This is a genomic window from Pantoea sp. X-Soil-MYKO-1289 (genome assembly GCF_059730625.1).
Genome location: NZ_AP036005.1, coordinates 57070 through 171103 on the forward strand (window position 1 = coordinate 57070; position 114034 = coordinate 171103).

At 56.4% G+C, this 114034-nt stretch carries 103 protein-coding genes and 5 pseudogenes (2 of these 108 running past the window's edge); 62 read left to right on the forward strand and 46 right to left on the reverse strand.

Annotated features, from left to right (window positions below; translation table 11 throughout):
* The 4 genes and pseudogenes from AC6I7Z_RS19665 to AC6I7Z_RS19680 all read left to right on the forward strand — a co-directional run.
* Nucleotides 1-424, forward strand: a pseudogene (locus tag AC6I7Z_RS19665) (mandelate racemase/muconate lactonizing enzyme family protein) (it extends 741 nt beyond the left edge of the window).
* A 75-nt stretch (nt 425-499) separates the two neighbouring features.
* The gene (locus tag AC6I7Z_RS19670; protein WP_497815516.1) at nt 500-1345 is read left to right on the forward strand and encodes a fumarylacetoacetate hydrolase family protein; all 846 of its coding nucleotides are present in this window, start codon (nt 500-502) and stop codon (nt 1343-1345) included.
* An 87-nt stretch (nt 1346-1432) separates the two neighbouring features.
* Nucleotides 1433-1759 carry a hypothetical protein gene (locus AC6I7Z_RS19675; protein ID WP_497815517.1) on the forward strand — a complete coding sequence of 109 codons (327 nt, stop codon included), beginning with the start codon at nt 1433-1435 and terminating at the stop codon, nt 1757-1759.
* Complete coding sequence (locus tag AC6I7Z_RS19680) at nt 1662-2777, forward strand: MFS transporter (protein ID WP_497815902.1); 1116 nt, start codon at nt 1662-1664, stop codon at nt 2775-2777. Before AC6I7Z_RS19675 ends, AC6I7Z_RS19680 begins: the two co-directional genes overlap by 98 nt.
* Nucleotides 2778-2929: 152 nt before the next feature.
* Here the strand turns inward: AC6I7Z_RS19680 and AC6I7Z_RS19685 are convergent, their stop codons facing one another.
* The 7 genes from AC6I7Z_RS19685 to AC6I7Z_RS19715 all read right to left on the reverse strand — a co-directional run bounded on the left by AC6I7Z_RS19685 (nt 2930) and on the right by AC6I7Z_RS19715 (nt 9396).
* Complete coding sequence (locus AC6I7Z_RS19685; RefSeq protein ID WP_497815518.1) at nt 2930-4120, reverse strand: cytochrome c biogenesis protein/redoxin; 1191 nt, start codon at nt 4118-4120, stop codon at nt 2930-2932.
* A gap of 10 nt (nt 4121-4130) precedes the next feature.
* Nucleotides 4131-4316: a hypothetical protein gene (locus AC6I7Z_RS19690; RefSeq protein ID WP_497815519.1), complete on the reverse strand. Its 186-nt coding sequence runs from the start codon at nt 4314-4316 to the stop codon at nt 4131-4133.
* Nucleotides 4317-4452: 136 nt separating this feature from the next.
* Nucleotides 4453-5760 (reverse strand): ATP-binding protein, encoded by a 1308-nt coding sequence (locus tag AC6I7Z_RS19695; RefSeq protein WP_497815520.1) that lies wholly within the window; start codon nt 5758-5760, stop codon nt 4453-4455.
* Nucleotides 5757-6497 carry a response regulator gene (locus AC6I7Z_RS19700; protein WP_497815521.1) on the reverse strand — a complete coding sequence of 247 codons (741 nt, stop codon included), beginning with the start codon at nt 6495-6497 and terminating at the stop codon, nt 5757-5759. The genes AC6I7Z_RS19695 and AC6I7Z_RS19700 overlap by 4 nt, the downstream gene beginning before the upstream one ends.
* Nucleotides 6498-6566: 69 nt before the next feature.
* Entirely contained in the window at nt 6567-7559 is a 993-nt protein-coding gene (locus AC6I7Z_RS19705; protein ID WP_497815522.1) for an alpha/beta fold hydrolase, read from the reverse strand.
* 19 nt (nt 7560-7578) lie between these two features.
* Nucleotides 7579-8040 (reverse strand): DUF6130 family protein, encoded by a 462-nt coding sequence (locus AC6I7Z_RS19710; protein WP_497815523.1) that lies wholly within the window; start codon nt 8038-8040, stop codon nt 7579-7581.
* 342 nt (nt 8041-8382) lie between these two features.
* Nucleotides 8383-9396 carry a zinc-dependent alcohol dehydrogenase family protein gene (locus AC6I7Z_RS19715; protein ID WP_497815524.1) on the reverse strand — a complete coding sequence of 338 codons (1014 nt, stop codon included), beginning with the start codon at nt 9394-9396 and terminating at the stop codon, nt 8383-8385.
* A 170-nt stretch (nt 9397-9566) separates the two neighbouring features.
* Here AC6I7Z_RS19715 and AC6I7Z_RS19720 point away from each other — a divergent pair, with 170 nt between their 5' ends.
* Nucleotides 9567-10472 (forward strand): LysR family transcriptional regulator, encoded by a 906-nt coding sequence (locus tag AC6I7Z_RS19720; RefSeq protein ID WP_497815525.1) that lies wholly within the window; start codon nt 9567-9569, stop codon nt 10470-10472.
* A 1038-nt stretch (nt 10473-11510) separates the two neighbouring features.
* The gene (gene mqo, locus AC6I7Z_RS19725) at nt 11511-13166 is read left to right on the forward strand and encodes a malate dehydrogenase (quinone) (RefSeq protein WP_497815903.1); all 1656 of its coding nucleotides are present in this window, start codon (nt 11511-11513) and stop codon (nt 13164-13166) included.
* A 273-nt stretch (nt 13167-13439) separates the two neighbouring features.
* Here the strand turns inward: mqo and AC6I7Z_RS19730 are convergent, their stop codons facing one another.
* The gene (locus AC6I7Z_RS19730) at nt 13440-13907 is read right to left on the reverse strand and encodes a DUF4174 domain-containing protein (protein ID WP_497815526.1); all 468 of its coding nucleotides are present in this window, start codon (nt 13905-13907) and stop codon (nt 13440-13442) included.
* A gap of 398 nt (nt 13908-14305) precedes the next feature.
* On the opposite strand from AC6I7Z_RS19730, the gene AC6I7Z_RS19735 reads away from it, so the two are divergent.
* The gene (locus tag AC6I7Z_RS19735) at nt 14306-15508 is read left to right on the forward strand and encodes a lactonase family protein (protein ID WP_497815527.1); all 1203 of its coding nucleotides are present in this window, start codon (nt 14306-14308) and stop codon (nt 15506-15508) included.
* A gap of 78 nt (nt 15509-15586) precedes the next feature.
* Here AC6I7Z_RS19735 and AC6I7Z_RS19740 read toward each other — a convergent pair whose 3' ends face one another.
* Complete coding sequence (locus tag AC6I7Z_RS19740) at nt 15587-16483, reverse strand: LysR family transcriptional regulator (RefSeq protein WP_497815528.1); 897 nt, start codon at nt 16481-16483, stop codon at nt 15587-15589.
* A gap of 100 nt (nt 16484-16583) precedes the next feature.
* Between AC6I7Z_RS19740 and AC6I7Z_RS19745 the strand changes: the two genes are divergently transcribed.
* Nucleotides 16584-17414, forward strand: coding sequence for an SDR family oxidoreductase (locus AC6I7Z_RS19745; RefSeq protein ID WP_497815529.1), 831 nt, complete (start codon nt 16584-16586; stop codon nt 17412-17414).
* A gap of 226 nt (nt 17415-17640) precedes the next feature.
* The gene (locus tag AC6I7Z_RS19750; RefSeq protein ID WP_497815530.1) at nt 17641-17856 is read left to right on the forward strand and encodes a YdgH/BhsA/McbA-like domain containing protein; all 216 of its coding nucleotides are present in this window, start codon (nt 17641-17643) and stop codon (nt 17854-17856) included.
* A gap of 97 nt (nt 17857-17953) precedes the next feature.
* Here the strand turns inward: AC6I7Z_RS19750 and AC6I7Z_RS19755 are convergent, their stop codons facing one another.
* The gene (locus AC6I7Z_RS19755) at nt 17954-18988 is read right to left on the reverse strand and encodes a LacI family DNA-binding transcriptional regulator (RefSeq protein WP_497815531.1); all 1035 of its coding nucleotides are present in this window, start codon (nt 18986-18988) and stop codon (nt 17954-17956) included.
* Nucleotides 18989-19206: 218 nt separating this feature from the next.
* On the opposite strand from AC6I7Z_RS19755, the gene AC6I7Z_RS19760 reads away from it, so the two are divergent.
* The 4 genes from AC6I7Z_RS19760 (at nt 19207) to AC6I7Z_RS19775 (ending at nt 24447) form a co-directional block, all read left to right on the forward strand.
* Nucleotides 19207-20235, forward strand: a complete 1029-nt coding sequence (locus tag AC6I7Z_RS19760) for an ABC transporter substrate-binding protein (protein ID WP_497815532.1) — start codon at nt 19207-19209, stop codon at nt 20233-20235.
* Between the two features lie 97 nt (nt 20236-20332).
* Entirely contained in the window at nt 20333-22567 is a 2235-nt protein-coding gene (locus AC6I7Z_RS19765) for an ABC transporter permease (protein ID WP_497815533.1), read from the forward strand.
* A complete protein-coding gene (locus AC6I7Z_RS19770; RefSeq protein WP_497815534.1) occupies nt 22564-23625 on the forward strand; it encodes an ABC transporter ATP-binding protein in 1062 nt (353 codons plus the stop codon). Before AC6I7Z_RS19765 ends, AC6I7Z_RS19770 begins: the two co-directional genes overlap by 4 nt.
* 21 nt (nt 23626-23646) lie before the next feature.
* Nucleotides 23647-24447, forward strand: coding sequence for an inositol monophosphatase family protein (locus tag AC6I7Z_RS19775; RefSeq protein ID WP_497815535.1), 801 nt, complete (start codon nt 23647-23649; stop codon nt 24445-24447).
* A 132-nt stretch (nt 24448-24579) separates the two neighbouring features.
* Here AC6I7Z_RS19775 and AC6I7Z_RS19780 read toward each other — a convergent pair whose 3' ends face one another.
* Nucleotides 24580-25590, reverse strand: coding sequence for a LacI family DNA-binding transcriptional regulator (locus tag AC6I7Z_RS19780; protein ID WP_497815536.1), 1011 nt, complete (start codon nt 25588-25590; stop codon nt 24580-24582).
* Between the two features lie 370 nt (nt 25591-25960).
* Between AC6I7Z_RS19780 and AC6I7Z_RS19785 the strand changes: the two genes are divergently transcribed.
* From AC6I7Z_RS19785 to AC6I7Z_RS19795, 3 genes are read left to right on the forward strand one after another with little or no spacing between them, the layout of a single operon-like run.
* Nucleotides 25961-26884: a substrate-binding domain-containing protein gene (locus AC6I7Z_RS19785; RefSeq protein WP_497815537.1), complete on the forward strand. Its 924-nt coding sequence runs from the start codon at nt 25961-25963 to the stop codon at nt 26882-26884.
* Nucleotides 26885-26930: 46 nt separating this feature from the next.
* Nucleotides 26931-28109 carry a Gfo/Idh/MocA family protein gene (locus tag AC6I7Z_RS19790; RefSeq protein WP_497815538.1) on the forward strand — a complete coding sequence of 393 codons (1179 nt, stop codon included), beginning with the start codon at nt 26931-26933 and terminating at the stop codon, nt 28107-28109.
* A 9-nt stretch (nt 28110-28118) separates the two neighbouring features.
* Complete coding sequence (locus AC6I7Z_RS19795; RefSeq protein ID WP_497815539.1) at nt 28119-29060, forward strand: sugar phosphate isomerase/epimerase family protein; 942 nt, start codon at nt 28119-28121, stop codon at nt 29058-29060.
* Nucleotides 29061-29114: 54 nt separating this feature from the next.
* Here AC6I7Z_RS19795 and AC6I7Z_RS19800 read toward each other — a convergent pair whose 3' ends face one another.
* Nucleotides 29115-30707: a methyl-accepting chemotaxis protein gene (locus AC6I7Z_RS19800; RefSeq protein WP_497815540.1), complete on the reverse strand. Its 1593-nt coding sequence runs from the start codon at nt 30705-30707 to the stop codon at nt 29115-29117.
* Nucleotides 30708-31057: 350 nt separating this feature from the next.
* Between AC6I7Z_RS19800 and AC6I7Z_RS19805 the strand changes: the two genes are divergently transcribed.
* Nucleotides 31058-31225, forward strand: a complete 168-nt coding sequence (locus tag AC6I7Z_RS19805) for a hypothetical protein (RefSeq protein WP_161801261.1) — start codon at nt 31058-31060, stop codon at nt 31223-31225.
* Between the two features lie 444 nt (nt 31226-31669).
* Nucleotides 31670-32380, forward strand: a complete 711-nt coding sequence (locus AC6I7Z_RS19810) for a lysogenic protein (protein ID WP_497815541.1) — start codon at nt 31670-31672, stop codon at nt 32378-32380.
* A gap of 219 nt (nt 32381-32599) precedes the next feature.
* Here AC6I7Z_RS19810 and AC6I7Z_RS19815 read toward each other — a convergent pair whose 3' ends face one another.
* From AC6I7Z_RS19815 to pdxR (AC6I7Z_RS19825), 3 genes are all read right to left on the reverse strand, one after another.
* Nucleotides 32600-34027 (reverse strand): NAD(P)/FAD-dependent oxidoreductase, encoded by a 1428-nt coding sequence (locus AC6I7Z_RS19815; RefSeq protein WP_497815542.1) that lies wholly within the window; start codon nt 34025-34027, stop codon nt 32600-32602.
* A gap of 59 nt (nt 34028-34086) precedes the next feature.
* Nucleotides 34087-35412 carry an APC family permease gene (locus AC6I7Z_RS19820; RefSeq protein WP_497815543.1) on the reverse strand — a complete coding sequence of 442 codons (1326 nt, stop codon included), beginning with the start codon at nt 35410-35412 and terminating at the stop codon, nt 34087-34089.
* A gap of 531 nt (nt 35413-35943) precedes the next feature.
* A complete protein-coding gene (gene pdxR / locus AC6I7Z_RS19825; protein WP_497815544.1) occupies nt 35944-37422 on the reverse strand; it encodes a MocR-like pyridoxine biosynthesis transcription factor PdxR in 1479 nt (492 codons plus the stop codon).
* A gap of 102 nt (nt 37423-37524) precedes the next feature.
* On the opposite strand from pdxR (AC6I7Z_RS19825), the gene puuE reads away from it, so the two are divergent.
* From puuE to AC6I7Z_RS19840, 3 genes are all read left to right on the forward strand, one after another.
* Nucleotides 37525-38790, forward strand: coding sequence for a 4-aminobutyrate transaminase (gene puuE / locus AC6I7Z_RS19830; protein ID WP_497815545.1), 1266 nt, complete (start codon nt 37525-37527; stop codon nt 38788-38790).
* 12 nt (nt 38791-38802) lie between these two features.
* Nucleotides 38803-40251, forward strand: coding sequence for an NAD-dependent succinate-semialdehyde dehydrogenase (locus tag AC6I7Z_RS19835; protein ID WP_497815546.1), 1449 nt, complete (start codon nt 38803-38805; stop codon nt 40249-40251).
* Nucleotides 40252-40490: 239 nt separating this feature from the next.
* On the forward strand, nt 40491-41972 hold the full coding sequence (locus AC6I7Z_RS19840; RefSeq protein WP_497815547.1) for an APC family permease: 1482 nt from the start codon (nt 40491-40493) through the stop codon (nt 41970-41972).
* Nucleotides 41973-42108: 136 nt separating this feature from the next.
* On the opposite strand, the gene AC6I7Z_RS19845 is transcribed toward AC6I7Z_RS19840, so the two are convergent.
* Together AC6I7Z_RS19845 and AC6I7Z_RS19850 are read right to left on the reverse strand one after the other, a co-directional pair.
* Entirely contained in the window at nt 42109-42801 is a 693-nt protein-coding gene (locus AC6I7Z_RS19845; protein WP_497815548.1) for a cache domain-containing protein, read from the reverse strand.
* 23 nt (nt 42802-42824) lie between these two features.
* Nucleotides 42825-43550: a FadR/GntR family transcriptional regulator gene (locus AC6I7Z_RS19850; protein ID WP_497815549.1), complete on the reverse strand. Its 726-nt coding sequence runs from the start codon at nt 43548-43550 to the stop codon at nt 42825-42827.
* 321 nt (nt 43551-43871) lie between these two features.
* On the opposite strand from AC6I7Z_RS19850, the gene AC6I7Z_RS19855 reads away from it, so the two are divergent.
* The 4 genes from AC6I7Z_RS19855 (at nt 43872) to AC6I7Z_RS19870 (ending at nt 47303) form a co-directional block, all read left to right on the forward strand.
* Nucleotides 43872-45299 carry a gamma-aminobutyraldehyde dehydrogenase gene (locus AC6I7Z_RS19855; RefSeq protein ID WP_497815550.1) on the forward strand — a complete coding sequence of 476 codons (1428 nt, stop codon included), beginning with the start codon at nt 43872-43874 and terminating at the stop codon, nt 45297-45299.
* Nucleotides 45300-45309: 10 nt separating this feature from the next.
* Nucleotides 45310-45786, forward strand: coding sequence for an ester cyclase (locus AC6I7Z_RS19860; protein WP_497815551.1), 477 nt, complete (start codon nt 45310-45312; stop codon nt 45784-45786).
* 402 nt (nt 45787-46188) lie between these two features.
* Nucleotides 46189-46809 carry a hypothetical protein gene (locus AC6I7Z_RS19865; RefSeq protein WP_497815552.1) on the forward strand — a complete coding sequence of 207 codons (621 nt, stop codon included), beginning with the start codon at nt 46189-46191 and terminating at the stop codon, nt 46807-46809.
* Entirely contained in the window at nt 46806-47303 is a 498-nt protein-coding gene (locus AC6I7Z_RS19870) for a surface-adhesin E family protein (protein ID WP_497815553.1), read from the forward strand. Before AC6I7Z_RS19865 ends, AC6I7Z_RS19870 begins: the two co-directional genes overlap by 4 nt.
* Nucleotides 47304-47421: 118 nt before the next feature.
* Here AC6I7Z_RS19870 and AC6I7Z_RS19875 read toward each other — a convergent pair whose 3' ends face one another.
* Nucleotides 47422-47805: a winged helix-turn-helix transcriptional regulator gene (locus AC6I7Z_RS19875; protein ID WP_497815554.1), complete on the reverse strand. Its 384-nt coding sequence runs from the start codon at nt 47803-47805 to the stop codon at nt 47422-47424.
* Between the two features lie 98 nt (nt 47806-47903).
* Between AC6I7Z_RS19875 and AC6I7Z_RS19880 the strand changes: the two genes are divergently transcribed.
* Complete coding sequence (locus AC6I7Z_RS19880) at nt 47904-48632, forward strand: SDR family NAD(P)-dependent oxidoreductase (RefSeq protein ID WP_497815555.1); 729 nt, start codon at nt 47904-47906, stop codon at nt 48630-48632.
* A gap of 53 nt (nt 48633-48685) precedes the next feature.
* Nucleotides 48686-48826, forward strand: a pseudogene (locus AC6I7Z_RS19885) (transcriptional regulator); the annotation flags it as partial.
* Between the two features lie 51 nt (nt 48827-48877).
* On the opposite strand, the gene AC6I7Z_RS19890 reads toward AC6I7Z_RS19885, so the two are convergent.
* From AC6I7Z_RS19890 to ftrA, 3 genes are all read right to left on the reverse strand, one after another.
* On the reverse strand, nt 48878-49993 hold the full coding sequence (locus tag AC6I7Z_RS19890; protein WP_497815556.1) for a mechanosensitive ion channel family protein: 1116 nt from the start codon (nt 49991-49993) through the stop codon (nt 48878-48880).
* A gap of 554 nt (nt 49994-50547) precedes the next feature.
* Nucleotides 50548-51066: a DUF2569 domain-containing protein gene (locus tag AC6I7Z_RS19895; protein ID WP_497815557.1), complete on the reverse strand. Its 519-nt coding sequence runs from the start codon at nt 51064-51066 to the stop codon at nt 50548-50550.
* A 133-nt stretch (nt 51067-51199) separates the two neighbouring features.
* Nucleotides 51200-52192, reverse strand: a complete 993-nt coding sequence (gene ftrA / locus AC6I7Z_RS19900; RefSeq protein WP_497815558.1) for a transcriptional regulator FtrA — start codon at nt 52190-52192, stop codon at nt 51200-51202.
* Nucleotides 52193-52287: 95 nt separating this feature from the next.
* Between ftrA and AC6I7Z_RS19905 the strand changes: the two genes are divergently transcribed.
* The 4 genes from AC6I7Z_RS19905 to AC6I7Z_RS19920 all read left to right on the forward strand — a co-directional run bounded on the left by AC6I7Z_RS19905 (nt 52288) and on the right by AC6I7Z_RS19920 (nt 56147).
* Nucleotides 52288-52722 (forward strand): rhodanese-like domain-containing protein, encoded by a 435-nt coding sequence (locus AC6I7Z_RS19905; protein WP_497815904.1) that lies wholly within the window; start codon nt 52288-52290, stop codon nt 52720-52722.
* Nucleotides 52723-52865: 143 nt separating this feature from the next.
* Entirely contained in the window at nt 52866-54140 is a 1275-nt protein-coding gene (locus AC6I7Z_RS19910; RefSeq protein ID WP_497815559.1) for a nucleoside permease, read from the forward strand.
* A gap of 11 nt (nt 54141-54151) precedes the next feature.
* Nucleotides 54152-55180 carry an ADP-ribosylglycohydrolase family protein gene (locus AC6I7Z_RS19915; protein ID WP_497815560.1) on the forward strand — a complete coding sequence of 343 codons (1029 nt, stop codon included), beginning with the start codon at nt 54152-54154 and terminating at the stop codon, nt 55178-55180.
* Nucleotides 55167-56147, forward strand: coding sequence for a PfkB family carbohydrate kinase (locus AC6I7Z_RS19920; RefSeq protein WP_497815561.1), 981 nt, complete (start codon nt 55167-55169; stop codon nt 56145-56147). Before AC6I7Z_RS19915 ends, AC6I7Z_RS19920 begins: the two co-directional genes overlap by 14 nt.
* Here the strand turns inward: AC6I7Z_RS19920 and AC6I7Z_RS19925 are convergent.
* On the reverse strand, nt 56134-56874 hold the full coding sequence (locus tag AC6I7Z_RS19925) for a GntR family transcriptional regulator (RefSeq protein ID WP_497815562.1): 741 nt from the start codon (nt 56872-56874) through the stop codon (nt 56134-56136). The genes AC6I7Z_RS19920 and AC6I7Z_RS19925 overlap by 14 nt on opposite strands.
* A gap of 263 nt (nt 56875-57137) precedes the next feature.
* Nucleotides 57138-58550: a hypothetical protein gene (locus AC6I7Z_RS19930; protein ID WP_497815563.1), complete on the reverse strand. Its 1413-nt coding sequence runs from the start codon at nt 58548-58550 to the stop codon at nt 57138-57140.
* Between the two features lie 133 nt (nt 58551-58683).
* Here AC6I7Z_RS19930 and fetA point away from each other — a divergent pair, with 133 nt between their 5' ends.
* The 3 genes from fetA (at nt 58684) to AC6I7Z_RS19945 (ending at nt 60893) form a co-directional block, all read left to right on the forward strand.
* Complete coding sequence (gene fetA / locus AC6I7Z_RS19935) at nt 58684-59352, forward strand: iron efflux ABC transporter ATP-binding subunit FetA (protein WP_497815564.1); 669 nt, start codon at nt 58684-58686, stop codon at nt 59350-59352.
* Entirely contained in the window at nt 59339-60118 is a 780-nt protein-coding gene (fetB, locus tag AC6I7Z_RS19940; RefSeq protein WP_497815565.1) for an iron efflux ABC transporter permease subunit FetB, read from the forward strand. Before fetA ends, fetB begins: the two co-directional genes overlap by 14 nt.
* A gap of 271 nt (nt 60119-60389) precedes the next feature.
* Entirely contained in the window at nt 60390-60893 is a 504-nt protein-coding gene (locus tag AC6I7Z_RS19945) for a DUF1543 domain-containing protein (RefSeq protein ID WP_497815566.1), read from the forward strand.
* A 93-nt stretch (nt 60894-60986) separates the two neighbouring features.
* On the opposite strand, the gene AC6I7Z_RS19950 is transcribed toward AC6I7Z_RS19945, so the two are convergent.
* Nucleotides 60987-61427 carry a TOBE domain-containing protein gene (locus AC6I7Z_RS19950; RefSeq protein WP_497815567.1) on the reverse strand — a complete coding sequence of 147 codons (441 nt, stop codon included), beginning with the start codon at nt 61425-61427 and terminating at the stop codon, nt 60987-60989.
* Nucleotides 61428-61654: 227 nt separating this feature from the next.
* Here AC6I7Z_RS19950 and AC6I7Z_RS19955 point away from each other — a divergent pair, with 227 nt between their 5' ends.
* Nucleotides 61655-62677, forward strand: coding sequence for a GlxA family transcriptional regulator (locus AC6I7Z_RS19955; protein WP_497815568.1), 1023 nt, complete (start codon nt 61655-61657; stop codon nt 62675-62677).
* Between the two features lie 27 nt (nt 62678-62704).
* Here the strand turns inward: AC6I7Z_RS19955 and AC6I7Z_RS19960 are convergent, their stop codons facing one another.
* Nucleotides 62705-64078 (reverse strand): MFS transporter, encoded by a 1374-nt coding sequence (locus tag AC6I7Z_RS19960; protein WP_497815569.1) that lies wholly within the window; start codon nt 64076-64078, stop codon nt 62705-62707.
* 268 nt (nt 64079-64346) lie between these two features.
* Nucleotides 64347-65259 (reverse strand): annotated as a pseudogene (gene yddG / locus AC6I7Z_RS19965) (aromatic amino acid DMT transporter YddG).
* A 384-nt stretch (nt 65260-65643) separates the two neighbouring features.
* Between yddG and AC6I7Z_RS19970 the strand changes: the two are divergent.
* The 5 genes from AC6I7Z_RS19970 to AC6I7Z_RS19990 all read left to right on the forward strand — a co-directional run bounded on the left by AC6I7Z_RS19970 (nt 65644) and on the right by AC6I7Z_RS19990 (nt 70983).
* Nucleotides 65644-66543, forward strand: coding sequence for a dihydrodipicolinate synthase family protein (locus AC6I7Z_RS19970; protein WP_497815905.1), 900 nt, complete (start codon nt 65644-65646; stop codon nt 66541-66543).
* A gap of 9 nt (nt 66544-66552) precedes the next feature.
* On the forward strand, nt 66553-68055 hold the full coding sequence (locus tag AC6I7Z_RS19975; RefSeq protein ID WP_497815570.1) for an aldehyde dehydrogenase: 1503 nt from the start codon (nt 66553-66555) through the stop codon (nt 68053-68055).
* Between the two features lie 60 nt (nt 68056-68115).
* Nucleotides 68116-68421, forward strand: coding sequence for a hypothetical protein (locus AC6I7Z_RS19980; protein WP_497815571.1), 306 nt, complete (start codon nt 68116-68118; stop codon nt 68419-68421).
* A 208-nt stretch (nt 68422-68629) separates the two neighbouring features.
* Nucleotides 68630-69307 carry a GntR family transcriptional regulator gene (locus tag AC6I7Z_RS19985; protein WP_497815572.1) on the forward strand — a complete coding sequence of 226 codons (678 nt, stop codon included), beginning with the start codon at nt 68630-68632 and terminating at the stop codon, nt 69305-69307.
* Between the two features lie 356 nt (nt 69308-69663).
* Nucleotides 69664-70983, forward strand: coding sequence for an NAD(P)/FAD-dependent oxidoreductase (locus AC6I7Z_RS19990; protein ID WP_497815573.1), 1320 nt, complete (start codon nt 69664-69666; stop codon nt 70981-70983).
* A 203-nt stretch (nt 70984-71186) separates the two neighbouring features.
* On the opposite strand, the gene AC6I7Z_RS19995 is transcribed toward AC6I7Z_RS19990, so the two are convergent.
* From AC6I7Z_RS19995 to AC6I7Z_RS20010, 4 genes are all read right to left on the reverse strand, one after another.
* Nucleotides 71187-71906 (reverse strand): alpha/beta hydrolase, encoded by a 720-nt coding sequence (locus AC6I7Z_RS19995; protein ID WP_497815574.1) that lies wholly within the window; start codon nt 71904-71906, stop codon nt 71187-71189.
* Nucleotides 71907-72038: 132 nt separating this feature from the next.
* Nucleotides 72039-72692, reverse strand: a complete 654-nt coding sequence (locus tag AC6I7Z_RS20000) for a LysE family translocator (protein ID WP_497815575.1) — start codon at nt 72690-72692, stop codon at nt 72039-72041.
* Nucleotides 72693-72917: 225 nt separating this feature from the next.
* Nucleotides 72918-73973 (reverse strand): acyltransferase family protein, encoded by a 1056-nt coding sequence (locus tag AC6I7Z_RS20005; protein ID WP_497815576.1) that lies wholly within the window; start codon nt 73971-73973, stop codon nt 72918-72920.
* Between the two features lie 468 nt (nt 73974-74441).
* Nucleotides 74442-75329 carry a cupin domain-containing protein gene (locus AC6I7Z_RS20010; protein ID WP_497815577.1) on the reverse strand — a complete coding sequence of 296 codons (888 nt, stop codon included), beginning with the start codon at nt 75327-75329 and terminating at the stop codon, nt 74442-74444.
* A gap of 99 nt (nt 75330-75428) precedes the next feature.
* Here AC6I7Z_RS20010 and AC6I7Z_RS20015 point away from each other — a divergent pair, with 99 nt between their 5' ends.
* From AC6I7Z_RS20015 to AC6I7Z_RS20030, 4 genes are all read left to right on the forward strand, one after another.
* Complete coding sequence (locus tag AC6I7Z_RS20015) at nt 75429-76175, forward strand: SDR family oxidoreductase (protein ID WP_497815578.1); 747 nt, start codon at nt 75429-75431, stop codon at nt 76173-76175.
* A 100-nt stretch (nt 76176-76275) separates the two neighbouring features.
* On the forward strand, nt 76276-76908 hold the full coding sequence (locus tag AC6I7Z_RS20020; protein WP_497815579.1) for a hypothetical protein: 633 nt from the start codon (nt 76276-76278) through the stop codon (nt 76906-76908).
* Between the two features lie 142 nt (nt 76909-77050).
* Entirely contained in the window at nt 77051-77680 is a 630-nt protein-coding gene (locus AC6I7Z_RS20025; protein ID WP_497815580.1) for a TetR/AcrR family transcriptional regulator, read from the forward strand.
* Nucleotides 77677-77859 carry a hypothetical protein gene (locus tag AC6I7Z_RS20030; RefSeq protein ID WP_497815581.1) on the forward strand — a complete coding sequence of 61 codons (183 nt, stop codon included), beginning with the start codon at nt 77677-77679 and terminating at the stop codon, nt 77857-77859. The genes AC6I7Z_RS20025 and AC6I7Z_RS20030 overlap by 4 nt, the downstream gene beginning before the upstream one ends.
* Before the next feature lie 183 nt (nt 77860-78042).
* Here the strand turns inward: AC6I7Z_RS20030 and AC6I7Z_RS20035 are convergent, their stop codons facing one another.
* The 6 genes from AC6I7Z_RS20035 to AC6I7Z_RS20060 form a co-directional block, all read right to left on the reverse strand.
* Nucleotides 78043-78339, reverse strand: a complete 297-nt coding sequence (locus AC6I7Z_RS20035; protein ID WP_497815582.1) for a hypothetical protein — start codon at nt 78337-78339, stop codon at nt 78043-78045.
* A gap of 170 nt (nt 78340-78509) precedes the next feature.
* Nucleotides 78510-80699 carry a TonB-dependent siderophore receptor gene (locus AC6I7Z_RS20040; RefSeq protein ID WP_497815583.1) on the reverse strand — a complete coding sequence of 730 codons (2190 nt, stop codon included), beginning with the start codon at nt 80697-80699 and terminating at the stop codon, nt 78510-78512.
* A 25-nt stretch (nt 80700-80724) separates the two neighbouring features.
* The gene (locus AC6I7Z_RS20045) at nt 80725-82050 is read right to left on the reverse strand and encodes a lysine N(6)-hydroxylase/L-ornithine N(5)-oxygenase family protein (protein WP_497815584.1); all 1326 of its coding nucleotides are present in this window, start codon (nt 82048-82050) and stop codon (nt 80725-80727) included.
* Nucleotides 82047-83774 (reverse strand): aerobactin synthase IucC, encoded by a 1728-nt coding sequence (iucC, locus tag AC6I7Z_RS20050; protein WP_497815585.1) that lies wholly within the window; start codon nt 83772-83774, stop codon nt 82047-82049. The genes AC6I7Z_RS20045 and iucC overlap by 4 nt, the downstream gene beginning before the upstream one ends.
* Nucleotides 83771-84718, reverse strand: coding sequence for a GNAT family N-acetyltransferase (locus tag AC6I7Z_RS20055; RefSeq protein ID WP_497815586.1), 948 nt, complete (start codon nt 84716-84718; stop codon nt 83771-83773). The genes iucC and AC6I7Z_RS20055 overlap by 4 nt, the downstream gene beginning before the upstream one ends.
* A complete protein-coding gene (locus tag AC6I7Z_RS20060; RefSeq protein ID WP_497815587.1) occupies nt 84718-86460 on the reverse strand; it encodes an IucA/IucC family protein in 1743 nt (580 codons plus the stop codon). The genes AC6I7Z_RS20055 and AC6I7Z_RS20060 overlap by 1 nt, the downstream gene beginning before the upstream one ends.
* Before the next feature lie 164 nt (nt 86461-86624).
* On the opposite strand from AC6I7Z_RS20060, the gene AC6I7Z_RS20065 reads away from it, so the two are divergent.
* On the forward strand, nt 86625-87803 hold the full coding sequence (locus AC6I7Z_RS20065; RefSeq protein ID WP_497815588.1) for an MFS transporter: 1179 nt from the start codon (nt 86625-86627) through the stop codon (nt 87801-87803).
* A 15-nt stretch (nt 87804-87818) separates the two neighbouring features.
* On the forward strand, nt 87819-88703 hold the full coding sequence (locus tag AC6I7Z_RS20070) for a siderophore-interacting protein (RefSeq protein ID WP_497815589.1): 885 nt from the start codon (nt 87819-87821) through the stop codon (nt 88701-88703).
* Between the two features lie 93 nt (nt 88704-88796).
* On the opposite strand, the gene gabP is transcribed toward AC6I7Z_RS20070, so the two are convergent.
* A complete protein-coding gene (gene gabP, locus AC6I7Z_RS20075) occupies nt 88797-90212 on the reverse strand; it encodes a GABA permease (protein ID WP_497815590.1) in 1416 nt (471 codons plus the stop codon).
* 178 nt (nt 90213-90390) lie between these two features.
* Here gabP and pdxR (AC6I7Z_RS20080) point away from each other — a divergent pair, with 178 nt between their 5' ends.
* Entirely contained in the window at nt 90391-91878 is a 1488-nt protein-coding gene (gene pdxR, locus AC6I7Z_RS20080) for a MocR-like pyridoxine biosynthesis transcription factor PdxR (RefSeq protein ID WP_497815591.1), read from the forward strand.
* 1 nt (nt 91879) lies between these two features.
* Here pdxR (AC6I7Z_RS20080) and AC6I7Z_RS20085 read toward each other — a convergent pair.
* Nucleotides 91880-92654: pseudogene (locus AC6I7Z_RS20085) on the reverse strand (DeoR/GlpR family DNA-binding transcription regulator).
* Between the two features lie 134 nt (nt 92655-92788).
* Here AC6I7Z_RS20085 and AC6I7Z_RS20090 point away from each other — a divergent pair.
* Both AC6I7Z_RS20090 and AC6I7Z_RS20095 read left to right on the forward strand, forming a co-directional pair.
* Entirely contained in the window at nt 92789-93952 is a 1164-nt protein-coding gene (locus AC6I7Z_RS20090; protein ID WP_497815592.1) for an MFS transporter, read from the forward strand.
* Entirely contained in the window at nt 93949-94332 is a 384-nt protein-coding gene (locus AC6I7Z_RS20095; protein ID WP_497815593.1) for a VOC family protein, read from the forward strand. Before AC6I7Z_RS20090 ends, AC6I7Z_RS20095 begins: the two co-directional genes overlap by 4 nt.
* A 49-nt stretch (nt 94333-94381) precedes the next feature.
* Here AC6I7Z_RS20095 and AC6I7Z_RS20100 read toward each other — a convergent pair whose 3' ends face one another.
* Nucleotides 94382-95383, reverse strand: coding sequence for a LacI family DNA-binding transcriptional regulator (locus AC6I7Z_RS20100; protein WP_497815594.1), 1002 nt, complete (start codon nt 95381-95383; stop codon nt 94382-94384).
* Nucleotides 95384-95466: 83 nt separating this feature from the next.
* Nucleotides 95467-96009 carry a D-lyxose/D-mannose family sugar isomerase gene (locus tag AC6I7Z_RS20105; protein ID WP_497815595.1) on the reverse strand — a complete coding sequence of 181 codons (543 nt, stop codon included), beginning with the start codon at nt 96007-96009 and terminating at the stop codon, nt 95467-95469.
* 221 nt (nt 96010-96230) lie between these two features.
* Between AC6I7Z_RS20105 and AC6I7Z_RS20110 the strand changes: the two genes are divergently transcribed.
* From AC6I7Z_RS20110 to AC6I7Z_RS20130, 5 genes are all read left to right on the forward strand, one after another.
* Entirely contained in the window at nt 96231-97265 is a 1035-nt protein-coding gene (locus AC6I7Z_RS20110; RefSeq protein WP_497815596.1) for an NAD(P)-dependent alcohol dehydrogenase, read from the forward strand.
* A 3-nt stretch (nt 97266-97268) separates the two neighbouring features.
* The gene (gene xylB / locus AC6I7Z_RS20115; protein ID WP_497815597.1) at nt 97269-98786 is read left to right on the forward strand and encodes a xylulokinase; all 1518 of its coding nucleotides are present in this window, start codon (nt 97269-97271) and stop codon (nt 98784-98786) included.
* Nucleotides 98783-100288: a sugar ABC transporter ATP-binding protein gene (locus tag AC6I7Z_RS20120; RefSeq protein WP_497815598.1), complete on the forward strand. Its 1506-nt coding sequence runs from the start codon at nt 98783-98785 to the stop codon at nt 100286-100288. The genes xylB and AC6I7Z_RS20120 overlap by 4 nt, the downstream gene beginning before the upstream one ends.
* 75 nt (nt 100289-100363) lie before the next feature.
* A complete protein-coding gene (locus tag AC6I7Z_RS20125) occupies nt 100364-101341 on the forward strand; it encodes an ABC transporter permease (protein WP_497815599.1) in 978 nt (325 codons plus the stop codon).
* Nucleotides 101342-101377: 36 nt separating this feature from the next.
* Nucleotides 101378-102385: a substrate-binding domain-containing protein gene (locus AC6I7Z_RS20130; protein WP_497815600.1), complete on the forward strand. Its 1008-nt coding sequence runs from the start codon at nt 101378-101380 to the stop codon at nt 102383-102385.
* Between the two features lie 56 nt (nt 102386-102441).
* Here the strand turns inward: AC6I7Z_RS20130 and AC6I7Z_RS20135 are convergent, their stop codons facing one another.
* Nucleotides 102442-103116 (reverse strand): GntR family transcriptional regulator, encoded by a 675-nt coding sequence (locus AC6I7Z_RS20135; RefSeq protein WP_497815601.1) that lies wholly within the window; start codon nt 103114-103116, stop codon nt 102442-102444.
* 112 nt (nt 103117-103228) lie between these two features.
* On the opposite strand from AC6I7Z_RS20135, the gene AC6I7Z_RS20140 reads away from it, so the two are divergent.
* From AC6I7Z_RS20140 to AC6I7Z_RS20160, 5 genes and pseudogenes are all read left to right on the forward strand, one after another.
* Nucleotides 103229-103909, forward strand: coding sequence for a DUF2848 domain-containing protein (locus AC6I7Z_RS20140; RefSeq protein WP_497815602.1), 681 nt, complete (start codon nt 103229-103231; stop codon nt 103907-103909).
* Between the two features lie 11 nt (nt 103910-103920).
* Nucleotides 103921-105271, forward strand: a pseudogene (locus tag AC6I7Z_RS20145) (amidase).
* Nucleotides 105268-105900, forward strand: a complete 633-nt coding sequence (locus tag AC6I7Z_RS20150; RefSeq protein WP_497815603.1) for a hypothetical protein — start codon at nt 105268-105270, stop codon at nt 105898-105900. Before AC6I7Z_RS20145 ends, AC6I7Z_RS20150 begins: the two are co-directional and overlap by 4 nt.
* A complete protein-coding gene (locus tag AC6I7Z_RS20155; RefSeq protein WP_497815604.1) occupies nt 105893-107206 on the forward strand; it encodes an MFS transporter in 1314 nt (437 codons plus the stop codon). The genes AC6I7Z_RS20150 and AC6I7Z_RS20155 overlap by 8 nt, the downstream gene beginning before the upstream one ends.
* A 239-nt stretch (nt 107207-107445) precedes the next feature.
* Nucleotides 107446-108897: a flagellin N-terminal helical domain-containing protein gene (locus AC6I7Z_RS20160; RefSeq protein ID WP_497815605.1), complete on the forward strand. Its 1452-nt coding sequence runs from the start codon at nt 107446-107448 to the stop codon at nt 108895-108897.
* Nucleotides 108898-109077: 180 nt separating this feature from the next.
* On the opposite strand, the gene AC6I7Z_RS20165 is transcribed toward AC6I7Z_RS20160, so the two are convergent.
* Nucleotides 109078-109983 carry a LysR family transcriptional regulator gene (locus AC6I7Z_RS20165; protein ID WP_497815606.1) on the reverse strand — a complete coding sequence of 302 codons (906 nt, stop codon included), beginning with the start codon at nt 109981-109983 and terminating at the stop codon, nt 109078-109080.
* 174 nt (nt 109984-110157) lie between these two features.
* Here AC6I7Z_RS20165 and AC6I7Z_RS20170 point away from each other — a divergent pair, with 174 nt between their 5' ends.
* Entirely contained in the window at nt 110158-110676 is a 519-nt protein-coding gene (locus tag AC6I7Z_RS20170) for an SRPBCC family protein (RefSeq protein WP_497815906.1), read from the forward strand.
* 110 nt (nt 110677-110786) lie between these two features.
* Here the strand turns inward: AC6I7Z_RS20170 and AC6I7Z_RS20175 are convergent, their stop codons facing one another.
* Both AC6I7Z_RS20175 and AC6I7Z_RS20180 read right to left on the reverse strand, forming a co-directional pair.
* Complete coding sequence (locus AC6I7Z_RS20175; protein WP_497815607.1) at nt 110787-111389, reverse strand: LysE family translocator; 603 nt, start codon at nt 111387-111389, stop codon at nt 110787-110789.
* 31 nt (nt 111390-111420) lie between these two features.
* Nucleotides 111421-111702 (reverse strand): VF530 family protein, encoded by a 282-nt coding sequence (locus AC6I7Z_RS20180; RefSeq protein ID WP_497815608.1) that lies wholly within the window; start codon nt 111700-111702, stop codon nt 111421-111423.
* A gap of 111 nt (nt 111703-111813) precedes the next feature.
* Between AC6I7Z_RS20180 and AC6I7Z_RS20185 the strand changes: the two genes are divergently transcribed.
* Nucleotides 111814-112122 (forward strand): hypothetical protein, encoded by a 309-nt coding sequence (locus tag AC6I7Z_RS20185; RefSeq protein ID WP_497815609.1) that lies wholly within the window; start codon nt 111814-111816, stop codon nt 112120-112122.
* 50 nt (nt 112123-112172) lie between these two features.
* Here the strand turns inward: AC6I7Z_RS20185 and AC6I7Z_RS20190 are convergent, their stop codons facing one another.
* Nucleotides 112173-112529, reverse strand: coding sequence for a hypothetical protein (locus AC6I7Z_RS20190; protein WP_497815610.1), 357 nt, complete (start codon nt 112527-112529; stop codon nt 112173-112175).
* Nucleotides 112530-112760: 231 nt separating this feature from the next.
* Nucleotides 112761-113534: a helix-turn-helix transcriptional regulator gene (locus AC6I7Z_RS20195; RefSeq protein ID WP_497815611.1), complete on the reverse strand. Its 774-nt coding sequence runs from the start codon at nt 113532-113534 to the stop codon at nt 112761-112763.
* Between the two features lie 115 nt (nt 113535-113649).
* Here AC6I7Z_RS20195 and AC6I7Z_RS20200 point away from each other — a divergent pair, with 115 nt between their 5' ends.
* Nucleotides 113650-114034: the 5' portion of a YbfB/YjiJ family MFS transporter gene (locus AC6I7Z_RS20200; protein WP_497815612.1), read on the forward strand. 791 nt of this gene lie beyond the right edge of the window; 385 of the gene's 1176 nt are visible here — the first part of the coding sequence; its start codon is at nt 113650-113652; its stop codon lies beyond the right edge, outside the window.

Sequence of the window (114034 nt, forward strand, 5' to 3'; positions counted from 1 at the left end):
GCAGGCCGCACTGTCAGAGTTTTATCCGGGTTCAATGGCAACGGGTGAAAACCTCTTCTCTCATCAGGATGCGCGGAACCTGCTGCGTTATGGCGGCATGCGTCCGGATCGTGACTATCTGCAGTTTGACTGCGCACTCTCTTATGGTCTGGTGGAATATCTGCGCACGCTTGATGTACTTGATCAGTTTGGATGGTCACCGTCACGCTGCATCCCTCACGGCGGCCATCAGATGTCTCTCAACATTGCCGCAGGTCTTGGCCTGGGTGGCAATGAAAGTTATCCCGATCTGTTTCAGCCTTACGGCGGTTTCCCTGATTCGGTAAGGGTAGAGGATGGCCATATCATCATGCCGGAGCTGCCGGGTATCGGTTTTGAGGGTAAATCAGACCTCATCAAAGAAATGCGCGCGCTGGCTGAATAAGTCTCTGCTGACATCTCGTCTTATTTAATTTAATCAGGCCCTTTCTTTGTGCGGAGGGGCCTTGCGGAAAAATATATGAAGCTCTTAAGTTATCTGACGCCTGAAGGATATAGAAGTTACGGTATTCTGCAGGGAGAGGGCGTTATTGATCTGAGAAGCCGGACAGATATTGATACTCCCGATTTGAAAAGTTTTATCAGAGAAAAAGGGATCGCAGCTGCTGACGGATATATCAGCGATGAGCCGGATTATCATCTTTCTGATATTACCTTCCTTCCTGTTATTGAGAATCCGGGGAAAATACTTTGCGTCGGCATGAATTATCAGGCCAAACGCACTGAGTTTAGTATTACTTCGGATGCGCCTACCCTATTCATCCGGTTCTCAGATTCTCAGACCGCTCATCTGGGCAACATCGTGAAGCCTGCGCTGAGCGATCAGCTCGATTATGAGGGAGAGCTTGTAATCATAATCGGAAAATCTGGCATAAACATCGCTGAGCAGGACGCTGCAGAATTCATAGCGGGCTATTCCTGCTATATGGATGGCTCCGTGCGTGACTGGCAGCATACCTGGTTCACTGCCGGCAAAAACTGGAGCAAAACAGGCGGGTTCGGCCCCTGGCTGGTTACGTGTGATGAGGTTCCCGATCCACAAAAGCTTCAGCTAAAAACCTGGCTTAATGGTGAAGTTGTTCAGCAGGACAGCACCGTCAATATGGTTCATTCAATAAAAAAAATCATTAGCTACATAAGCACCTTTACACAGCTTTCTCCGGGCGATGTTATTTTGACGGGCTCACCAGGCGGTGTTGGTCGTTCACGTAATCCGCAGGTATTTCTTAATGACGGCGATGTTATTGAAGTTGAAATAGAGTCAGTCGGTCGCCTGACTAATTTCGTTGCCGCAGCCTCAAAATAATAAATATTAATTTACCTGACTGATATTAAAAAAGAACCAGGCATCTGTATTTCCTCCCCTACATCTGCATCAAATGAGGAAGTTATCATGAGTGATAATGCACTTAAAGGTAATGCGCTTATCGGGAAAAAACGCTGGACAATAATATTACCCGCCGTGTTTATTATGTATACCATTTCTTTCTTCGACCGGGTGAATATCGGCATGGCGCTGCCCCATATCACGGCCGAGATGGGGCTCAGCCCGGTAGAAGCTGGCTGGCTTGGTGGTGCGTTTCGCATGGGGCTATGTCGCTACGCAGTTTACCGCTGGCTGGCTGGCGCTCCGCTTTGGATCGCGGAGAATAATCGGCATCAGCCTGTTTCTTTTTGGTGCCTGCGCCATGCTTACTGGCCTGACGCGCAACTTCAGTGAACTTGTTGCGATCCGTTTCTTCCTGGGCGTCGCTGAAGGGCCGATTCAGGCCGCCACGGCGATGTTCCTTGCTCAGTGGTTTATGAAGCCTGAACGAGGGCGCGCTTTTGGTATCTGGAATCTCAGCCTGGGTGCCGGAGCGTTTCTGGCTGGTCCCATATCGGGCTGGATCCTGGCGCATCATAACTGGCGCATGATGATGGTAATCGAAGGTGCGCCGGCGTGGCTGTTCTGCATTATCTGGTTTTATCTGGTACCCAAAAGTATTCAGGCTGCTAGCTGGCTTAGCGCCGAAGATCGGGATCATATCCAGAAAGACCTGGCGGCTGAGCAGTCGGACTATGTAAATGAGAAATCTGACTCATGGTGGACCATTCTTAAAATACCGGCACTCTGGCTGATGCTAATCGGTTATTCCCTGCACAGCATGCTGGCCTACGGCTTTACGCTCTGGCTGCCGACTGCGCTTAAGGGTTATGGAACGCTCAGTGAATTTATGGTGGGTCTGATCAGCGGAATGCCCTTCCTGATGACCATGGCAGGCATCTGGTATATCACCCGGCGTTCAGATAAGCACAACCAGGAGCGACGGCTGCATGCTGCTATTCCCACCGTATTGTGCGGTATCGCTTTGTCCGCCGCGGCCTTTGTTCCGCTCTCTTACTACTGGGTGCAGATAGCCCTGTTTATGTTTGTCGGCCTGACAATGAAGATGCTTGTGCCGCTGGTCTATGTTCGGCTGACGGAAATTCTGCCCACGAAGAAAGCGGTCCCTGCGGTGGCCTTCGTCGGCGCATGCAGTAATTTTATTGGCCAGTTTGGCGGCCCGCTTGTCGCCGGATACCTGAAGCATTTGGGTGGCGGGACGGACATGACGCTGGCATGGGGCGTGTTGGGTCTGTTTTCAATCACAGGAGGAGTGCTGTTTGCTTTGGCTGTAGGACCTAAGGAAAGCGTCTGGGACATCAGGCAGGCATTCTGCTCATCTTCTCGCCGACCTGTCCCCACGCGCAAATAGAAAAACAGAGCCTGCCCTCAGACGTCTGGGGCAGGCTATCAGCGCCTGTGGATTTTCAAGGCTAAATTCCAGAGGCCGATCCCGCGGGTAATATCCACCTGCGAAATTTGCGCGACAGGGCGAAAGCTATACAGGGTAACGGCTTATGTCCGCTACCCCTGCGCCTCTTTCAGCAGTTGCTCAATAACCCGCTCCTGCTCTGCGTAGTGTCCTTCGCCAAAGGCGGTATAGCGCAGCTGTCCGTGCGCATCGAAAAGATAGTGCGCAGGCCAGTACTGGTTACCAAAGCGGTTCCAGATAGCATAATTATTATCTGCCACGATGGGGTAGGGCAGCTGCCACTGTTTGATCGCGCGGCTCACGGCTTTCTCGTCTCGCTCCCACGGATATTCGGGCGTATGTACGCCGACCACCACCAGCCCCTGTGCCTGATATCTGGTCGCCCAGTCGCGAACGTGAGGCAAGGTGTGCTGGCAGTTAATGCAGCCATAGGTCCAGAAATCCACCAGCACCACTTTACCTTTCAGCTTTTCCGGCGTGAGCGGCGTGCCGTTCAGCCACGCCGTCCCGCCAGCCAGAGAGGGTAGCGCGCTGCTGGTTTGCGGCATCGCCACGGGTTCAAGGCGAACAGCCGATTGCGGTTTTGCCATCCATTGACTCATCTGCTGCTCAAGATCCTGCGCAAAGGCTGGCGCGCTTTGCAGCAGGCTCACGGAGCCGCTGCCGATCAGCGCGACCGAGGCCAGCATCAGAACGCCCGCTCCCTGGCGCAGGCGCGTCGTGAAGGCCAGTCCGGGGCGAAGCCGCGTGACCAGGCTGCGTCCGGCGAACCAGATCAGCCCCAGCATGACGGCCGCGCCGCTGCCGTAGGCCGCAAGCAGCAGGCCGATCGAGACCGGATTGTTTGCCACGACGGCCAGGCTGAGAATGGCACCCAGTACCGGACCTGCGCACGGCGACCAGAGCAAGCCGGTCGCTATCCCTGCCAGTAGCGCCGCAAGCAGGCCGCGGTTACGGTTGCTGGCGCTGTTCAGCTGATTACCCATCGCGACAAATGGCCGGGTAATAAACTGCGCTATGCGCGAAGAGAGCAGCGTTAGCGCCGTCAGGGTCAGAAACAGCAGCGCAATCCAGCGACCTGCGGCGGTAAGGCGAATAACCCACTGGCTCGCCACCGCCGCCAGCAACGCCACAGAGGTGAACATGATGACCATACCGCCCAGCAGCGCCAGCAGCTGCCCTTTACGCCCGCGCACGCTGGCGAACACAAAGGGAATGACCGGCAGGGTGCAGGGACTGAGCAGCGTTAGCATGCCGGCCAGAAAAGCAATAAACAGTGACATAGTCAGCTCCTTACTTAGCCTGCACGGCCGCCGTGATAATGCGCGCCATGGCGCGCTCCAGATCGGGATTGATCGTGCGCGCCTGGGCGCCGGCGCCGTGTGCCAGCACGACAGAATGGATGTCGCCGGCGTGGGCGAACTGAGCGACAGAGTGGGCCAGCTGGCCCGCGGAGAAAAATCTGGCAATGGCTTTCATAGGTAACCTCGTAACGGTGGATGAATGTCTGCCTGCTGGCAGCCACTTCATTAAACCCACCGCATGTGTTCAGCCTGTTTCCGCGATTGCCGGTTTTGTCGGATGGTATGTATAACTGCCCGAGGGATACAAAAGGCTACAAATCGGTTTGCCGCAGCGTGACGCAGGCATCGAGTCCGCCCTCTGGGCGGTTGCTCAGGCACAGCGCGCCGGCCATCTGGCCGACTAACTGGGTGGCGATAGCCAGCCCCAGTCCGGTTCCTCCGGTGTGACGATTGCGTGAATTTTCCACGCGGTAAAACGGCTCCAGTACCGCCTTCAGCTCTTCTTCGGGTATGCCAGGGCCGTTATCCAGAACGTGGATCGTGACGCTCTCCTGATGGGGCGCGCAAAGCTGAATCTCCGCCTGGCTGCCGAACTTCAGGGCATTGTCGATCAGGTTGGTCATAATACGGTGCAGCGCCTGCGGCCGGACGGCGAAGGTATCCTGTCCGCTGCAGGGCACAAACGACACCGCTTTGCCGACATCCTGATAGTCGCAGGCAATGCTGTCGAGAAACGCATTCAGGCTGACGTTCTGCCGCTTCTCCTCGCGCTGGTCAGAAGCGCGCGCATAAGCGATACCTTCCCGCACCAGCTGGCTCATATTGTCGAGATCGCTCAGCAGCTTGTCGCGCAGTTCCGGCTGTTCCGCCATCTCCACGCGCAGTTTCATGCGCGTGATAGGGGTTTGCAGGTCGTGAGAAATGGCGGCCAGAATCTGCGCGCGCGCTTTCAGGTGCTCCTGAATACGCGTCTGCATGGCGTTAAACGCGCGCGCCGCCTGCTGCACTTCTGTCGGGCCGCTCTCTGCCATCAACTGTGTGCTGCCCTCCGGCTTCAGGGCCTCGACCGCCTGCGTGAAGCGCAGAAAAGGGCGCACAACCTGACGTACCGCCAGCCAGGCGCAGAAAAGCAGCAGCAGCTGCTGGCCCGTCAGCACCAGCGGTAGCCAGCGTGCGATGGCAGGCATGCGTGGCCAGAGGTCGAGCGTCAGCGGCGCGCCATCATGCAGCGTCAGATGCACCTGAATATGCTCGCGCGCACCGGGAATGGCATGAATGCTCATCTGGTAACGTCCGCCCAGCGTCTCCTGTAAGGAGCGCACCGCGTCGCGTGCTCGCCAGCTGCTGGGGAAGGGACCCGGCTCGCCGGGCGCCAGCAGATAGCGGTAGTTGCCGCGCGCCAGCTTCGTCAGCCACAGAGGACGCTCCGCCGCGGGCAGGCGATCAAGAATGGCCACGCTGGTCGCAACATCATATTCAAGGTTACCCAGCATGACGCTTTTGGCGCTGCTCATACGTTCAATCATCAGGCTGACCAGCGTGGACGCATTTGCCAGCAGCAGTCCGCCCAGCACAATAATCAGCAGGCGCGACAGCAGCGAGCGCGGCCAGAGTTTCATTCACGCGCCTCTTTGATCACCACTGACGCGGCCAGCACATAACCTTCACTGCGCACCGTTTTGATGTAGGCCGGCTCGCGCGCATCTTCTCGCAGCCGCTGACGCAGTCGGCTGACAAGCAAATCGACAGAGCGCTCGAACAGCTCGGCATCGCGCCCCTGAGTCAGGTTTAGTAGCTGATCGCGGTTGAGCACGCGCTGAGGATGGTCGAGGAATACGCGCAGCAGACGGTACTCGGCGCCGCTCAGCGCCACGATGACGCCACTGCTGTCAATCAGATGGCGCGCAGAGGTATCAAGCTGCCATTCGCCAAACGCAATTAGACGTCCAGCTTCTGTAATCTGTAGATTGGGCGGCAGCGCCCGGGTGCGCCGCAGAATCGCTTTAATGCGCGCCAGCAGCTCGCGCGCAACAAAAGGCTTAATCAGATAGTCATCCGCGCCCATCTCCAGACCAAGAATCCGATCGGTATCCTCGCTGCGTGCGGTCAGCATCAGCACCGGCAGATTACGCTGCGTGTCGCTGCGCAACTGACGGCACAGCGTCAGGCCGTCGTCCCCTGGCATCATAATATCCAGCACCACTAAATCGATATGCTGCGACGCCAGCACCGCACGCATCTCACGCCCGTTAGCGGCACCGGTTGCGCGATAGCCGGACTTTTCCAGGTAACCCGTGACCAGCTCGCGTATATCGCGGTCATCGTCAACCACCAGAATGTGATCGGTATGTTCCAAAACATCCTCCTTCTGTGCGATATACTCCAATAGCGATCGTGAGAACCGGCGCAACGAATAAAGGCGCCGTTACAGAGCCGCGGCATCTGTGATGGCTTTAACAAACTCGTCCGGATCTTCAGCAGGCGGATTGTGTCCGATATTCCCGGTGAAAGTCCGGTGTTCATATTTTCCGCTGAATTTTGCCCGGTATGCTTCTGGTGCCGGATGAGGCGCGCCGTTGTTATCGCCCTCGATAGTGATCGCAGGCACGGTAATAACCGGCAGGGCCGCTAACTTTTTCTCATAAGCATCATATTTTTGCTCGCCTTTTTCCAGACCCATACGCCAGCGATAATTGCTGATGGTGATGGCCACCTGATCCGGATTATCCAGCGCCTTAGCGGACTGATTAAAGGTCGCCTCGCTAAACTTCCAGCCTGGTGAAGCCTGCTGCCAGATCAGGCGGGCAAAATCATGCGTGTTTTGCGCATAGCCCTGCCGACCACGCTCGGTGGCAAAATAGAACTGATACCACCACTGCAGTTCCGCCTTCGGCGGCAGCGGTTTTTTGCCCAGCGCCTGGCTGCCAATCAGATAACCGCTGACGGACACAAGCGATTTCACACGCTCTGGCCAGAGCGCGGCGACGATATCCGCCGTACGTGCGCCCCAGTCAAATCCGCCGAAGACAGCCTGTTTGATATTAAGCGCATCCATCAGCGCCACCACATCAGCCGCCATTGCCGAAGGCTGACCGTTGCGCGGCGTGCTGTCTGACAAAAAGCGCGTGCTGCCGTAGCCGCGAAGCCAGGGCACGATAACGCGGTAGCCCCTGGCCGCCAGCGTCGGCGCCACGACGGCGTAACTCTGGATGTCATAGGGCCAGCCGTGCAGCAGAATAACGGGCTGCCCGTCGCGGGGGCCAATATCCACATAACCCACGTTCAGCACGCCGGCTTTGACCTGATGAATATGGCTGAATGCGGCGGCATAGTCAGTTTCTGTCGGGGCCGCGAAGGCTGAGGTTCCAGCGCTCAGCGCCAGCGCGGCCAGCAGGGACTTACGAAAGAAAGCGTTCATAGCGGTGTTCCTTAATCTGTCAGTGGTGCCCGGCATGCGCGGGGACGGTGAAATTAACGGTTTTGCTGTCGAGCGGCTTATGGGTGGGATCGGCAAGAATCAGGGTCACCTTGTGCTTGCCGGCGGGCAGCCCGACCAGAATGACGGGTTCACCGCTGGTGTCTGCCCAGTGCCACGGATGGTCATCAACGATTACGTGAATATGCCCAATGCGCGGGGTGATTTTCAGCGCCTCGGGGCCAAAGACCGGCTCGATGCGTAGGTTTTCGGCCCGGTACTGAATAAAAACCGCGCCTTTGCGCAGCGGGCCGGCCAGCGGCGCATCAACAATCAATTTCGCCGGAGGCTGAGGGTTTTCCAGCGGCGCGACGGCAACCGGGCCCAGTACATCGCCGGCGCTGAGGTCGGCGAGCCTGTCGGCCCAGGCGCAGGTCGCTGACGCGCCCATTAACAAAGATGAAATCAGCAGTCGGGTTAACATCGGGTATCTCCACGCAGTAATTTGATGCGTTAAGAAGACCACGGCAATGTACAGGGGATATGTTCGAAATGGCGGCTTGCGCAACGGGGTGTATCTGTTCAGCAGGGCGATACACTGCGATACAAAAAGAATGAAAATTCACAAGGCCAGAGGAAGAAAAGCGCTGCGGATAGTCTGCGACTGTTGTGCGGCAGGATTGTAACCGGAAGATTATTTAGGGTAGGTAAGTCCGCTTCTGGCGCAAAGCGGATTGACACTGGCGTGAGGTCCGCTTTGCGCGAGCAGACGTTGGCCATGATATTGCCCGCCACATAAATGACGGGCTTTAAAATTTTATACGAATCAATCGCCTATTTTAATGACGATTTTACCGAACGCACCGCGGGAAAGATGATTAAATGCCTCTATGGCTTCTTCGAAGGGATATACCTGCTCGATTTCAGGGTCAATCTTGTACTTATCCAGGAAAGGATTCATGCGGTCAAAAGATGTACGGGGCGCTACGGCAATGCCACGGATAGTCGTCTGGCGGAAAATGACCGGCATCAGATCCAGTTGAGATGTCTGTCCAGTAAGAAAACCCACCTGGGCAATGGTTCCGGCCACTTTTGTTGCGGCCACTGACTTATTAATTCCGTTCCCGCCAGCCACTTCGATAGTGATATCCACGCCTTTTCCATCGGTGAGTTCTAGCACTTTTTTCTCCCAGTCCGGGAAAGTCGTATAATTGACCCCTTCATCGGCACCGAGAGCTTTAATGCGCTCAAGGTTTTCATCTTTGCTGGATGTGGCAATAACGCGCGCACCATGAGCATGCGCAATTTGTGCAGCAAATACAGAAACGCCGCCGGTCCCCTGCACCAGAACAGTCTGTCCCGGCTGTAAATTACCAACATCCATCAATGAGTACCAGGCTGTCAGCGCGGCTATAGGCAATGTGGACGCCTGTACGTCAGACATATGCGCTGGTGCTCTTACCGCAGTATTTTCATGAATGATCATGTATTCAGCCAGGCCGCCCGGCAGTGGCATGCCAAGACACCATGCAGGTTCATCTGCCGCCGGCTCTCCGTCGATCCAGCGCGAGTACAGATGCGAGTTAACGCGATCGCCTGTGCTGAACCGGGTTACGCCTTCACCTGTGGCAACCACGGTTCCTGCCGCATCAGAGACAGGGATCAGGGGCTTTGGAACCAAATGAGGCTCATAAAAGCCTTCCACAATTGCTTTGTCCCTGAAATTCAGGGAGACCGCACCGACTTTTACCAAAAGTTCTCCTGGCCCAGGTGTAGGCGTATCGACCTCTGTAAGCTGTAAGTTTTCAAGCCCAAAATCTTTTAATAACCATGCTTTCATTTTTGTCGCTTCCCATATGTATGTGCAGATGCGTCAATGATAAAAAAGGCCGGGAGCGGTAAAAAGCCACAGAAAAGGAGTTCAGTGTTATTACAGGAGAAACAATCAGGCCAGGATATAATCCGACCTATCCCAAATCAGCTGGAAAATGCCTGCGGAGTTAAAAAATTATGCGCTCAAACATGCTTGAGTTAATGGATATTTTTGTTCAGGTCGTTGAGCTACGTAGCTTCACCCGCGCGGCTGATGCCCTGCAGTTGCATCGTCCTGCCGTCAGTAAGTCTGTCCAGCAACTGGAGGACGCTCTGGGCGTTAAACTACTGCACCGCACAACGCGTAGCCTGAGCGTGACCGCTGAGGGAGATGAAATTTACCAGCGGGCAAAAAATCTCTTGTCCGACGTTAACGACATGATGGCTTCCTATTCTCTAAATCAACTGCCTCGTGGGCAGCTTCGTATTGATGCCCCGCTGGCCCTGATGCACACTATCCTGATTCCGCATTTAAGCGAGTTTCAGGCGCTCTACCCTCAGATTGAAATGGTGTTGACGGCTTCAGATCGCCTGACCGATTTGGTTACAGAGGGCGTCGACTGTGTCATTCGTCTCGGTGAACTTGCCGATTCAAGTTTTATTTCACGTCGTATGGGTGATCTTCAGATGGTCACCTGTGCGGCCCCCTCCTATCTGGAAAAATATGGGACTCCTCTGACGCCGGATGATCTTGCTCATCACAAAGCCGTTTCTTTTTTTAGCGAACACAGCCGCGAGGTACAGGAATGGAAATTTGTTATGAATGGCGAAGTTATCTCACGACGTCCAGGAAGTAGTATGCGAGTGAATAATTCAGATGTGCTGCTCTCCTGCGGTCTGTCTGGCCTGGGTATGCTTCATGCATTACGTACAGCATTAGAACCCTACATCAAGACAGGCCGACTGACGGAAGTATTATCCGGCTATGCTACAGTAACTAAACCCGTGTCCATACTTTACCCTGACCGGCGTTACCTTCCTCCCAGAGTCCGGGTTTTTATCGAATGGTTCTCTGAATTATTTGCAAAAAACCATCAACATTAACGGTGAATATACACACGCGCTATATGCACTTTGCCGGAAATATGCCGACTGACCCGATACTGTTCATTTCCTGCCTGTGACCATCGTCAGAGATCAAGCCATTGAATACAGGAAGCAGCAATGCGATAGCAGCATCTTGTCAAAATCAAAAGCCCTGTCTGTCAGTGTCCGCTTCTGGCACAGGGCTGATGCTTGCATTAACAACCTGATGACGAACGGCTAGATCATCTCCTTCACTGGCTGGTGCCGGCACGCTTTTCATCAGGCGCTTTCGTTCCGCTGAGGGTGTTTGGCATCAGCCGGGCAGAATTTCAGATCTTCCGAGGGCGAGATATACCTACAGGACTGGTGAAATCAGAAAGTGCTGGACAGCCCGAATAATCGCTTCCTTTTTTCATATCCATGACACGGCCAGCAGCTTCTTTATCGGCTACAAAAGGCTTCAACATCGCCCAATGTTCACGCCGTACAGCGCTGCGTCTACACTGGCAGTAAGTCCAGTGAGCTTAGCTGTAACAATATTCGTGCTGGTAGTGATAAACTTGCCAACGTCTAAGTCTGAGTAGAATATTCCTGTACGCAGGAAAGCCTGCATGATTTCTTTAAGTAAAAAAATATATAGTGGTACATTCCTGCGAACAAGAACATGCTCTTTCTTCCATAATTAATTTTGCACGCAATAAAGGCCAACTGCCACCGACATGAGCCAGGTGAAAAGGTCTCCAGCAATAAATAATAAAAATTTATGTTAGATGCCAATATTTGTCCTGTTAAACAACAAACGTCGCATGGAAACAGCCTGTTATCTTCTCTGTAATTTCCGCGCTGGCTGATTTTTTTAGTTTCTGCAGCGGACTTCAATAATTGATAATAAAAAACACAGCAGTCAGCTTTCTTTAGTTAAAATACATTTTATTTAATTTAAAAATTAAATATTGTCAACTTTTTGAAGCAATGGTTTATATGGAGTGTTTAAAAATAGATACAGGTAAGTTAAAATATTGCTTCATTCATTTATTTTCGATAGTACTAACTATAATGCTGCAACAAAATAAAATTTTCCCTGCGTTATCTCTCATCGCGATGTTAGTCAGCGCGACTGCTCATGCTGAAGAGACCAACGAAAAAACAGACGTACTTCTGATTGGCGGCGGTATCATGAGTGCCTCAATGGGCACGTTACTGCAAGAGCTTCAGCCTGACTGGAAACAGCTTATGGTTGAAAAGCTGGATGGTGTTGCGCTCGAGTCATCCAATGGCTGGAACAATGCTGGTACGGGTCACTCCGCCAACATGGAGCTGAACTATACGCCAGAACGTCCAGACGGTTCGATTGATGTGTCTAAAGCGCTGGAAATCAACGAAGCCTTCATGATTTCTCGCCAGTTCTGGTCATCACAGGTCAAGCGTGGCGTATTAAACGATCCGCACTCTTTCATCAACTCTACGCCACATATGAGTTTTGTATGGGGTGACAAGAACGTTGATTACCTGACTAAACGTTACGCCGCTCTGCAGCAGACTACCTTGTTTCAGGGGATGAAGTTCTCTACCGATCAGAACCAGATCAAGCAATGGGCTCCTCTGATTATCGCCGGACGCGATCCACACCAGAAAGTGGCTGCGACCTGGACGCCGGTTGGCACCGATGTGAACTATGGCGAAATTACACGCCAGCTGGTTGGCAGCCTGAAAAAAGATAATAACTTTAAGCTGGAAACCTCATCTGAAGTTACAGGCTTTAAACGTAACAGCGATAACTCCTGGCACGTCACTATCACTGACGTGAAAAGCGGCAAAGAGCACGCTGTAGACGCAAAATATGTCTTTATTGGCGCAGGCGGCGGGGCCTTAAAACTGTTGCAAGAAACGGGGATCCCGGAAGCTGAGAATTATGCAGGTTTCCCTGTCGGCGGATCGTTCCTGGTGACAGAGAACCAGGACATTGCCCGTCAACACGCACAAAAAGTTTATGGACAGGCTTCAGTGGGTGCGCCACCGATGTCGGTGCCGCATCTGGATGCGCGTTTCCTGGATGGTAAACGTGTCGTACTGTTTGGGCCTTTTGCGACTTTCTCAACCAAGTTCCTTAAAAACGGCTCTTTCTTCGATCTGTTAAGTACCACTACGACCAAAAACGTGGGTCCGATGACTGACGTAGGGCTGGATAACTTTGACCTGGTGAAATACCTGATTGGCCAGGTGATGTTAAGTGACGAAGATCGATTCGAGGCGCTGAAAGAGTATTATCCGTCAGCGCGTAAAGAGGACTGGAAACTGATTCAGGCAGGTCAGCGCGTACAGATCATCAAGAAGGATGCTGAAAAAGGCGGCGTGCTTAAGCTGGGAACTGAAATCGTTACCGATAAACAGAAAACCCTGGCTGCGCTGCTGGGCGCTTCTCCGGGCGCATCGACCGCCGCACCTATCTCCATCAATGTCATGAAGGAGCTGTTCCCTGAGCAATTCAAGTCGGCGGAGTGGCAGAGCAAGATCCGTAGCATCGTACCTAGCTATGGACAGAAACTGAACGGCAACGTTGCGCTGACCCAGCAGGTTTGGGATGAAACGGCGGCAACGCTGCAGCTGGTAAAACCGCCAGTGATCCAGATGAAGGACGCGCAGGCATCTCCTCAGGCTCAGCCTCAGAAACCAAAAGCCGCCGCTGAAGTTCAGCATGATATGGCGCTTTAACTCTCACGGATGATGATAAAGCCCCTGACGTTCTCTTCAGGGGCTTTTATTATCGCGTCGCTGCTCGGTCAACTTTCACCTCTGCAACGCAATCTGCGTCTGAACAAAACAAGCCAGACATGAAGGCTGACTATTTTATAATGGAGTAAATTGCCCTCGGGCACGTTACGGTGTCATTCAGCATCGCCACTTTTGCTAAAAGGCGTTTAGCAAATAACAATTAACGGATGTCTGATATACCCCGTTTTATACCCTTGTCGCGGGTATGAGGTATTAACGCAAATTAGCCTTGCGCATTGGCATTCTGTCGATGGTAGAGAGCAAATCTTCTGAAGAGATCGGTGTTTTTTGACGAATCTTCACCCCGCCATCTTTACCGACCAGAACCACTTCAAAACCGTCAGGTTTAAATTGCGAACGCAGCTGGCCACTGGCAGCCGGTGAGGTATCGCTCAGCACGATGATATCGCGATCCGCTAAATCCGTTTTGCTTTGCTCTAGCATGGCGATTTGCCTGACATAGTCAGCATCTTTTTCCGATGGGGCAAAGATAACAACAGGGCGGCTATGCCACTGATACTGTTGCAGGCTGGCTGTATCAGGGGGCAAAGAGTTGAATATCGTGGTACCTGCCATCAGCGCAGAGCTGTAAAAGAGCAATGACAGCATCAGCATGCCTGAAGCCATAAAGGCGTTATAAGACAGATATACTTGTTTGGGTCGTGAATTTTTCATACGCATCCTTTACTCCTCTTAGTCAGGCTGGCGGCATTCAGATAGAAAGAATGATCGGACAGATAAATGCGGGTCATATATCAACAGTAGTGGAACTGGCCAGGTATGAACGCCTCCTTTCGTATATTTACAACGAGAGGGACAGGATACGCATTACAAAAGTAGGGCGCATACTGTTCAGTTTAGTTCCAGTCCCGCTTTCGCTGCGTAATGGCGCGATTCAGCATCACTATCTAAGGCCTGAGCCTGCCAATCTCAAAGGCTGCTGAGAAGCTCAAACGACCCAGCATCTGCTTGCTGCATTTAATCTTCTGTATTGTGAACCCGGTCACCTCATGGGCGGACGCTATTCAAACGAATCCCACTATAGTCGTTAAACATTCCGATTACGGTGGGTAACTAAAATGAAAAGAAATAAAAAAGCGGTGCACAGCCGTTTAGCCACAAACATAACCATGGCATTATCTCTGGCTGTTTTTTCACTGGCGGGAAGCACAATGGCAAATGCCGCGGTAAATCATCAAACAGCATTAGCAGGAACCTGGACATCGATTCCCGATGCGCCCTCAGCGCAAAAACCTGACCATCCCAGTGAAGGGTTATATCGCCTGAAGGTGAACAGCGACGGTACGCTGACGCCACTCGATGTGATCAAGATGAAAAGTCCGTCGTGGATTGTGAAATCCCGCGATGGGCGTTTTGCCTATACCACCAATGAAGAGAATGACGGCGCGGTCACCGCGCTGAGCGTGGATAAGAGCGGGCAGGTGCGGGTGCTCAATAGCGTAGAGAGTCACGGCCAGCAGCCTACCCATGCGACTATCAGCCCGGACGGTAAGTTCCTGTTTGTCTCTAACTACTCCGTGGCGAAGGGTGGCGCGGGCATATCGGTCTTCCCGATCCATCACGACGGCAAACTGGGCGAGCAGGTGCAACATTTCCCGTTTGAGCAGGGTTCCGGTGCCGTTAAAGGGCGCCAGGATGGCGGCCATGCGCACTCCACCACGTTTACCCATGATGGCAGGTATCTCTACGCCGCCGACCTTGGCGGCGACAAGCTGCACGCCTACCGCTATCACGCTGATAAAGCAGAGCCGCTGGAGGCGGACAGCGCGCGCGACGTGAGTTTTACTGCAGGTTCGGGCCCGCGCCATATGGTGTTTGCGCCAGATGGCAAGCATGCCTATGTCATTACTGAAATGGCCGGTGAAATTATCGTGTTCAGGGTGAATCAGGATCGTCTGGAGCCGGTTGGCCATATCAAGCTGAATACGGAGAACAGCAGCGCAGAATACCGCAGCGGCGGCGGCATTATTTTAAGTCCGAACGGTAAATATGTGATTGCGTCCAATCGCGGCTCAGATAATAAATTGCTGGTGTTCAACATTGAAGCGGATGGCATGTTAGGTAAACCCGCGAGCTATAACGCTAACGGTATTGAACCGCGTGCCTTTGCCTTCGACGGCAGCGGTAAATATCTCTACGTGACTAACGTGTTCACTAATACTATTTCTCTGTTCCATTTCGATGAGAATAGCGGCGAAATAAAAGCAGCGGGTGACGCGGCGAAAATATCCACGCCGACGGATATTAAATTCTTTAATTAAGGCAAAATGCTCACTCGCCAGGGGCGATATTACTGGACGCCCCTGGCATCGGTCAGCTATCGCTGTAGCTGATGAGTATCAGGCGCGCGTGGTTGCTTTGATTGTGTCGACAAACAGGCGTAACGCGAGGGGCATATGACGCTGCTGCGAAAAGTAGAGCGCGATCCCTTGCGAGGCGATGGTCCAGTCATCCAGCAAGGTAACCAGACGTCCGGTAACCCGCCCGTGCTGAACGTAGCGCTCCGGCACATAAGCCACGCCTAATCCGGCGATGGCGGCCTCTGTCATTAACGCACCGCTGTTGAGCGTCAAACTGCCGGGAACATCTAGCGCAAACCGCTGCTGGTTTTGCTCATATTCCCAATGGTACCGCTTCCCGCCTGGTAAACGATGCCGTAAGCAGGTGTGCTGCATGAGATCTTGCGGGTGCTCAATGGGGGGACGTGTCGCTAAATAATCAGGCGATGCCACCGTAACAAAGCGTAACGGCCCGCTCAGCGCAATCGCCACCATATCCTTAGGCACGTCTTCAAACAGCCGTATACCGGCATCAAAACCTTGCTCGACTATATCAACCAGCTCGCCCTGGGCCACTAAATCAATTTCAATCCCTGAATATTTTTGCATGAAGGTCGGCAATATCGTTTCCAGCAGAAGGCCGATCGCTGCATCGCTGGCGCTGATGCGCAGTGTTCCGTAGGGCTGGCGATCGCTGGCGGTGACGTCATTCAGCAACTCGTCCATTTGAGTAAGCAGCGGCGTCATGCGCGCAATCAACATTTCACCGGTTTCGGTCAGCGCCACGCTTCGCGTTGTTCGGTGGAAAAGCCGCACGCCAAGCGCCGTCTCCAGCCCTTTTATGGTGTGGCTGAGCGTTGAACGCTTAAGGCCGAGCAGATCCGCCGCGCGGCGAAAACTGCGCTGGTCAGCAACCGTTTTTACCGCCAGCAGTTCATTCCAGGACGGACGCTTCATTGTTTAAAATTTCCCACCATCACATGCCGGTTTGGGGAGATTATGGCATCAATCTTTCGTTTTATGATGAAGGTCGGTTCACTAAACAGAGAGAATACTGATGAAAACCTGGCTCATTACCGGCGCATCCAGCGGCCTTGGCCGCCTGATGTGCGAAAGTCTGCTGGCCCGTGGCGATCGGGTGGTCGCAAGCGTGCGACGCGAAGCGGCCTTAGAGGATATGCGTGCGCAATACGGCGATAATCTACAGATCATGGTGCTGGATATCAGCGAGACAGCAACGATAAAGCCCGCTATTGAAGCTGCATTCGCTCAGGCGGGCACGATTGATGTAGTGGTAAGCAACGCGGCTTATGGGCTGTTTGGCGCAGCGGAGGAGCTGAGTGACAGGCAAATTGAACGCCAGATTGCGACCAATCTCACCGGATCGATTCAACTGATCCGCGCAGTGATTCCGTTTTTGCGGCAACAGGGCGGTGGTCGGATTGTGCAGGTCTCCTCGGAAGGCGGCCAGATTGCTTATCCTGACTTCAGCTTGTATCACGCCACCAAATGGGGAATAGAGGGTTTTGTCGAAGCCGTTCGCCAGGAAGTGGCCGCGTTTGGCATCGACTTTTTGTTAGTGGAGCCAGGGCCGACGGCAACGCGATTTGGTGCGGGGCTGGATATAGCGGATGCCTTACCCGTTTACTGCGATACAGCGGCAGGAAAAATGCGGGCAGCGCTAATGAACGGCGAGTTTGAGATTAAAGGAAATGCGCAAAAATGCGTGACGGCGATGATTGCTGCCGCTGATGCTGACAATCCGCCTCTGCGCTTACCGCTTGGCAGCACGGCCTATAACCATATTGAAACGGCGCTAAATATGCGGCTTGAGGCGCTGCGGGCAATGAAAACCGTGGCGTACAGCGCTGATAATCTGGAGCAGTAGCCGGCGTGCCCCAGCGTCCAGATGCTCAGGCAACCAGAGAAGCTGTCAGCGCAGTTTGCTCTGGCACCCGCGAAGCCGCCTGTTGCATTCAAGCCGCCTATTGGTGTGATAGTTAGCATGGTAACAATACCAGCACTTATTGATAACATTCGAATAGTAACCTTGGGTATCATTATCTCATCGAAAGCAAACGTGCTTTCAACCATACAAACCAAGGATTAAGACCATGAAAACCATCAAAGCAATCTCTATCGCCGCCGTCACCGCCCTTTCACTGATGTCAGCAGCCAGCTTCGCGCAGAGCATCTCTGTCACCTCCGGCACGCTTGACGGTGCTGAAGCCAAAATCGCCGCAGAGGCTCAGCAGCAGGGCGCTCAGTATAAAATCACTGAGGCTAACACCAATAATCGCGTCCATATGACCGCTGAGCTTTACAAATAAGGAATGGTCGCAAAAGGAAGTGCCGGAAGAGGTCGCCCAGAGGGCGGCCTTTTTCGCATCATTGATGCTAATTTTATTGGCCAGAGATCATGGCGCTTCAGCCACGCCGCACCGATCCGCGCCACACCACGCTCGCCTCATAAATTAAACGGTCGTTTTGCTGTTCCGCTCGTGGGCGCAGCTCTTCCTGACGTTCTTCCTGGGCGATAAGCCACTGCACCGCGTCATAGGCGAATTGTTCGACCGGCTGGGCGAAGGTGGTGAGGTTATAGGATGACCAGCCGCTTTGCGGGATATTGTCATAGCCCACCACGCAGAGATCTTCAGGGATACGCAACGCGAAGCTGTGACGCGCTTCGTCCATAAAGCCGCACGCCACCAAATCGGTTACGCAGAATACGGCATCAGGCCGCTGCGGACGGGTGAGGAGGCGATGCGCCAGAATCCGCCCGCTTTCATAAGAGGTGCTGCCGTAGCGTTCGACGGAGACCGCCACACCTGCACGCGCCGCTGCTGCAAGAAAGTCACCTTCACGTTTCATCAGGCTGGGCGTGCCCGCCAGCGAATTAGCAAAAGCGAGATGGCGACAGCCGGCGCGCAAAAACGCCATCAGAGCCGTCTCCGCCGCCTGGGTGGAATCAAGGTTGATGCTGAGCGAGCCGGGCAGGGTTTCATCACGGTTAATCAGCATCAGATGCTGACCATGCTGGTAGCACAGGTGAGTAATCCCGCTGTCAGGCATGCCGGAAAGAATGATCGAGGCGTCGGCGCGGAAGTTAATGGCCTGCTGTAGCGCGGCTGAGACGCTGCTGTCTGAGCGGTCGGTATTAATTATCATCGCCACTTTGCCCGCCGCCTGCAGACATTGCGTCATCCAGCTTACCAGGCTGGCGCGGTAAGGCGTGGCGACTTCAGAGACGATCAAACAGACAATGCCGCTGCGGTTACGCACCAGGCTGCGCGCCAGATGATTAACGTGGTAACCCAGCTCTTCTGCCGCCTTCATTACGCGGGCGCGCATCGCTTCCGATACGCTGGCGCCGGGCGTGAAGGTGCGGGACACTGCGGAACGTGAGACCCCGGCGCGGCGGGCCACATCCTCAGCGCTGACAACCGTTTTCCCCTGATTCATGTTTCTCCTCGTCATGGCCACAGGCCCAGAAAGAGTCTGTATCAGATTGCACATATGTGCAAAAGAAAAGTCTGGCTGAATGTTGCAATTTTGTGACATGGCTAATCAAATGCATCGCAAGGCGATTGACAGGCTATTTTTTGTTCTCTACTAATTTGCACACATGTGCAAAGAAACCGATGCCAGTGCAGCATCGCCTCTGACCCCAGGAGAACACCATGCGTTATACCTTGTTGATCCCAGCCATAACCCTGTGTTGCTCGACCCTGCCGTTAACCGCCCGCGCCGCCGGTAATCTTAATATGATTTGCTCCGCAGATGTGGTGGTATGCGAACAGATGACGCGCCTGTTTAGCCAGTCGCATACGGACATCAAGGTCAGCATGGTGCGGCTCTCTGCCGGTGAAGCCTATGCGCGCATTCGCAGCGAGGCGCGTAATCCGCGCACCGACATCTGGTGGGCAGGGACGGGCGATCCGCATATGCAGGCGGCGGAAGAGAAGCTGACGCAGCCCTATAAGTCTCCCTTGCTGAGCCAGCAGCATGACTGGGCGCAAAAACAGGCTGAAATCTCTGATTTCCGCACGGTGGGGATTTATGCGGGCGCGCTGGGCTGGGGCTACAACACGAAACTTCTTGCCGCAAAAAACCTAAAGGCGCCGGCCTGCTGGTCAGATTTGCTCGATCCGGGTTTCAAGGGGGAAATTCAGATCGCCAACCCTAACTCTTCCGGCACCGCCTATAACACGCTGGCTACGCTGGTGCAGATCATGGGTGAAGACAAAGCCTTTGATTATCTGAAAAAACTCAATGCGAATATCTCGCAATATACCAAATCGGGTTCCGCGCCGGTTAAAGCCGCGGCGCGCGGAGAAACAACCGTCGGCATCGTTTTTATGCACGATGCGGTAGCGATGGAGGTCGACGGGTTTCCCATTAAAACCGTTGCGCCTTGCGAGGGCACCGGCTACGAGATTGGATCGATGTCCATCGTGAAGGGCGCGCGCAACCTGGCCAGTGCCAAAATCTGGTATGACTGGGCGCTCAGCGCCGAAGCGCAGTCGCACATGAAAGAGGCGAAATCCTTTCAGCTTCCTTCCAACACTCAGGCGGAAATCTCTCAGTACGCGCCGCGATTCGAAAACATCAAACTGATCGATTACGACTTCAAAACCTACGGGGATTCCGCGAAGCGCAAGGCGCTGCTCAGCCGCTGGGATAAAGAAATCGGCGCCAGCGCTCAATAACACTGCTCTGTGGGCGGAATGCCCGGATAACCAATTCAACGGCGGTGGCGTAAGCCTGATGTCCGCTTCAGCCTGAACGCTCAGGTCGAGGTGATTCATGAATGCACATAACCGGCGCTTAACCGGCGCGCTGGCTCTGGGGGCCGTGTCGTTAACGCTGCTTCCGTGGTACAGCCTGGAGGCGGGCTTTTTTGATTTCTCATGGCTCGGCGGGCTCTGGCACGACGAAGCCGCCGCCCCGGCGCTGTGGCAAACGGTCGTCTGGCACCGTCCATGGCTCGCCGTTATCGCGGGATTATTTGGCCTTGCTGCGCTGTGCGGATTAATTCAAAACCGCGCATGGCGAAGCGCCTTGCTGTCAGGCGTTAGCGCCATCGGCGTGCTGTTTATGATCGCAGAGGGCCATGCCATTGGCTACAGCGGCTGGAGCTGGGCGTGGCTGGAAAGCGTGATGGGAACGCTGGAGCAAGGCCAGCCCGCTTTTGGCGCAGGCGCGCTGCTGATGCTGACCACCTTTCTGCTGCTGTTCGCGTTTGCCCTGGCGGAACGCGGCGTGATGAGAGGCGATGCCTTTGTGGTCGCCGCTATCGTGCTGTTGGTGGCGCTGGTCAGCGCCTTCGTGCTCTATCCGGTGCTGAGCCTGTTCGTGGTGTCGGTGCAGGATGTAGACGGCAGCTTCAGGCCAGATGGCCTGCTGGCGAATATGGGCGACCCGTCGATATGGAGCCTGTCTTGCTTTGCAGGCGGCACCTGCGGAACCGCCTGGCGCACGCTGATGCTGGCGCTGATGACCGCTACCGGCTCCACCCTGCTGGGGCTGGCCTTTGCGCTGGCGGCAACGCGCACCGCGCTGCCATTCAAAAAAGCGCTGCGTCTTCTTACTATCCTCCCGATCATCACGCCGCCCTTTGTCATCGGCCTGGCGCTGATCCTGCTGTTTGGCCGCTCCGGCGTGGTGACCAGCTATCTGGCGACGCTGTTCGGCATTGAGCCCGGCCGCTGGCTATACGGCATGACCGGTATCTGGATCGCCCAGGTGCTGTCATTTACGCCCGTGGCGTTTCTGGTTTTGATTGGCGTCGTGGAAGGAATTAGCCCGTCGCTGGAAGAGGCCTCGCAAACCCTGCGCGCCAACCGCTGGCGCACCTTTACTCGCGTGTCGCTGCCGTTGATGGCGCCGGGGCTGGCAAATGCTTTCCTGATCGGCTTTATCGAAAGTATGGCCGATTTCGGTAATCCGATGGTGCTGGGCGGCAGCCACGGCGTGCTTTCGACGGAGATCTTTTTCTCGGTAGTTGGCGCGCAAAACGATCCCAGCAGGGCCGCGGTGCTGGCGATGATCCTGCTCTGTTTTACCCTGTGCGCCTTTATCATTCAGCGTCTGTGGCTCTCCGGCAAAAGTTTCGCCACCGTGACCGGCAAAGGCGATGGCGGCACCCATAGCGCCTTACCCAGGCCGATGCGCCTGGGCATTTACGGACTGGTGATCCCCTGGGGCGCGTTCACGCTGGTGGTCTACGGCATGATTATGGTTGGCGGATTTGTACAGTCATGGGGACTGGATAACAGCCTGACGCTGGAGCACTACATTCACGCCTTTCGCGTCACGCTGCAGGAGGGGCATCTGGTCTGGAGCGGCGTCGCGTGGAACTCATTCTGGACCACGATTGAAATTGCGCTGATTGCGGCCCCCCTGACGGCTATCGTCGGGTTACTGACCGCATGGCTTATCGTGCGGCAGAAATTCGCCGGACGTCAGGCGTTTGAATTTGCCCTGATGTTGAGTTTTGCCATTCCCGGCACGGTTATCGGCGTCAGCTACGTGATGGCCTTCAACCTGCCGCCGCTGGAGATCACCGGCACCGCGTTAATTCTTATCGTCTGCTTCGTTTTCCGTAATATGCCCGTCGGCGTGCGCGGCGGAATAGCCGCCATGAGCCAGCTCGATAAAAGTCTGGATGAAGCCTCTCTGACGCTGGGCGCAACCAGCTTCCGCACGCTGCGCAAAGTCGTGCTGCCGCTGCTGAAACCGGCCATCAGCGCTGCGCTGGTGTACGCCTTTGTCCGCGCCATTACCTCTATCAGCGCCGTGATTTTTCTGGTCAGCGCGCAGTACAACATGGCGACATCCTACATCGTCGGCCTGGTCGAAAATGGTGAGTATGGCGTGGCGATAGCCTATTCCTCTGTGCTGATCGTCGTGATGCTCGCCATCATTGCGCTCTTTCAGCTGCTGGTCGGCGAACGACGCCTGCGTCGGGCAGCCAAAAGCAGCGCCATCGTCGCTACGCCTGGCGCCCCAACGTCATTAACTCAGGAGAATGCGGTATGAGCACAGCAAAAGCAGGAACCGTCGTCTTTGAACATGTCGCTAAACGCTTTGCCGGGTTTACCGCCGTGCCGGACCTTTCGCTAACGGTGGAGGCCGGCACGCTGGTGACGCTGCTGGGCCCGTCCGGCTGCGGCAAAACCACGACACTGCGTCTGCTGGCAGGTCTGGAGCATCCCACCTCCGGGCGCATTTTGATTGGCGGCAAAGAGGTGACGCATCTGCCTGCCAACGAGCGCGACGTGGCGATGGTATTCCAGTCCTACGCGCTGTTTCCTCATATGTCGGCGCTGGACAATGTGATGTACGGCCTGCTTTCCGGCGCCATGAGCCAGCGTGAAGCGCGGGATCGCGCGCGGGAAGGGCTCAAGCTGGTTGGGCTGGAAAATCAGGGGGATCGACTGCCGTCGGAGCTTTCCGGCGGCCAGCAGCAGCGGATCGCGGTGGCGCGCGCGCTGGTACTGGAGCCGCAGGTGCTGCTGCTGGACGAGCCGCTTTCTAATCTGGATGAGCGACTGCGCCGCCGCGTGCGCACAGATATTCGCGATTTGCAGCAGCGTCTGGGCTTTACCGCGGTTTACGTCACGCACGATCAAGAGGAAGCGCTGGCCGTCTCCGACAAAATCATCGTGATGAAAGAGGGCGAAATCGCCCAGCAGGGCGCGCCCGAAACGCTTTATCAATCGCCCAATTCGGTTTTCATCGCCGATTTTATGGGCGAGGCCAACATTCTGGCCTGCGAAGTGGAGTCGCTGGAGGGTGAAGAGGCGATGGTTCGCCTTGGCAGGCGACTTTATCGCGTGCGCGGCAGCGGCGCCACGCCGGGAAAAGCACAGCTTTCGGTGCGACCGCAGTTTATAACGCTGTGCCCAACTGGCGAAGGCGCGCTGCCGGGCGAAATCATTCATGCCACCTGGCTGGGCGATCATATTGAGTATGAAGTGGAAACCCCTCTTGGGGCGCTGTTTATCGTGGATAACCAGATGGAGCAGCGACTGCCGCTTGCTGCGAACGTCAACGTCGATTTTAAACCGCAGGGACTGGCGCTGATCGTCCCCTGAACCGGCCATGAAGGAAACAATATGAGCGAGCTTGATAATAATGCATTGATGACGCGTCTGGCGCTGGCAGAAGAAACGGCGCGCGACGCCGGGCGTCTTGCGCTGAGCTGGTTTCACCAGCGCGACAGTTTAGTGGTTGAAACCAAAAAAGATCTACAGGATGTCGTTTCCAGGGCTGACCGCGATGTTGAACAGATGATTGATGCCCGTATCCGTGAGAGATTTGCGGAAGATGGATTTCTGGGCGAGGAGTTCGGCTTACAGTCCGGCACCTCGGGCTTTACCTGGGTGGTCGATCCCATTGACGGCACCAGCCCCTTTCTCAATGGAATGCCGAACTGGTGTGTTTCTGTCGCGGTGTTGCACCAGGGAGAGCCGGTGATTGGCGTGATTTTCGCGCCATGCTTTGACGAATGCTATGTTGCCGCGACAGGAAAGGGCGCGACGCTCAATGGCCGCGCCTTGCAGGTTGACCCTGCCAGAACGCTGCAAAATCACGTGGTCGGCTTTGGCGCAAACAGTTACGTTACCCCGCAAGCGGTAGGCGAACTGCTGGCCGCCCTGTTAGCGGCAGGCGGAAATTTCATCCGCATCGGATCGGGCGCGTTAATGCTGGCATGGGTGGCGGCCGGGCGGGTAGTGGGCTATCTGGAGCCTTACATGCATGCCTGGGATTGCATGGCGGGGTATTGCCTGGTGCGCGAAGCCGGCGGCTGGTATTTGCCTTTCAACACAGAAGGCGATCGCTTAACGAAAGGCGCAAAAGTGTTGGCCGTTGCGCCCGGCGCCCGCGATGAGCTGAAGAAAATCGCCGGCGTTTAGCATGAATACGCCTGACGTCAGCCGGGTCAGGCGTATTAATCATCGGCGCGAAAGCCTCTCCGGCTGGCGTGAATTCGCTGATGCTGGATGGCCAACGGGCGTAATTGCCAGGCATTAATGTAATCTGCCCGTTTAGCGTTTCAGATGCGAACGGCGGATGCGCAGCTCGCCCTGTTTCCAGCTGCCATCCGGGTTTTCCTTCCCGTCTATCAGGCGGTTAAGCGCTTCTTCCATGAGCAGGTCCAGGCGTTGGCTGTATGTTGTCAGCTGCCATCCGGCAGAGGCCGCTTCATCAATATCGTCAAAGCCTACGACGGCAAGTGGCGGGTTGTCTGCCGCGTCCCGCAGAGATTCCAATGCGCCCAACGCCAGTATGTCGTTCTCGCAAAAGAGCGCCTCAATGCGCTCAGCGGCGGGCGTTCGCTGCAAATACGCTTTCATAAGGGCGGAACTTAACTGACGATCGTAGTGTTCGACGCTGACTTCAAGCGCCAGCCTGAATCCGCGCGCCTGCAGTTCATCGCAAAACCCTTTTTTCCGCTGCAGGTGTTCCGCCTCGTCGCCAGGGCCAGCTATATAACCGAACCGCTTATGGCCCTGTTCGGTTAACAGACGGGCGATAACGCGGCCAGCCTGATAGTCGTCAATATTCACCGTCTCGATTTTTTGCCCCTCAGCGTTGCGACCGACTTGCACCAGCGGAACGTCATGCATCTCTGTGGCGATCGAGACGAATTCGGGCGTCAGCACCGTCGCCAGGAAGAGGATGCCATCTACCTGGAGCTGATCGGCAAGCGCCATAACGGCCGCGTAATTGTCGCCGGTAATATTGAGCAGCAGGGCCATATAGCCGCGCTTTTGAAGCTGACGGGTCACTTCGTCCAGCATAAGCATCGAGTGAGGGTTTTTCAGTTCATCAATTGCCACGCCAATGATATGAGTGCGTTTCTGTGACAGTCCGCGGGCAAGCAGGTTGGGGCGGTAGCCCAGCTCTTCCGCGATAGACAAAACGGCCTCACGCGCCTTCTCGGAAATAGAGGCGCCGGGAGTAAAGGCGCGCGATACCGTCCACTTCGATACGCCGGCGCGCAGCGCCACATCGCTGGCGGTGATTTTTTGTCTTTTTACGGATTTGATCGTCATTCGGGGCCTGTCTGTATAGGCAAAAAGGTTAAGTGAATCAGCCTGCTTCTGCTGTTTATCAGGATCTGTCATGCCATTAGCGGCGAGTTTTTACAGCATAACATCGGTTCATGCACCCGGTTGCAAAAATTTTGTGATCGCGTGTATGCATTTGGTTAGAGCTATGTTGACTAAATTTTTTATCTGCCTCACTGTCGAGGCGTCTTCAGCAGAGATGTGCCCGCAAGCCTGGTTACAACGCCTGCATCTTTTTTTGCACCCGGGTGCAAGCGGGTGATCAACAGGTGGGCAGAGGCTGAAGAGAGTCGGAGCAGAAAGCGGTCGCTCTTTACTTTGAGGATGTAAAAATCTTATCTGACAGGGCCTGACGATGAATAAGACATTCTGTTTACTGATATTGATCACCCTGACGCTGAGCAGTGCGGTGCAGGCAAAAACGGCGCAGGTTGGCGTAGCGCTGGCAAATTTTGACCTGAATTTTGTTTCGATATTGCGCACGCAGATGATGCACGAGCTGGATGTACAGGGGATGAAAGGACAGTTCTCGGACGCCAAAGGGGACGTCGCCCTGCAGGTGCAGCAGGTTGATGATTTTATCAATCAGGGCGTGGACGCCATCATTCTTAACCCGGTGGATACGCAAGGCGTCCTTCCGATGATCAATGCGGCGAAGAACGCAGGAATACCGCTGATTTTCGTCAACCGTAAGCCCGAAGTACCGCTGACCGGCGCCATGGCCTATGTCGGCTCGGATTCCGCCCTCAGCGGAAAAATGCAGATCGAAGCGCTGGCCAAACTGATGAACTACCGCGGCAATATCGCCATCCTGATGGGCGCGCTGTCGAACGAGGAGGCGCGCGAGCGTACCCGCGCCGTCGAACAATTCGTCGCGCAGCACAAAGAGATGAAGGTGGTAGAGAAACAGACCGCCAAATGGCAGCGCAATGAGGCGGTGGACGTGGTTTCAGCCTGGGTGCTTAACGGCACGCCAGTCAATGCGATTGTCGCCAATAACGACGAAATGGCGATCGGCGCCATCATGGCGCTGAATCAGGCCAGGAAAAAGGATGTCATGGTGGCCGGTATCGACGGTACGCCAGATGGTCTGCAGTTCATTAAAAATGGCGAAATGGCGGTAACGGTTTTTCAGGATGCCCGCGCGCAGGCGACCGGTGCGGTAAAAGTCGCCTCGCAGCTGCTTAACAAGCAGAAAACAGAGAACTATCACTGGATCCCGTATCAAACCGTGACCAAAGAGAATTACGCGCAGTTCATCAAACTTAATCAAAAGTAAGTTTTTTAACCCGTATTGCACCCGGTTGCAAATAACAGGAGAACCTATGTTAAACGGTGAAAAAAGCATTCCCCGCCCGCTACGCTGGGCCATGATCGGCGGCGGTCGGCTTAGCCAGGTGGGCTATAAGCATCGCTCCGGCGCGCTACGGGATAACACGGCTTTCCAGCTGGTGGCCGGCGCCTTTGATATTGACGCCGCGCGCGGCCGCGAGTTTGGCGTCAATCTTGGGGTGCCAGCCGAGCGCTGCTATGACAATTATCAGCAACTGCTGGAAGAGGAGGCGAAGCGCGAGAATGGCATTGAAGCGGTGACGATCGCCACGCCAAACGGCACCCACTTTGAGATTGCCCGGGCGGCGCTAAATGCTGGCGTGCATGTGATTTGTGAAAAGCCGCTGTTCTTCACCTCCGCGGAAGCGCAGGAAATCAAGGCGCTGGCGGCGCAAAAAGGGCTGATTGTCGGCGTCACCTATGGTTTCTCCGGCCATCCGCTTCTGATGCAGATGCGCGCGATGATCGCCAAAGGCGAAATTGGCGAGGTACGCATGGTCGAGCTGCAGTACACCCACGGCTTTAACGCCAGCGACAGCGTCGACAAGTTTAGCGATGCGCAGAAGTGGCGCGTCGACCCGAAAATCGCCGGGCCTTCATTTGTGCTGGGGGATATCTCCACCCACACGTTTTACATTTCCCAGCTGGTTCTGCCCGAACTGAAAATCAAAAGCCTGCTGTGCGACCGCCAGAGCTTTATTCCGTCGCGCGCGCCGCTGGAGGATAACGCAATGGTGCTGATGCATTACGAAAACGGCGCGGTAGGGCGGATGTGGGCTTCCGCTATCAATGCCGGATCGATGGACAGCCAGAGCATTCGCGTTATCGGCTCTCGCGCCAGCCTGGAGTGGAGCGACTCTTGCCCGGGCGAGCTGAAGTTCGAGGTACAGGGCCAGCCCAACCAGACCCTGCACCACGGGATGCCCTATCTCGATGAAAGCGCCCTCGCGGATGAGCGCCTTGGGGCGCTGCATACCGAAGGGCTGGCGGAATCCTGGGCCAACATTTATCTGAAGTTTGCTGTCGCAATCAGCGCAGCGCAGCGCGGCGACAGCAAAACGCTGGAGACGCTGATCTATCCCGATATCAACGCGGGCGCTGAAGGCGTGCGCTGGATTGAAAACTGTGTGCGCTCCGCGGACAGCGGCGCAAGCTGGGTCAACTACGAATAAGGAACGGCAATGAAACTCTCTTTTTGTACCGACAGCCTCGGCCATCTGCCATTTGAGCAAATGCTGGATAAGCTGCTTGAGCTCGGCGTCTACGGCGTTGAGATGACCACGGGCGGCTGGTCCGCTGCGCCGCACGTTCCCACGGCCGCGCTGCTGGAAAGCGCGGCCAGGCGCCAGCAGTTTCTTCAGGCTATCGAACGTCGCGGCATGACCATCGCCGCGCTGAATGTTTCCGGCAACCCCCTTGATCCAGGCGAGCTGGGCCAGCGTCATCAGCAGGATACGGAAAACGCGCTGCGCCTGGCTGGCGAGCTCGGCGTGAAGAAGATCGTGATGATGAGCGGCCTGCCGCCCGCCAGCCCGCACGATACCGTGCCTAACTGGATCACCTATACCGTCAGCTGGCCGCCGACGCTGAAAAACTGCCTGGATTACCAGTGGAACGAGGTGGCTATTCCCTACTGGCGGGGGCTGACTGAGCGGGCAACAGCCTGCGGCGTCGAGAAGTTCGCGCTGGAGAACTTCAGCTCGATGCTGGTGTGGAATCCGGAAACCCTGTTCCGCTTGCGTGACGCCGTGGGGCCGATGGTGGGGATGAACCTCGACCCCAGCCACCTGATCTGGATGGGTGCCGACCCGATTGCCGCCGCGCGCGCGCTGGGACCGGCGATACATCACTGTCACGGCAAAGATGTGCGGCTGGAGCGTGGGCTGGTCAACGTAAACGGTCTGCTGGAAACCAAACCCGTGGAGGATGTCGCGAATCGCGCCTGGAACTATGTGGCGGTAGGCTGCGGTCAGGATCTGCAGTGGTGGAAAGAGTTCTTCTCGGTGGTGCGCATGATGGGCTATAACGAGTGGGTTTCGCTGGAGATGGAAGATTTGACCATGTCGGTGGAAGCGGGCATCACCTCATCCATTGCCGCCCTTCAGCAGACCATCAGTCAGTAAGATCGTTGTTATGGCTGCCGTGCTGGACGGCAGCCATAGCGGGATACCGCAAGGTTAAACGGCTGGCTGCGGCACGCTTTGCGCCGCCAGGCTGCCTATCTTAAAGGTTGCCACGGCCTGTCGCAGATGCATCGCCTGCTCTTCAAGAGAGGCCGCGGCGCTGGCCGACTGCTGAACCAGCGACGCATTCTGATGCGTTACGCCATCCATCTCTGACACGGCTTTGCTCACCTGCTCAATACCGCGCGTTTGCTCCGCGGACGACGAGGCGATCTCCTCCATCAGCAGGGTCACGCGATTGACCGAGTTCACGATGCCGGACATCGACTTTCCGGCCTCCGAGGCGTGGCCGGCGCCGCTTTTGATGCGCTGCACCGACTGTTCAATCAGCGTTTTTATTTCCTGCGCGGCGCTGGCGCTGCGACCCGCCAGGGAACGCACCTCTCCCGCCACGACGGCGAATCCGCGACCCTGTTCGCCTGCACGGGCAGCTTCAACGGCGGCATTGAGCGCCAGGATATTGGTCTGGAAGGCGATGCCATCGATAATGCCGATGATACCGGCAATTTTCGCCGAACTTTCGCTGATCTCTTCCATGTTAGCGATAACCCGATCCACGGTCTCTCCGCCGTGCGTGGCCATGCCCGAGGCTTCTTTGGCGGCGGCGGATGCCTGCTGGGCATTCTCGGCGTTGAGTTTCACCGTAGAGGTAATCTGCTCCATGCTGGCTGCGGTTTCTTCCAGCGCGGCCGCCTGTTGCTCGGTTCGCGACGACAAATCCGTACTGCCGGAGGAGATTTCTGATGCGCCGCTAAAGATCGCCCGCGTGGCTTCATTAACAGAGCTGAGCGTGGTAATCAGCGCGTCCCGCATCAGCTGCATCTCGGTGACCAGCTGCCCCAGTTCATTACGGCCCTCGCTCTTGATATCCGAAGCAAGGTCGCCGGCCGAAATCGCGCGCATATAACCGGTAAGCCGGTTTACCGGGCCGAGCAGCAGCGCCTTGAGTCCTGCCCAGACGGCAAGAATGATCGCGCAGGCTGACAGCGCGATGACCAGCAGCGTGCGCAGCGCATCCGTCAGGCTCTGCTGATTCTGCTGAAAGGTCTGCTTCATCAGGTCATTATTGCGCGCGCGCCAGCTCTCATAGGCCAGATCGAGCTGATCCTGCACCCGCTGCGCATCGAGATTGCCGTACGCCTGATAATTTCCCTGCTTCAGAAAACCTGTCGACGCTTTCATGGTGGAGTACATCTCCTGCCAGGCCCTGACCACTTTTTCGGCTTCCTGCGGGCTCTGGCCGACGCTGGGCGGAATGGCTTGCCAGCTCTTGAATAGCTTCTGGGCATCGTCGGCCGTTGCTTCCGCTTTATTAAGCAGCGTCGCTATCGCGGCAAGCGAAGCAGGATCTTTCTGGTTTTTTAAAAAGCGAATCGCGACGCGGGTGATGGTCACGCGCGTTTTAATTAGCGTCTGGACGGTGTCACCCAGATATTGCTGCTGCTGAGTTAGCTGCTGGGCGGTAATAAAGTTTTTGTCCGCCTTAAGGGCTGAGGCGTAAAAAAGCGCGCCGGTCAGAGCCAGCAGGAGCGTGAAAATAATAAGCACTGCGATAACGCCGGTTGTCAGCCTGAGATTTCTGAACATAGGTGTGGGTCCGCAAGAGAAGAGTCGATGAGATTATCGGCAGGAAATTTCTTTCCGTTAGTGATTATGTCGGACGCTTCTTTGCTGGCATCATCCATTCGGCGTTGTCAGGTGCATGGAATAGCTGAACAGAAGGGAGTCAGCGGCGCGCGTGATGTTTCATCAGGTAATGAACAAGGCTTCAGGTCCAGTTTTTACTCACGAATAGCTTACTTTTTTCTGGCGTTGCGAAGTCGATTTTTGTATGTTGCATTTGATATGCATGAATGTTGCATTTGTTACTATCGACTACAAGATTTAGCCTGATTAAACATTTTTAAGGCTTAAAGCAATTAACACAGGGAAAAAATATGGAAGCCTATCCAGCTATCTCAGCCGCTTTTGCTGACCTTGTTCGTGCGCTTTCTGCGGGAAGTCAGGAGCAAATTGACACCGCTTCCCAGGAAGAAATTCTGGAAATGTACCTGCTTATTGGTGCGCTTATTCAGTGGAAGTATTGTTTTAAAATCAGCTTATAAAGCGAGGGTAACCGAGTTGATTGTAAGCCTGTCATGTTGCGTTTTCATATGCTGTGCATAAGGCGTAATCCGTTATGCTCTGCTATTGCAATGTGACAGGTTTTCAATGCAACTACGTTTTTGCTATCTCTTATTATCAAAGCAGCCTGATTTTCTGACAAATTGCATTGTATGCATTTCGTGGAATATTATTTAGTGTTTTACTCTGGATTGTGCTATTACATCTGCATGAGAAAGGTGCGAAATATTGATGCTTTAAATATTTGTAGGAGAAACCGCTTTTTGATATCAATTTAATATTATAATCTTTTTTCTCATAATATTGTCTTTTTTGCAAATCCCAGGTATAAATGTTCTCTGTATAAATTGAATGAAAAGTCACACTATAGTTATAGTGAAATGTTGCTCTATAAAAATGATATAATTTCAAAGAGGACTTGATAGATGAATGTCACATTAATTTCAAGTATAATTAGTGGTTTTTTTGCTATAGCTTCTGTTGTAATATCTGTTGGAATCACCACTTCCAATCAGAACAGGGTCAATAAAATAAATAATTCTATAGAGTCAAGAAGGAAACATCAGTATTATCTTGAACCATTAATTCGGTCAGCTGCCGACCTGCAAAGTCGAATTTATAATATATTAAAGGGTAATTTCATAGAAAGATATTATCATAATGGAAGTGACAGAAATAAAAATTATGTGATAAATAATACTGTTTTTCTCGTGGCTCAATTCTTTGCATGGACTGAAGCTGCTCGCATTGATGTTCAATTCCTGAATCTTGAAAATGATTTGAGAACCAGGGAATTATCAGAGCTACAGAGTAAAATATATTCTTTAATGCAAACAGACACCCTTGGTACTAGTTTTGTTTTTTTTGCCGGGGAGCAAAGAGCGCTTGGTGAGCAAATGTTAACGAAAATAGATAAAGGATATGACTGTATAGGATATGGTGAGTTCTTAAAAAAAGACGCGTTTTGCAATGAGTTTTTATTTGCGGAGCTGAAAGGAGAGATCATGAAAATGACAGTAAATATAGATGATTATCGTCCTCGCCTACTAAGATTGCAACATGCATTAATTGATTTGCTTGATTATCTCGATCCCAAACAAGTAAGAATTAATGGTAGAGAACGTACAAAGATATAAAAATTTGACATCTAATTTGGCTGAATAAAATACTGAAAAGCGCCAGGGTTTAGATTTTTTAAATAGTTTATTATAAGCTGTATTTCTATTTAGGTATTACGCAAACTTCGTTATATGATATACATTCACCTTGAGCTTTCTGATGAACTGTTTCTTTTTTTACCTCGTTTAACTCATTCGCCGCCATAAAAAACCTGCCGCCTGAGCGGCAGGTGCATTTCAGAACGAGATCATCTTGCCAGGCGCAATCTTTGTGGTAATCCCTAACAGGGTTTTAGCCAGCGGGATGGCGACCGGCGCCAGCGCGCGTCCTATCATCAGCGGCGTATGCTTGATGGTGGTCAGCATGGCGAAATCTTTATTGGCCCTGACGATATCATCTTTAATCGCTTTGCCGATCCTGACCGTTTGCGCGATGCCGTGACCGCTCCAGCCGTGCACCGAATAGATATTGCCGTTTCTTCTGCAGTCCGTGGCGCCATTCAGGGTTAAGTCGGTGGTGCCGCTCCAGGCAAAATCGAGTTCGATGTCGTCTCGTTCGGGAAAAACGGCGCGTATCCGCGAGGTTAAATACTCTACCGTTCTGCTGTCATCCCAGCGCAGACCCGTTCCCTGGCCGCCAAATAAGATCCTTTCATTGCGTACGGGACGATAATAATCGATTTGCAGCTGGGTATCGTAAACGGGCTTTCCCGTGGGAAGCAGCGTTTTTGAACCGCCTGCTACAGGAGACGTAACGCCGACATAGGTATAAAAGGGGATCGTGGTTTCTTTATTTTCGTCGAGAAGCTTATGGGTGGCGTCATGTACGGCAATCACCACCCCTTTTTTGGCGAGAATGACCCCTTCAGGCGTAATTACTCGCGTACCGCTGCTGGTTTTCTCAATTTTAATCACCTCGCTATGTTCATAGACGCTGCCGCCATTTTTCAGGAAACCATAAATCAGCCCGCGATTGAGAGCTAATGAGTGCACCTGGCCGCCCAGGTTATCCAGCACGCCGCCATAATATAAGTCAGAGTTAATATGTTCCTGCAGCTCATAGCTGCCGAGCACGTTAACATTATCTTCGCCAAGGAATTTCCTGGCATCAACGCCCTGTACCAGCGCATTCATATGCCCGGGATGAACGGCGGCGGTGATATGGCCGTGATGACGATCAAAATTTAAATCGTAACGCTGCGCGATTTCATCAATCAGCGACATGGCTTCCGTCGAGGTAAAATGCCACAGGCGTTTCGCCTCTTCAAAGCTGAGGTGCTCAATCATCGATTCGGCTTCCCAGCGCGCCAGACCGGGCGTAAGCTGTCCGCCATTTCTGCCAGAGGCGCCAGAACCGATGGTGTTCTTTTCCAGCAGGATGGTATCAATACCCGCTTCAGAAAGATGAAGCGCGGTTGAAGCACCAAGCAGCCCGCCACCGATCACTACGAGTTCACACTCTTCCTCTTTTTTTAAAGAGGGAAAGTCGATCCAGGGTGCAAGTGTCGACTCGTAGTAATTTGCGGGGTTCCCAGGATCGCTGATCTGCGTATCCTCTTTATTTCGCACCCAGTTCCAGTCTGCATCTGGGGCGGCCTGACTCATCATGGTAATTTTCGCGTCAGATATTAATTGCGGCTTGATTAACCTTTTATTTCCACTCATATGTTTTCTCGGTAAGTAGCGTGTACCACAGGAGACGTCACTGTGAATGCAAAACCTGTTTATTCAGAGATAGCGACTTCTTTTTTGGTAAAATTACAGTAAACAATCCAGCCCAGGCCTAAGGTTGCCCAGGTCAGCCCTAATATAAAGGCATCAAAGCTTAAGTTTACCCACATTACGGCGACGCAGCCCAGACCCGCCAGCGGCAACAGAATATTGTGGAATAACCTCTTTATGCCGACGGTCTCTTTTTTAATAATGGCAAAGTGTATGATGACGGATAAATTAACCGCGCTAAAGGCGACTAACGCGCCAAAGCTGATTAAGGAGACGGCGGTATCGAGCTGAATAAAAATCGCGGTCAGCGATATCAGGCCGATCAATAAAATACAGTAAACGGGGTTTTTATTTGCAGGGTGCAGGTAGCCGAAAAAGCGGTGCGTCAGAGCGTTGTTTTTACCCATGATATGCAACAGCCGGGCGGCGCTTGCATGGGAAGCCAGCGCTGAGGCAAAGGTATTAAGCAGAATGGCGATAAGAAACAGCGTTTGAAACAGTTTGCCGCCTACGTTCAATACGATTTCCGGCAGCGCTTCCATGGGGTTTTTAAACTGCGAGTTGTCTGGAAAGTAGAGCTGGATAAACCATGCGGCGACAAAAAAGATACAGCCTCCGCTCAGCGCCGTATAAAACACCGCTTTAGGGATGGTGCTGACCGGGCTTTTGGTTTCATCCGTGAGCGTTGTAACGGCATCGAAGCCAAGAAAGGAGAAGCAGAGCACCGCCGCGCCGCTGATCAACGGGATAATGCTGTTATGCCCGTTGAACAGCGGTTGCGTGGTAAAGAGATGGCTGTCGCCATAATCCCTGAGGAGATTATGGATGACGAAATAGATAAAGACGCCCATAAGAATGACCGGAATGCCGACAAAGATGAAATTTGCATTGGCCAGCGTTTTAATATTGCAGCAGTTAACAAAGGTTACCAGCGAGGTGAAGACTAAAATAGAGATCCAGACAGGAACTTCGGGCAGCAGAGTCTGTAAATATATCCCCGCCAGCAATGAGTTTATCATCGGCAGGAAAACATAATCCAGCAGGGAAGACCAGCCGACGATAAATCCGGTTTTATTGCCGCACACCTTTCTCGCATAGGTATAAGCCGATCCCGAAGAGGGATGCAGACGAACCATTCTGCCATAGCTAATGGCCGTCAATAATACCGCGGCCAGCGCCAGCAGATAAGCCAGCGGCACTCTTCCTTCCGTTATATTTGAAACGATCCCAAAAGTGTCAAATACCGTCATCGGTGTCATATAAGCGATGCCGATAATGACCACCTGCCATAATGAAAGGCAGGCGCTATTTGTCTCTTTTAATCTCATAGCTATATCTCACTCGAAATTTCAGTTGAATGACTTTTAACCTCTGATGCATTAAGCAATGAAAAAAAGCGCAACCTGGTGAACCGGGCCTGTCTCTTCGCGTGTCCAGTTTAAGGTGTTAAAAATTCATCATGTCTGCTATTCCAGCACGATCGCGATGGGCAACCCGCTCTTTATCGCGGGGGTGAGAATGATTTAGCCTCTCTGCGGGTTTATCAGGTCGGCTGCGAATCCTGCTGTGACAATATATAAAACATAATATTATATATGTATACGGTTTGTGTCACAAAAATGTTAAATTTGTCTTATCGCAATATCTCCAGGCCCCTTAGAGAGATATCGCATCACCGTTGCCTTTCTTGCTGATGAGTGCTGATTATTCAGTTGGTTAGCGGATTAACCTGAGGCGGAGCGAGCCAGATAAGCGCAGACATAGTCACTTCTTCAGGCGCGGAGGGTAAAGAGCAGTAAAGCGTTGTTGATGTGGCCGCAGCTTCAGCGCGAGCGGCATAACAACGCCTGTTGAGAGCGCTAAGCCTGTAGCCCCTCCTTGATCAGCGCGGCCAGCCTGTGGAACTGGGTATGAATTTCGCTCTCCTCCATGCTGGCGAAGCCGAGCAATAAGCCTGAATGGCTTTTTTCGCCGGCATAGTAACTCGAGAGGGCGCGCACCAGGATACCCTGATGATTAGCGCGCTGCGCCAGCGTGATGTCGTCCACGCCTGCGGGCAGCTGCAGAATCAGATGCAGCCCGGCATTGCTGTTGTACTGACCTAAAAAACCGTCGCCTAATTCGTCGTTGATTAAATTCACCAGAACCTGCCGGCGACGGCTATACAGCTGACGCATTTTCCGTATGTGCGCCGCGTAATAGCCTTCCCGGATAAAATCGGCCAGGGCTGCCTGCGTCAGCTGATGTCCGCCGCGATAAAGCTCGCTATGCATTCTTTTCAGCGGTGTTTTCAGCTGCTCAGGCAAAACCATATAGCCGAGCCGGAGCGCGGGATAGAGGGTTTTGCTGAAGGTGCCTATGTAAATCACCGGGCTGTTGGCCTCCAGCCCCTGTAACGCGGGGATAGGCTGGCCGGCAAAGCGAAACTCGCTGTCATAGTCATCTTCCACGATCCAGCTATGGGTTTTGCGCGCCTGCGCCAGCAGCTGCTGCCTGCGGCTCAGGCTCATCACCGAACCCAGTGGATACTGGTGAGAGGGGGTAACAAAGATCAGCGCAGGCGGGACGCTCACCTCGCCGTCGGGGATCAGCCCCTGTTCGTCCACCGGAATGGTGACGATCTCTACGCCGTTCATACGGAGGATATTTTTAATGCCCCAGTAGCCAGGCTCCTCTGTCCAGGCCCGGTCTCCCGGATTGCAGAGCGAACGCGTCACCAGATCGAGCGCCTGATGAATGCCTTCGGTAATCAGGATCTGATCCGGCGTGCACTGGACGCCGCGCGCCGTACGCAGGTAATCGGTCAGCGCGGCTTTCAGCACCTCGGCGCCGCCCGTGGTGTCATAGGTCAAAAGCGCTGGCGACAGTTGACGAGCCTGGCGATCGTAGAATTTTTTCAGCACGCGATGAGGGAAGTTCGCGACGTCCGGCACGCCGGGTAGAAAGGCGCCCCACTGTCTGGGGCTTGCGCTGGCGTGCTGCAGCAGCAGCAGGCCGCGCTCCGACAGCAGGGAATAGTCCTCGGCGGGCGCCTCATCCCGACTCACGGCAGGTCGGCACTCCAGATTATCGAGCACGCTGTGCGTGACCACCGTTCCGCTGCCCGCACGAGAGGAGATATAGCCTTCCGCCTGCAGCTGCTCATAGACCCGCAATACCGTGTTGCGCGACAGCTCAAGCTCGCTGGCCAGATCGCGCGTTGGCGGCATGCGCGAAGAGGGCGTCAGATTGCCCGAAAGAATGGCGTTGCAAATGGCGCTATAGAGTCGCTTATGCAGCTTTCCTTCCGTGCCGCTAAAAAATGCTTGTCTGATCACATCTCCAGCAAGTGAGTGCATTTGGATCCTGCAAATAAAATGATTTGGCTCTCGAATAAGGTACCAAACGCTGACAGATTGTTCCCAAGAGTTCAAATAAATTGTGAAGGGAAGGGGCTTACTATGAGTAATAACAATCTTCAGCAGCGTCGTCTGAATGCCACGCCGCGCGGTGTAGGCGTCATGTGTAACTTCTACGCCAGCTCGGCGGAAAACAGTACGCTGACGGATGTCGAGGGAAATCAATATATCGATTTTGCCGCGGGCATTGCCGTACTCAACACGGGGCATCGCCATCCTCGCCTGGTGCAGGCGATGGAGCAACAGCTCAAGGCCTTTACCCATACCGCCTATCAGATCGTGCCTTACGAGAGCTACATTTCGCTGGCGGAGAAAATCAACGCCGCCGCGCCGATCCAGGGCGAGCTAAAAACCGCTTTTTTCTCTACCGGCGCCGAAGCGGTGGAGAACGCGATTAAAATCGCGCGCGCCTATACCAGACGTCCTGGCGTCATCGCCTTCGGCGGCGGCTTCCACGGGCGCACCTATATGACCATGGCGCTGACGGGCAAAGTGGCGCCTTATAAAATCGGTTTCGGGCCTTTCCCCGGTTCGGTTTTTCATGTGCCTTATCCTGCCGAACTGCATAAGGTGACCACCGCTGACGCGGTCAACGCCATCGAGCGCCTGTTTAAGTGCGATATTGAGCCGACGCAGGTCGCGGCGATTATCTTTGAACCGGTGCAGGGCGAAGGCGGGTTTAATGTCGCTCCGCCAGAGCTGATTGCCGCTATCCGCGCTATCTGCGACAAGCACGGCATCGTTATGATCGCGGACGAGGTGCAGAGCGGCTTCGCGCGCACCGGCAAGCTGTTTGCCATGGATCATTATCAACACCAGCCCGACCTGATGACCATGGCGAAAAGCCTGGCGGGCGGTATGCCGCTCTCTGGCGTCGTGGGCAAAGCAGAGATCATGGACGCGCCGGCGCCGGGCGGTCTGGGCGGCACCTATGCGGGCAATCCCATGGCGGTGGCTTCCGCGCACGCCGTGCTGGATATCATTGAGGATGAACAGCTTTGTCAGCGCGCCGATGCGCTGGGCGAGCGGCTGCGCGTGGTATTAAGGGATTGTCAGGCCTGGTGCGCCGAGCTGGCGGAGGTGCGCGGGCTGGGATCGATGATCGCGGCGGAATTCTGCGACGCGCAGACCGGCGAGCCGTCTGCCGCCGCGGCGCAAAAAGTGCAAAAGCTGGCGCTTGAGCAGGGACTGCTGCTGCTGACCTGCGGCCAGTATGGCAACGTGATCCGCTTCCTCTATCCGTTGACCATTCCAGACGCCCAGTTCGAAGCGGCGCTGAGAATTATCGAATCCGCGACGAAACAGTAGGAGAGCGAAGCGATGAAACTGAATAATCCGGCTCTTCTTATTGAGAAAAACCTGGTGGACGGCCAGTGGGTCAGCGCCGATTCGGGCGCGACGCTGGCCGTAACAGACGCCGCGACGGGCGAGACGCTCGCCAGCGTGCCGCTGATGGGGCGCGCTGAAACGGAGCGTGCCATTGCAGGCGCGCAAAAAGCGCAGCGCGAGTGGAAGCGTCGCACGGCGGGCGAACGCGCTAAGGTTTTGCATCGCTGGGTCTCCCTGATCGAGGAAAACCGCGAGGATATCGCCCGCCTGATGAGTTCAGAGGGCGGAAAGCCGCTGGCCGAAGCGCGGGGCGAGGTCGGCTATGCGGTTTCATTCCTGACATGGTTCGCGGAAGAAGCCCGACGCGTGGACGGCGCGATATTGCAGCCGGTCAACGCGTCGCAGCGCTATGTGGTGACCAAACAGCCTGTCGGCGTCTGCGCGGCGATCACGCCGTGGAATTTTCCGGCGGCGATGATCACGCGCAAAGTGGCGCCCGCGCTGGCGTCCGGCTGCGCCATTATCGTCAAACCTGCGGAGCAGACGCCGCTGACGGCGCTGGCGCTGGCAAAGCTGGGCGAAGAGGCTGGCCTGCCCGCTGGCGTGTTGCAGGTGCTCACCGGGGATCCGCGGGCGATCGGCGGCGAACTTTGTCAGAATCCCACGGTTCGCAAACTGAGCTTTACCGGATCGACCGAAACCGGGCGCATCCTGATGGCGCAGTGCGCGCCGGGCATTAAAAAGCTCTCTCTTGAGCTTGGCGGCAACGCGCCGGTAATCGTCTTCGACGACGCTGATATTGAGCAGGCTGTGAGCGGCATTATGGCCTCGAAGTTCCGCAACAGCGGCCAGACCTGCGTCTGCGCTAACCGCATCTATGTACAGCGCGGCATTTACGCCGCGCTGTCGGATGCGCTGGTGAACGCGGTGCAGTCGCTTAAGGTTGGAAATGGTCTGGATGAAACCAGCCAGCAGGGCCCGCTGATCGATGAGAAGGCGGTCAGCAAAGTGGAGTCGCATATCAGCGATGCGCTGGAGAAAGGCGCAACGCTGCTGACAGGCGGAAAACGCCATCCGCTGGGCGGCAATTTCTTTATGCCGACGGTGATCGGCGACGTCACGCAGTCGATGCGCTTTGCGCGCGAGGAGACCTTTGGTCCGGTGGCGCCGCTTTTCCAGTTCAGCAGCGATGAAGAAGCGATCGGCTATGCCAACGATACGGAATTTGGTCTGGCCGCCTATATCTTTACGCGCGATGCCCGTCGTCAGTGGCTGGTTCCCGAGGCGCTGGAATATGGCATGGTGGGCGTCAATACCGGCCTGATATCCAATGAGGTCGCGCCTTTCGGCGGCATTAAACAGTCTGGCTTAGGGCGCGAAGGGTCGCGCTTCGGCATGGATGAATACCTCGAAATGAAATATGTCTGCGTCGCTTTATAAACCCAATGCCGTAGTACTTTGCTCTTAAGAGCCACGACGATAGCGCTTATCGTCGTTTTTTTTCCTGCGATTTTGGCCCCGCTGCGCGGGGCTGCTTTCTTCTGACGCGGTCAGACGCCTCGCCTGAATCACCCGAAAATGTTTAACAAAATTGTGACATGGACAATATACATATAACTTATTATGTTTTATAAATTAGTCTCTATCGCCTGCGATTATGCCATTAAAGAGAACGACATATGGAACAGACACCTGAAAAAAATCTCTATAATAATCAGCCTGAAAGCAAAGAACAGTTCAAGCGATCTATTGGACTTATCTCTAACTTTGCCCTCGGGTTTACCTACCTTTCGCCTCTGACCGCCGTTTATTCGCTGTTTGCGCTTGCCGTTACCCTGGCCGGGCCGCCCGCCGTCTGGTGGATCCTGATTGTCGCATGCGGTCAGCTGCTGGTGGCGCTGGTGTTTGGCGAAGTGGCTTCCCAGTATCCGATTACGGGCGGTTTATATCCCTGGGCGAGACGCCTGTGGGGCAAGAAGTTTGCCTGGATCGCCGCCTGGATCTATCTCTGGGCGCTGGTGGTCACTATTACCTCCATTGCCGAATACACCTCAACCTTCGTCGCCTCGCTGTTTCATTTTGCCCAGACGCCGCTCAATCTGCTGATGACTTCGGTGCTGTTGCTGCTGCTGATGATGGGCGTGAATATGTCGGGCACCAAAAACCTGGCGCGCGTGGCGAAGATCGGTTTCTGGTGTGAAATCGTCAGCGTCATCGCGCTGGGCATCTATCTGCTGATCTTCCATCGCTCTCAGCCGTTCTCCGTTCTCTTCGACTCGATGGGCGTGATCGCTAAAGATGGCAGCTATACGACGGCGTTCATGTCCGCCGCGCTGATGGGCCTGTTTATGTTTTTTGGTTTTGAAGCCTGCGGCAACGTGGCGGAAGAGGTGAAAAATCCAGGCAAAAAGATCCCGCTGGCGATGATCCTGAGCATCGTTTTCGGCGCCATCTCCGCGGTGATTTCGGTGATGGGCTATCTGCTCTCCTCGCCCGATCTGGTTAATATCGTCACCGGTAAAATCGCCGATCCCATCCCGGCTATTCTTAACGAGGCGCTGGGAAGCACGGGCGCCACGGTGTTTATCGTGGTCGCAATCATCGCGATGCTCTCCTGCATTCTCTCGCTTCAGGCCGCGCTAAGCCGTCTGATCTTCTCTTTCTCGCGCGACAGGATGCTGCCCGGCAGCGAATGGATGGCGAAAATTTCCAAAAACAGCGTGCCGGATAACGCCATGCTGGTCAGCTGCATCCTGCCCGTCATCATCTGCGTTTGGGTCTACTTCCAGCCCGATAATCTCTCCCGCATCACCGCGTTCGCCGTGATCGGCATTTACATCTCTTTCCAGCTGGTGGTGCTGGCCGCGCTGCGCCAGCGTCTGAAAGGCTGGAAGCCGGCAGGCGAGTGGACGCTCGGCTCCTGGGGATTTATCGTCAACCTCTTCGCGCTGATCTATGGCCTGTGCGGGATTTGGCTGCTCGCGCAGCCCGCCGACGGCAATAGCTTCCTGGATCGCTGGACGGTGCTGGTGGGCCTGGCGGTGGTGCTGATCGCCGGCCTGCTTTATATGATGATCGCCAAACCCTTTGGGCGCTCCAGCGCGCCGGAAAACGACGCCATTGAGCACGCCACCAGGCTGCGGGCAAAAGAGGGCTTTTAGACGATTCGCGCGCGCTGTCGGCACTGCCCATCATCCTGAGCCGTAGCTTTCACGCTACGGCTTTTTTATTGCGCCTTTTATCCGCAACAAGGCGTCAGCGCCCAAACTGCTTTCGCCTGAACGCTGACGGGTTGAGCTACAGCCGATAGAGAAGCACGTAGCTGTTTTGGTAGACCGGTTGCCGATCGTCCGCCTTAAAAAGTTCGCCGATGCGCAGCCGCGGGTTGGTTGAAAAAATGATCCTGCCGTCAAGGTTGGTCAGGATCATCTTTTCCTTGCCGCACAGCGGCAGCAGCTCTTCTTCAACGCGGCTGACGAGGATATCGAGCGCGGCGACGCCCAGCACCTGGCCCTGGATAAGCACGGGCACGGCGGCGGTCAGCGTCAGCGAGGTGTTGCAGATATAGTCGACGTAGGGGCCGTGGATATAGGCTTTGCCTTCCGAGACGGGGGTTTTGAACCACTCAAAGGTGCGAAAATCGAGTCGCTGCTGCGTCGCCTGGTCAAGATCGAGGCTCACCTGCTTTAAGCCTTTATCTTTTTTATACCACCACTCCAGCAGCCAGTACTCCCGCACCGCGCCGGCGCTTTCAATGTGGCTCGCAAAGCCCGTTCCCGAGCAGTAGTGGTGATGGTTAAGCGTTTTCTTGATGTAAGACTGAATCGCCGCTTTCACGCCCGGCTCCAGCAACATTTCAGGGCGGCTCTCCTGATGAACGTTAAGAGATTGCCTGATCTCGTCTGCTAATAAACCAGTGCTTTCGACAGTGGAGTGAATGATGTCGTCAATTTTACGGGTTAACGCGCTAAGGTGCTCTGAGTGATTCATTTTCTACACTGCCTATACGGTGATTATTCAGAGTGATAATTCATTTTCTTTTCTAATAAATAGTCGGTGAACGTATCAATAAGCTGTGTGGCGGCCTGAACGGCAGGCTGCTCTGCATGCGCGGCGAGCGCATCCGTCAGCCCGGCGTAAAGCGCGATGACCTCGCGATGAATATCATCGGAGCGGTAAAGCGCGGCGACCAGCGAAGCCCATTCCGCCTGCAGCTGCAGCTCCTGGTTGGCCAGTCGGGCGGATTGCGAGCTTGCCGCGATCGCCAGCAGGCAGCGCATATCCGCCTGGGTTCGCTGCTCCGGAGTTTCAGCCTTCGTCAGCACCCCGGTAAATTCCAGAAGACGATTCAAATCCGCGTCAGTCATCCTGCGCGAAGCGAGCCTCGCGCTGTGGCTGATGATCGCGCAATGCATCTCTCCCAGGTCCGCCAGGTAATCCGTACTGATGCTGCGAAAGGGGTGAAGATTCTTGCCCGATTCGGGCACGGTTTCGCAAACGAAGCTGCCGCCGTTACGGCCGCGCACCGTATGTATCAGGGCGTTGGCGCGCAGGGTGTTCAAGGCTTCGCGGATGGTAATGTGGGAGACGCCCATCATCCTGGCGAGATCTGACTCGTTTGGCAGCTGTTCATGCGGTTCAAGCAGGCCGGTGACGATGGCGTTAGTCAGGCGCTGAACGATTTGATCGGAACGGCTGGCCTGGCCTATAGGAGCGAATATAACCGCGTGAGTAATCATAATCTTCTCTGAAAGTCCCTTATACAGGCCGCCATACTTAGCATAAACATACCTGTCACGAAAGAAGTAAATAACGTCAAAAGTTTGTTAAAAGATGCCGAAAGTAGCAGGCTCTCCTGCGGCCTTTGCTGGCCAGTGCCGCCGGGGGCGCAGCGTCTTAACTCACCAGATGTTAACCAGCGCGCGCCAGCGGCTGAGCGGATTGTAATCAATTTGTTAGAAATGCGATGCGCTTCATGTTGTCGGGACATGGGCATTGAAACAGCGCCTTATAATATATTACATAATATCTTTTATGTATTAACGTAAGCGGAGAAGGCGATGCAAACCCTACAGCACTTCATTAATGGGCAGTATGTATCTGGTCAGGGAAGCGATTTTTTCGATCTGGTCAGTCCGGTTGATGGTGAAATCTACGCGCAGTCGCCCAATGGCGGCAAGGCGGAAGTCGATCTCGCTTACGCGGCGGCTGAGAAAGCGTTTTCAGTCTGGAAGAAGTCCACCCCCGCAGAGCGACAAAAAGCGCTGCTCCGGTTAGCGGATGAAATTGAAAAAAACGTCACCCGCCTGGCGGAATGGCAAAGTAAAGAAACGGGGCAGCTCAAACATTTTATTGAGAAAGAGGAGATCGCGGCGTCATGCGACGCTATCCGCTTTTTTGCGGGCGCCGCCCGCTGCCTGGAAGGCAAGGCGGCCGGCGAGTATGCCGCCGGCTTCACCTCCGTGATCCGCCGGGAGCCGCTGGGCATCGTCGGACAGGTGGCGCCCTGGAACTACCCCTTTATGATGGCCGTGTGGAAAATCGCCCCGGCGCTGGCCGCCGGCAATACGGTGGTTCTGAAACCCAGCGATACCACGCCCGTCAGCACTTTGCTGCTTGCTGAACTGGCCGCGCCCTTATTTCCCGCCGGCGCCTTTAACGTCGTGCTGGGCAAAGCGGAGACGGGTTCGCTGGTGGTGTCAAATCCTGTCGCGTCGCTGGTCTCGATTACCGGATCGGTGCGGGCCGGGCTACAGGTCGCCGCCTCAGCCGCCGCAAATCTGACCAAAGCGCATCTTGAGCTAGGCGGCAAAGCGCCGGTTATCGTCTTTGCGGATGCCGATATGGATAAGGCGGTTGAGACGATTACCACGGCCGGTTTTTTCAACGCCGGTCAGGATTGCACCGCTGCAACGCGCATCCTGGTGGAGGAGTCAGCCTATGACGATTTTCTTGCCAGGCTGGTTGCCCGGACGCGCAACATTACCTTCGGCACGCCTGACGATCGCGACGCCCTTTACGGCGCGTTAAACAGCCGCAACCAGCTGGAGCAGGTGAGCGGCTTTATCGCGCGTCTGCCCGCGCATGCCAAAATCGAAACCGGCGGCCGCGCCGGAAAAGGGCCGGGCTTCTACTTCGAACCCACCATTATCTCTGGCCTTCACCAGCATGACGAAGCTATCCAGCATGAAGTTTTTGGTCCCGTGATGACCATTCAGCGCTTCTCTGACGAAGCGGACGCCTTGAACAAGGCCAACGATGTCGAATATGGACTGGCGGCCAGCGTCTGGACGCGGCACCACGGCCGCGCGCAGCGTTTCAGCATCGAACTCGACTTTGGCACGGTATGGATCAACAACCATATCCCGCTGTGCGCGGAAATGCCGCACGGCGGCTTTAAGAAATCGGGTTATGGCAAAGATCTCTCTTCTTACTCACTTGATGAGTACACCCGCGTAAAACACATCATGTGCGACATTAACGACTAAAGGAAGCAAGATGAAATCGATTCGAATCGCGGCGCTCTCCCTGGCGCTGATCTCATGCGGCGTAATGGCGCAAGCGTCCCCTGAGTACGTGGTAAACAGTTATATGGCCGCATGGAATGCCCATAGCGCGTCGCAGGCTGCGCAGTATCTGGCGAAGGACGTTGTCTATTACGACGCGGCAACCGGTTCGCCGGTCAAGGGGCAGCAGAGTGCGGAAAAAGAGGTGATCGGCGCCTTTATCCGCGCGGTGCCCGACCTGCAGTGGAAGATGACCAGCAAGCCGGTCTTCAACCAGGACACCATCGCTTTTCAGTGGGAATTTAGCGGAAAAAACGCCGGTGAATGGGCGGGCGCGCCAGCCACCAACAACAATATCAGGTTTGAAGGCGTCAGTTTTATCAGGGTTGTCGACGGTAAGATCGCTTATCAGGGCGACTACTATGATTCGAAAAAGCTAGAGGCTGAACTGGAAGCGAAAAAGCCGTAACGCAGGCGCCTGTTCTTCTCCACCGCAGCGTGGAGAAGAACAGGGCGGCAGTCCGGATGCTGTAAAGCGGGCGAACAGAGTGCGCCGCTTGCATCACCTCATTAGTCAATTCTGTTTTGCCCTTCATAAATAGCCGAAAACCCGGCCAGGCAGTGCTATTGCTTGCTGTTCAGCGTGGCGAGCCGCCTGTGGAATCCGTTCAGGCGTAACCGGTATGGGAAAACATTGCGCAGCTCGGTATTCCACGCGCAGGGCGAATAAGAGCGGCCATCAGGTTCAGGATCAGATAATATTGCCATTCGGCATATTTAATGCACTCGGTCGGGGAATAAATCATCGAGGCATAAAGTCTTAGCGCTGCGCGCCGATAAATTAAGTGAATTTTAATGATAGGGATATTAGATGCGTAAAATTGCCTGCACCCTTGGCCTCTTTCTGGGAATGACAGGAGCAACATTGCCTGTTCACGCCAAAACCTTGACGCAAAGTCTGACGCGATGCGACACCACTTTTTTCAGTGAGATCTATCGTCAGCGATCCGCTCTTAGCCGCGTAGCGCCTTTAACCGTCGAGCGTCATTACGCCTGGTTCAACGCGCCGGCTAACGGTAACGGCACCCTCTGGTTTGCCCAGCCTCTCCATGAATTAAATCTGACGGTGATGGGGTATTTTCTGCAAACCAGCAACCTCAATGAGATCAATTACGGTAAGTATTATTACTGGGGACTGTTTTTCAAGGAGTCACCTGAAGAGGTGAAGTCCCGGCTTAGTGGCTTAAGCTGGAGCAAATCTGACGAGGGTTACTTCTCGCAGGCGATGATTAAAGCCGATGCAAACAGCCGCTGGGAAATAAACAACCAGTCGGTGTCGGGCATTGCGCCGGCGAAAGAAAGCACCGAAAAGCTGTTAATGATCGAAAAGGGTAAAGAGGGAACGTTATTGCTCTGTTCGATTCAGGGAAATGTCACAGCCGATATGCTGACAACATTACGCCCGGATTTAACCCATGGGGCGGCAAAATGAGAACGCTAATATGGCTGGCATCCGCGATGATGCTGACGGGCTGCGCCGCAACCAGTAAACCGCTGCCGCAAACGCCAGCCAAAGCGCCGGCTGGGTTAATAAAAATTCTGGAAGATGATGAGGCGACGTCGTATATCGATTACCGGGTAATTTCAACTTACCAGGGCAATAGTCATTTGCGCCGCTTCTATTTCATCAATAACTACGCCAAACGGACGCTGATTCTCAAGGAGCCGCCTGTTTACGTCTCCAGTTCCCGGGCTATCGATGTCATTAACTGCGACACCAACCAGCGTGCCGTTATGGGACGAACGCTGTTTTCCGAACCCTACGCGCAGGGAGAGCTTATCCATGCGGATCTGGATATAGGACAGTGGGAAACCTACCCGAAAGAGTCTCTGATAGGGATCGTCGCAGAAAGCATGTGTCGTATTCCGGCGGAGAAACTCAAGCCAGAGCCGCCAAAAGAGACGCGCAAGCCGCTGCTCGATTAATCAGCGTCGGCAGGTAGCCTGATTTGATAACGGGCTATCTGTCATCGGCTAAGCGTGCGACGCTCCGCCCGAAAACCCGTCTGACGTCCAGCCGCTATTCAAACAGACTATGCCGCGCTCACGCCAGCTCCTCATCGGCACGCTGCGCGTCATAACCCGCCTGCGCCTGCTCAATGGCCGCGCCATATTCCCTGGCCCAGCCCACCAGCGCCACAAAAGGCGTTTGCAGGGTTCGGCCCAGCGGCGTGATGGCATACTCCACCGCCACGGGTGACGAGGCGATCACGCGGCGGCTGACCAGACCGTTGCGCTCAAGCCGGCGCAGCGCCTCTGTCAGGGCCTTGTGCGTAATCGGATCAAGCCTGCGCTTGATGGCGTTAAAGCGCGCCGGTTCGCTGCACAGCACGGTCAGGATCAATACCGACCACTTGTTCGCTACCTGTTCCAGGATAGGGCGCGTGCTGTTGATCTCTGCCAGCAGAGTCGGGATATCAGTCGCCATGTAGTTTCCTTCTGTATATCTGGTATAGATTAAGTGCGTAATTGACACTAAATATACGAAATATATCATCTGGCTTCCACCCTATTTCTGGAGTAGCCATGTTGAAACTTGAAGGAAAGACCGCCCTGGTGACCGGCGGCGGCAGCGGTATCGGCCTTGCGGTCGCGCGCCGTTTTGTGCAAGAGGGCGCCCACGTTTTTATTACCGGTCGACGCGAAGCGCAGCTGGCCGAGGCGGTCAGGCTTATCGGCGGTCAGGTTGAGGCGATAGCCGGCGACCTCACCTGTGCCAGCGACCTTGCTCGCCTGTTCGAGACCCTCCACGCCAGAGCAGGCCGTCTCGACATTTTTGTCAATTCATCAGGCGTCTCCGAGCCTGCAAGCCTGGTCGATACCACGGAGGAGCATTTCGATCGCGCCTTCAACCTGAACGTGCGCGCCATGGTGTTTGCGGTGCAGCATGCGGTCCAGTACATGAGCGAGGGCGGCGCTATCGTGCTGGTCGGCTCTGTTGCCGGCAGCATCGCCAATCCGGGCTACGGCGACTATTCCGCCAGCAAGGCTGCGGTACGCTCTTATGCCCGCACCTGGAGCACGGAGCTGGCGCCGCGCGGCATCAGGGTCAACACGCTGAGCCCGGGACCTACCGACACGCCGATGTTCGACCGGGCCAGCGACGATGTCCGTCAGACGCTGACCGCGCGGATACCGGCAGGACGTTTGGGGAATGCCGATGAGGTGGCGTCCGCGGCCTTATATCTGGCCTCGGATGAGAGCGCTTACGTCAGCGGCGCAGAGCTGGTTATCGATGGCGGCATGACGGCGTGAGAGGCATCCCCAGCGCACTGTCGCGCTGAGTGGAGGGCTGGCCGCATCAGGGCATATCGCTCTGCCTTAAAGCGCTGCATGATGCCGGCCTGCTTGAGGCCAGCAAAGTAGGCAAATGGACCTACTATCGGCAGCGCGAACAGGCGGTGCGCGAGATGAACCAGATGGTTATTCAGTCTCGGCAAGAGCTGTAAAGCGGTCATATGCTGGCGGCTGCGCTGGGCAGCCGCTTCGTGCGCGTCAGCCTATGCCTTTATCCCCGCATCTTCAGAACGCTCTGTCGGGCCTGCTGGGTTATCCAGCGCGGGATCAGTCAGCGTCGCCCTCATGCGAGGGAGACTGTGCGGATAATTTTGTTGAACAAACTCAATCATCTTTTCCCGCACGTGGCAGCGAAGATCCCAGGCGGTCGGGGAGTTTTGCGCCGTCATCAGCAGTCGAATGGTCATGGTTTTGTCATCGGCATCGGTGACCTGAAGCACCTGAGTCTGCTGATCCCAGAGTCTGGTTTCGCTGAGGATTTTTTCAAATTGCTTACGCAGCGGCTCCAGCGGCATCGAGTAATCCAGGTAGAGAAAAACGGAACCTAAAATTTGCGCATTGGTCCGCGTCCAGTTCTGAAAGGGGTTTTCAGTGAAATAGGTAATAGGCAGCACCAGTCTGCGCAGATCCCAGAGACGAACGACCACGTAGGTCAGATTGATCTCTTCAATCCATCCCCACTCTTTTTCAACCACTACCGCGTCATCTATTTTAATCGGCTGAGTAAAGGCGATCTGGATGCCGGCAAAGAGGTTAACGAGCGACTTCTGCAGGGCGAAGCCGATGATTATGCCCGCTACCCCGGCCCCAGCGAGAATAGTGGTGCCGAATTTGCGCACGCCGGGAAAGCTGAGCAGAATAAGAGAAAGGCAGATGGAAACCAGCAGAACAATCGCCACCTTTTTCACATAGATAATCTGCGTGCGGATTTTACGGGCGCGCAGGTTGTTGGAAAGGTTGATGTCATAGCGGATAAAAAGCATATCCTGCGCGACGTTAATCAGGCGAATTAACACCGAGCACAATGACAATATAATAAATATATTGAGGGTGGTGGTGACAAACGAAAAGGATTCCGGGTGAATATTAATATAATTCACGCCGACATTAATCATGATCAACGGGATGAACAGAAACATCGAGCCGCGCAGATGTTTTTCAAGGGATTTGAACAGCTTCCTGTCGCGGCTCTGCCAGTAGCGAATAAATCTCAGCAGTAAAAATCGGGAGAGGAAACCCGCGGTTAACGAGCCGATGACGAGCAATACAGCAGGCACCCATGTTGGCATGTCAGATAACTCACCAGATAGTAAAGGCATTATTTTCCCTTATATTCAGCTGACAGCAAGGTTGTCAGATAAGTCGTAAAATTCAGTAACCGTTGTCATCTCGGTTATCTGCTGATGACAGAATTAACCCCCTTAGTTTATGAGAAAGTGAGTGACCTGCCTGGTTTAGCCTGTGAAAAATTGAAAAAGAGTATTGGATCGGAGAGGGGTGGCGTTCCATTCTACTGATATTAATAGATAATTTTCAATGCTCAGGACGTGTCGGTTTAATTTTGCGCCTTCTACAGGCAGGCCGCTCGACGGCGGCGCTTAACGTCAGTCGGCGGTCAGCGCCTGACTTTCGCACAGAAGAGGGTGAATTTCGTTCGTCACTATACTGGACGGGTTCCGCGTGGTCGTGCTCGCGGGCTCTGTTATTTAACTGGCCTCTCTCGTTTCATCCTATTTCCCAGAGATTTGTCAGTTATAAGGGACGCGAACGCGCTTAATGCTTTTTCAGCGTTAAATACAGATACAGGGCGAAAAGGTTAATAACGCAATATTGCCGCAGGCTGGAGTTGACGCTCTCAGCCTGCGCGCAATGGCTAGTGAATAAAGGTTTTTTTAACCCGCACCGAATAGTGGAAATAAGGGATCCAGATACAGGTGTGAAGGATATGTCTGAAAATCGGCATTATCTGCTCATAACCCAGCGAAACTTCCGGGAAAAGGTATTTCGTGCAGACGAGGTCAAGCAGCATGATCGCCACGCCAACGGCGAGCAAGAGCGTATAGGCCAGGGGTAATGCTCGCTTTTTACGTACGAAGAGAGAGGTTGTATAGATAATATAAAGCAGCGCGATAAAGTTAACGCCTGAGGCGATAAAAAAATAGCTCGATTGCGCGATCGGCGCGCGGCCTGCCGTAAAGAGCGCCGCCTTTAACGTGATTTGCAGCGAAGAGAAATAGCTGTAGCCTAAAACAAACAGGTTTAACAACGGCAGATATAAGAAGCCGCCAATTTTGCGAAACTGCTTCTCCTCACACTCGGCGCAATATTCCTGATACTGAGAGATTTCGTTATCGCACTTTATACATGTCCATTTGAATGGGGCGTCGGTCATTATTCATCCTTGTTGTTATTCCGCTCTTACGGTCACCGATCGTATCAGAGCGGATAAAAGTCGTGTAGATCGCTATCGGCCAACCGAGGAGCATTCTTTAGCGTTTTTTATGCCCATTCTGGACGTCGGAGCGTTAGCACGCGTCCACAGCGCTCGTTATTTCACGACGCATTCCGCCAAAGGTCTTGCGATAGGATGAGAGTGAGATCCCGACCGACTTGCGAAATGCGGCGCGGAAGCTCTCCATCGAGGCAAATCCACAGCGCGTCATGATTTGCTCGTTAGCGAGCTGGTTATTTTCCAGCAGCTCGCGCGCCAGATTCATTCTCGCCTGCAGCAGCCAGGCTTTGGGCGTGGTGCCCAACGCCTCCCTGAATCGTCTCAGGAAGGTTCGCTCTGACATCAGCGCCTGCTGCGCCATCTCGCCGACCGACAAAGGGCAGTGCAAATGCTGTAGCACCCAGTCCAGCACCGGCGCAATCTCATCGCGCGGCTTCTGCGCGACAGGAGAGGGGATAAACTGAATTTGCCCGCCGGCGCGCTGCGGCGCCATCACCAAACGTCTTGCTACGATATTGGCGATATGGGTGCCGTAATCCCGGCTAATCAGATGCAGGCAGGCATCGATGCCCGCCGCGCTGCCCGCCGAGGTGATGATTTGCCCGCTGTCGACATACAGCACGTTCGGGTCAACGTCGATATCGGGATAGCGCGCTGCCAGCTCGTCGGTATAGCGCCAGTGGGTGGTGGCACGCTTGCCGTTCAACAAGCCAGCCGCAGCGATAACAAAGACGCCCGAACAGATAGACAGCAGGCGCGCCCCGCGCTGATAAGCCTCGCACAAGGCGTCCAGTAACGCCTGCGGCGGCCTTTCATCGCGATTACGCCAGCCGGGAATAATAATGGTCTGCGCCTCGCTGAGCGACGCAATGCCAAAACTCGATACGATCTGAATCCCTTCTGCAACCTGCATCGGCGAGGCGTCGACCGAGACGATGCGGTGACGATACCAGGGGAAATCGAATTCAGGTCGCGGCAGGCCAAATATCTCCACCGCAATGCCGAACTCAAAGGTACAGAGTCCGTCATAGGCCAGAACGGCCACTAAACCCGCTTGATTCATCATTGGCGGAAAACTACCGGTTATTGTCAGAACCGCCACTTTATCAGCCTGAGGGTGCCTCATACAATCAACCCACCTTCAGACAGGAGAGAGAAATGATGACCAGTTTAATCAGCGAAATCGCGCCAGCCACCCCTGCGGAATCTTTGCAGCATTTTAGCCGTCGCTTAGCTTTTGAGACCGACTGTTCCGATGTTCACCACAGCCAGAAAACAGGCGATATCGACTATGTGCTGGTCGATGTCAGAAGCAACGAAGCCTTTTTAAAAGCGCACGTGCCGGGCGCGATCAATATCCCGACGCGCGCCATCACTGAAGCGCGCATGGCCGAATATGCGCGCGACACGCTGTTTGTGGTCTATTGCGCCGGCCCGCACTGCAACGGCGTCCATCGCGCCGCTGTCCGTCTGGCGCGCCTCGGATTCTATGTTAAAGAGATGATTGGCGGCATGACCGGCTGGGTTGACGAAGGGCTTGCGCTGCAGCCGGAAAACGGCGCCGCTCCCGTTGACGGCTTCTCCTGCGAATGCTGAATCGGACCGCCTTTTCCGTTTCCCAACCGGAAAGGGCGGCTGCAAAAATGTTGTGGGGTAGCTCAAGCTTTCCGCTAAAGGTATTATAAAGGTATTGTCATTGGTGTTAGGTTGCCTCTACCAACACCGGGGAGTCCTTTCCAATGAAAACAACAATACCAAAACTGGCTTTTATGATGTTCCTTGAGTGGTTCATATGGGGCGCATGGTTTGTGCCGCTGTGGGCCTTTCTCAGCAAAAACGGCTTTTCACCGGTTGAGATCGCCTGGTGCTACGCCTGTACTTCCATTGCAGCCATTCTGTCGCCGATCCTGGTGGGATCGCTGGCGGATCGCTTTTTTCAGGCGCAAAAGGTGCTGTCGCTGCTGACCATCGTCGGCGCGCTACTGATGTTTTTCGCCGCTCAGCAAACTCACTTCAGCGGCTTCTTTCCGCTGCTGCTGCTCTATGCGCTCACCTATATGCCGACCATCGCCCTGACCAACAGCATCGCTTTTTCCCACGTTGGGGATGTCGAGCGCGACTATCCGCGCATCCGCGTAATGGGCACGATCGGCTGGATCGCCTCCGGCATCGCCTGCGGTTTTCTGCCGCCGCTGTTCGGCTTCGGCGATATCTCCGCCAGCAATGTTCCGCTGCTGATCACCGCCGCCAGCTCGCTGCTGCTCGGCCTGTTCGCGCTGACGCTGCCCGCCACCGAACCGAAAAGCACGGCGAAATTTAGCCTGCGCGTCGCGCTGGGGCTGGATGCGCTGCACCTGCTGAAAGATCGCAGCTTCCTGGTGTTTTTTGTCTGCTCCTTTCTGTTCAGCATGCCGCTGGCGTTCTACTACATCTTCGCCGAAGGCTACCTGACCGAAGTCGGTCTGCCGCACGCCACGGGCTGGATGACGCTTGGCCAGGTGTCGGAGATTTTCTTCCTGCTGGCGCTGCCCTTTTTTATCAAACGCTTCGGCATCGGCAAGGTTCTTCTGCTGGGCCTGACGACGGCGGCGCTGCGCTACCTGTTCTTTATCTTCGGCAGCGATCAGAACCTCCTGACCTTCGGCCTGCTGTTTATGGGCATTTTGCTGCACGGCGTCAGCTATGACTTCTACTTCATCACCGCCTATATCTATGTCGATAAAAAAGCGCCGGTAGCGATGCGCAACGCGGCGCAGGGGCTGATTACGCTGGCGTGCCAGGGGGTCGGCAGCCTGCTGGGCTATCGACTCGGCGGCTATCTGATGCAGGAGATGTTTGCCTGGGATCAGCCGCGCAACGGCCAGACCTTTAACTGGGCAGGCATGTGGCTGTTCGGCAGCGTGATGATCGTCATCATCACCGTCGCCTTTATCGTGCTGTTCCGCGACGGCAAAAAGCGCAGCGACGAATTAACCACTTTTGACCACTCAGCCACCGCTGACAGCCATAAATAAGAGATGTAAATATGACAATAACAGACCAGGAAAAACGGATTTTAGGCGCGTTTTACGGCCAGGCGCTGGGCGATGCGATGGGCATGCCGTCGGAGCTGTGGCCGCGCAGCCGCGTGAAGCAGCACTTTGGCTGGATCGATCGCTTTCTGCCGGGGCCTGCCGAGAACAGCGCCGCCTGCTATTTTGGCCGCGCGGCGTTCACTGACGATACCTCGATGGCGCTGGCGCTGGCGGATGCGATTATCAGCCATGACGGCGAAATCCATGCCGAAACCATCGGCGCCAATATTCTACGCTGGGCTGAAGCCTTCGACGCCTTTAATAAGAACGTCCTTGGGCCGACCTCGAAAATCGCGCTGAACGCGCTGAAAAACGGCACGCCGGTGGCGCAGCTGGAGAACAACGGCATGACTAACGGCGCCGCTATGCGCGTCTCGCCGCTGGGCTGCCTGCTGCCCGCGCGCCATCTCAGCGCCTTTATCGACGCCGTCGCGCTGGCGTCGAGCCCGACGCATAAGTCGGATGTGGCGATCGCTGGCGCCACGGCCATCGCCTGGGCGATTTCGCGCGCCATCGACGGCGGCGACTGGGCGACGATTCGCGACGAACTGCCGGCCATCGCCCGCGCGGCGCAGGAAAAACGCATCACCACCTTTAGCGCGTCGATGGCGGCGCGAATCGAGCTGGCGCTGCAGGTTGTCTCCCAGAGCCGAGGCGTGGAATCCGCCATGCAGCAGATCTACGATGTGGTGGGCACCGGCACCAGCACCATAGAATCCGTGCCCGCGGCCATCGCCATGGTCGAGCTGGCGCAAACCAACCCGAACCGCTGCGCGATCCTGTGCGCCAACCTGGGCGGCGACACCGACACCATCGGCGCGATGGCGGTGGCGATTTGCGGCGCGCTGCACGGCATCGACGCGATCGACGAGACGCTGAAGGCCGAGCTGGACGCCGCCAACGCGCTCGATTTCACCCGCTACAGTCGCGCTTTCCTGCGCTTCCGCCAGCAGCGCGAGGCCGCCTGTGCTGACGCCTGAGGATCTTTCGCGGCTGGAGGGGCGGCTGCCGGTGTGCGTCATCGGCGCGGCGGTGGTGGATGTGATTGCCGATGCCTACACGCTGCCGCATCGCGGCAGCGATATCGAACTGCATCAGCAGGGCGTCAACGTTGGCGGCTGCGCCCTCAACGTGGCGATTGCGCTGCATCGCCTCGGTATTCCGGCCATTAACGCGCTGCCGCTTGGCAACGGCATCTGGGCCAGCATCGTGCGGCAGAAACTCGCTGACTACGGCATTCACAGCGTGCTGGAGAGCGCAAACGGGGATAACGGCTGGTGCCTGGCGCTGGTGGAGCCGGACGGCGAACGCACCTTTTTATCGGTAAGCGGCGTGGAGAACCTGTGGGATGCGGCGCTGCTGAGCACGCTGCCGCAGCCTGAGCAGCGCTGGATTTATCTTTCCGGCTATCAGCTCACCAGCAAAAGCGGCGAGGTGCTGATCGACTGGCTGGAGCGGCAGGCGCGGCCCTTCCAGCTGCTGATCGATTTTGGCCCGCGGCTGGCGGATATCGGCGAAGCGCATTTTGACCGCATTATGGCGCTGCGGCCGCTGATTACCGTCAACCGCCAGGAGGCCGAGCTGCTATGGCGCGAGCGTTTGTCTCTCTCGGATCCTTTCGATCCGCAGCAGCTGATGGCGCGCTGGCGGCAGCGTTTTAGCGGCGCGATGGTGGTGCGGCTGGATAGCGAAGGGGCGGGCTTTATCGACGACGCCGGAACGGGCTGGATCCCGGCGCTGGCGACCCAGGTCGTCGATACTATCGGCGCCGGCGACAGCCACGCCGGCGGGCTGTTAGCGGGACTGGCGTCCGGCTGGTCGCTGGCGGAGAGCGTAGCGCTGGGCAATGCGGTCGCCTCGTACGTGGTCTCACGGCGCGGCGGCGACTGCGCGCCGGATCGCACGGCGCTGCGCGCTTACTGGCAGCAGCGCCTTACTCCGCGATAAATACGTACATATCGCTGCGGCAGTAGCTGATGCTGTACTCCAGCGGGTTGCCCTGCGCGTCGAGCGTCAGCTGCTTAATGACCAGCACGGGCACGCTGGCGGGCAGGGCGATTTGCTGTTGCAGCGCCTCGTCCGGCATGCGTGCGCTCACTCTGCTCTGCGACGTTACCGGCAAAATCTGCTGCTGGTAAAAGTAGTCATAGAGCGAAATGCCAATCTTGTCGGGGTCGGCGATATAGCGCGCCGGCACCCACGACTCTTCCACGGACACCGCCTGCTGATCGACATAGCGAATACGCTTCAGCAGATAAACGTCGCTGCCGGTGCTCAGCTCCAGTTTTTCCGCGATGTCGGCGCTGCACGCGATCTTACTTTTGTTGATCCAGACGGTATCGGGCTTTTTGCCGCGCAATACCGCCTGCTGCGACAGGCCTTTAGGCTCTTTCAGGGAGTATTCAAACTGGCTGCAAATCTGCGTGCCGTAACCGCGCGAACGATGCACCACGCCCTCTTTTTCCAGCTCATCCATCGCCTTACGCACGGTGATCCGCGAAATGCTCAGCGACTGGCTGAACTCCCGTTCGCCCGGCAGGATCTCTTCATGCACCAGAATGCCGTCGCGCACCGCCTCTTTAACCGTGCTGGCGAAGCGTTTGTACAGCGGCGTGCGGCTCTCTTGGGCCAGCGTGGCGGTAAGCCGCGAAAATAGCGCGTCGTGATCGGTCATAACAGGCTGGGCACTCATTTCAGTAAGCGGCGGAAGGGCTATGATACTGAATTTTCGGCAGCAGCGAAGCGCCATCGTCGGTAAAAGAGATTTTGTCTGGCTTGAACCAACCCGCTCGAAAGGGGCCAGGCTTATAACCTGTGACACTCAGACTACACAAGGGGGCGCGATGTCAGGTTGCCGTATGAAAGAGCCGTCGAGAGGAGGCTTTAGTCGGCTGATTACGCAGACTCACCGGTTAAAGCAGTGAGCCTGCTGGTTTATCAACGCGTCACGCTAACATCTTGTAGCGTCACGGGGCTTTCAGGTTTATCACCTACCTGCATAGCGACCGGAACGAAAATGTTAAGGTCTTGCAGCCAGGCGAGTTTGTCATGGCTTCCCGCCTGGCCTTCGTTAGTTTCATGACACTCAACTAACAGATATTTGCCGCTAAACTGAGGGGAAATGTTACCTGCATCTCCCTCGCCCGTAACGTTGCAACTTAACGCTGAAGCCGTCACTTTCTTGTCGGAATCGATATCGTCCCACTGCGCCTGGTATCGCTGACCAGCCACCAGCGGAAAACGCAGATCCGTCTGCAACTTATTAAGCAGCGAGGCGCCACTACTGATCGACATGGTGAACTTCAGCTGTAGCTGGTTAGCCAGCGTTAAGCGTTGCACCGTCCAGATGCCATAGTCTTCCAGCTTGCGTATATAGCCATCCCTTTGTGCATCCAGCTGGACTTTGATCTTACCTTGCGCGCTGACTTGCGTATAACGAACCTGCTTAAAGCGCGGCAGGGCCCAGGGTTTAATCAGTAACTGCGCCTGCTGCTCAATTGGCGCTGAAAGGGGGAATTCATTCAGCCACTGCGGGTTATTATTACTCAGGTCGGGCAGGGATGGCCCCATGAGCTTCGATTCGGGCTTATAGGCGGCGGGGACAAAATGCCCTTTGGCGGTGAAGGCTTGTCCTGCTGGCAACTGACAAAGCTGCTCGAAGCGTTGCGTCTTTTGCGCGTCAATTTTGAAATCATTCTTGCGGCGCACAAGATCCGCGGTAATAAGCGAGTCCGTAACGCGGCCTTCGCTGTCAATGTTCATTAAGGCGACAACGGCTCCCTGATGCGTTGTACAGTTATACAGGTAATGCTCAATCTTTAATCCAAGCGGCGCGTCATACGGCGGTTCCCAGATAATATCCGCAAAGTCATATCCCATACGTACCGATAAAATATCGTCAATACGTTTGATGCTGCTAACATCGACCAAATCGGTTATGCCGACTGTATCTGTTGCGGATAATCTTTCCCAGCGAGCCTCTTTTATCGGTAACTGACAAACCATGCTGATATCCTCAGCCGTCATCTGCCTGTCATCCTGTGCCGGCGCGTAACGAAGGTAGCTGTTTCCGTAAAAGCGAGTCTGAGTCAACCCTTTATCATTCAGCCAGTCTTTATACAGAAGCTGTGCTTTGCCCTGTTTACAATCCACGGATCGCCACTCCTGAACGGTTTTTCCGTTATTGAGGTTTAGCGACACCATGTAATTCACACGATCGTGGATTCTGGTTATATAAAAGGGAGGAATGTTACCCCCTGTCGATACCGGCTTATCAACAGCCTGAGCGAAAGAAAACGGCAGCAGCGACAGAAAAAAAAGGGAGCGCATTAAAGGGCGTATGCTGTACATCTATGTTCCTTCATATCGAGTAAGAAATGTGGGTATCGGCATCAGGACGTTGATTGTTAGTCTTACTTGATATGCAAAGCCCTGTCTGAGGTAAGCTATTCTTTCCCCTCTTTTAAGAACCTGAATGGTAACTATGAACAATGTTTTGCCCCTGCTTGACGTGCAAAACGTGGCTTTTTCCGTTGGTGAACGTCAGCTACTGCAACCCGTATCTGTGCAATTACATCAGGGCGACGCCCTGTTGCTGACCGGCCCCTCTGGAAGCGGAAAAAGCACACTTTTGAAAATTCTCGCTTCGCTCGTCACCCCAACTGCCGGACATATCCGTTTCAAAAACCGTGATATCACGACGCTCTCGCCAGAGACGTATCGTCAGCAGGTTTCTTACTGCTTTCAGACCCCGCAGCTGTTTGGTGAGACGGTATATGAAAACCTTGCGTTGCCCTGGCAGATTCGCCGGCAAAAACCCCAGCGTGACAAACTGGTTGCTGGGCTGGAGAGCGTCAATCTCTCTGCGGATATGCTGAATAAGCCTGTAGAACAGCTTTCCGGCGGAGAGAAGCAGCGTGTCGGACTGCTGCGTAATTTGCAGTTTATGCCTGAGGTGCTGTTACTGGATGAGGTCACCAGCGCCCTCGATGAAGAGAATCGGCTGGCCGTGCTTTCATTGATTAACCGCATCTCAGCCGAAGAGAGGGTGGCCGTGGTGCGGATCAGTCATGATGTAAACGATATTCAGCAGGCTGAGCATCTGCTTCGCCTTGAGCCGCCAAAACAGGAGAACGATCGTGAATCAGCATGATATCAGTGACGCTTCGCTATTACTGTCGCTGACTCTGGTCATGATAGCGCTGCTTATCAGCCAGAAAGAAAAGCTCGGTATGGGCAAGGATATTCTCTGGAGCGTTTGTCGGGCGATTATTCAGCTGGTTATCGTCGGCTTTGTGCTGAAGTCGATTTTTGATGTCAATAACAGCTGGCTGACGGTGCTGATGGTGCTGTTTATCTGCGTCAATGCCGCGATCAACGCCCGTAAACGCGGTCGAAATATCGATAACGTCTTTGGGATATCCTTTGTCGCTATTTTTAGCGGCACCGTTATCACGCTTACGATTCTGGTATTAAGCGGCGCGATAGCCTTTGTGCCGATGCAGGTCATTCCCATCTCAGGCATGATCGCGGGGAACGCCATGGTCGCGGTAGGGCTGTGTTACAGCAATCTGAACCAGCGCTTCAGCGACAATCGCCAGAAAATAATGGAGATGCTGAGCCTTGGCGCGTCGGTGAAAACCTCATCGCGCCGCATCATTGCTGACAGCATTCGTACAGCCATGATCCCGACAGTGGATGCGGCCAAAACCGTTGGGCTGGTCAGTTTGCCGGGTATGATGTCCGGGCTGATTTTCGCGGGAATCGATCCGCTAAAAGCGATTAAATATCAGATTATGGTGACATTTATGCTTATAGGGACCGCCAGCCTCTCAACCATCATCGCGGTCTACTTATCCTATCGACGATTTTATAATGCCAGGTCACAGCTAAAAATGTCCGATAAACAGGGGGATTAGCCCGATCGTCACGCCCCGGTGCGTTCATATTTTCCCTGTTCCGGTAGAGGGTCACGCCTTTTTTCCTTCGCTCATTGCTGTCATGCACAGCTTTATTATCAGGACGCACGCTCTGTCCTGAAAATAAAGCGTCAGGCGCCGAAGCGACATGGCGAGCGTAGTGGCCTGCTCTCCTCTCTGTTACTGTTTGCCGTTTCGTTATATGGTATAGTATATAACGGCGGCGAGGTGTTTATCCGCTGTGTCTGACGCGCAGTAAAAGGAGAAAAGCGTGAATTTGTTTATGTTCTATATTGGCGGCAACGCTGGCCGATCCAACATTGAAGTCCATGATGTTCAGTTTGTCGCGGCAGAACGTCCAGAGGACGCCTGGCCGGCGCTGCGTAAAGTCTGGTTTGGTGATGCGGATAAGTTACACATTGATGGCTATGCGCGCATTACCTGGGCTGACGGATATGCTGTGACTCTGGCAGATACGCCGCCTGAAAATAGCAAACGGCTGTGGTTCGTCAACGCCGGCGCCTACCATCCTTCCTCGTTGGCGGAACTGCACGCCTTTGACCTATTTGTGGCGGAAGCGAGCAAAGAGGCTAAAAAGAAAGGTCTGGCAACGCTGCTCAACGGCGCGCTCCATCAGCATAAAGATAACCTCAAAGATGTGGATGACTGCATTTTGCTGGAAAAGATTGGCGACAAATATATTCATCTCACCCCATCTGAAGAGGGAGAGCCTTTTCGACCGGAATGGCAAGGATACCAGCCTATTGGCCTGTAAAGGATCGCGGCTCATCCCAGCGCAAGCCATGCCTCTTTGAAACTGACAAAGCAGCCTGTTCAGGCATGCCGCTCAAAGCCGGCGGCGTCCTGTTCAGACAGGATCAGGCTGTTTTACCGCAAGCAATACAGACGACGCTTTAATCAGAGCGATAACCCTTTTTCCCTCGCTGATATCCATCTCTGCCATGCTTTCGTTTGTGATTACGGCAGTGAGATTCGACCCTTCATCGGTCAAAATATGAACGCTTGCGTTTACCGCCCCCTTTTCAAGCGCGGCGACCTTGCCAGCATACTGATTTCGGGCTGAAAACAGCATGCCATTATCCTCCGTTGCAAGGATAATCCACGGCGCTTTGACCAGCGCTGTCACCGCTTTCCCATTCTCCAGACCGAGCCTGATCCGACTGTTACTGGTCACTACAGCGACGAGAAGGCCCCCTTTATCAAGAGAAATTTCAATTTCATCGTTAACGGAGCCGGGATAAATTGCAGAAACTGTTCCGTGCAGCTGATTTCGCGCAGAAACTGACATGACATTCTCCTTTATGCAGGAAGATAATAATCCCGGAAAGTGTATACGAAAACGGGCGTCATCATGGCTGTTGATAGCGCCAGCCAGACAGATAGCAGGTTACGAGCGCAAAGCGAACAGAAAGCAGACTGGCGTCAGAAATTTGCAACTATGAATATCGTGACGCGACAAACAGAGTATTTCTTCTCGCCCTAAAAAATGGGGCAAAGGGCTGGAGTTTCTTAGGTATGCAACAGCAGACAAAATCTGACATCGGTATACAGCCGAAACCCGATCTCACGGTTGGTTTTCTACTGATGAACCGCTTTACGCTGGCGTCCGTCGCGGGCATGGTGGAGTCGCTGCGCTTCGCGGCGGATGAATCCTTTTTCAGCCGACAAATCTTCTGTCGCTGGGAATGGATGACCTGCGACAATCAGCCGGTTACCGCCAGCTGCGGCTTGCCGGTTATGCCGACCGCCGAACTCGATTTCGCCCGCAGCTGGGACTATTTCGTAGTGGCGGGAGGTCTGCTGGAGGAGACGCGCCAGCCGCCGTCATGGCTGTTACAGGCATTGTGCGAACTGCACGCACGCGGCGTGCGTATCATCACGCTTTGCAGCGGCGCATTTGTAGCGGGCAACGCCGGCCTGCTGGACGGCCGCCAGTGCGCCATCCATTTCACCACCCGCGACGAGTTCCGCCTGCGTTTTCCCAGAGCCATTCCGGTTATCGACAAAACCTACATCAAAGATGGCGGCATCATTACCTGTCCTGGCGGCACCGCCATCGATCTGGCGGCGGATATTATTCGCCAGCACTGCGGACTGGTGCGCTCGCAGAAAGTGCTTAAATATTTGCTCGTGGAAGAGCCTGCCGCGCCGGTTAAAAAACCGCAGCGCAGCGTCAACGAGCCAGACGTCTATGAGAACGAGCTGGTGAGTAAAGTGATTGAGTTGATGAAGCACCATCTCGACTCGCCTGTGCCGCTGTCGGACGTCGCGCAATTCGCTGGGGTAACGTTCCGCCAGCTCAACCTTATTTTCGCCAAATGTACCGGCTACTCCGCTGCAGTCTACTGGCGGCGCATGCGGCTGGAGCAGGCGCGTAAGCTGATGGCGGATTCCAGCAACAGCCTGAATGCTATCGCCCTGGCCACCGGTTTCGCCGATGCGTCTCATCTGATCGCCTGGTTTCGTAAACAGTATGGCGAAACGCCGAGTTCGTTCCGTAAGCGCCGACGCGACGTTGAACGACTGATTAAAGAGTAAGCCGGGGCAGCATCCGCCCCGGTGGTGTTACCAGGAGCTGCGCTTCGAAAGATTGCCGCTCACTTTGGGCTGTGGCGCGTCCAGCGACGCCGCGTCTTCCAGGCTGCGCGCCGCCGTTTCCGGCGCCAGGAACCAGGAAACCAGCAGGCCGAAAAAGGTAATGCCCGCCGCGATATACATGGTGTAGCCGATGCCGATAGTCTGTAGCGATATCGGGACCAGCCAGGTGCCGACAGCGGCGCCTACCCGCGACATCGAGGTGCCGACTCCGACCGCGGCCGCACGGATTTCCGTCGGGAAAATCTCGTTTGGATAAACCAGCTGCAGCACCTGCGCGCCGCCGATAAACAGGGCGTAGGCGCCAAACATCAGCAGGATCACCATCGACGGCCCGTCGCGCAGCAGTCCCAGCAGCAGCAGCGCCAGACCTGACCAGAGGAAGCTGTGCAGCAGCAGTTTGCGGCGCCCCAGCGAATTCACCAGTCGGGTGGCGATAATGCAGCCGACGACAAACAGCAGCGTAATGGCGATCGAGCCGTATGAGGCCCAGTTGCCGCTAAGGTGCAGCGCCTCCAGCACGCGCGGCGCAAAGGCGTAGACGGCGAACACCGGGATCACCGAGCAGGTCCAGAATATGGTGACGAAGGCCATACGCTTGCCGTAACCCGAATGCAGCAGGCTGCTAAACGACAGGTGCTGGCATTCCGCCTGCTGCGGCAGATTCCTGAGCCCGAAGTCGCGGCCATAGACGCGCTTGATAATCGCCTCCGCCTCCTGTTCGCGCCCTTTGCTCATCAGCCAGCGCGGGGATTCCGGCGTGCCGAGGCGCACCAGAAACAGCAGCGCGCCGATCACCGCGGTGCTCGCCAGCGTCAGGCGCCAGGCGTCCGGCCCGCCAACATTGAGAATGGCCTCGCCGGTAAGATACGCCGCCGCCGCGCCGGCAAACCAGAGAATGGTCAGCGTCGCCAGGCAGGGGCCGCGATAGCGTTTCGGCAAAAACTCGACCAGAAATGCAGTGGCGACCGGGTATTCAATACCTACCGCGACACCGTTGAGAAAGCGCAGGGCAAACAGCATTTCGCCGCTCTGCACCCAGTACTGCGCCAGCGAGCAGAGGATAAACAGCGTCGGACCGACGAAATAGAGCACGCGTCTGCCGAGCCGGTCGGTCAGCGCGCCGCCGATAAAGCCGCCGAAGAAGATGCCGATCAGGGCGGATGCGGCGATCAGCCCTTCCCAAAAGGCGCTCAGGCCGAGCGCGGGCGAAACCTTCGTCATGGCGATGCCGATAATGCTCAGCACGTAGCCATCAACGAATGAGCCGCCGCCGGAACGTACGGTAAGCAGACGATGGAAACGGCTAAGCGGTACATCTTCAACTGAAATGTGATTAGACATCACAGGCTCCTCTCTTTTCACCAACGTATTAACGGCGGGCCAACCTAAAAAAAGGCCGCAGGGTGTCAGCCCCGTTAAAAGCGTCAGGGGTAGGAATAAATATAAGAAGTGAGAACGTCAGATATATTATTCGGCTCTGCTCGTGCCGATGAGATAAATAGCTCAGGTCAGTAGCGTCATAGAATATTTCCTCCGGCGCAGGGTAAGCGGTCAGGTCTGTTTTTATGGTTATTTAAAAGAAGAGGGCGGCTGCCCTCCTGTGTGATTATTACGACGCTTCGCGCGTCACTTTCTTACTTTCCGGTGAGCGGGTTGACCACCAGCAGATCAGCGAACCCAGACTTACCATCGCCGTGCCTTGCCAGAACGCTATCGTCAGGTGCGAACTGAGGATAAAGGCTGCCAGCACGGAAGAGATAATCGGAATAAAATAGGAAGCGGCCGCCAGCAGGTTAACATTGCCGTGCAGGATGCCGGTATTCCAGGCGGCATAGCCGAAACCCATCGCCATCGCGGCAAGCGCCAGACTGACCAGCACCTGCGGCGAAACGGCAAAGGGTGGCTGCGGCGAGAGCAGGAATTTCACCCATAACGTCAGCGCGGTTAATATAAAAAACAGCGTAATGCCGTTACAGCCGTTGGCGATCTTTTTCGTTACCACGCAATATATCGCCCAGATAACCGCGCCGCTAAATGCCAGCCCGTAGCTCAGCGGATTATCCATAATATTGTTGCCGATTTCACTGACTGAAAACGCGTGGTCGCCGCCGAGCACGCGACATATTCCCGCCACGGCCAGCAGCACGCCGGGAATAATTAGCGGGCTGGTTTTTTGCCGGTTGACGATAACCGCCAGCACGATAGTCATGCTCGGCCAGAGATAGTTCACCATCCCGACCTCAATCGCCTGTCGACCGTTATGGGTAAAGCCGAGCGACAGCGACAGGCAGAGTTTCGTAAAGGACAAATAATATGCTGCCGACCACCAGGTAGCGTCGGGGAAAGGCGCGCAGGCGGGGAAAGCCGACGGTGAACAGCAGCAGTACCGCGCTGCAGCTATAGATCAGCGCGGCGCCGCCTACCGCGCCAAAACCCTCGCTCACGCTTTTAATCAGTCCAACTATCGCGCTCCACAGCACAATGGCGATCAGGCCAATGAGCGTCGCTTTCTTCTGGGTCATTACCCGCTTCCTCTATGTCAGCCAGGCCTGCTGTCGATCCAACAGCGGCTCCTGTTAAATTCAGGTTAAAACTAACAACAAACCTATGCCTCGTGACTGCGGCTGTAAATATGCTTCCGCGGGTCAGAATACGGGAATGTGATCGTTATCTGAATTCATTTAGAAAATTATTACCTGTTTAAAATTAATTTATTCTATTGAATTTAATACATAAAATAACGTTGCAATGTAAAAACATACTATCATGGCGTATTTCCTTTGTATTTTCTCTGTATGCAAAAAATCGTCACCAATTGACCTGCCTCTCAGGCCTATGCAAATTGTTAAACATCGCAACCCGTCAAGGTTGTATACGGACCTGAATGTATCCTGGAGGCTACTGTGTTGACATTTGAAGGCATTTATACCCCGGCTATTACCCCTTATGCCGCCGACGGCAGCATCGATTTTGCTGCTTTCGCCGACGTGCTGGAGTCGCTGATTGAAGCGCGCGTGCACGGCATTATCATTGGCGGCTCGACCGGCGAATACTATGCCCAGAGCGCCGAGGAGCGTCTGGCGCTGGTAGAGTCTGCGCGTAAGGTTATCGGTCAGCGTCTGCCGCTGATCGTCGGCACCGGCGCCATCCGCACCGAAGACGCGGTGACGTTCGCCACGCATGCGCGCGACCATAAAGCGGACGCCATTCTGGTCACCTCGCCACCCTACGCGCTGCCCACCGAACAGGAAAACGCCCATCACGCTCTGACTATCGACAAAGCCGCGCAGTTGCCGATTATGCTCTACAACTATCCGGGCCGAATGGGGATCAGCATGGGCGAAACCTATTTCCGCGAAGTGAGTCGCTCCGCCAACGTGGTAGCGATTAAAGAGAGTTCCGGCGATTTTAACAACCTGCATCTGCTGGCGTGCCAGTTCCCTCAGATTGCGCTCTCCTGCGGCTGGGACGATCAGGCGCTGGAGTTCTTCGCATGGGGCGCGCGCAGCTGGGTCTGCGCTGGCTCGAACTTTATCCCGCGCGAGCACGTGGCGCTGTATGAAGCCTGCGTGGTGGAAAAAGATTTCGCTAAGGGCCGTAAAATCATGGCGGCGCTGATGCCGCTGATGAATTTCCTCGACGGCGGCAAGTTTGTTCAGTCGATCAAGTACGGTTCAGAGCTGGCTGGCCTGAAGGCGGGCCCGGTACGCGCGCCGCTGCAGGCGCTGGAAGAAGAAGAGCAGGCGCAGCTTAAGGCGGTTATTGAGAGCGTGAAACGTAACGTGGCTGCGGTCACCGCATCCTGAGGAGTGGGCATGATTCATATAGCAACCCTGAGCGATGCCGAGCGTATCGCCGCCGCGCTCGCCCTGCCGAATAACGCTTTTATCAACGGGCGCTTCTGCGCGGCGGCGTCGGGCGAGACGCTGACCACCGTGAACCCGGCGACCGGCGAGACGCTGACGCAGATCGCCGCCTGCGATAGCCGCGACGTCAACGCCGCCGTTGCGGGGGCGCGCGCTGCTTTTGACGCGGGTAGCTGGAGTCAGGCGCATCCTGGCGAACGCAAAGCGGTGCTGCTAAAGCTGGCGGCGCTTATGGAACGCGAGCTGGACGCGCTGGCGGTGCTGGAGAGCCTCGACAGCGGCAAGCCGGTGAGCGAATGTCTGGCGGTAGACGTGCCGGAGACCATCCACGTGCTGAAGTGGCACGCAGAGGCGATCGATAAGCTATACGATCACAGCGCGCCGACCGGCAACGGCGCGCTGGCGCTGGTGGTGCGCGAACCGATTGGCGTCGTGGGCTGCGTGCTGCCGTGGAATTTCCCGCTGCTTATGCTTGCCTGGAAAATCGCGCCGGCGCTGGCGACCGGCTGCTCGGTGATTGTCAAACCCGCCGAGCAGACCTCGCTCACCGCCCTGCGCGTGGCGGCGCTCACCGTTGAAGCTGGGCTGCCGTCCGGCGTGCTGAATATTGTCACCGGCACCGGCAAGGCGGTCGGCGAGCCGATTGGCCTGCATGCGGACATTGATATGGTGAGCTTCACCGGCTCCACCGCCACCGGTCGGCGTTTCCTGCGCTATGCCGCAGACTCTAATCTGAAGAAGGTGGTGCTGGAGTGCGGCGGTAAAAACCCGGCGATTGTATTTGACGACGCTGACGATCTCGCCAGCGTGGCGGCAAACGTGCTGAACGGCGCCTTCTGGAATATGGGCGAGAACTGCTCGGCAACCTCACGTCTGCTGGTGCAGCAAGGGGTGAAAGCGCGACTGCTGGGGCTGATGGCCGAGCAGCTGGCGGAATGGCCGATGGGCAATCCGCTCGATCCGAAAAATCGGCTGGGCGCCATGGTCAGCGCCGAGCATTTCAGCAAGGTGAGCGGCTATCTGGAGACGGCGCGCAACGAGGGGCTGCGCATTCTTCATGGCGGCGGCACCGAGCAGGGCGCTTACGTGCAGCCAACCATTATCGACAACGTGACGCCAGAAAGCGTGCTGTTCCGCGAAGAGATCTTCGGGCCGATCCTGTGCGTGACGACGTTTAAAACCGAAGCGGAAGCGATCGCGCTGGCGAACGACACCGACTACGGCCTGGCGGGCTCGGTCTATACCGGCAGCCTCAATCGGGCGATCCGCGTGTCGCGCGCGGTGCGAGCCGGCACCGTCACGGTAAACTGCTTCGGCGAGGGCGACGCCACTACGCCGTTCGGCGGCTACAAGCAGTCCGGCTTCGGCGGCCGCGATAAATCGGTGTTCGCGCTCGATCAATATACCGAGCTGAAAACGCTATGGATTGACGTTCCGGCGCTGGACGCCTGAACCGGGTATGAAAAGCTGCCTGGCCTGCGCGGCAGGCAGCCTGATCGGGTGCGCATCACGATGTCAGCGAATCAAAAATTTTCTCTTGCCGCCCTGCATCACGTTGATGTGAGGGTGCATTTTTATTTCTGCTTGCTGGTTGCGGTGGGGTTGTCGCGAAAACAGGGACGCATTGGAACCAACCGGCAAAAAAATGCGTTCATTATGAAGTGGCTTAAGCGAGCACGTGACAACGTGACGTTTCAGCGTGCCGCCAGCGAAGAGATTAACTGGCTGCGCAGCGAAATTCTTCGCCATCATCCCGACCGCGATCCCGAACCGATGCTGCAGCTGATTTATCAGCGTGCCCGACAGTTGAGGTCATAAATGCGGGACAAAACACGTTTTAGCTAGCTGGCAAGATACCGCTTCATTCCCGGCGCTATGAACGCCTGAGTTGAACAGCGTATTTCGGCTCTATTACGCGGCACTATTATTTTTGCTGTATACAAACTCTTTCTGTAGGTTATAGCAGCATGGCTGCGTATTCCTTTCGTGGCGTTATCTGATATGAGTCATCGTCCAGGAGGCAGAGGTGAGATCAGGAAAAGCGGCGCTGTATGAAGATTTAAAACGGCTCATTCTCACTATGGAACTGGACCCGGATGAAGTGCTGGATGAGTCGAGTCTGACAGCCCAGTACGGGCTGTCGCGTACGCCGGTACGCGAAGTTTTCCAGCGCCTTGCGGGCGAAGGCTACCTTGAGATTGTTGAGAAGCGCGGCGTGCGCGTGATTCCGATGAACCATGCCTCGCTGCGCAATTTCTTTCTGGTCGCCCCGATGATCTATGCCGCTACCGGACGTCTTGCGGTGCAGAACTACAAACCCGCGCAGCTAAAGGCGCTGAAGGAGACGCAAAAACGTTTTCGCAAAGCGGCGCAGGCGCATGATGCCGCCGTGCTGGTGCTGGAAAATAACCGTTTCCATGAAATCATGGGCGAGATGGCCGCTAATCCCTACCTGCAGCCGAGCCTGGGACGGTTGCTAATCGATCACTGTCGCATCGGCCACACCTTCTACCGTCCGCAGAACGGCGATATGGAGCACCGACTGCAGCTTGCGGCCGATCATCACGATGCCTTTATCGCGGCCATAGAAGCACATGATGAACAGGCGGTGGTGGACCTGGTTTTCGAGCACTGGGAGCTTTCTCGGGAAAATATGGAAATTTTTATCGCCCCACAGGGGCTGAAAGCCGACCATCTGGTTTAAATCTTATTATCTGATAAACAGTTAGCTGGCAGCCTCCGTTGCCGGCTAAATTCCCTTTTCTGTAATAAACCGACCCCTTTCCCGGCATTTTCGCGGTGCTTTTTTCTCTTATTTAACCTTCTCGACAACTTTTTATTAATTTTGCGATACCGAACGCAAATGGCTTGTCAGGCCGTTGACGAACGCCCTTGGCACTCCATATTTTATACAACATGTATACATAAAAAATACATTTAGGTTTTATTCGCTCATCTCTGTTTACGTGGTCTGGCGGCTCGATGCTGTTGGCCGGAATAAATGGGTTCGCCCGGTTTCGCTGGCGAACAGCCCTACGAAAATGTACTGGAGTAACGGAATTGCAAAAGATCACTTCTTTACCCGCAGACGATGCCATGCCGGGATGGTTTCATACCAGTCCGGCGCGTACCCCACGTCCTGAGCATGTGGGACAGAAAAAAGCGCGCTGGGGGATCGTTGGCGCCGGTCTGACCGGGCTGGCGGCGGCGCGTCAGCTGGCGCTTAACTTCCCTGACGACGAAGTGGTGCTGATTGAGGCGCAGGAGGTGGGATATGGCTCTGCCGGGCGCAATGCCGGCTTCGCCATCGACGTGCCCCATGATATTGGCGCGAAAGATTATATTGGCGACGTTACCACCGGGAATCGGGTGCTCAGGCTGAATACGCTGGGGCAGGACTATCTGCGTCAGATTGTGCAGGAGAATGATATTCAGTGTCAGATGTCGGCGTCCGGTAAATACCAGGCGGCCGTTGGCGAGCAGGGGATTGCCATTCTGGAAGCCTATCGCCGCGGGCTGGCGAAAATCGGCCGCGATGCCGAGATGATCGCCGGCAAAGATCTGCCCGATCACATCGGCACCTCCTACTACAAGCAGGCGCTGTTTATTCCCGGCACGCTTCTGCTACAGCCTTCGGCGCTGGTGAAGGGGCTGGCGGACAATTTGCCCGCCAACGTCACGCTTTATGAAAATACCCCCATCACCTCGGTGGACTATGGCGACACCATCACGCTGATGCATGAGCGAGGCGCGATAACGGTCAACACGCTGATCCTCGCCAATAACGGCTTTGCCTCCCATTTTGGTTTTCTTCAGCGCCGCCTGCTGCCGACGTTTCTCTACGGCAGCCTGACGCGGCCGCTTACGGAAGAGGAGCAGGGGTCGCTGGGCGGTAAGCCAGTCTGGGGCGTGATCCCGGCGCATCCGTTTGGCAGCACCCTTCGCCGTACCGCCGATAACCGTATCCTGGTGCGCAACAGCTTTAGCTTTCAGCCGGACGGGCGTCCACGCGAAAAACATTTGCGGCAATTTATCAGCAATCACCGAAAATCTTTTGAGCGCCGCTTTCCGATGCTGCCGCAGGTCGATTTCGAATACACCTGGAGCGGTGCCATCTGTCTGTCGGAAAATCATGAAGGGTTTTTCGGCAAGCTGGCGCCCAACGTCTACGGCGCGCTTTGCTGTAACGGCCTGGGCATTACGCGCGGCACCGCGACCGGCAAACTACTGGCCGATATGATTGCGGGCAAGCGCAATGAACTGATCGATTTTCTCACCGCCTCGCCGGGGCCGAACCTCACACCACGCGAGCCGTTCCTGTCGGTCGGCGTTAATTCGGTTCTGAAATGGGGCCAGTTTCGTGCCGGTCTTGAAGTTTAAATGCCTTTATTGATATTCGGTTCTGGCACAGAGCCCGCTTTCCAGGCGGTGTGCAGTGCCTTCTTTTGCATTGTGACTCACTGACCTGACCCGCAGCCGGTGAAGCACAGTGCGCCGATTGTCGGCATTTAGGTCAATCAGGGCAGTGGGCTTAGTGTCCGCTTTGAGCGAAAAGCGAACCTGTATTACGCAAAAAACAAACATCATTTAATCCTGGGCAATGAAATGAACTGAGATATGGTTTCTCCCAGTCTCAGAAGGAAGTCGTTTCGCGATGGATGAGTTTCTGTTACCTGCGGGGGAAGCTTATCCATGAAGGTGAAGTGACCGGCATTCTCAGCTATGTGCAATTCAGAGGATGTATGCATGTTTAAGGAGTGATGAAGAAATATTGCCTGTGAAGGTGGAGTAATTACGTCCTTCTCACCCGCCCAAATCTGCAGCGGAACCTTTATAGAGGCTAATGACAAAGGTGCTGGAAAAAAATCAGCGGGTGGTGTCAAAAGAACAAGTCGATCCTGGATATTGTCGCCGTTAAATGAAACGGGCTCTCTGAAACTGGTCCATGCTGTAGCGCCTGCATGGATAAGTAAAATTACAGCCCCAAGTGAATGACCGACACCGGATACAGAAGCATAATGTGTGCAGAATTTCTCAGCCGCCAGGTCAAGTCGCTGGACGCGTTCTGTCAATTCAGTTCTTGTCGGAAAGGGCGAGGTCAATGGTTCGAAATGTGGCGCTACAACTGATATTCCGTGACGAGCAAATGTCTGGATTAGCCCCATATGCCGCAGCGGGCTGCCACCAAGTCCAGGGACAAAAAGAATACACTCTGTAGCATCCCTAACCTGAAATAAGGTCACATCAAAATTTTTCTTTGCAATATCAAGTTCTAATGTTTCTTGATTGACCCTTATGTCCATTTAAGTCCCCTTATTATAAGCAAAGGGAAAGATACCATTTCCAGTCGTTTAAAATACGCCTTGATGTCCGCTTCTGGCACGAAGCTGCCGGTCAGCTATAAGCGGACACTAAGCACATCCTTTAATGAAAACTTATTTTGCTGGTTTCGGTATCACACCAGACCCGCCTAAGAACATGCGGATGCCCAGGCCTACCATGACAACGCCTGTAAAACGCTCCTGCCATTTGATAAAGCCCGGGTGTTTACCTAACCAGTTTCCAAAGGTTCCTGATGCCATTGCCACTGACCCAAGGGACAAAATACCCGCCAGTTTCTGAATACTGCCCAGAACGAGCAGTTGCAACCAGACAGGGCCAGCGGTCGGATCGACAAACTGTGGAAGAAAAGCAAACATGAACAACAGGGATTTTGGATTAGTCAGGCTGTTCAAAGCCCCTTCTTTAACCGCACTCCAGTCTGAAATTTTGGCCGTTTTCCGCAGTCGGGTATCTGTGCCGGAAGTCGCAATCATTTTTATGCCCAGCCATATCAGATAAGCTGCACCCATCCATCTCAGCAGATCCAGCGCAACTGGCCACGCATGAACGAGGGTTAGCAGCCCTAAAACCAGGAAGGAAACCTGCACGAAACCTGCTACAAAGACATTGCCTAATACCGTCAGTAAAGCAACACGCCTTCCCTGACCGACTCCTCTGGCAATGGTCAACATCATGTCAGGCCCGGGAGAAATCTCCAGAAGGGTCAAGGCGAGAATGAAAGTCATAAGGGTTTCAACAGAAGGCATGGTGTTACGTCCAGACACAAGAGTTTTGCAACGTTACCTCACTCCTGCTAAAGCCGAAAGCGAAACCTGCTGACAAAATAAGAAGAGGGATGTTGCTCTGTTCTGAAGGTCATTTCCATAATCACGATGTCACCGGTTCAGGCTGAACATTTGCTCAGCCTGCGCAGCAGCGCTTTGATGTGACGCTGACAGACAACACGCTATCAGCGCTAAAAAGGAACGACGTTACGCCCTGACAGGTCTGTCAACGACACTGCCTAGCGCATTCCGTAGCGCCGGTTCGCCATATTTGCTGATGAGCCAAGCGATATAATAGAGCACGGCGACCACCACCACCGGCAGCGCTATCATTACCGCTTCATTCTTGATATAGACATTCAGCTTAATCATCATAGCGATCATCAGGTTTTCATGAATCAGGTAGAGCGCGTAACTGACAAAGCCGATGGCGGTAAAAAAGCGCACCGAAAGCCAGCGCTCCATCTGTCTGGAATAAAAACTGGCTATAAAAAAGAGCATGACCATTAATAAGGGTACGACTGAAATAACACCGTCGTGTTTAACGTAGTAACTGAAGTTAATCAGCAGCGCCAGTAATACCAGCAGATAGTGATAGCCTTTATCGCGCCCGTGCAGGCGTTCATAAACCAGGCAGCCCACCATAAACCAGGCGTAATGGATAAAACCGAATTTTGAAATTACATCAATAAGCAGGGGATGGCCAAGCGATTTCAGCACCGATGATGCCGAAAGTAATAGCATCGGCACGATAAGCGCCGGTAGACAATATTTGCGTCCAAGGGTGAAGTAGACGGCGCCGATAATCAGATAAAACAGCGCCTCGACATACAATGACCAGAACGATCCCGCCATAGAGCGGAACTCAATCCCGGTAAATTGCGTCAGGGTTTCTGGATTAATAAAGATCAGGCCGGGAAGAAGATTCTTGCTTTCCGTGGTAATCACTGACGATTCCGTAAAGAATCCGCCGGCGATATAGAGCAGCAGACTGGCGATTAGCATCGCCGGAAACAGGCGCAGCCAGCGCTTTTTCAGGAAGTGATTATAGCTGCGCGATTTATCCAGCGTCATAAAAATGACAAAGCCAGAGATCATAAAAAATAGCTGCACGCCTACCCAGCCAAATGCCAGTAGCGGAATATGTTGCGTCGTCGCCACGTAAGGTAATAGCTCAGGCCATCGTGCATAGGCGTGATAAGCAATCACCATCAGAATGGCTAAGCCGCGCATACCATCGAGATGCGTAATACGTGCGTGCATATATTCCCTTAGTAAAGAAAAATGGTGCAAAGTGTTAAAGCTAAATTAACACTGACGTAGATTTACACTCAACCAGAATTATCCTGGAAAAAATCACCTCATATAAGCGCTAATTAGGAGCTGAGAGGAATAAACGGGGTCATGCTCTGAACCGTTATGGCTGTAATAGGATTGCTGGCGGCAATCCTGCTGTGAGTAAAAAGCGAAAAATATCATTCGGCTGGCCTTCATTAATCCGATTTTTTTAAAAGAAAATTAAGGCCAGCTCCTTTTTTATCTGGCATTAATCCTGCTCGTCCTGTCGCTACCTTAGCCTGAAGCAATATGCCAAATTCATCTATATTAAAAATTAATTATCAAAAGGAGAGGGTGGCATGGCACAGAGAACTATTTTCACTTTATTTTCTCTTATATTATTCGGGAGCGGAATACTTAGCAAGCTTATAAATTAATTAGCAGACTTATAAATTATTCATATTTTACCGGCGGAATACCGGCATAGCGGGTAAATGCAACGCTGAACGCGCTGGCAGAGCGGTAGCCAACGCGCTCAGCGACTTCAGATACTGCCATGTTTTTACCGCGTAACAGTTTTTTCGCCAGCGCCATTCGCCAGGTCAGCAAATAGTCCATCGGCGCCAGGCCCACCGTTTCACGGAAGCGTACAAAAAACGCGGAACGCGACAGCGCTGCGGCTTTCGCCAGTTCGGCGCCCGTCCAGCGATGCTCCGGCCTGGCGTGCATGGCACGGATCGCCGCTGCCACGCGCTCATCGGCCAGTCCACTCATTACGCCGGGGCATGCGCTGCCGAGCAGTATCGATCGTAACGCTTCAATTAATAGCAGCTCCAGCAACCGTTCCAGGACGATCTCGCGCGCCGAACGTTGCGCACGGCATTCGTCCATCACCAGCTGCACCAGCAGCGTCAGCCGCGACTCACCGCGAACATGGATAACCTGCGGCAGCAGCGAGACGATCAGCCCAGCATCGGGCGCGTCGAAGTGGCAATAGCCAATCAGGGTGCGCACTTCGGCGGATTGCTCTGGATCGCCTATCCAGAATTCACCAGGCGCGAGCATTTGCGGCAGAGTGTCCGGCGCATCGGCTGCAGGCGCTTCGATGCTGCTCATAGAAAATTCCAGCGCGGCGGGGATGAGCACAAAGTCTCCCGCTTCCAGAGTGACAGGCGGGCTTCCTTTCATGGTGAGCCGGCTGCAGCCTTCCAGCAGCAGACAATAGAACGGCTGGCCGGTTTCGCTGCGCTGTACCCGCCAGCGGCCGTTGGCGCATACGCGCTTAGAGAAGGCCGCTTGCGGTTGTAGCAGCGAGATGATTTCAGCTAAGGGATCGTTCATTTGGACTCCTGCGAATGAATGCTGGACTGCGCATTATAGTCCGTACATAAAGCTGACTATATAGTAAACGCCTATCCCAACACCAGGCAGGAGTAAATTGTGAAAACGATATTAATCACCGGTTGTTCTTCAGGCTTTGGCCATGAAGCGGCGCGCTATTTCCTTGAGCGCGGCTGGAAGGTCATCGCCACCATGCGTAATCCACGCGCCGATCTGTTTCCAGATGCGGATAATCTGCGTCTGCTGCCGCTGGATGTCAGCAAGGAGGAGAGCATCAGGCAGGCTGTCGCAGAAGCAGGCGAGATTGATGTTCTGGTGAACAACGCCGGCATCGGCGTGCTTGCCGCGCTGGAAAGTATGGAGATGTCCACGGTGCGTGAGGTGTTTGAGACCAATACGCTCGGCACCATCGCAATGACGCAGGCTCTACTGCCGCAGTTTCGCGCGAGAAAAAGCGGCACGGTAATCAACGTCACCTCTACCGTGACGCTTAAATCTCTGCCCTTGCTGGCGGTTTATACGGCAAGCAAGGCAGCGGTGAACGCCTTTACCGAATCGCTGGCGCTGGAGTTACAGCCGTTCAACATCAATGTGCGTCTGGTTCTGCCGGGCCTGGCGCCGACCACGGATTTCGGCAAAAACGCCAGCTCGCGCATGGAAAACAGCCAGCCTGAACCCTATCAGCCGCTGCTGGAGCGCGTGTTTACCGGTATGCAGCAGCCGCAACCCACCACCAAAGCGATTGACGTTGCGGAAGCGATATGGCGTGCCGCCACCGATCCCAGTGCGCCGATGCGTATGCCTGCGGGAGAGGATGCGGTGGCGCTGATGCACGAAGTGGGTTAATCCTGCCCGTTTGCGACTGCCGCTCTGACTGTCAGCGGCAGCTCGCCCTTTCATCAGGACCTTCCTGCTGTCAGCCCTCGCCGCGGGTGCAGGCACTGGCATGGCATCAAGTTTTATGGCCCTGACCGTTCTCTGGCCCTTCACATCACCTCTCATGATCGCGCCTGTTCTTGCCGATAACAGCCCCATCACTCGCTATAGTAAGGAAAGTAAAATGACGCATGGAAAAGCCGCCTGGCTGTTGCCCGCCATAATGTTGTACGCCGCCGGAGCCGCAGCGGCCACGAGGGAAGAAATAGAGCGCTTTGAAAACGCCCAGCCGCCAGGCACGGTGTTGATCTGCCAGGGCGAGGGGAGCCTTTCGGCCGGGACGCATCGCATAACGGTCAGGAATGAGGTACGCGGAAAGATCCTCTCTTTTCAAGACGGGCGACAGCGCTCTCGCGCCGAGAGCATCGGTACGGTGGATGGCGTAGTTTACGCCCGCTATACCTATGAAGTGACCTCATGGCTGGAGCAGGATGCGGAGGTTACTGAACTCGATCCGGACAGCGTCCATGTCATTTTCCCGGAGAGCAAAAAGGAGGCCGATGAGGTTGCTCGCTTTGTTCGTGCCAACGGTACTACCCGCCTGCGATTTGAAGAGTTCGACGCCACCCACTTTCCGGCCTGGGAAATTGCGCCCGCTCCCGACGACCCAACCGGCATGCGCTATCACTGCAAGCCAGACTGATATTCGCTCAACGCCATAGCTGCCGTAAGGCAGCTATGGCGATCTCGCCCTCTATGAGCCACAAGGAGAAGCCAGATTTATACAGGTACTTTTAATTGTAGATTGATCGATCTACAATTAATCATCAGCATGGGAGAAAGAGATGAAATTATCCGTTGGCAGACCGCGAGAGTTCGATCCAGAGGACTTTCTCAACACTGCGCTGGAGTGCTTCTGGCAGAAAGGCTATCGGGCAACCTCGATGGCCGATCTGATGAAAGCCTCAGGTTTAGCCAGCGCCAGTATCTATAAGCTCTATCCCGATAAGCGAGCGATCTATCTCGCCGCCTTACAGCATTACATGGATGAGAGCGCCTCCAGGGGAGCGAAACGCGATGCGGATATGTCGCCAGAGACTGCCTTGCGTGAAATGCTCGAATTTGTGGCGCTTCTGTCATCTGCGCCTGATGGAGAGAAAGGCTGTTTTACCATTGCCGCCGCCAGTGAACTTTTGCCGGGCGATGAAGAGGTAAAGAGTAAGGTTAATAATAAATTCAACTCGATAATCAATCGGTTAGAAAAGATAATATGCGCAGGCCAGGCGCAGGGGCGCTTTCGCCGCGATGAGAGCGCGCGGGTCATGGCCCTGAGCATTTTTATGATGCTGGAAGGCATGCGGGTATATGGAAAAATCCAGCCAGACAGCGAGGAGCTGAAAAAGTGTAATGCGTTTATCGTCGGCTCGCTGCTGATAAACAGAGAGGCCGATCATTCAGTAAAGGCCTCAATATGACGGAGGCAGGCACGCTGGTGCGGCGTCGTAAAAGAAGAAAAATCATGGTTGTGCTTGAATGCGAAGAGGGCATGGCCCTGTGCGGCTGGGTCGAAAAAGGACGCTTTTTCAAAAAGCGTTTTCCGCTGTCTCAGCTTAAAATCTGCATGCCTTATTCCAGTTTTTGGCCTTTTACCTGAGCGAGGGTCATCATCAGCCACAACGGCTACCTGTCTCATGCCCATTATCTGTTATACCTCGATGCAAAGCGCAGGCGACATCCTGAGTATGCTGCTCCTGGTCTGACGCCAACTGCGATTGATGAGAAATTGCAGATAAAGATATCTTAAAATATGCTTCGGGTTATCTCTGGACTGTAACGCTTAAAAGTCCTCGATTTCTCTGAGGCCGCGCCAGCAGCGGCCTACTGACTCTGTCACCATCACGCCCGGCGCGGGGACGAACTCGGTAAGCAGATTATAGACGGCATTCATTAATTCCTCTCTCGACATATCTCCTTGATAAGTAAATATATCTCTGGGGAGCCAGTAGGTTTTATCACTGTCGTCAGCAATGCTGTGTCGAAATCCATTGTTGTTCATGGCGTTGCGCAGTCGCCTGTACTCTTCAGCGGCGTTTACTTTGCCACGGAGTTCTATTGAGATGTCATATACTGGCATGAGAACCATCCTTAACCAGGAGTTAAAATTAAAGTTTACTTTAATTTTGTGGTTGTGCCACTTTTCTTGCACGCTGTTGCAAATAAAAGCGCGTGAGGCTGTGGCCCGCTTAACAGGCTAAGGCTCACGCGCTGTGTCAATACGCTTACGGGCATCCTGCCCGTTTAACCTCAGAACAGCACTGAGTAGTTCAGCCCAAAGGTTCGTCCGCGCCCCTTATAGGTATAAAGCCCCGCGTCGCCGTAGGTCGGGCTATAGAGCCCCGGCGCCCGCTGACCCCACACCGTGGTGTAATCTTTATCCAGCAGGTTCTCTACGCTAAAGCTGAGTTTGCCCACCGGCAGCGCGTAGCTTCCCAGCAGATCCACGGTGTTATAGCCGTTGATTTTCTTGCCGTCCGCATCGGAAACGTCAAAGGTTTGCGTGCTCTGCACGCGCAGGTTCCAGTCTCCAGGCGCCCAGTTCAGCCAGGCGCTGACCTTGGACGGGCTGGCGCTGTCGATGGTCAGCTTCTCCCATTTACCCTCGACGCGTGTTTCAGATTTAATGACGTTGAAGTTAGAGCCGGCGCTCCATTCGCTGTCGTCAAAGAAGTAATCCACCTGGCCTTCCACGCCGTAAATGCGGCGCTTATCGTCATCCAGATTAATCGTCATATCGGTTTTATTGATGCTGATGGTTTTATCCGACAGCGAATAGTAAGCCGCCAGCTGGGTGCGCAGGTTATCGCCGGTATAGCGCCAGCCGAGTTCGTAAGAATCGACTTTGATCCCATCCAGCTTCGAATCGTTGACGTTAACGCTGTTGGTGAGATTGTAATGCCCGTTCGCCAGGCGATAGGTGCCGGAACCGTAATATTTGGCCAGGTCAGGGATCTCGAAGCCCTGCGAGAAGTTAAACCAGAGCTGCTGGCGCTCGGTCAAACGACCCAGAATGCCGGCATTGAAGAGCAGGTTATTGTAGTCGGTCGATCCGCCCGGCACCGCATCCGCCGAGTTGGCCTGGCCGGTGGCGATCGCCTGCTGCTGCGCGTAGCCGACAAAATCGTCTACCTTGTTTTTCGTATACTGATAGCGCACGCCGCCGCTCAGCGTGATGGCGTCGATGTCGTAGCTCGACTGCAGGAAGGGCGCGAGATTGGTGATGCTATAGCCCGGATAGCGCCCGACGTTATAGGCATTTTTCAGCGTCATGCCGCCGCTTTGCGCCGCGGTGTTCAGGTCAAAAAACTGCTGGTTGGCGTCAAAAGTCTCATGTTCGGCGTCAATGCCGTACGTCAGCGTCAGCGCGTCGACGGGCTGGCTGTTAAGGGTCAGCTTGCCGCCATAAAAATCGGTCTTTTGCTGCGAAGCGCCAATACTGGAGACGCGGTTGCGGGTAAGGGTAGGGAAAGGATAGAAGGTCAGGCTCTCGTCGCGATAGTAAACCTGCGCCACCAGATCCTGGCCGAAAAAATCGGTATTGGAGTACTGCACATTGATCAGATGGCGTTCGGTGCCGGGCAGGCGGTCGGAGTCGAGATTGCCTGAATTGTAGGCGCTGCCGGAGCCGGTCACCGCCGAAAAATTCTCGCCCAGATAGAGGCCATGCTTGCCGTCTGATTCGCTCTTGAAGTATTGCGTAGTGAGCTGCAGCTGCTGGTTCTCATCGATATTGAGCGTGCCCGTGCCCATCACATCCAGACGATCGGAGTACTGCAGCCCGGTCTGGGTATTATCGATAATCGCCTCGTTGCCTTTGCCGTCATACCAGCCGCCGTAGCGCTGATAGGCAACCGACAGGCGGCCCGATGCTTTCTCGTCGCCGCCGCTCACCGCCGCCGCAACGTTCTCATCATGATCGTTATGGCTGTTGAAGCCGCTTTTGACGCCGGTTTGCAGCTCCGCCTGTGTGCCCGGCTGACCTTTCTTCGTCACGATATTGATTAAACCGCCGGTACTGCCGCCGCCATAAAGCGAAGTCGCGCCTGAAATCACTTCGATACGCTCGATGTTGAACGGATCGATCGCGTCCAGCTGGCGGCTGTCGCTGCGTGACGAGTTAAGGCGAACGCCGTCCACCATTACCATCATCGAGCGACCGCGCATGTTCATACCGTAGTTGGTGCGTCCCTGGCTGCTGACGTCCATGCCGGGAATGAGCTGCGCCAGCACCTCTTTCAGCTCCTTGCCGCCCTGAACCTGCTGCTCAATTTCATTCTGCTCGATAATCCAGGTGGTTTGCGCCATTTGCGCCACGCTGCGGTGCGAGCGGCTGGCGGAGACCACCATTTGATCCTCTTTTACCTCTTCGGCCCAGGCGCCGGAAGAGAGCATCGCGAGTAAACAAGGATTTAAAACCCACAGATACGGCTGCTTCATTTTTTATTTTTTTCCGATGAGGTGTTCAAAACTGAACGGAATTAACGGTGTGTTGAGGATCCCGATCGTGATTTTCCGGCTGCTGCGTGCGCCACTGGATCACGCCAGGGGTGGTGCTCAGCTCAAAGGGCTCATGCGGGTGCGCGCGGTTAAGAATGCGGGCTGCGCGCCAGGCCATCAGGCTGAGCTGGGGTTCCGCAATGCCCAGGCGCTGCATCCCGGCATTGACGGCAAACAGGCTGTTGCTCTCTGGCCCGTCCCAGTTAAGGGTGAAGTCGGTGTTGATCTGGAAATTTTCGTCGCGGTCGAGCTGCAGGCGATGCGCGACGGGCGCCAGAAAAGCGGGGTGCGCCGAGCGGTAGCCGGTGGCGAAAATCACCACGTCAGTCGTCAATTGCTCTTCGCCGTGATCGAGGTGGTGACGCAGCTTCAGCTGCTGCGCCCCCTGCGCCTGATCGAGCGAGACCACCGAGCGCGACGGCATCAGGCGCGCCCAGGGCTGCTCGCGCAGCACCTCAAAGCGGTGATACATCGCCCGATAGATGGCGAGAAGCGACTCGCTGGTGATGCCGTCTGAGGTCATCTTCTGCTCGTTCAGCATCTGCTGGCGTGCGCTTTCGTCCAGCGTCGAGAAGCTTTCCAGGTACTCCGGCGTAAAATACTCGTTGGCGAAGGCGGCTTCATCCAGCGCGTTGTAGTTGTTCCGGCGCGACACCCAGTTCAGGGCCGCGGGCTGGCCCCATTCGCCGCGGAAGATATTGAGAAACAGATCGGCGCCGCTCTGACCGCCGCCGACGATGGTAACGCGCTTGCCGCGCAGCTCCGGCCGCCGCAGCATCATTTCGCTGGCGTGAAAGCAGCGATCGCTCTGTTCGGTGACGCACGCCGGCAGCCTGGCCTGCTTCCCGATGCCGAGACAGACATGGCGCGCTTCGAAACAGTCGTGAGCGGTTTCGACCCTGAACAGGCGTGTGGCGTCGTTAAAGGCCACGCGGGTGACCGGCTGGTTAAAGGCCAGATTGCTGAGACGCTTCGCCACCCAGGCCAGATAGTCGGAAAACTCCTCTCTGGAGACGGTGCGCTGCTCGGTGGTGAGAAAACGGTAGAATTTCTTTTGCTGCACCAGATAGTTCACAAAGCTATAGCGGTTGGTCGGCTCTACCGCGCTCACCAGATCTTTGAGAAAGCTGGTTTGCATCGCGCAGTCCGGCACCATCATGCCTGGATGCCAGGCGAAGTCGGGTTTGCGCTCAAGAAACAGCGAGCTAAAACCGTCCAGTCCTTCCGCCAGCGCGGCGACGCTGAGGTTGAACGGGCCGATGCCAATGCCAATGAAATCATAACGCTTCATTTTGCAGACTCCTGGGTCACCAGATAGAGAGGGTTATCGAGATCGGTAAGGTAGTTGGGCAGCATTCGGCTGCCGCCGTCATGCTCTGAGAACCGCAGCTTTACCGGATTAAGCACGACGCGGATGATCTGAGGCCGGAAAAGATCGAACAGGGCGAAGCGATCGGCCATTGTCGGGTGTTGCGCCATATAGCGCTGCAGCACGCCGGCGAGAAGGCGGTAAAAATGGCGCTCATCGACGCCCGACTGCAGCGTCAGACGGGAGATAAAGCGCAGCACGGTGACAAAGTGCCCGGTCTGCAGATCGTGAATAAGGTAGTCGGCGCTCAGGCGCGCGGTGACCTCTTTCACCGCCGCGGGCAGCGACGCCGCCTCCGGGAAATCGCGATCGACCAGGCGCATATCGCCCTGAAAATCCTTCAGCAGGATGCGCTGCGGAATATGATCCTTCATCACCAGCGTGACGTTCTGACCGTGCGCGATAAGCGCCACGCCGTAGCGGCACATCAGGTGGTAGAAGGGGATCACCACCACCTCGAACATACGGCTCAGCCAGCTTGCCGCATCCAGTCCCGACGCCTTAATCCAGGCGTCAATCAGCGGGCGTCCGGCGTTATCGGTTTCCATCAGCGCCGCCATCAGCACCGCCTGTTCGCCCGCCTGCACGTAGCAGCCGGGGCTTTCGCGCCAGATCACGCCGAGCATCTCCTGGTAGCGATAGGGCGCCTGCGGCAGCGCGGCGTAGCCTTCGTGAGACAAGTAGCCTGCGGCCGGCTCCGCCAGAATACGGGCGCCGGTGGCGCGCAGCGTCTCATCCTGCGCGAACTGGCGCGTTAACCAGCCGGAGGCGAGCGGTCCGGCGGCGATATACTTGCCGGGAATGCCGCGATAGCAGGAGGTGTTATAGATGGTCAGCGGCAGTTTGATATCGAAGCGCGCAGCGCGGCTGACATTGGTCAGGGTGCGCAGCGACTGCTGCGCCAGATAGCGGTCGCCGAAGGCGCCCAGCTCGACTATCTCGCCGCGCGCCAGCTGCGGCAGAAAGTGGATCGCGATTTTTTGCTGCCACTGCCAGGGATGAACGGGCAGCGCCATCCAGCGGTCGTCGAGTCCGGCTGACTGCCAGCGCTGGTAAAAACGCGTCAGCTCGGCGTCATCCATGGCGCTGGCGAGCAGGGTAGCGATGTCGCACGCCTCTTCATGGCTCCAGACCAGCCGATCCCGGCGCACCGCGACCCAGTGCAGCTGAAACCGGCTGCGGTACTCCGGCGCATAGGCGCGCAGCGCCTCCAGCCCCCAGCCGCGCCGCCCTTTGTTGAAGATAAACTTGGGATGACCGCTGAGCAGGCACTGTAGCTCATCCGCATCGAGCGCGATCAGATCCTCAGCGCTCAGCGAGCGGCGCGCTTCCAGCAGTTGCAGATCGCCGCGCAGGGTGGCGTAGAGATCTTCAAGATGCTCGGCCGTCTGGGCATCGCTCATCTCCAGCGTCACGGCCAGCTGGCGCAGCAGCGCGTCCGCCTCCAGCGGCCCGCCGCTCAGAGAGGCGGGATCGATATGCAGCCAGCCCCAGATGCCGCGGCGGGCGGCAAACGTCCAGCGCGCTGAGCCCACGGCGATTTCCCAGCGGCCTGCTGCACGCTCGACGGCGCGCAGCGCCTGCTCATACTCCAGCTCGGCGAGCATTTTGGCGATCATCTCGCGGTTGACGCGCTCCCACATCATAAGCCCACCTCTGTAAAGAAGCGGTGGCGCTCGCTCATCACCAGGCGAGAACGCTTGTGGGGGAAATCGAACTCCTTGAGGGTGTGATAGCCGGCAACCGGCAGATGGCGGAACAGGCGCTGATTGTCGTAGCGCGGCTCCGCGACGATGCGCTGCGTACGGGGCTCGTCGAGAAACAAATAGTGCGTCAGCCCGCGCAGCCAGCTGCGAATAAAGTGCGCGCCGCGCCACGCCTCTTCGCCTACCAGCATATGCAGACCGCGATCGTAAGGCTGCCAGCGGTAGTGACGGCCGATGCGATCTTCCGCCGCCCAGTAAAGTTCGAAATAGCCGAACGGCTGGTCGTCAAAGCATCCAATCACCGGAAAGCAATATGCGGAGTCGAGCTGCTTGCGCAGGTAGTTTTCCAGCTCCGGCTGCGGCGCCGCCATTTCCCAGAAGGCGTTGACGCGGGGCGCGTTCATCCAGCGCGTAAAGCGCGCGGCGTCCTCCGCCACCTCGACGACGCGAAAGCTGAGCGTCCGCTTGATCTGCGGATCGTAGCGCCGATAGATTTCGCCTTCCGGCCTGGCCGGACGCACGGGACAGAAGAGCTGACGCTCCTCATCGAACTGCATTTTGCCGCTGGCCGTCGGCCGTTCGCCGCGGCGCCAGAGCGGCAGCTGCCAGAAGATCTCGCGCGAGAAATAGTCGCCGTCGACCGCGGCCAACAGCGCCTGCGCCTGCGGCTCATGCTGCCACTGCGCCCAGGGGAGATGAACGCCGCTCAGGTGCGGCGCGGCCACCAGCAGCTGATCGATCGCCTCAGCCAGCCAGCCGTCCGGCATCCCCGCCATAAACTGCAGCGCGGCGCTGTTGTCCAGCCCGAGCATGAGCGGCAGCGACTGGCCGGTCAGCGCGCAGCGAAAACCGGCGTCGCCATGTACGATATGCGCCTTTGGCATCACGGCTTCTCCCTGTAGAACGGATTCTGAAAATCGAAGTAGATCACCGCCGGATCGGCGATGGTGTTTTCGTTGTGGTCGTAGAGATAGCAGTTGAAATTGCCTTTACAGTTCCAGTACCGGCTGTCGAGCACGTAATCGAGGCTGCGGGTATCGCTAACGCGAGTGCGCAACGCCGCCAGCCTGTCGCGCACCTGCGCCATCAGGCGCTCTTCGCTCTCAAAGCCCGCGGCGCCCAGCGCGGCGGTGACCGCCAGCGTGGAGTTGACCAGCAGGTAATAGGGGAAGTAGCGCAGCACCTGCTCGCGGCTAAAGCGGTTTTCCGCATCCGCCTCGTCAATCTGCGCCAGCCAGTCGGCCGCGTTTTCCGTGAAGCCGCTGCCCTGGCAGTCGCGGTAGAGCAGTCCGACCGGCAGATCCTGCTGCATCTCCACCAGGATGTTTTGCTGATGCGCCAGCAGCACCAGGCCGTAATTGGCCTCGGTGGCAAACAGCGGCAGCAGTACGCGATCGCAGTAGGCGTTCAGCCAGCACTGCGCCGCCTGGGCAAGCGTCAGCCCGAGCCGGACGCTCACTCTTCTTACCGCCGCCGCCAGCAGGCTGTCGCCGCCGTCTGGCGCGGCCTGCGTCAGGCTGACCAGCACGTTGGTCTGGGCGGTCGGGGTATCGAAAAGGCTGTTGACGCGAAACGCCATCAGGCTCTCTTGCTGGATCGCGCCATCAGCGGCGCGCAACCCGGCCCAGCCATCCTCCTGCATCACACGCATGGTGGGATAGTCCAGCTGCAACGACTGCCAGCGCGGGGTCTGGGCGAGACGCGCCAGGCGCATACCGCGCTTCACCTCTTTCACCGACAGGGTGCGCACCGAATTGGTCAGACGCACGCTCAGCGAGAATTTGATCATGTCGCTGCTGACAGGCGAGTAGAGCGAACGCGAGGAGCTGGTGGGCAGCCAGGCGCTGCCGCACTCCCCTAAGTCCGCCAGCGCGCCGTTATCGATTAGCTGCTGGCACCACGCCTGCGCCAGCAGATGGCGCGCCTGCCACGGATGCATCGGGATCAGCCAGCGCCGGTCGGTAAAGTGGCCCAGCAGCGCGGGGGCGCTCTGCGCGGCAACGCGCAGCAGACGGGCGCGCAACGCCAGGCCGAGGCTTTCGCCCGCCACATACTCGCTATCGACGGAGAACCAGTGCAGCGGGAAGTCAGAGGCGAAGTCAGGCAGATAGCGGCGCGCTTCTGCTTCGTTAAAGGGCTGGTGCGATTTCGGCGCAGGGTGGAACGCGTGCCCCACCAGCAGCGCCTGTTCGGCCTCAGCAAACGAGAGCGGTTTTTTGCGCAGCTCAGGCCAGCGATGACGCAAATTAATCGCCTGCCAGGTATGGGCATGGCTTTCGCCGACGCGCTGGCGGAAGCGTTCGACGACGTCGCGACTCAGCTCCGCGCGAATAGCCGGTTTTGCCAGAATCAGCGAGACCAGGGTTGCAAAGCTGATGGCTTCGCCCTCGGGTGAATCCGGGCTGACGAGCCGCGCGGGAAACTGATACTGATGGTGCTGAGTAGGAGAGAAGTAGCGCAGCGGCAGGCGGATCGCCTGTGATGACGAAAGAGGCAGGTCAATATGTTGCATCTGACCCGGCGCGGCGTCGGCGACATATTTCCAGTCGCGCGTTTCGCGAAAAAGCGCATTGAGAAAGCACTGCGCCGCCACGTCAACGCCAGCCGATTGAGAGAAGCCATCCATAAGATAATCTCACTTCTTAACTGATAATGATTATCGTTATGATAATTATTTAATTTACAAAGACAATCATTTTTGCAATATTTGCATACATCTTATGTACGTTATATCCCTGTTTTTAACGGTGTCTTTACATTTATGGGTCAGTTATTAAGGAGCCGGCGGCAATGACGGGGCCGGGTAAATCAAGCTGGCCGCTGGCTTTCTGCGCCGGATTGCTGGGGATTGGTCAGAACGGCTTACTGGTCGTGCTACCGCAGCTGGTTGAGATGACCGGCCTGACGCTCTCCAGCTGGGCCGGTTTATTGATGTTTGGTTCGATGCTGTTTCTGCCCGCCTCGCCCTGGTGGGGACGCGTCGCCGAAGTGAAGGGCTGTAAATTTGTCGTGGTGGCGTCGCTGTCAGGCTATCTGGCCAGCTTCGGCATTCTGGCGCTGGCGGTCTGGCTGATGGCGGAAAAGCGGATCGGCATGCCTGCTGGCCTTGCCGCGCTGATCCTGTCGCGGATGGTGTACGGCCTGACCGTTTCGGGCATGGTGCCCGCCGCGCAAACCTGGGCGATGCAGCGCGCTGGCGCCGAGCGGCGCATGGCGGCGCTGGCGGCGATCAGCTCCGGGCTTAGCTGCGGAAGGTTGCTGGGGCCGCCCCTGGCGGCGTTGGCCCTGAGCCTTTATCCGATGGCGCCGCTGTGGCTGATGGCCGCCGCGCCGCTCTTCGCCCTGATGCTGATCGGCCGCGAGTATGGCGATCCGCCGCTGGCGCCGGTGGCGCATCAGGCCGCGCGCTGGCAGAGCCGTTTTCTGCCGCTTCTGGCGCTGGCGGCGCTGCTCGCCCTCAGCATCAGCCTGATGCAGATCGGGCTGGCGCCGGTGCTGCGCGACTACATGAGCGCGCCCGCGGCGGTCAGCCGCCATATCGCCTGGCTGCTGAGCCTGGCCGCCATCGCGACGCTGCTGGCGCAGTTTCTGGTGGTGAGGCCGCAGCGGCTGCAGATCCAGCCGCTGCTGTTTAGCGCGGCGCTGCTGATGAGCGCAGGGCTGGGCATCATGGTCGTCGGCAACCTTATTGCGCTTTATGCGGGCGTCGCCGTCACCTCTTTCGGCGCCGCGATGGCGACCCCAGCCTATCAGCTGATGCTTAATCAAAAACTCTCTATCGGCAAAGGCGCGGGCCTGATCGCCACCAGCCACACGCTGGGCTACGGCATGAGCGCCTTGCTGATCCCCTTTATCACCTGGCAGTGGGGACAGCACTACCTGCTGGCGGGCGCATGGATAGCCTCGGCGATCTTTCTCATGGTGGCCTGTCGGCTGCGATTAACGGCGCGCGCGGAAAGCGCGCGCTGAACGTCAGGAAAAAATATGGACGCCATTCCAGCTTACCGCTTATTCAATGTCACCCTGCTGCGTAAAAGATGGCTCTCTCCCTCGCTGGTGAGCTGCCTCTTTACGGGCGACGAGGTCGGGATGATGAAGCGCGACGGGCCCGATCAACGCATTAAAATTCTCTTTCCGTCGTTACAGGGGATCCCCGCCTCGTTAGCCGCGCATCTTCCGTGGCGTGAGCAGCTCAGAACCCTGCCGCCAGAGCAAAAGCCGATACCGCGCACCTACACGCTGCGCGCGGTTGACGCCGCCGCCCGCCTTGTAGAGGTGGAGTGTGTGATTCATGGCACCGAGGGGCCCGCCTCGGCCTGGGTCATCGGCGCCGCGCCAGGCGACGCTCTGCAAATGGTCGCGCCCAACCGGCAACACGCCGACGACAGCGGCGGATATGAATGGCGGCCTCATGCCGAGGTCGCGCGCGCGCTGATCGTGGCCGATGAGACGGCGCTGCCGGCGGTGAAAGGGATCCTTGAGCAGGTGGCGCAACTGGCGTCGCCGCCCGCGCTGCAGATTTTTCAGGAAGTGCCGCGGGCGGAGGACTGCGTCGACTGGCGTCAATACGCCTTTGCCGAGGTCTTCTGGCTTCCCCGCGATCAAACCCGCACGGCGCACGGCGAGGCGCTGCTGCAGGCGGTAAAGGCAAACCTCGCCGTGCCTGACTCAGCGCTCAGCGCCTGTCCGGCGTCGCTTGAGGTTGAACAGGAGAGCCTGTGGCGCAGTGCGGCGCGCAACAACGATCGTTTTTACGGCTGGGTTGCGGCGGAGTCCTCAGCCGTCAGGCATATCCGGCGCTATCTGGTGAGCGAGCGCCAGCTGGCGAGCGAGAGCGTGAGCTTTATGGCCTACTGGAGCAAAGGCTAACCGCGTCGGCCCGCGTTATTTATCGCGCGGAAAGCGGTACGGGCGGGGGCTGAGGCGCGCCGCACAGCGGTACGGCGCGCCTCCTGGGGAGCATCAGGCGTTTTCAGAGGAGCGCACGGCGTAGACGCGCGCTTTCTGCTGCCGCCGCTCTCTGCGCGGCATCACCAGGCTGGCGATGATAATCACCAGCGTCAGGCCGCCGGTCGCCAGCAGCTCATTCTGATGCTGCGCGTTAAACAGCATGCAAACCAGCACGGTGACGATAAACAGAATGGTCAGCCAGGTCAGGCCGGGAAACAGCCACATGCGGTAACTCAGCGTTTCGCCCGCTTTTTCGCGTTTTTTGCGCAGCACCAGATGAGAGAAGGCGATCACCAGGTAAACCAGCAGCGCAATGGCGCCTGAGCTTGCCAGCAGGAATTCAAATACCATGCTGGGCGCCAGATAGTTAGCCACCACCGCGACAAACGCCGCCGCCGTCGAGAGCAGCACCGCAATCCAGGGCGTACCGCTGCGCGTGGTGCGGGATGCCGCCGCAGGCGCATCTTTTCGACGCGACAGGGAGTAGAGCATGCGCGAAGAGGTATAGAGCGCCGAGTTAAGGCAGCTACAGACCGCAATCAGCACCACGACATCGACGATAAGTTTGGCGTGCGGAATATTCATGGCCTGCAGCACGGTCTGATAAGAGCCGTGCTCAACCAGCGACGGCGAATTCCAGGGCACCAGCGCGACGACAAAAAATATCGACAGCAGATAGAACAGCGCGATACGCCAGATAACCGAATTGGTGGCCTGGGTGATCTGCTTGCCGGGGTTCTTCGATTCGGCGGCGGCGATGGTAATAATTTCGGTGCCCATAAATGAAAACATGGTGGTCAGAATCGCCGCCATCACCTTGCCGATGCCGTTGGGCATAAATCCCTGGGTGTCATAAAGATGCTGAAGGCCGCTGGCGCCGCTGTTGGGCAGATAGCCGAATACGGCCAGCCCGGCGGCACACAGGAATGCGACAATCGCCGCGACTTTGAGCAGGGCGAACCAGAACTCGAACTCGCCATAGTTTTTTACGCTCAGCAAATTGGTCAGGGTCAAAACCAGCGTAATGGCGAGCGTAAACTGCCAGATGGCGATTTGCGGAAACCAGGCGTGCAGGATGGTGCCGGCCGCATTCGCCTCCAGCGGGATCACCAGCACCCAAAACCACCAGTAGAGCCAGCCGATGGTAAATCCGGCCCAGCGGCCGAGCGCCTTGTCGGCGTAGGTAGAGAAAGAGCCGGAATCGGGCAGCGACACCGCCATCTCCGCCAGCATACGCATAATCAACACCACCAGCGCGCCAGCGGCGGCATAGGCGATAAGCACCGCCGGGCCCGCCTCGGCGATGGCGTGGCCGGATCCCACAAACAGGCCAGCGCCAATCACGCCGGCAATCGACAGCATGCGCACATGGCGCGGCTTTAAATTTTGTGCCAGTGCATCTTCATTCGCACTCTGCATTCTCGTCATCAACACATCTCCAGAACGGCTCCCGGGCTTGTATGTCCGGGACGAGCAGGGGGACAGACTCTCGGCAGCGAGCCGGGAAGCTGCTACGTTTTCTTTACAATTCCCGACAAAGGCTTTTATTAATGCGTGCGAAGAGGTAAGTTGCCAGAGCCAATTTCAGAGAGCGGGATGGAGCCAATTGCAGCTGTTATATGCCGATCACTTATTAGCGCGACTGCAGGTTTTGCAGAGTGGTTCACTACAGCAGCGACTGCTGGCCTGCATACAGGCCGCTATTATTGAAGGGGTTTTTCCACGCGGCGGGCGCTTGCCGCCAACGCGCGATATGGCGCGCGAGCTGGGCGTATCGCGCAATACGGTACTGCATGTTTATGAAAGTTTAATGGCGCAGGGCTACGTGACGGCGCGCACCGGCAGCGGCACCCGCGTGGTGGAGACGCTGCCGGAGATCTGTCTGCAAAGTCAGGCGATCGCGCTGCTTCAGCCGACAGCCGCGCCGCTGCCGGCCACGCTGTCAAAACGCGGTGCTACGCTGCTGGGGCATGCCACCGCGTCGCCCTATCAGTGGGGCGCCTTCGTGCCCGGCGCGCCCGACGTGACCGAATTCCCGCATAAGCTGTTTAGCCAGATTCAGGCGCGGCTCAATCGCGATCCCGACGTTCACCGCCTGATTTACAGCAGCGGCGGCGGCTGCCCCGATCTCCGCCATGCGCTGGTGGAGTATCTGCGCGTGGCGCGATCGGTGAAGGCGGATGCCGATCAAATCCTGATCACCGAAGGGGTGCATCAGGCGGTGGATCTGGTGAGCTGCGTGCTGGGCGATCCGGGCGATGTGGTGTGGATGGAGGAGCCGGGATACTGGGGCACGCGCAACCTGCTGCGTAAAAACGGCATGAAAATTCACGCCATCCCGGTCGACGATGAAGGCATCGTGCCGGCGTCCGGACCGCCGCCCCGCATGGTATTTGTGACGCCGTCACATCAATATCCGCTGGGCGCGCACCTGAGCCTGGCGCGGCGTAAGGCCCTGCTGGCGCTGGCGCGACGTCACGGCAGCTGGATTATCGAAGATGACTACGACAGCGAGTTTCGCTTTTCAGGCACGCCCTGGCCGTCGCTACAGGGGCTGGAGGAGGATGCGCCGGTCATCTATATGGGCACCTTCAGCAAAACGCTCTATCCGGCGCTGCGCATTGGCTACATGGTGGTGCCGAAGATGCTGGCCGAGCCGATGCGCACCGCGGCGACCGAGCTTTACCGCGGCGGCCATCTGCTGATCCAGCGCGCGCTGGGGGAGTTTATCCGTCAGGGGCACTACATGGATCATATCCGCCGCATGCGCTTGCTCTACGGCCAGCGGCGTCAGTTTTTATGCCGGCTGATCGAGCGCTATCTGGGGCCGCAGTTTTTACCGCCGCTCAACCATGAAGCGGGGCTGCATCTGGTGCTGCGGCTGCCAGACGGCTGCGACGACGTCGCGATTACCGCAGAGGCGCTCAAGCGCGGCGTAAAGGTGCGGCCGCTCTCGCAGTACTATATGCATCCGCAGCGCGCCCGCGGCTTGCTGCTCGGCTACGCCTGCGTCAATGAGCGGCAGTGTCAGGATGCGTTTGGCGTCCTTAAAGGCTGTCTGGTCGCGGCGGGCATTGAGATCGGGGCGCAGTAGATTATCCCGCGGTCACAATCTGGATATTCTCTGCCTGCAGCGCCTGATAAAATGATGGATTAAGCTTGTTTTCGATAACCAGAATATCTATCTCTTCACAGCTGGCGACAGCGAAACCTGGCGACGCCGGGAATTTTCTCTGCGGTCAGCCCGACTACGGTCTGGCTGCTTTGCCTGATGGCCGCTTTCTTAAACTCGCAATCATCGTAGTTAAAGCCCGTCAGTCCGGTATCCGGACTCATGGCGCACCCGCCTATAAACGCCTGGTCAAACATCACGCCTTTCAGCTGCTCGATGGCCGTGTTGCCCACGCATCCGCCGCTGTTTTTCTCAATACGCCCGCCAAGCATGATGACGTCGATCGTCGGATATCTCAGCAGCGCCGCGGCGATATCGGGCGCATTGGTGACAACCGTGGCGACGAGCGTTTCAGGCAGCGCCCGCGCCATAGCGAGATTGGTGGTGCCGGCATCGATAAATATGCAGCTGTGGCTTTTAATCAGCTCTGCGCACTTTTGCGCGATTGCCTCTTTGGCTGAAAGATTATGCTCTTTTCGGCTGGCGAAAACGCCCGCATCAGGCACGATCAACACCGCTCCGCCGTAGACCTTTTTGCACACGCCTTCCTTGCTAAGCTCATGGAGATCGCGCCGAATCGTGTGCTCCGAAACCCCCAGCTGTCGGGCGAGTTCCGCGCAAATGACGCTGCCTTGATCGCGTAAGGTTTGGCGGATCAGCGCTTGCCGCCGGTCCGGGAAAGTTGCATAATCGAGCATGAGGTGCCTTTTTTTATCTGTAAACGAGCTTGATTGAGCATGATCCTGCATGCCGCCGCTAATGTCAATTTGTCCCGCAGGCGCCTGACCGGCGCGTCAGGAAGGGACGCTTCCGCTATCTGACGAGGAATTACATGGTTCAGCGATTTTCCAGTCTCTCTTCCCGCCATGCGACGCGGCTGGCTTTTTTTATCGCCGGCATGGTTACCGCCGCCTGGGCAGCCATCGTGCCCTACGCGCGCGCCAATACCGGCGTCGATGAGGCGACGCTCGGCACTTTGTTGCTCTGTCTGGGTGGCGGCGCGCTTATCGCTATGCCGGTAACGGGCTCGCTCACCAGCCGCTTTGGCTGCCGCAGCGTCATTATGGCCGCTATTGTGGTGATTATCGCCAGCGCGCCGCTGCTGGCGATAGTGACCGATCCGCTGCTGCTTGGGCTGACGCTGCTGCTGTTTGGCACAGGCTTAGGCATCATCGACTGCGCGATGAACATTCAGGCTATCCTGGTTGAAAAAGCCTCACCCGTCCCGCTGATGTCGGGTTTTCATGGCATGTACAGCTTTGGCGGCATTGCGGGCGCGGGCGTGATGACCTTGCTGTTAACGGCGGGGATCGCCATCGGCGCCGCGACGCTGCTTATTATTAGTAGCGTAATAATACTGGCCATACTGAGTTATCCAGGGCTGCTGACCTACGCCAATCCGAAAGAGGGGCCGGCGTTCGCGATGCCGCGCGGCATCGTTTTGCTGCTTGGGATGGTCTGTTTTTCCGTGTTTCTTACCGAAGGGACGGTGCTCGACTGGAGCGCGCTCTATCTGACGCAGGTTAAAAGCATGCCGGAGACCCTGGGCGGGCTGGGATACACCTGTTTCGCGCTGGCCATGACCGCCGCCAGGCTAACGGGCGATCGCGTTGTTGAGCGGCTCGGCCGATTAACCGTGGTCGTCGGCGGAGCGATCATGACTGTCGCCGGGCTGGCGCTGGTGATTCTGGCGCCTTCGTGGCATCTGTCGCTGCCGGGATACGTGCTGGTCGGCGCGGGCTGTGCGAATATCGTGCCGGTGATGTTCTCAGCGGTGGGGCAGCAGCGCGTGATGCCGCAGGCGGTTGCCGTTCCCGCCATGACCACCCTGGGGTATTTAGGGGTACTGAGCGGCCCGGCAGTTATTGGCTATGTCGCGCACTTCACTTCTCTTGCCCTGGCTTTTTCACTCGTCATGGCGCTGATGCTATTTGTCGGCGCGCTGGCGTTCAGCCTTAATCTTGGCCGCGCGCCGTCAGCGAGGGAGAACGCATGAAAATCGCACACGTGGCGTTATGGACCAGAGATCTTGAGGCGCAAAAGGCGTTCTGGCGCGATTATTTCGGCGCAGAATCGAACGATCTCTATATCAGTCGCAACCGGCCCGGCTTTCGATCCTATTTTATTCGCCTGGCGGAAGGGCCGAGCGTTGAGCTGATGAGTCTCGAAGCGCTGGAGACGGGCCCGAACGGAAAAGAGGTGACAGGTTGGGCCCATATCGCCATAACGGTGGGGTCTCGCCAGCGGGTGGATGAGATGGTCAGCAAAGCTGCCGCCAGCCAGATATTAGTCAGCCCGGCCCGTGTGACCGGAGACGGCTACTACGAGGCGATTATTCGCGATCCGGACGGCAATCTGATTGAGATAGTGAGTTAGGGCTCGACGTTGAGCTGGTTCGCCAGCCTTAGCGTCGATTGCCCCTTCGCTATGCGGCGATCCTGCCGCGCACGATAACCTTTCCTGGCTTGCTGTCGCCATCCTGCACGCGGCGAATCGCCAGGTTGAGCGCCTGCCAGGCGATCTCCTGCAGATCGTGGGTGACGCAGGGAAAGTGGAAACCGTAAATCTCGGCGTGGGAAACATGATCGATACTGAAAAGGTTGACCTCGTCCATGAGCCGCAAATTGTGCTCAATACAGGCTTTAATGATGCCCAGCGAAATCTGGTTATTACAGCCGACAAAGTAATCCGGGGCCGTATGGCTGTTAAGCCAGCGGCTGGTTTCCCGCCACGCCGCATCCATAAAGAAATCGGCATAGAGAATTTCGAACGACTCCACCTTGCCCAGCAGAGCCGCCTGCAAGCCGGTGACTCTTTCACGCGCGACGTTGGAGTTTTCCGGCCCGGAAACCACGACGACGCGGCTGGCCTGCTGCTCTAACAGCCAGCGGCCGGTCTGCAGGCCGCAGTCCAGGTTATCGATATAGACGCCGCTACAGTGGGACGCCTGCAGTTCGCGATCGACCAGCACCACGGGAATGTTGAGAATTTCCAGCCGCTTCATATAGGCGGGATGATAGTTAACGTCATTGGAAATCACGGAAAGAATAATGGCGTCGACGTTATAGCCGATCAGCTTATCGATAATGCGGTCTTCCGCTTCCTGCGATTCGCAGGAGTCGAACACCAGCGTGTCGTAACCCATCTTCTGCGCTTCCAGCGTCATCAGCCGCGTCAGTCCGCCAAAAAACGGGTTTGCCATATCAGGATTGACGATGCCGATGGTTTTACTGGCTTTCGCCCGCAGGTTGCGCGCGGCGGCATTGACGACATAGCCAAGCTGCTCTGCCGTTTCGCGAATGCGCTGCAGCGTTTCCGGATGCACTTTCTCAGGCTGCGAAAATGCCCGGGAAGCGGTAATTTTACTGACGTTCGCCTGCGCGGCGACGCTTGCCAGCGTCGCCTTTCGTCCCCGACCTGCTGCCAATTTCGGCTCCTTAATTAAACCACATCATTTTGTATCATTTACAAATCATGACAGATCCTGGGGTGCGATGCTAATGCTGATTGTTACGCCAGCCGGTTTACACGCGGATCGGTGAAAATATCCAGCTCATCCCGGCTTTCAGAGGAGAACTCCGAAACCACCGCCCCGTTATCGCCCGCCTGGAACCAGTGACGCGTATTCGGCGCGATGGTGTATTGCTCGCCGGGCCGCAGCAGGATATAGCTGGTGCAGGTGTACCACTCCTCGCTTCCTTCCGGCACGCGGCAAACCGGCGCGCCGCTGGCGTCGTTCTCTGTCAGGCTGCTGTCGTCCACGAACAGATAAACCTCGCCCGAGCGGCAGCGAAACGTCTCCTGTTTGCCCGGCGTGCCTTCAAACGGCGGGTGCAGATGCTCAGGACAGGTCTGTCTGGGAAACAGCACCAGCTCTTTGGCGCAGTAGCGCGGCGAGTTGACATAGGTCAGCAGCTGCAGGCCGGAAGCAGGGTAATCCGGCAGTCCGAACGTGGCGATCTCAATACGCTGCTGCTCTTCCTGCGTGAGCGTAATGCTGGCCTGACGCAGCGCGCTCAACGTCTGTTGCACATATTCATGGGTATCCGTCATCGCTTCCTCAACTCATCATAATGGTATCGATAACATTTATTGCAGGGCAGGCGAGGTTATTCTGTGATCAATCTCAATGTTACTCATTGATATAGGGTTTAAGCGTTAACCTTAATGGTGAATTTTTAACAAACATCACAGTTTTGCAGCTTTATTTGCCGCAGTATCGCCGCAGATAAATGATATCGATACCATTAAAATGATCTTACCGGGGGCATAAAATGAAAGCATTGGTTCTGGCGCAGGCGGGCAAAATAGCCATTGAAGATCGCGAATTCAATGAAACGCTGGGCGATAACGACGTCGAAATTAAGATTCACTCCGTCGGCATTTGCGGCAGCGACGTTCACTACTATCAGCACGGCCGCATTGGTCCTTTTGTGGTCGAGGCGCCGATGGTGCTGGGTCATGAAGCGTCGGGCGTGGTGCTGGCCACCGGCAAAAACGTCACGCACGTTAAACCCGGCGATCGCGTCTGCATGGAGCCGGGCATCCCGGATCTGAACTCGGCCCAGTCGCGCGCCGGCATCTACAACCTTGATCCCGCCGTGCGTTTTTGGGCGACGCCGCCGGTTCACGGCTGTCTGCGTGAAACCGTGATTCACCCCGGCGCCTTTACCTTCAAACTGCCCGATAACGTCAGTTTTGCCGAAGGGGCGATGGTGGAGCCGCTGGCGATTGGCATGCACGCCGCGACGAAAGCGGGGATTAAGCCAGGGGATATCGCGCTGGTGATCGGCGCTGGCCCTATCGGCGTCGTCACCGCGCTGGCCGCGCTCGCGGGCGGATGCTCAGACGTCATTATCTGCGATCTGTTCGATGAGAAGCTGGCGGTCGCCGCCAACTACGACGGGCTGCACGCGGTCAATATCAAAAGCGGCGATCTGGCCGCAAAAGTCGCCGCGCTGACCAGCGGCAACGGCGCTGACGTGGTGTTCGAGTGCAGCGGCGCCAAACCGGCTATCGCCACGCTGGCGCAGCATGCCGCGCCGGGCGCGACCGCGGTGCTGGTCGGCATGCCGATCGACGCGGCGCCGATGGACATCGTGGCCGCGCAGGCGAAAGAGATTACCTTCAAGACCATTTTCCGCTACGCCAATATGTATCCGCGCACGCTGCGTCTGCTGAGCAGCGGCAAGCTGCGCGTGCAGCCGCTGATCAGCCAGACCTACAAATTCAGCGAAAGCGTCGCCGCTTTTGAGCGCGCTGCCGCCGGCAACGCCTCCGATATCAAAATCATGCTGGAAATGGAGTAACTCATGTCGCTCTATGCGGGCATTGACTGCGGAACCCAAGGCACCAAAGTCGTCATTGTCGACAGCGAACAGGGGGTGATCCTCGGCGAGGGCAGCGCAGCGCACCGCCTGATCAGCGACTCCAGCGGCCGACGCGAGCAGCAGGCGGCGTGGTGGATCGACGCGCTGGTCGACGCTTTCCAGCAGGCGGTTTCCCAGGCGGGCGTGGATGCGCGCCGCATCGAGGCGCTGGGCGTCTCTGGTCAGCAACACGGCTTTGTGCCGCTGGATGAGCAGGGCGAGGTGCTGCACAGCGTCAAGCTATGGTGCGACACCGAAACCGCCGACGAGAACGCCGCGCTGCTGGCGCAGCTGGGCGGCGTCAGCGGATCGCTGGCGCAGTTGGGTTTAGCGGTCGCGACCGGCTATACCGCCTCGAAAATCATCTGGTTCAAACAGCAGCATCCTGAACTCTGGTCGCGTCTGCACACGGTGCTGCTGCCGCACGACTACCTTAACTTCTGGCTGACCGGGGAGCGCGTGGCGGAGTATGGCGACGCGTCCGGTACCGGACTGCTGAACGTGCGCACCCGCGAATGGGATCGCCGTACGGTTTCGCTTATCGACGACAGCGGGCGGCTGTGGGAGGCGCTGCCGCCGCTGAAAAGCGCTGAAAGCTGTATCGGCACGCTGCGTCCGGAAGCGGCGGAAAGGCTGGGCCTTCTGACCACCACGCGCGTCGCCACCGGCGGCGGCGACAATATGATGGCGGCTATCGGCTCCGGCAATATCGCGGCCGGCACCGTGACCATGAGCCTCGGCACCTCCGGCACGCTGTTCGCCTGGTCGGATGCGCCCGTCGTCGCCGATACTGAGGCGATAGCCGGTTTCTGTTCCAGCACCAACGGCTGGCTGCCGCTGATATGCACCATGAATGTCACCTCCGCAACCTCCTCGGTGCAGGCGCTGCTGGAGGAGGACATCAGGGGATTTAACCGGCTGCTGGAGCAGGCCGCGCCTGGGGCGGGCGGCTTAGAAATGCTGCCTTTCTTCAACGGCGAACGCGTGCCGCCGCTGCCTCAGGCGCGCGCCAGCCTGCACAACCTCGACAGCGACAACTTTACCCGCGCCAACCTCTGCCGGGCGGTGGTGGAGAGCGCCACCTACGGTCTGCGCTACGGCCTGGATCTGTTTCGTCGCCAGGGCATCACGGCGCGGGAAATTCGCCTCACCGGCGGCGGCGCACGCAGTCCGCGCTGGCGGCAGATTGTGGCGGACGTGACGGGCTGCCCGGTGGTTTGCCTGAAGGTCAACGAGACGGCGGCGCTCGGCGGCGCTATTCAGGCGATGTGGGCGACCGCGCTGGCGGACGATCCGCATCAGCAGGCGGAGAGCCTGTTAGGCGATCTCTGTCACCGTTTCGTCTCCCTTGATGAGTCCACCCGCGCCGAGCCTGACGCCGACCGTCAGGCGCAGTACGACGCGCTTTATCAACGTTACCTGCAGCGCCTGCAACAGGCTTACCCGGAGGTATCACTGTGACACGCGATCCGCACACGCAACAGCCCGCTTATCTGCTGGAAGTCACCGGCGTCAAAAAAGCCTTTGGGCCGGTCGTGGCGCTGAAAAACGCTGAATTCGCCCTGCGCCGTGGCTCGATCCATGCGCTGTGCGGCGGCAACGGCGCGGGAAAATCGACCTTCCTGAGTATTCTGATGGGCTTTATCCAGCCCGATGGCGGCAGCATTTTCATCAACGGCGAGCGCTGCGAGTTTCATCACCCTAAAGATGCGCTGGCCGCGGGGGTGGCGATAGTGCAGCAGGAGCTGAGCGCCATTCCCGATCTGACCGTGGCGGAGAATATCTGGCTGGGGCGCGAGCCGCGCCGTCTGGGATTCGTCGATTTCGCCACCCTGAACCAGCGCACTCGCGACCTGCTGAAAGAGCTCGATTTCGCTATTTCCGCCACCGAAAAAATGCGCAACCTCAGCGTCGCCGAGCAGCAGCTGGTGGAGATCGCCAAGGCGCTCTCCCATGCAAATGCCGACATCATCATTATGGATGAACCCACCTCCGCGATTGGGGAAGAGGATGCGCAGAAGATCTTCCAGACCATCACCCGGCTGGCGCAGAAAGGCAAAGGGATTATTTATGTCTCGCACCGGCTGTCGGAAATTTTCCAGATCGCCGATAGCTACACCATCTTTCGCGACGGCGCCTACATCCACGAAGGCTTTATCGCCGACATCACCCGCGAGCAGCTGATTGAGCACATCATCGGCGGCGAGTACGACAGCGAATTCGCCAAGTTCAACCAGCCGGGCGAAGAGGTGATGATGGAGGTAAAAAACCTGCGCTGGCGCGACAAAATCAACGATATCAGCCTGCATCTCAAGCGCGGCGAGATCCTGGGGATTTATGGCCTGGTGGGGTCAGGGCGCAGCGAGTTTCTTGACCTGGTCTTCGGCATCAATCATGCCGACAGCGGCACCATCCAGCTGGGCGACACCACCCTGGGACGCCATTCGCCGAAAGAGGCGATCGGGTGCGGCATCGCCTATGTCACCGAAGACCGCAAACAGACGGGGCTGGTTCTCTGCCGCTCGGTGAGCGAGAACATCAATATCGCCTCTTTTGGCGCCATCAGCCGGTCGGGCTTTATCAATGAGAAGCAGGAGCGCGATCGCGCCAGCGAGATGATTAAACGCTTTAACGTCAAAACGCCGGACGGCGATCAGATTGTCGGCAACCTGAGCGGCGGCAATCAGCAGAAAGTGGTGCTGGGCCGCTGGGCGCTGCTCGATCCCGAGGTCCTGCTGCTGGATGAGCCTACGCGCGGCATCGACGTAGGCGCCAAAAAAGAGATCTATCGCTTTATGTCGGAATTTGCTCTGAAAAACAAAGGGATAATTATGGTCTCGTCGGAATTGTCGGAAATTATCGGCATGAGCGATCGCATTCTGGTGTTCCGCGACGGGCAGCTGGCCGGTGAATTAACAGCGGCGCAGGCCACGCAGGCCGAGCTGATGAAACTGGCGGTATAACAGAGAGATAATAAGATGAACGGTACGCATTCTATGACACCCGGGGTTTCGTTTTTTACACGCAATAAACGCCGCATGCACAAGTACGGCATCATTATCGCCTTCTTTGCCCTGTGCCTGATTGTCGCGGCAATCGGCGAGGTGCAGGTGGCGAAGGGCGCCTGGAGCAACAACTACTTTCTCAGCAATGAAAATATGCTGATTGTCCTGCGCCAGGTCTCAATCAACGGCATTCTCGCCATCGGCATGACGTTCGTGATCATTACCGCCGGGGTCGATCTGTCGGTGGGATCGGTACTGGCGCTAAGCGGCATCGTCGCCGCGCGTTTCGCCACCAATAACAGCGGACTGGCGATTGGCGATACCGCGCACGCGGTCATTATGCCGTTGATCGTCGCCTTGGGCATCGGCATCGTCTGCGGCCTGATTAACGGAACGGTGCTGGCGCGCTATCGCCTGCAACCCTTTATCGTCACCATGGGCATGCTGTCGGCCGCGCGCGGTCTGACGATGCTCACCACCGACGGCAACCCGGTCTCGCAGCTGAACCGCGATTTCCGCTGGCTGGGAAATGGCTATATGGCCGGCATTCCGGTTCCGGTGATTATCTTCGTGGTGCTGTTCGGCCTGGCCTGGCTGCTGCTCAACAAAACCATTTTCGGCCGCTACATCTATGCGGTAGGCGGCAACCCCAAAAGCGCCCGCACCTCCGGCATCAGCGTGGTGCGCATCAAAGTGCTGGTCTATACCCTGTGCGCCGCGCTGGCGGGCGTCGCCGGGCTGATCCTCACCGCCCGTACCGGCTCCGCGCAGACCAGCGCCGGCGCCGGCTATGAGCTGGACGCCATCGCCGCCGTGGTGATTGGCGGCACCAGCATGGCTGGCGGCGTCGGGACGCTGCTCGGCACCTTCTTCGGCGTACTCATTATCGGCGTGATGAATAACGGCCTCGACCTGCTGGGCGTGCAGTCCTATTACCAGCAGATCATTAAAGGCGCCTTGATTGTAGTGGCTGTATTGCTCGACCCTTCGCGTAAACAACAGCGCGATTAACCCTACTTATATAAAAAAAGCGACCAGGAGATAAGAATGAAAATGACCAAAATTGCATTGCTTGCCTCGGCAATGATGATGGGCAATATGGCGATGGCGCAGGCCGCGCCGGTAAAAATCGCGGTGCTGATGTACGGCAACAAAGCGGAGTTTGTGCAGCTGATGGAGCGCTATGGCAAAGAGCATCCGGCAGTGAAAAGCGGCGATGCGGTATTGACCTTTTATGACGGACGCTACGACGCCTCGGTGCAGAATGACCAGGCCGCGACCGCCATTCAGACTCGCGCCGACGCGATTATCGTCAACCCCATGGATTTTGAAGCGAATATCGATATCGTCACCAACGCCAACGAGGCGAAAATTCCGGTCGTCGTCACCAACGCCCGCCTTAATACCGAGGAGATGACCTCGGAAGTGGTGTCGAACGACGAGCTGGGCGGCTATCTGGAAGCCAAAGCGGTGCTGGACAAGCTGCAGTGCAAAACCAAAAAAGTGAACGTGGTGATCATCGAAGGGCCGAAGGGCGGCAGCGGTGAAATCCAGCGCGGCAAAGGCAACGATAAAGCCATTGCCGAATGCGGCCCGGGTCAGGTGACCGTACTGGAGCGTAAAACCGCTAACTGGTCGCGCGCCGAGGCGCAGCCGCTGATGGAAAACTGGCTGCAGAAACACCGTGGCAAAATCAACGGCGTGATCGGCCAGAACGACGAAATGGCGCTGGGCGCGATTGAAGCCATCAAGGGCGCTGGCCTGAACGTGAAAGATTTCGCCATCGCAGGCGTTGACGGCGTGTCAGATGCTATCCATGCGGTTCAGGCCGGCGAAATGGTCTCCATTCTGCAGGATGCGAAAGGCCAGATGCAGGGCGCTATCGATGTGGCGATGCGCGCCGCCAAAGGCGACAGCTATCAGCCGCAGTCCGACATCTGGAAGCAGTATGCGAAAGAGCTGAACTGGAACGGCGGCACCAGCAAACACTATTACATTCCCTGGACGGTGGTGACGCCGGAGAATGCGCAACAGCTGCTGGATGCCCGTAAGTAAAAGGCATGGACGCGCCTGGGCCGCTTACCGCGTTGAAATACCCTTTCTCGCGGGCGCTAGGCTGAGAGCAAGGCCCGCTTAAATGACAATATGTGCGCGCGCGCGGCTTCGGCGGCGCGCCGCATATCTCCTGACGCCAGCGCCGCGATAATCGCGTTATGCTCGGCAATGACCTCGTCGATATGGGTCACGTCTGACAGCGTAATCGCCCAGAAGCGCTGCGCCTGCGCATGGATCACGCTAAGAATATCCGACAGCCGATGGTTGCCGGCGATATCCGCCAGCACCTGATGAAACGCGCGGTCCAGCAGCATGATCTGCTCGCGATTGCGGGATTCGCTCGCCTGTTCGATCTGCTGATTCATCTCGCGCAGCTGGGCAAGACCGGCATCCGTCACCTTCTGGCTGGCCAGCTCCACGCACAAGGTTTCGTTAACCAGACGCACCTCAATCAACTCCAGCGCGTCATCTACCGACAGCGGCGCAACCATCACCCCTTTGCGCGGAATAATCTGCAGCAGCCCCTCGGTTGAAAGGCGATGAATCGCCTGGTTGACCGGCGTGCGGCCCATGGTCAAATCCTCCATGACCTGCGCGGTATTCAGGTACTCGCCCGGCTTATAGCGCAGCGTAATGAGCTTGTGCCTGAGGGCGACATAAGCCTGTTCGTTCAGCGAAAGCGTTTTATCCGGTCTGGCCGGGTTCACATTTTCAAGAGCCGTCTCACTCATCACAACATTCCTTTTCTTGTCTCTGAGACATATTACACAAAAAGCTGGCATGAAAATCGCTACTTTAGAATTACTGTGAAATTTCACTGTGATTTCTTAAAGGAGCGTTTTCATGCATCTTCAGTTCACCACCGCCGACGAAGCCGCGAATATCCTCAATGTCGAGGTAACGCATCTTGTTATCGCAGGCTGGGCCGGACGCGACAGCGAAGCGGTTATGCACCATATCAGGGAGCTGGAAGCCCTTGGCGTGCCCGCTCCCGGTGCAGTGCCGCTGTTCTATCGCGTCGCCACTAATCAGCTCAGCCAGCAATCGCCGCTCGAAGTGGTCGGCAATGAAACCTCAGGCGAAGCGGAGCCTTTCGTATTCTCCCATAACGGCGAACTGTGGGTATCGCTCGCCTCGGATCATACCGATCGCCATCTGGAAACCTTTAGCGTCGCGCTGTCCAAACAGGCGTGCATCAAACCGGTCGGCCGCAGCGCATGGCGCATGCGCGACGTCGCCCAACACTGGGACGCGCTGGAGCTGACCTCATGGATAGAAGAGCAGGGCGAATGGGTGATCTATCAGCACGGCACCCTGGCTTCGCTCCTTACGCCGCAGGATTTGCTGGCGCGCTATCTGAATAACGGCACGCCAGATGAAGGACTCGCCATCTCCTGCGGCACGCTGGGCGCAATCGGCGGCATCCGTCCTGCCAGCGCGTTCCGCATGGCGCTGCACGATCCGGTGCTGAACCGCACCCTCGAGCACAGCTACTGCACCGGCGCGCTGCCGGTGGTCGCATAAGGAGCGCGCGCATGACCACACTCTGGCAGGCCAGTCAGCAGCTTCAGCAGCAAGCGTCCACAGCCGGCGCCTTTACGGAGGCGGCGCTGAATGCGGCTCAGGATAGTGACAAAGAGGGGGCGCAGGTCTTTACCCGACGCTACGCCGCACAGGCCCTCCAGCAGGCGAGCGAAGCGGACGCGCGCTGGCAGGCGCAGCGCGCGTTAAGCGCCATCGACGGGCTGCCCGTCAGTATCAAAGACCTGTTCGATGTGAAAGGCGAACCGACCACCGCCGGCTCGCGTCTGCTGGCGGATGCGCCGGCCGCCGAGGCGAACGCCAGCGTGGTGGAGAGGTTGAAGCAGGCGGGCGCCGCTATCGTCGGCAAAACCAATATGACGGAGTTCGCCTTCTCGGGATTGGGGATCAATCCCCATTTCGGCACGCCGGCGAATCCCTGGCGGCGCGCCGAAAAGCGCATTCCCGGCGGATCGTCCTCCGGCGCGGCGGTGGCGGTGGCGGATGGCATGTGTCTGGGCGCCGTCGGCACCGATACCGGCGGCTCCGTACGCATCCCCGCTGCGCTGTGCGGCCTGACCGGTTTTAAACCCACGGCTCATCGCATTGAGCAGGCGGGCACGCTGCCGCTCTCGACCTCGCTCGACAGCATCGGCGTGATTGCCCATGACGTGCGTAGCTGCTGGCTGCTGGACAGCCTCATCGCCGAGCGCCCGCTTGAGCTACAGCCGCAGGATCTGCGCCATGCGCGCTTCGCCGTGCCGCAAAGCCGGGTGCTGGACGGGCTGGACGCGACGGTTGCCGAGGCGTGGCAGCGCGCGCTGGCGGCGCTACAGCAGGCGGGCGCAACGCTGGTGAATATCGCCCTCAGCGAGCTGAATGAGCTGAATGCCATGAACGCGCGCGGCGGCATCACCGCCTGGGAAGCCTGGCAGTGGCACCAGCGCACCGCCGCTGCGCAGCCCGACGCTTACGATCCTCAGGTGCTGGTGCGCGTGCAGCGCGGCAGCTATCTCTCTGAAGACGACGCGGCTGAACTCTACCAGCAGCGTAAAAACTGGCAGGCGCGTGTCAACGCGGCGCTGGTCGGTTTTGACGCCTTACTGATGCCCACCGTTTCCCTGCATCGCGCCCACTATCGCCTCGCTCGACGATGCGCAGCGCTACATGGAGATCAACGCCCTGATGCTGCGTAACCCCAGCACCATCAACATGCTGGATGGTTGCGCCCTCTCTTTACCTTGCCATCAACCCGGCAGCGCGCCGGTTGGTCTCAGCCTTGCTTCCGTTCATGGCGACGACGCCCGCTTGATCAGCTGGGCGCTCGCCGTGGAAACCGCCCTTAACCGGAGATCCCAATCATGACTCACCCTCACGGCATGCTGTATGTCGCCACCAATATTGGCGCTGAAGACGAAGCGGATTTCAATCAGTGGTACGACCAGGAGCACGTAGAAGAGCGGGTGGCCATTGCCGGCTTCCTGAGCGGGACGCGTTATCAGGCGATTAACGCCGAGCGAAAATATCTGGGGTTGTATGAAACCGACTCGCTGGAGGCGTTCACCAGCGCGGATTACCACGCCGCTTTTACCCGCCAGACGGCGTGGTCGGTGAAGAATCTGCAAAAGATGGTCAATCCTCAGCGCCGGGTCAGCACGGTCACCCATACGCACGGTAAAGGCGCCGGCAGTCAGCTGGCGGTGGTGACGCTGCAAGCGGTTAACGCCGCGGCATTGACCGCCTGGCAGCGGCAGATCGGCCAGAAGGCTGGCTATATCGCCTCCAGTCTGCTCACGCCGGATCCCCGTCTCAGCTCGCCGCTGCCGATGGAACAGACGGAGGATCGCCAGATGTCGCCGATGCTGCTTATCCACTGCCGCGAGGCGCAGTGCTGCGACGCGCTGGCGGCAGACGCGGCACGGGCGCTTTCGGGCACGGTTCAGCGCTATGCCCTGAGCTGGCAGTTAACCAAACAGGAGCTGACGCATGGCTAACACCGACTCTTCTTTGCAGCATGTAGTACGCGACAAGCGCGCCAAATCGAAAACCGGCCGTCTGGCGGCGGCCAGCTCGATAGGGACGGCGCTGGAGTGGTATGACTTTACCGTTTACAACATCATGGCCGCGCTGGTGTTCAACCACGTGTTTTTCCCCAGCTTCGATCCGCTGGTGGGCACGATTCTGGCGTTTTCGACCTACGCGGTGGGCTATATATCCCGACCGCTGGGCGGCTTTGTCTTCGGCCACCTCGGCGATGTGGCCGGGCGCAAGGCGGTGTTGATCATCACGCTGGTGATCATGGGCGTCACCACCGCGCTGATGGGACTGCTGCCCGGCTACGCGCTTTGGGGCATCTGGAGTCCCATCCTGCTGGTCGCGCTGCGTTTCGTGCAGGGCATCGCGCTGGGCGGAGAGTGGGCCGGCGCGGTTTTACTGTCGATGGAGCATGGCGACGCGGGCAAGCGCGGGCGCAATGCCTCGTTCGCGCAGGTAGGGCCCTCCTGCGGAACCCTTATCGGCACCGGCTTTATTACCCTGGTGACGGTGATGATGAGCGGCGAGCAGTTCCAGGCATGGGGCTGGCGCATTCCTTTCCTGCTCAGCCTGCTGCTGGTGCTGTTCGGCCTGTGGCTGCGGCGGGGCGTGGAGGAGACGCCCACCTTCGTCGCCATGCAGGCCGAGCACAAAACCACCCATACGCCGCTGAAAGAGGTGTTCGTCAACCATCCCAAAGCGCTGCTGATTGCCGGAGGATCGCGTATCGGCTCGGATGTGCTTTACGCGCTGGTGGTGGTGTTTACGCTGACCTATGTCACCACCGTGCTTCAACTGCCGCGTCCGCTGGCGCTGGCGGCAACCATGCTGGGCGCGATTGGCAACGCGATCACCGTGCCGATGTTCGGCGCCTTGTCCGATAAGTGGGGACGTCGTCCGGTCTACATTACCGGCGCGCTTCTGGCGATCGTCTGGTCTTTCCTGTTCTTTGTGCTGCTTGACAGCACGCAGCCGGTGTTGATTGTGCTGGCGGTGATTGGCGGTTTGCTGATCCACGCGATGATGTATGGCCCGCAGGCGGCCTTTGTGACCGAGCAGTTTCCCGGCCACGTGCGTTATGCCGGCTCATCGCTCGCCTACACCCTTGCCGGCATTATTGGCGGCGGCTTCGCGCCACTCATTATTACCTCGCTGTTTAAAGAGACCGGCAGCACGCTATGGGTTTCGCTGTATGTCACTCTGGCGCTGGGCATTACGCTGCTCGCCTTATGGAAAGCCAAAGAAACCGCGCACCATCCTGACTGAAAGCCGTTGCCTGCCTGATATGCCATGCGCATGCAGGCAGGCTGCATAGCGGTCACCGCAGCGCCACCAGAGCACGATCCTGCCCAAAAACTGTAAAAATTTTGCAACTTAAATCAATTCCCGATCAGCCACTTAAAGGCAAACAGGCCGCAAAGCAGCATAACTGCGGGGTTAGCCGCTAAAGCCGCCCTGCGCCATGCCGATAAATCATACAGTTTCCATGAAGGTATGTAGCGGCTATGTTAACAATAAACCATAACAAGTTTGCCGCGCTGACGAGTCATTCGATGAATAACAGCTCGTCAGTGCTGGAGCAGGTTATCGAACGGCTCTCATCAGGCTCACGTATCAACAGCGCAAAAGATGATGCGGCGGGGCAGGCGATCGCCAACCGGATGACGGCTAACGTTAAGGCGGATAGCGTCGTTTCGCGCGGCCTCAACGATGCCATCAGCCTTGCGCAAACCGCTGAAAGCAGTCTGAGCACCGTCAGCGAGAGGCTTATTCGCGCCAAAAGCCTGGCGATCCAGGCCGCTAACGGCACGCTCTCTGACGCCGATCGCGCCAGCGTCAACAATGAGTATCAACAGATTCTGGCGGGCATCAGCGACATCTCCGAGCAGACGGAGATATTCGGCCAGTATCCGCTGGCGACGGACGATCCGGAGCTGCCGCCTGCGCTGTTGGGCAACGTGCAGCCGATTAAAAATAAGTTCCCGGTCGCGAATCAAAGCTATTCATTCACCTCCGGCGTGATACCGCTGGCTTACATTCCGGCAGGCGCGACCAACATTACCATCAGCATCGACTCGCTCGGTCAGGATGATGACCTGCAGCTGTTTACGCGCGACGGCAAGCATCTGGTCGGTACGCCGATCAACGGCAGCGATCCTGACTTTACCTGGGTAAGCAAAGGGATCACCGATGACGCTAGCGCGACGACGTCGCTGCTGACCAGCGCCAACGGCTTCGCCAGCGGCGCCGCCTATGACGATTCCCAGCTGCTTCAGGGCGGGGCGAGCTGGGCGCTGGGCGGCAGCGCCTCGATGAGCTACAACGGCATGAACATCAGCTACAGCGGCGATGGCGATCGTTATGAGGACAGGGCAACCGGCGACTATAACAACGGCACCATCAAGAGCAATCCGCTGGAGCGCATCAGCCTGGATAAGGTGACCGAAGATCTGATTGTGGTGGTGGTGGGCAACGGCTCGTTTACCAGTCAGCTTACCTGGGGCGAGCTGCCGGAGCCGGTGACCCAACCCGCGATTCCGCCCATCAAGAGCCAGCATTTTGACGTCGTGACCAGCGCCGATTTTGGGCAGCAGATGCAGTTCGATACCCTGAAGCCGACGCCCGCTGACCTGAAAACCCTGGGGCTGAAGAATACGACGCTGTTAACCAGCGCCGATATTTCCGTTACCACCAAAGCGCTGGATGCGGCGCTGGAGAAAGTGAGCGCCTACCGCTCCTACTACGGCGCGAAGATCAACCGCTACGAATCGAACAGAACGGTGCTGGCGCAGCAGAGCGTCGATACGCAGTCGGCGCGCAGCCGCATTCAGGATGCGGACTACGCGCAGGAAGCGAGCCGCCTCGCGCAGACGCAGATCCTGCAACAGGGTCAAAACGCAGTGATGAAAATCGCCAATCAGACGCCGGACATGGTGCTGACGCTGCTGCGCAGCTAAGGTGCCGCTGCTGTTTGCCTGCCGTCACGCCGTTTGACGCGCCTGCTGTTTTCTCCTCTATATCACCAGGGATGGTTTTTCCTCTTCTGTTAGCCTATCAAGACGTTACGAACACTGAGTAGGTAATCTCAACCTCAGCATGCCATTCCATTAGATGGGGATATCCCGATGGTATCAACCTCACTCCGCTTGCGCAGCTGCAAACAGAAGCGCGCGCACCCAGCGATGTCCCGCATCCCGGTGCGTTCGCTCGTGCCAGACGGCTATCTTGCTAAAGCCGGGAATTGACAGCGGCGGCGGCAGTGCGCTCAAACCAGGCAAGTCATGCGTCAGCCGACGCGGCACCACGCTAAGCAAATCGCTAACGCGCAAGATCTCCGGCAGCACCAGAAAGCTGCACACCGAGAGCGTTACGCGGCGCGTGCGGCCAAGGGCCGCCAGCGCCTCATCGGTAACGCCGCGAAAGCTGCCGTCTGCATAAGAGAACAACGCATGATCCTGCGCGCAAAACCCGTCGAGGGTTAGGCCGTCTTGCTGCGCCAGCGGGTGGTCCTGCCGCATCAAACAGACATATTCCTCATCGAACAGGACGCGCGCATGCAGACCGTCGGGCGCGCTGTCGGGCGTAATCAGCGCAATATCAATAGCGCCGCGCTCAAATTGCGCCGTGAGGGGCTGGCTGCTGACGGGCGTGACCGCCACGCGAATGCCCGGCGCCTGAGCGCGCAACGCAGCCATAAACGGCACGATCACCGCACGCAAGGCGTAATCGGTGGCGGCAATCCTGACGGTCATCTCCGCCGTCGCCGGATCGAAAGCTTTCGGCTGCAATAGCTCCGCGACTTCCGCCAGTATGGTTTTCACCGGTTGCGCCAGCTCAAGGGCGCGCAGCGTCGGAATAATGCCGCGCTGCGTGCGGGTAAAAAGCGGATCGTCAAAGCATTCGCGCAGGCGCGTAAGCATGCCGCTGACGGCAGGCTGAGTGAGCGATAATCGTTCTGCCGCGCGCGTCACGCTGCGCTCATCCAGTAGCGCGTCGAGGGTTTTGAGCAGATTGAGATCGAGGGTGCGGATATCGGTTTTCATAGACTCCAGCGTTAAGTGACGAGTGAGAAAAGCGGGTCGACGCATCGTCAGATATTAGCATGGCAAATATCAAAAATAATAAACGGCGATTGGTCTTATTTCTCGCCCAGCCCGATACTGACTTCGTTCGCTACCGAGGCGGGTAGCCCCTAATCCAGGAGACAAGCGATGAAAATGAACGCCATCAACTGGCCCGACGGTTTTATGCCGGGCTTCAGCGACAATTTTTGCTCTAACGAAGTGATTGTGTCCTGCCTGAGCAGCAGGGAGATCTGGCCGCTGCTGAACCAGCCGTCGCTGTGGCCAACATATTATCAGAACTCCGCGAATCCGCGCTTTTATGACGATAAAGGGCCCGAGCTGGCGCAGGATGTTCGATTCTACTTTGAAACCTTCGGCTTCCCGGTGGAGGCGCAGGTGACAGAATATATGGCTGCCGCAGACGGCGAGCCCGCGCGCCTCTCCTGGCACGGCTGGGCGGGTGAAGAGGGCAGCGACGATCGGCTGGATGTGCTGCATGCCTGGCTGATCGAGGATTTATCGGACCATCGCGTGCGCATCCTTACGCAAGAGGTACAGAACGGCAAACCCGCTAAAGCGCTGGCGAAGGCGAAACCGAATCCGATGATCAACGGTCATCAGGAGTGGCTGGACGGGCTGGTCGCGGCGGCGCGCGCGCGGCAGTCGCATTGATTGACGTTCGGCGGGGGGCACCGCTGGCTCCGTTGCTGATACCCGGCTTAAGCATCCTCGTTTCGCGGCCCCGTCTTTAAAAGGGATGGCCTCAGGAAAAAGCGACGAGGTCAGGGCAGCAGGCCTTTAACTGAAATAAAAATGAGCACCAGCCCGCCAGCGATATTGACATATTTTTTAAGGCGGATGGGATCCGCCTTTCTCGCCGAGAAGAGCAGGGCGTGGCTAACCGCCAGCAGCCAGACGCTCATCACCGCGATATGAACCGAGGCCAGCAGCAGAAAGGATGAAAGGCCGCCATGACGGCCCGCAAACGGCGAAACCACCGTCAGATAGAACATAACGGCTTTGGGGTTGAGGACGTTAGCGAGCCAGGCCTCTTTTACCGTAACGGAAGCCACAGGCTTTTCAGACGCCGTCTGCCTGGCGCCGAGACCGCTGCGAATAAGCTGGATGCCGAGCCAGAGAAGATAGAGCGTGCCAGCGATTTGCAGCGCGCCAGAGAGCACCGGCGCCGAGGCGATAATAGCGGTGATACCGAGCCCGATAAGCAGCGCATGGGTATAGATGCCCATCGCCGTTCCGGTTAGCGTCCGGTAAAGCCCTTTACGCCCGCCGGCTAACGCGCTGTTCATGACCAGCGTAAAGCTGGCGCCGGGCGAGAGGGCGACAGGCAGCAGTGCGGGCAAGAAACCCAGCAGATCGATATGCATAGATCGACACTAGCCCATTTCAGCGCGCAGGTTACTTATCCCGACCGGCCGTCCAGGGATTAAACGCCGGTTCGGCGCCGGCTTTAGCAGCAGGTTCATTCAGCGAATCGAGATAGAGGGCTTCCACTTCGGCGCGCGCCCAGGGCGTACGACGCAAAAATTTTAAGCTCGATTTAACGCTTGGATCGTTTTTGAAGCAGTTGATATTGATCCGCTTGCTCAGTTCCAGCCAGCCAAAGCGCGTCACTAACGCATTCACCTGCATTTCAAGCGTGACGCCGTGCAGCGGGTCTTTCGCGCGATGATCGGTCATGAAAAGTCCTCTTTATATGGACCGGAAAGGGTACAAGAAAGCCGAAGCAGCAGCAATCAATCACTATTCAGAGTAGACTCATCGCTGTGAATTCACTCAGGACGATACGCTATGAACGATAAAAAGATGATCTCCATCGACCAGTTTGACCCGGATGAGCGGCTGGCGGTAGACGGCGTGTTAAAAGGGTTAATCGAAAAGTATCGCCAGCGCACCGGCAAAGAGCCGGACGTCAAGAAAGAGAAAGAGTTTACCGCCGAAGCCCGGCAGCAGATCATGAGCGTAAAGCTGGCGAAACAAAAAGCCCAGGCCGAAAAAGCCAAAAAGGCACCGACGCGCAGAAAGAAACCCGAAGCGATGAAAGAGAGCGAAGTCTCCGATTTCAGCTGGAAAGCCTCGGTAATTAAAGGCCGTCGTTAACCTTAATTAACAGCTATCGGCTGGCATCGGCCAGCCGATATAATTACGCGTCAGGCGCAGAGTTTCACAATGCGGCTGCGATCGGCGAGCACTTCCGGCCCCATGGTAAAGGTTTTATAAAAACGCACCTCCGATCCTGCGCCGCGTTTATACACATCGGCGAACATGGAGTTTTCCCAGGTATAAACCGTCACTCTTTCGCTTTCATGCTCCAGATGAGTGGTGTTATCTTTTTGCACCACCTCGGTGGATGACCAGCCTCGATAGATGCATTCACTTAACTGCCCGGCGCTTCGGCCGCTAACCTGATGAAAGTCGGCGGATTTCATTCTCGCTTCTTGCGGCGTCGTCTGGCAGCCGCTCAGCAGAAAAAGGGCGATCAACAGCGGCAACGTAAAATTACGCATCGGAAAGCTCCCCGTCAGATCTTAATAATGCTAAGGCCGGATAAATCTGCCTGCGGGCTAATTAAGGCTTCGCGCCGCATAAGCTGAGTATATGAGATGGCGGGTTATTTACCACATGGCGATATTATTATTCATGGCAGGCTTATTTTTTAATTCAACCTGTAACTATGGTCGATTTAAAAAAGGGTGCCGTGGCGCTGCGCACATTTTCACGCTGCGCCTCATCGGCCGCTAAGCGTCGCGAGCAAGATAAAAAATCAGGAAAATGCCGGGCGCGCTTTCCACCTCAAGCGCGGTATAGGTGTAATGATTCAGGGTTCCGTCGCTCTCGACGATCGCCTTATTGCCGGCGCCGACTTTATTGACATCCTGCGCGTGCCACATGGTGCGAAATAGATCGCTGCGCGCAGCGAGATCGCGAATGACCTCCTCAAAGAGTTCGCTCTGATTGCTGGCGGCATAATAGGCGCGGAAGGCGGCGATGCTGTGTCTGGCCGCCTGTTCCCAGTCGTGAATTTTTTGCTTATAGCCGTCATTAATAAAAAGCAGCTTCAGCGAATTGCGATCGGCTTCAGGGATCGTCGACCAGTCGAATATTCGGGCGCGGGCCGCCTCATTCCAGTAGAGAATGTCCATATTGGCGCGGCGAATAAAGGCGGGATGCGGCGACAGGGCGTCTGCCATGGCGATCACCTCGCGCGGGATCGCTTCTGGAGTATCGGGACGGTTCTTCTTGCCGAAAACCAGCGCGTCGAGGTAATCCTGCTCGGTGGGCGTAAGCTGCAACACCCGGCCGATACGCTGCAACGCCGCCGGGGAGATGCGAATGTCGCGCCCCTGCTCCAGCCAGGTGTACCAGCTAACGCTGACGGCGGCGAGCTGGGCCACCTCTTCCCGACGCAGCCCCGGCACGCGCCGATGGCGGTTGCTGAAGCCATGCGCCTCGGGATTGACGCGTGCGCGATGATGAACCAGAAAGTTTTTTACATTCTCATTGCGCGTCATCTGTACTCCTGGGTATGACTTCTGGTCACAGGATAACTGGCCCCATTTTTCGTCAGGTCATGCGGTTTTACACTGGCCGCAAGATTAAGTGACTTAGCGAGAAAAAAGCAAAAATATGTCGAATCAACATCTGTCGGAGCGCAACCCTTCCAGCCATCGTCTGCCGGACGCCATCGGTACGCTGCTTACCGGCATTCTGACGCTGGTGGCGGTCATGGGAATTGGCCGCTTCTCTTTAACACCGCAAATCCCGTTGATGATCAAGGAAGGCGCCTTGACGCTCTCCAGCGCGGGCATTCTGGCGGCGATGAACTATATCGGCTATCTGCTGGGCGCGCTGCACGCCAGCCGCTTAACGAAACACCATGCCGCCTGTTTAAAAACGGGACTGGTCGCCACGGTGCTGGTGACGTTGCTCTCCGCCGCGACCGCCGATTTTACCTTACAGTGCCTGTTTCGCTTTCTCTCCGGCGTAGGCGGCGCCTGGGCGCTGATTATCG

Excerpts from the sequence above, each read along its gene's own strand:
- AC6I7Z_RS19670 (WP_497815516.1), top strand. The coding sequence starts at position 500 with ATGAAGCTCTTAAGTTATCTGACGCCTGAAGGATATAGAAGTTACGGT.
- AC6I7Z_RS19675 (WP_497815517.1), top strand. The coding sequence starts at position 1,433 with ATGAGTGATAATGCACTTAAAGGTAATGCGCTTATCGGGAAAAAACGC.
- AC6I7Z_RS19685 (WP_497815518.1), bottom strand. The coding sequence starts at position 4,120 with ATGTCACTGTTTATTGCTTTTCTGGCCGGCATGCTAACGCTGCTCAGT.
- AC6I7Z_RS19690 (WP_497815519.1), bottom strand. The coding sequence starts at position 4,316 with ATGAAAGCCATTGCCAGATTTTTCTCCGCGGGCCAGCTGGCCCACTCT.
- AC6I7Z_RS19695 (WP_497815520.1), bottom strand. The coding sequence starts at position 5,760 with ATGAAACTCTGGCCGCGCTCGCTGCTGTCGCGCCTGCTGATTATTGTG.
- AC6I7Z_RS19705 (WP_497815522.1), bottom strand. The coding sequence starts at position 7,559 with ATGAACGCTTTCTTTCGTAAGTCCCTGCTGGCCGCGCTGGCGCTGAGC.
- AC6I7Z_RS19710 (WP_497815523.1), bottom strand. The coding sequence starts at position 8,040 with ATGTTAACCCGACTGCTGATTTCATCTTTGTTAATGGGCGCGTCAGCG.
- AC6I7Z_RS19715 (WP_497815524.1), bottom strand. The coding sequence starts at position 9,396 with ATGAAAGCATGGTTATTAAAAGATTTTGGGCTTGAAAACTTACAGCTT.
- AC6I7Z_RS19720 (WP_497815525.1), top strand. The coding sequence starts at position 9,567 with ATGCGCTCAAACATGCTTGAGTTAATGGATATTTTTGTTCAGGTCGTT.
- mqo (WP_497815903.1), top strand. The coding sequence starts at position 11,511 with ATGCTGCAACAAAATAAAATTTTCCCTGCGTTATCTCTCATCGCGATG.
- AC6I7Z_RS19730 (WP_497815526.1), bottom strand. The coding sequence starts at position 13,907 with ATGCGTATGAAAAATTCACGACCCAAACAAGTATATCTGTCTTATAAC.
- AC6I7Z_RS19735 (WP_497815527.1), top strand. The coding sequence starts at position 14,306 with ATGAAAAGAAATAAAAAAGCGGTGCACAGCCGTTTAGCCACAAACATA.
- AC6I7Z_RS19740 (WP_497815528.1), bottom strand. The coding sequence starts at position 16,483 with ATGAAGCGTCCGTCCTGGAATGAACTGCTGGCGGTAAAAACGGTTGCT.
- AC6I7Z_RS19745 (WP_497815529.1), top strand. The coding sequence starts at position 16,584 with ATGAAAACCTGGCTCATTACCGGCGCATCCAGCGGCCTTGGCCGCCTG.
- AC6I7Z_RS19750 (WP_497815530.1), top strand. The coding sequence starts at position 17,641 with ATGAAAACCATCAAAGCAATCTCTATCGCCGCCGTCACCGCCCTTTCA.
- AC6I7Z_RS19755 (WP_497815531.1), bottom strand. The coding sequence starts at position 18,988 with ATGAATCAGGGGAAAACGGTTGTCAGCGCTGAGGATGTGGCCCGCCGC.
- AC6I7Z_RS19760 (WP_497815532.1), top strand. The coding sequence starts at position 19,207 with ATGCGTTATACCTTGTTGATCCCAGCCATAACCCTGTGTTGCTCGACC.
- AC6I7Z_RS19765 (WP_497815533.1), top strand. The coding sequence starts at position 20,333 with ATGAATGCACATAACCGGCGCTTAACCGGCGCGCTGGCTCTGGGGGCC.
- AC6I7Z_RS19770 (WP_497815534.1), top strand. The coding sequence starts at position 22,564 with ATGAGCACAGCAAAAGCAGGAACCGTCGTCTTTGAACATGTCGCTAAA.
- AC6I7Z_RS19775 (WP_497815535.1), top strand. The coding sequence starts at position 23,647 with ATGAGCGAGCTTGATAATAATGCATTGATGACGCGTCTGGCGCTGGCA.
- AC6I7Z_RS19780 (WP_497815536.1), bottom strand. The coding sequence starts at position 25,590 with ATGACGATCAAATCCGTAAAAAGACAAAAAATCACCGCCAGCGATGTG.
- AC6I7Z_RS19785 (WP_497815537.1), top strand. The coding sequence starts at position 25,961 with ATGAATAAGACATTCTGTTTACTGATATTGATCACCCTGACGCTGAGC.
- AC6I7Z_RS19790 (WP_497815538.1), top strand. The coding sequence starts at position 26,931 with ATGTTAAACGGTGAAAAAAGCATTCCCCGCCCGCTACGCTGGGCCATG.
- AC6I7Z_RS19795 (WP_497815539.1), top strand. The coding sequence starts at position 28,119 with ATGAAACTCTCTTTTTGTACCGACAGCCTCGGCCATCTGCCATTTGAG.
- AC6I7Z_RS19800 (WP_497815540.1), bottom strand. The coding sequence starts at position 30,707 with ATGTTCAGAAATCTCAGGCTGACAACCGGCGTTATCGCAGTGCTTATT.
- AC6I7Z_RS19805 (WP_161801261.1), top strand. The coding sequence starts at position 31,058 with ATGGAAGCCTATCCAGCTATCTCAGCCGCTTTTGCTGACCTTGTTCGT.
- AC6I7Z_RS19810 (WP_497815541.1), top strand. The coding sequence starts at position 31,670 with ATGAATGTCACATTAATTTCAAGTATAATTAGTGGTTTTTTTGCTATA.
- AC6I7Z_RS19815 (WP_497815542.1), bottom strand. The coding sequence starts at position 34,027 with ATGAGTGGAAATAAAAGGTTAATCAAGCCGCAATTAATATCTGACGCG.
- AC6I7Z_RS19820 (WP_497815543.1), bottom strand. The coding sequence starts at position 35,412 with ATGAGATTAAAAGAGACAAATAGCGCCTGCCTTTCATTATGGCAGGTG.
- pdxR (WP_497815544.1), bottom strand. The coding sequence starts at position 37,422 with ATGCACTCACTTGCTGGAGATGTGATCAGACAAGCATTTTTTAGCGGC.
- puuE (WP_497815545.1), top strand. The coding sequence starts at position 37,525 with ATGAGTAATAACAATCTTCAGCAGCGTCGTCTGAATGCCACGCCGCGC.
- AC6I7Z_RS19835 (WP_497815546.1), top strand. The coding sequence starts at position 38,803 with ATGAAACTGAATAATCCGGCTCTTCTTATTGAGAAAAACCTGGTGGAC.
- AC6I7Z_RS19840 (WP_497815547.1), top strand. The coding sequence starts at position 40,491 with ATGGAACAGACACCTGAAAAAAATCTCTATAATAATCAGCCTGAAAGC.
- AC6I7Z_RS19845 (WP_497815548.1), bottom strand. The coding sequence starts at position 42,801 with ATGAATCACTCAGAGCACCTTAGCGCGTTAACCCGTAAAATTGACGAC.
- AC6I7Z_RS19850 (WP_497815549.1), bottom strand. The coding sequence starts at position 43,550 with ATGATTACTCACGCGGTTATATTCGCTCCTATAGGCCAGGCCAGCCGT.
- AC6I7Z_RS19855 (WP_497815550.1), top strand. The coding sequence starts at position 43,872 with ATGCAAACCCTACAGCACTTCATTAATGGGCAGTATGTATCTGGTCAG.
- AC6I7Z_RS19860 (WP_497815551.1), top strand. The coding sequence starts at position 45,310 with ATGAAATCGATTCGAATCGCGGCGCTCTCCCTGGCGCTGATCTCATGC.
- AC6I7Z_RS19865 (WP_497815552.1), top strand. The coding sequence starts at position 46,189 with ATGCGTAAAATTGCCTGCACCCTTGGCCTCTTTCTGGGAATGACAGGA.
- AC6I7Z_RS19870 (WP_497815553.1), top strand. The coding sequence starts at position 46,806 with ATGAGAACGCTAATATGGCTGGCATCCGCGATGATGCTGACGGGCTGC.
- AC6I7Z_RS19875 (WP_497815554.1), bottom strand. The coding sequence starts at position 47,805 with ATGGCGACTGATATCCCGACTCTGCTGGCAGAGATCAACAGCACGCGC.
- AC6I7Z_RS19880 (WP_497815555.1), top strand. The coding sequence starts at position 47,904 with ATGTTGAAACTTGAAGGAAAGACCGCCCTGGTGACCGGCGGCGGCAGC.
- AC6I7Z_RS19890 (WP_497815556.1), bottom strand. The coding sequence starts at position 49,993 with ATGCCTTTACTATCTGGTGAGTTATCTGACATGCCAACATGGGTGCCT.
- AC6I7Z_RS19895 (WP_497815557.1), bottom strand. The coding sequence starts at position 51,066 with ATGACCGACGCCCCATTCAAATGGACATGTATAAAGTGCGATAACGAA.
- ftrA (WP_497815558.1), bottom strand. The coding sequence starts at position 52,192 with ATGATGAATCAAGCGGGTTTAGTGGCCGTTCTGGCCTATGACGGACTC.
- AC6I7Z_RS19905 (WP_497815904.1), top strand. The coding sequence starts at position 52,288 with ATGACCAGTTTAATCAGCGAAATCGCGCCAGCCACCCCTGCGGAATCT.
- AC6I7Z_RS19910 (WP_497815559.1), top strand. The coding sequence starts at position 52,866 with ATGAAAACAACAATACCAAAACTGGCTTTTATGATGTTCCTTGAGTGG.
- AC6I7Z_RS19915 (WP_497815560.1), top strand. The coding sequence starts at position 54,152 with ATGACAATAACAGACCAGGAAAAACGGATTTTAGGCGCGTTTTACGGC.
- AC6I7Z_RS19925 (WP_497815562.1), bottom strand. The coding sequence starts at position 56,874 with ATGACCGATCACGACGCGCTATTTTCGCGGCTTACCGCCACGCTGGCC.
- AC6I7Z_RS19930 (WP_497815563.1), bottom strand. The coding sequence starts at position 58,550 with ATGTACAGCATACGCCCTTTAATGCGCTCCCTTTTTTTTCTGTCGCTG.
- fetA (WP_497815564.1), top strand. The coding sequence starts at position 58,684 with ATGAACAATGTTTTGCCCCTGCTTGACGTGCAAAACGTGGCTTTTTCC.
- AC6I7Z_RS19950 (WP_497815567.1), bottom strand. The coding sequence starts at position 61,427 with ATGTCAGTTTCTGCGCGAAATCAGCTGCACGGAACAGTTTCTGCAATT.
- AC6I7Z_RS19955 (WP_497815568.1), top strand. The coding sequence starts at position 61,655 with ATGCAACAGCAGACAAAATCTGACATCGGTATACAGCCGAAACCCGAT.
- AC6I7Z_RS19960 (WP_497815569.1), bottom strand. The coding sequence starts at position 64,078 with ATGTCTAATCACATTTCAGTTGAAGATGTACCGCTTAGCCGTTTCCAT.
- AC6I7Z_RS19975 (WP_497815570.1), top strand. The coding sequence starts at position 66,553 with ATGATTCATATAGCAACCCTGAGCGATGCCGAGCGTATCGCCGCCGCG.
- AC6I7Z_RS19980 (WP_497815571.1), top strand. The coding sequence starts at position 68,116 with ATGTCAGCGAATCAAAAATTTTCTCTTGCCGCCCTGCATCACGTTGAT.
- AC6I7Z_RS19995 (WP_497815574.1), bottom strand. The coding sequence starts at position 71,906 with ATGGACATAAGGGTCAATCAAGAAACATTAGAACTTGATATTGCAAAG.
- AC6I7Z_RS20000 (WP_497815575.1), bottom strand. The coding sequence starts at position 72,692 with ATGCCTTCTGTTGAAACCCTTATGACTTTCATTCTCGCCTTGACCCTT.
- AC6I7Z_RS20005 (WP_497815576.1), bottom strand. The coding sequence starts at position 73,973 with ATGCACGCACGTATTACGCATCTCGATGGTATGCGCGGCTTAGCCATT.
- AC6I7Z_RS20010 (WP_497815577.1), bottom strand. The coding sequence starts at position 75,329 with ATGAACGATCCCTTAGCTGAAATCATCTCGCTGCTACAACCGCAAGCG.
- AC6I7Z_RS20020 (WP_497815579.1), top strand. The coding sequence starts at position 76,276 with ATGGCATCAAGTTTTATGGCCCTGACCGTTCTCTGGCCCTTCACATCA.
- AC6I7Z_RS20025 (WP_497815580.1), top strand. The coding sequence starts at position 77,051 with ATGAAATTATCCGTTGGCAGACCGCGAGAGTTCGATCCAGAGGACTTT.
- AC6I7Z_RS20030 (WP_497815581.1), top strand. The coding sequence starts at position 77,677 with ATGACGGAGGCAGGCACGCTGGTGCGGCGTCGTAAAAGAAGAAAAATC.
- AC6I7Z_RS20035 (WP_497815582.1), bottom strand. The coding sequence starts at position 78,339 with ATGCCAGTATATGACATCTCAATAGAACTCCGTGGCAAAGTAAACGCC.
- AC6I7Z_RS20040 (WP_497815583.1), bottom strand. The coding sequence starts at position 80,699 with ATGAAGCAGCCGTATCTGTGGGTTTTAAATCCTTGTTTACTCGCGATG.
- AC6I7Z_RS20045 (WP_497815584.1), bottom strand. The coding sequence starts at position 82,050 with ATGAAGCGTTATGATTTCATTGGCATTGGCATCGGCCCGTTCAACCTC.
- iucC (WP_497815585.1), bottom strand. The coding sequence starts at position 83,774 with ATGATGTGGGAGCGCGTCAACCGCGAGATGATCGCCAAAATGCTCGCC.
- AC6I7Z_RS20055 (WP_497815586.1), bottom strand. The coding sequence starts at position 84,718 with ATGCCAAAGGCGCATATCGTACATGGCGACGCCGGTTTTCGCTGCGCG.
- AC6I7Z_RS20060 (WP_497815587.1), bottom strand. The coding sequence starts at position 86,460 with ATGGATGGCTTCTCTCAATCGGCTGGCGTTGACGTGGCGGCGCAGTGC.
- AC6I7Z_RS20065 (WP_497815588.1), top strand. The coding sequence starts at position 86,625 with ATGACGGGGCCGGGTAAATCAAGCTGGCCGCTGGCTTTCTGCGCCGGA.
- AC6I7Z_RS20070 (WP_497815589.1), top strand. The coding sequence starts at position 87,819 with ATGGACGCCATTCCAGCTTACCGCTTATTCAATGTCACCCTGCTGCGT.
- gabP (WP_497815590.1), bottom strand. The coding sequence starts at position 90,212 with ATGACGAGAATGCAGAGTGCGAATGAAGATGCACTGGCACAAAATTTA.
- AC6I7Z_RS20090 (WP_497815592.1), top strand. The coding sequence starts at position 92,789 with ATGGTTCAGCGATTTTCCAGTCTCTCTTCCCGCCATGCGACGCGGCTG.
- AC6I7Z_RS20095 (WP_497815593.1), top strand. The coding sequence starts at position 93,949 with ATGAAAATCGCACACGTGGCGTTATGGACCAGAGATCTTGAGGCGCAA.
- AC6I7Z_RS20105 (WP_497815595.1), bottom strand. The coding sequence starts at position 96,009 with ATGACGGATACCCATGAATATGTGCAACAGACGTTGAGCGCGCTGCGT.
- AC6I7Z_RS20110 (WP_497815596.1), top strand. The coding sequence starts at position 96,231 with ATGAAAGCATTGGTTCTGGCGCAGGCGGGCAAAATAGCCATTGAAGAT.
- xylB (WP_497815597.1), top strand. The coding sequence starts at position 97,269 with ATGTCGCTCTATGCGGGCATTGACTGCGGAACCCAAGGCACCAAAGTC.
- AC6I7Z_RS20125 (WP_497815599.1), top strand. The coding sequence starts at position 100,364 with ATGCACAAGTACGGCATCATTATCGCCTTCTTTGCCCTGTGCCTGATT.
- AC6I7Z_RS20130 (WP_497815600.1), top strand. The coding sequence starts at position 101,378 with ATGAAAATGACCAAAATTGCATTGCTTGCCTCGGCAATGATGATGGGC.
- AC6I7Z_RS20135 (WP_497815601.1), bottom strand. The coding sequence starts at position 103,116 with ATGAGTGAGACGGCTCTTGAAAATGTGAACCCGGCCAGACCGGATAAA.
- AC6I7Z_RS20140 (WP_497815602.1), top strand. The coding sequence starts at position 103,229 with ATGCATCTTCAGTTCACCACCGCCGACGAAGCCGCGAATATCCTCAAT.
- AC6I7Z_RS20150 (WP_497815603.1), top strand. The coding sequence starts at position 105,268 with ATGACTCACCCTCACGGCATGCTGTATGTCGCCACCAATATTGGCGCT.
- AC6I7Z_RS20155 (WP_497815604.1), top strand. The coding sequence starts at position 105,893 with ATGGCTAACACCGACTCTTCTTTGCAGCATGTAGTACGCGACAAGCGC.
- AC6I7Z_RS20160 (WP_497815605.1), top strand. The coding sequence starts at position 107,446 with ATGTTAACAATAAACCATAACAAGTTTGCCGCGCTGACGAGTCATTCG.
- AC6I7Z_RS20165 (WP_497815606.1), bottom strand. The coding sequence starts at position 109,983 with ATGAAAACCGATATCCGCACCCTCGATCTCAATCTGCTCAAAACCCTC.
- AC6I7Z_RS20170 (WP_497815906.1), top strand. The coding sequence starts at position 110,158 with ATGAACGCCATCAACTGGCCCGACGGTTTTATGCCGGGCTTCAGCGAC.
- AC6I7Z_RS20175 (WP_497815607.1), bottom strand. The coding sequence starts at position 111,389 with ATGCATATCGATCTGCTGGGTTTCTTGCCCGCACTGCTGCCTGTCGCC.
- AC6I7Z_RS20180 (WP_497815608.1), bottom strand. The coding sequence starts at position 111,702 with ATGACCGATCATCGCGCGAAAGACCCGCTGCACGGCGTCACGCTTGAA.
- AC6I7Z_RS20185 (WP_497815609.1), top strand. The coding sequence starts at position 111,814 with ATGAACGATAAAAAGATGATCTCCATCGACCAGTTTGACCCGGATGAG.
- AC6I7Z_RS20190 (WP_497815610.1), bottom strand. The coding sequence starts at position 112,529 with ATGCGTAATTTTACGTTGCCGCTGTTGATCGCCCTTTTTCTGCTGAGC.
- AC6I7Z_RS20195 (WP_497815611.1), bottom strand. The coding sequence starts at position 113,534 with ATGACGCGCAATGAGAATGTAAAAAACTTTCTGGTTCATCATCGCGCA.